The sequence below is a fragment of the Phyllobacterium sp. SB3 genome (assembly GCF_040009165.1).
Classification (GTDB): Bacteria; Pseudomonadota; Alphaproteobacteria; order Rhizobiales; family Rhizobiaceae; genus Phyllobacterium.
On the sequence record NZ_JBDYKI010000011.1, the window covers coordinates 1 to 115,343 of the forward strand.

Annotated in this window: 103 protein-coding genes and 5 pseudogenes (1 of these 108 running past the window's edge); 62 read left to right on the forward strand and 46 right to left on the reverse strand. The window is 52.9% G+C overall.

What is annotated here, in order from left to right; translation table 11 throughout:
• The first annotated feature begins 132 nt into the window (after positions 1-132).
• The 5 genes and pseudogenes from ABKW30_RS26370 (at position 133) to ABKW30_RS26390 (ending at position 9,114) form a co-directional block, all read left to right on the forward strand.
• Positions 133-1,148 (forward strand): annotated as a pseudogene (locus ABKW30_RS26370) (IS110 family transposase).
• Between the two features lie 1,183 nt (positions 1,149-2,331).
• Positions 2,332-5,739 (forward strand): glycosyltransferase, encoded by a 3,408-nt coding sequence (locus ABKW30_RS26375; protein WP_348601932.1) that lies wholly within the window; start codon positions 2,332-2,334, stop codon positions 5,737-5,739.
• 75 nt (positions 5,740-5,814) lie between these two features.
• Entirely contained in the window at positions 5,815-7,137 is a 1,323-nt protein-coding gene (locus ABKW30_RS26380; RefSeq protein WP_348602057.1) for a nucleotide sugar dehydrogenase, read from the forward strand.
• 155 nt (positions 7,138-7,292) lie between these two features.
• Complete coding sequence (locus ABKW30_RS26385; RefSeq protein WP_348601933.1) at positions 7,293-8,336, forward strand: acyltransferase; 1,044 nt, start codon at positions 7,293-7,295, stop codon at positions 8,334-8,336.
• Positions 8,337-8,487: 151 nt separating this feature from the next.
• Positions 8,488-9,114, forward strand: coding sequence for a methyltransferase domain-containing protein (locus ABKW30_RS26390; protein ID WP_348601934.1), 627 nt, complete (start codon positions 8,488-8,490; stop codon positions 9,112-9,114).
• A 47-nt stretch (positions 9,115-9,161) separates the two neighbouring features.
• Here ABKW30_RS26390 and ABKW30_RS26395 read toward each other — a convergent pair whose 3' ends face one another.
• Positions 9,162-12,677 carry a glycosyltransferase gene (locus tag ABKW30_RS26395; protein ID WP_348601935.1) on the reverse strand — a complete coding sequence of 1,172 codons (3,516 nt, stop codon included), beginning with the start codon at positions 12,675-12,677 and terminating at the stop codon, positions 9,162-9,164.
• 102 nt (positions 12,678-12,779) lie between these two features.
• On the reverse strand, positions 12,780-13,085 hold the full coding sequence (locus ABKW30_RS26400) for a hypothetical protein (RefSeq protein WP_348601936.1): 306 nt from the start codon (positions 13,083-13,085) through the stop codon (positions 12,780-12,782).
• Between the two features lie 44 nt (positions 13,086-13,129).
• Here ABKW30_RS26400 and ABKW30_RS26405 point away from each other — a divergent pair, with 44 nt between their 5' ends.
• On the forward strand, positions 13,130-13,471 hold the full coding sequence (locus ABKW30_RS26405; protein WP_348601937.1) for a hypothetical protein: 342 nt from the start codon (positions 13,130-13,132) through the stop codon (positions 13,469-13,471).
• 118 nt (positions 13,472-13,589) lie between these two features.
• Here the strand turns inward: ABKW30_RS26405 and ABKW30_RS26410 are convergent, their stop codons facing one another.
• The 5 genes and pseudogenes from ABKW30_RS26410 to ABKW30_RS26430 form a co-directional block, all read right to left on the reverse strand.
• Positions 13,590-13,949, reverse strand: coding sequence for a hypothetical protein (locus tag ABKW30_RS26410; protein ID WP_348601938.1), 360 nt, complete (start codon positions 13,947-13,949; stop codon positions 13,590-13,592).
• Entirely contained in the window at positions 13,846-14,904 is a 1,059-nt protein-coding gene (locus ABKW30_RS26415; protein WP_348601939.1) for a recombinase family protein, read from the reverse strand. Before ABKW30_RS26415 ends, ABKW30_RS26410 begins: the two co-directional genes overlap by 104 nt.
• A gap of 264 nt (positions 14,905-15,168) precedes the next feature.
• Positions 15,169-15,789, reverse strand: a pseudogene (locus ABKW30_RS26420) (DDE-type integrase/transposase/recombinase); the annotation flags it as partial.
• A gap of 93 nt (positions 15,790-15,882) precedes the next feature.
• Entirely contained in the window at positions 15,883-16,707 is an 825-nt protein-coding gene (locus tag ABKW30_RS26425) for a glycosyltransferase family 2 protein (RefSeq protein ID WP_348601940.1), read from the reverse strand.
• Positions 16,700-17,614, reverse strand: coding sequence for a glycosyltransferase family 2 protein (locus ABKW30_RS26430; protein WP_348601941.1), 915 nt, complete (start codon positions 17,612-17,614; stop codon positions 16,700-16,702). Before ABKW30_RS26430 ends, ABKW30_RS26425 begins: the two co-directional genes overlap by 8 nt.
• Before the next feature lie 173 nt (positions 17,615-17,787).
• Between ABKW30_RS26430 and rfbA the strand changes: the two genes are divergently transcribed.
• From rfbA to rfbD, 4 genes are read left to right on the forward strand one after another with little or no spacing between them, the layout of a single operon-like run.
• Positions 17,788-18,669 (forward strand): glucose-1-phosphate thymidylyltransferase RfbA, encoded by an 882-nt coding sequence (rfbA, locus tag ABKW30_RS26435; RefSeq protein ID WP_348601942.1) that lies wholly within the window; start codon positions 17,788-17,790, stop codon positions 18,667-18,669.
• Entirely contained in the window at positions 18,666-19,220 is a 555-nt protein-coding gene (gene rfbC, locus ABKW30_RS26440) for a dTDP-4-dehydrorhamnose 3,5-epimerase (protein WP_348601943.1), read from the forward strand. The genes rfbA and rfbC overlap by 4 nt, the downstream gene beginning before the upstream one ends.
• Before the next feature lie 15 nt (positions 19,221-19,235).
• Entirely contained in the window at positions 19,236-20,309 is a 1,074-nt protein-coding gene (rfbB, locus tag ABKW30_RS26445) for a dTDP-glucose 4,6-dehydratase (protein ID WP_348601944.1), read from the forward strand.
• On the forward strand, positions 20,306-21,205 hold the full coding sequence (gene rfbD, locus ABKW30_RS26450) for a dTDP-4-dehydrorhamnose reductase (protein WP_348601945.1): 900 nt from the start codon (positions 20,306-20,308) through the stop codon (positions 21,203-21,205). The genes rfbB and rfbD overlap by 4 nt, the downstream gene beginning before the upstream one ends.
• Before the next feature lie 17 nt (positions 21,206-21,222).
• Here the strand turns inward: rfbD and ABKW30_RS26455 are convergent, their stop codons facing one another.
• From ABKW30_RS26455 to ABKW30_RS26480, 6 genes are read right to left on the reverse strand one after another with little or no spacing between them, the layout of a single operon-like run.
• Positions 21,223-23,013 carry a M14 family metallopeptidase gene (locus ABKW30_RS26455; protein ID WP_348601946.1) on the reverse strand — a complete coding sequence of 597 codons (1,791 nt, stop codon included), beginning with the start codon at positions 23,011-23,013 and terminating at the stop codon, positions 21,223-21,225.
• Between the two features lie 19 nt (positions 23,014-23,032).
• A complete protein-coding gene (locus ABKW30_RS26460) occupies positions 23,033-23,881 on the reverse strand; it encodes an ABC transporter permease (protein WP_348601947.1) in 849 nt (282 codons plus the stop codon).
• Positions 23,882-23,884: 3 nt separating this feature from the next.
• Positions 23,885-24,808, reverse strand: a complete 924-nt coding sequence (locus tag ABKW30_RS26465) for an ABC transporter permease (protein WP_348601948.1) — start codon at positions 24,806-24,808, stop codon at positions 23,885-23,887.
• Between the two features lie 57 nt (positions 24,809-24,865).
• Complete coding sequence (locus ABKW30_RS26470; RefSeq protein WP_348601949.1) at positions 24,866-26,401, reverse strand: ABC transporter substrate-binding protein; 1,536 nt, start codon at positions 26,399-26,401, stop codon at positions 24,866-24,868.
• 42 nt (positions 26,402-26,443) lie between these two features.
• On the reverse strand, positions 26,444-28,276 hold the full coding sequence (locus tag ABKW30_RS26475; RefSeq protein ID WP_348601950.1) for an ABC transporter ATP-binding protein: 1,833 nt from the start codon (positions 28,274-28,276) through the stop codon (positions 26,444-26,446).
• A 10-nt stretch (positions 28,277-28,286) separates the two neighbouring features.
• Entirely contained in the window at positions 28,287-28,874 is a 588-nt protein-coding gene (locus tag ABKW30_RS26480) for a winged helix DNA-binding protein (protein ID WP_348601951.1), read from the reverse strand.
• A gap of 120 nt (positions 28,875-28,994) precedes the next feature.
• Between ABKW30_RS26480 and ABKW30_RS26485 the strand changes: the two genes are divergently transcribed.
• The 3 genes from ABKW30_RS26485 to ABKW30_RS26495 are packed head-to-tail and all read left to right on the forward strand — an operon-like array spanning position 28,995 to position 32,969.
• A complete protein-coding gene (locus ABKW30_RS26485; RefSeq protein ID WP_348601952.1) occupies positions 28,995-32,606 on the forward strand; it encodes a hydantoinase B/oxoprolinase family protein in 3,612 nt (1,203 codons plus the stop codon).
• Entirely contained in the window at positions 32,607-32,822 is a 216-nt protein-coding gene (locus tag ABKW30_RS26490; RefSeq protein WP_348601953.1) for a hypothetical protein, read from the forward strand. It begins immediately after the preceding gene.
• Positions 32,823-32,825: 3 nt separating this feature from the next.
• Positions 32,826-32,969 (forward strand): DUF5076 domain-containing protein, encoded by a 144-nt coding sequence (locus ABKW30_RS26495; protein WP_348601954.1) that lies wholly within the window; start codon positions 32,826-32,828, stop codon positions 32,967-32,969.
• 212 nt (positions 32,970-33,181) lie between these two features.
• Here the strand turns inward: ABKW30_RS26495 and ABKW30_RS26500 are convergent, their stop codons facing one another.
• Both ABKW30_RS26500 and ABKW30_RS26505 read right to left on the reverse strand, forming a co-directional pair.
• Entirely contained in the window at positions 33,182-33,358 is a 177-nt protein-coding gene (locus tag ABKW30_RS26500; protein ID WP_348601955.1) for a Flp family type IVb pilin, read from the reverse strand.
• 1,260 nt (positions 33,359-34,618) lie between these two features.
• On the reverse strand, positions 34,619-35,020 hold the full coding sequence (locus ABKW30_RS26505; RefSeq protein WP_348601956.1) for a hypothetical protein: 402 nt from the start codon (positions 35,018-35,020) through the stop codon (positions 34,619-34,621).
• Positions 35,021-35,037: 17 nt separating this feature from the next.
• Here ABKW30_RS26505 and ABKW30_RS26510 point away from each other — a divergent pair, with 17 nt between their 5' ends.
• Both ABKW30_RS26510 and ABKW30_RS26515 read left to right on the forward strand, forming a co-directional pair.
• Positions 35,038-35,304, forward strand: coding sequence for a hypothetical protein (locus tag ABKW30_RS26510; protein WP_348601957.1), 267 nt, complete (start codon positions 35,038-35,040; stop codon positions 35,302-35,304).
• A 1,839-nt stretch (positions 35,305-37,143) separates the two neighbouring features.
• Positions 37,144-37,437, forward strand: a complete 294-nt coding sequence (locus ABKW30_RS26515) for a hypothetical protein (RefSeq protein WP_348601958.1) — start codon at positions 37,144-37,146, stop codon at positions 37,435-37,437.
• A gap of 146 nt (positions 37,438-37,583) precedes the next feature.
• On the opposite strand, the pseudogene ABKW30_RS26520 reads toward ABKW30_RS26515, so the two are convergent.
• Positions 37,584-38,565, reverse strand: a pseudogene (locus tag ABKW30_RS26520) (IS630 family transposase).
• A gap of 307 nt (positions 38,566-38,872) precedes the next feature.
• Positions 38,873-39,232, reverse strand: a complete 360-nt coding sequence (locus ABKW30_RS26525; protein WP_348601959.1) for a hypothetical protein — start codon at positions 39,230-39,232, stop codon at positions 38,873-38,875.
• A gap of 556 nt (positions 39,233-39,788) precedes the next feature.
• Here ABKW30_RS26525 and ABKW30_RS26530 point away from each other — a divergent pair.
• Genes ABKW30_RS26530 through ABKW30_RS26540 form a run of 3 tightly spaced genes read left to right on the forward strand, consistent with a single transcriptional unit; the run spans position 39,789 to position 40,643 of the window.
• Positions 39,789-39,953, forward strand: a complete 165-nt coding sequence (locus ABKW30_RS26530) for a hypothetical protein (protein ID WP_348601960.1) — start codon at positions 39,789-39,791, stop codon at positions 39,951-39,953.
• Between the two features lie 57 nt (positions 39,954-40,010).
• Positions 40,011-40,265 carry a DUF4167 domain-containing protein gene (locus ABKW30_RS26535; RefSeq protein ID WP_348601961.1) on the forward strand — a complete coding sequence of 85 codons (255 nt, stop codon included), beginning with the start codon at positions 40,011-40,013 and terminating at the stop codon, positions 40,263-40,265.
• Between the two features lie 54 nt (positions 40,266-40,319).
• Positions 40,320-40,643 carry a hypothetical protein gene (locus ABKW30_RS26540; protein ID WP_348601962.1) on the forward strand — a complete coding sequence of 108 codons (324 nt, stop codon included), beginning with the start codon at positions 40,320-40,322 and terminating at the stop codon, positions 40,641-40,643.
• Between the two features lie 23 nt (positions 40,644-40,666).
• On the opposite strand, the gene ABKW30_RS26545 is transcribed toward ABKW30_RS26540, so the two are convergent.
• Positions 40,667-41,320: a GntR family transcriptional regulator gene (locus ABKW30_RS26545; RefSeq protein ID WP_348601963.1), complete on the reverse strand. Its 654-nt coding sequence runs from the start codon at positions 41,318-41,320 to the stop codon at positions 40,667-40,669.
• 207 nt (positions 41,321-41,527) lie between these two features.
• Here ABKW30_RS26545 and ABKW30_RS26550 point away from each other — a divergent pair, with 207 nt between their 5' ends.
• From ABKW30_RS26550 to ABKW30_RS26560, 3 genes are all read left to right on the forward strand, one after another.
• Positions 41,528-42,943, forward strand: a complete 1,416-nt coding sequence (locus ABKW30_RS26550; protein WP_348601964.1) for a malonyl-CoA decarboxylase — start codon at positions 41,528-41,530, stop codon at positions 42,941-42,943.
• Complete coding sequence (locus ABKW30_RS26555; protein WP_348601965.1) at positions 42,940-44,466, forward strand: malonyl-CoA synthase; 1,527 nt, start codon at positions 42,940-42,942, stop codon at positions 44,464-44,466. Before ABKW30_RS26550 ends, ABKW30_RS26555 begins: the two co-directional genes overlap by 4 nt.
• A 113-nt stretch (positions 44,467-44,579) precedes the next feature.
• The gene (locus ABKW30_RS26560; protein WP_348601966.1) at positions 44,580-45,932 is read left to right on the forward strand and encodes an SLC13 family permease; all 1,353 of its coding nucleotides are present in this window, start codon (positions 44,580-44,582) and stop codon (positions 45,930-45,932) included.
• Between the two features lie 47 nt (positions 45,933-45,979).
• On the opposite strand, the gene ugpC (ABKW30_RS26565) is transcribed toward ABKW30_RS26560, so the two are convergent.
• From ugpC (ABKW30_RS26565) to ABKW30_RS26595, 7 genes are all read right to left on the reverse strand, one after another.
• Complete coding sequence (ugpC, locus tag ABKW30_RS26565) at positions 45,980-47,050, reverse strand: sn-glycerol-3-phosphate ABC transporter ATP-binding protein UgpC (RefSeq protein ID WP_348601967.1); 1,071 nt, start codon at positions 47,048-47,050, stop codon at positions 45,980-45,982.
• 19 nt (positions 47,051-47,069) lie between these two features.
• On the reverse strand, positions 47,070-47,894 hold the full coding sequence (locus ABKW30_RS26570) for a carbohydrate ABC transporter permease (RefSeq protein ID WP_348601968.1): 825 nt from the start codon (positions 47,892-47,894) through the stop codon (positions 47,070-47,072).
• Positions 47,895-47,903: 9 nt separating this feature from the next.
• Complete coding sequence (locus tag ABKW30_RS26575; protein ID WP_348602058.1) at positions 47,904-48,803, reverse strand: sugar ABC transporter permease; 900 nt, start codon at positions 48,801-48,803, stop codon at positions 47,904-47,906.
• 31 nt (positions 48,804-48,834) lie between these two features.
• Entirely contained in the window at positions 48,835-50,163 is a 1,329-nt protein-coding gene (locus tag ABKW30_RS26580; RefSeq protein ID WP_348601969.1) for a sugar ABC transporter substrate-binding protein, read from the reverse strand.
• 53 nt (positions 50,164-50,216) lie between these two features.
• Positions 50,217-50,876, reverse strand: a complete 660-nt coding sequence (locus ABKW30_RS26585) for a GntR family transcriptional regulator (protein ID WP_348601970.1) — start codon at positions 50,874-50,876, stop codon at positions 50,217-50,219.
• A gap of 10 nt (positions 50,877-50,886) precedes the next feature.
• Positions 50,887-51,783, reverse strand: a complete 897-nt coding sequence (locus ABKW30_RS26590) for a dihydrodipicolinate synthase family protein (RefSeq protein WP_348601971.1) — start codon at positions 51,781-51,783, stop codon at positions 50,887-50,889.
• Between the two features lie 89 nt (positions 51,784-51,872).
• Entirely contained in the window at positions 51,873-52,787 is a 915-nt protein-coding gene (locus tag ABKW30_RS26595; RefSeq protein WP_348601972.1) for a PfkB family carbohydrate kinase, read from the reverse strand.
• 224 nt (positions 52,788-53,011) lie between these two features.
• On the opposite strand from ABKW30_RS26595, the gene ABKW30_RS26600 reads away from it, so the two are divergent.
• Positions 53,012-54,169 (forward strand): CaiB/BaiF CoA-transferase family protein, encoded by a 1,158-nt coding sequence (locus ABKW30_RS26600; RefSeq protein ID WP_348601973.1) that lies wholly within the window; start codon positions 53,012-53,014, stop codon positions 54,167-54,169.
• Positions 54,166-55,302: an extracellular solute-binding protein gene (locus ABKW30_RS26605; RefSeq protein WP_348601974.1), complete on the forward strand. Its 1,137-nt coding sequence runs from the start codon at positions 54,166-54,168 to the stop codon at positions 55,300-55,302. Before ABKW30_RS26600 ends, ABKW30_RS26605 begins: the two co-directional genes overlap by 4 nt.
• Here the strand turns inward: ABKW30_RS26605 and ABKW30_RS26610 are convergent.
• Positions 55,299-56,084, reverse strand: a complete 786-nt coding sequence (locus tag ABKW30_RS26610; protein ID WP_348601975.1) for an IclR family transcriptional regulator — start codon at positions 56,082-56,084, stop codon at positions 55,299-55,301. The two genes, ABKW30_RS26605 and ABKW30_RS26610, sit on opposite strands and share 4 nt — an antisense overlap.
• A 197-nt stretch (positions 56,085-56,281) precedes the next feature.
• On the opposite strand from ABKW30_RS26610, the gene ABKW30_RS26615 reads away from it, so the two are divergent.
• From ABKW30_RS26615 to ABKW30_RS26645, 7 genes are all read left to right on the forward strand, one after another.
• A complete protein-coding gene (locus ABKW30_RS26615) occupies positions 56,282-57,553 on the forward strand; it encodes a sugar ABC transporter substrate-binding protein (RefSeq protein WP_348602059.1) in 1,272 nt (423 codons plus the stop codon).
• Positions 57,554-57,617: 64 nt separating this feature from the next.
• Positions 57,618-58,514 carry a sugar ABC transporter permease gene (locus tag ABKW30_RS26620; RefSeq protein WP_348601976.1) on the forward strand — a complete coding sequence of 299 codons (897 nt, stop codon included), beginning with the start codon at positions 57,618-57,620 and terminating at the stop codon, positions 58,512-58,514.
• 1 nt (position 58,515) lies between these two features.
• Positions 58,516-59,382: a carbohydrate ABC transporter permease gene (locus ABKW30_RS26625; RefSeq protein ID WP_348601977.1), complete on the forward strand. Its 867-nt coding sequence runs from the start codon at positions 58,516-58,518 to the stop codon at positions 59,380-59,382.
• A gap of 3 nt (positions 59,383-59,385) precedes the next feature.
• Positions 59,386-60,483, forward strand: a complete 1,098-nt coding sequence (gene ugpC / locus ABKW30_RS26630) for a sn-glycerol-3-phosphate ABC transporter ATP-binding protein UgpC (protein ID WP_348601978.1) — start codon at positions 59,386-59,388, stop codon at positions 60,481-60,483.
• Positions 60,484-60,494: 11 nt separating this feature from the next.
• Entirely contained in the window at positions 60,495-60,824 is a 330-nt protein-coding gene (locus ABKW30_RS26635) for an L-rhamnose mutarotase (protein WP_348601979.1), read from the forward strand.
• On the forward strand, positions 60,814-61,896 hold the full coding sequence (locus ABKW30_RS26640; RefSeq protein WP_348602060.1) for a Gfo/Idh/MocA family oxidoreductase: 1,083 nt from the start codon (positions 60,814-60,816) through the stop codon (positions 61,894-61,896). The genes ABKW30_RS26635 and ABKW30_RS26640 overlap by 11 nt, the downstream gene beginning before the upstream one ends.
• Before the next feature lies 1 nt (position 61,897).
• Positions 61,898-62,344, forward strand: a complete 447-nt coding sequence (locus tag ABKW30_RS26645; RefSeq protein WP_348601980.1) for a MaoC/PaaZ C-terminal domain-containing protein — start codon at positions 61,898-61,900, stop codon at positions 62,342-62,344.
• Positions 62,345-62,347: 3 nt separating this feature from the next.
• On the opposite strand, the gene ABKW30_RS26650 is transcribed toward ABKW30_RS26645, so the two are convergent.
• Positions 62,348-63,247 carry a LysR family transcriptional regulator gene (locus ABKW30_RS26650; protein WP_348601981.1) on the reverse strand — a complete coding sequence of 300 codons (900 nt, stop codon included), beginning with the start codon at positions 63,245-63,247 and terminating at the stop codon, positions 62,348-62,350.
• Between the two features lie 240 nt (positions 63,248-63,487).
• On the opposite strand from ABKW30_RS26650, the gene ABKW30_RS26655 reads away from it, so the two are divergent.
• Genes ABKW30_RS26655 through ABKW30_RS26685 form a run of 7 tightly spaced genes read left to right on the forward strand, consistent with a single transcriptional unit; the run spans position 63,488 to position 71,512 of the window.
• Positions 63,488-64,282 (forward strand): ABC transporter ATP-binding protein, encoded by a 795-nt coding sequence (locus ABKW30_RS26655; protein WP_348602061.1) that lies wholly within the window; start codon positions 63,488-63,490, stop codon positions 64,280-64,282.
• Positions 64,272-66,230 (forward strand): AMP-binding protein, encoded by a 1,959-nt coding sequence (locus ABKW30_RS26660; protein WP_348601982.1) that lies wholly within the window; start codon positions 64,272-64,274, stop codon positions 66,228-66,230. The genes ABKW30_RS26655 and ABKW30_RS26660 overlap by 11 nt, the downstream gene beginning before the upstream one ends.
• Before the next feature lie 4 nt (positions 66,231-66,234).
• Positions 66,235-67,113 carry a branched-chain amino acid ABC transporter permease gene (locus ABKW30_RS26665; protein ID WP_348601983.1) on the forward strand — a complete coding sequence of 293 codons (879 nt, stop codon included), beginning with the start codon at positions 66,235-66,237 and terminating at the stop codon, positions 67,111-67,113.
• Position 67,114: 1 nt separating this feature from the next.
• Positions 67,115-68,188, forward strand: a complete 1,074-nt coding sequence (locus ABKW30_RS26670) for a branched-chain amino acid ABC transporter permease (protein ID WP_348601984.1) — start codon at positions 67,115-67,117, stop codon at positions 68,186-68,188.
• A gap of 40 nt (positions 68,189-68,228) precedes the next feature.
• On the forward strand, positions 68,229-69,470 hold the full coding sequence (locus ABKW30_RS26675; RefSeq protein ID WP_348601985.1) for an ABC transporter substrate-binding protein: 1,242 nt from the start codon (positions 68,229-68,231) through the stop codon (positions 69,468-69,470).
• Between the two features lie 2 nt (positions 69,471-69,472).
• A complete protein-coding gene (locus tag ABKW30_RS26680) occupies positions 69,473-70,264 on the forward strand; it encodes an ABC transporter ATP-binding protein (RefSeq protein WP_348601986.1) in 792 nt (263 codons plus the stop codon).
• A gap of 21 nt (positions 70,265-70,285) precedes the next feature.
• Positions 70,286-71,512 carry an AMP-binding protein gene (locus ABKW30_RS26685; protein WP_348601987.1) on the forward strand — a complete coding sequence of 409 codons (1,227 nt, stop codon included), beginning with the start codon at positions 70,286-70,288 and terminating at the stop codon, positions 71,510-71,512.
• Between the two features lie 304 nt (positions 71,513-71,816).
• Here the strand turns inward: ABKW30_RS26685 and ABKW30_RS26690 are convergent, their stop codons facing one another.
• Positions 71,817-73,430: a sulfatase-like hydrolase/transferase gene (locus ABKW30_RS26690; RefSeq protein ID WP_348601988.1), complete on the reverse strand. Its 1,614-nt coding sequence runs from the start codon at positions 73,428-73,430 to the stop codon at positions 71,817-71,819.
• A gap of 74 nt (positions 73,431-73,504) precedes the next feature.
• On the opposite strand from ABKW30_RS26690, the pseudogene ABKW30_RS26695 reads away from it, so the two are divergent.
• A pseudogene (locus tag ABKW30_RS26695) lies at positions 73,505-74,377 on the forward strand (lysylphosphatidylglycerol synthase transmembrane domain-containing protein); the annotation flags it as partial.
• Positions 74,378-74,402: 25 nt separating this feature from the next.
• Here ABKW30_RS26695 and ABKW30_RS26700 read toward each other — a convergent pair.
• Positions 74,403-75,218 carry a CDP-alcohol phosphatidyltransferase family protein gene (locus ABKW30_RS26700; RefSeq protein ID WP_348601989.1) on the reverse strand — a complete coding sequence of 272 codons (816 nt, stop codon included), beginning with the start codon at positions 75,216-75,218 and terminating at the stop codon, positions 74,403-74,405.
• A 156-nt stretch (positions 75,219-75,374) separates the two neighbouring features.
• Here ABKW30_RS26700 and ABKW30_RS26705 point away from each other — a divergent pair, with 156 nt between their 5' ends.
• From ABKW30_RS26705 to ABKW30_RS26720, 4 genes are all read left to right on the forward strand, one after another.
• Entirely contained in the window at positions 75,375-76,358 is a 984-nt protein-coding gene (locus tag ABKW30_RS26705; RefSeq protein WP_348601990.1) for a zinc-binding alcohol dehydrogenase, read from the forward strand.
• A 20-nt stretch (positions 76,359-76,378) separates the two neighbouring features.
• Positions 76,379-76,777, forward strand: coding sequence for a 6-carboxytetrahydropterin synthase (locus tag ABKW30_RS26710; protein ID WP_348601991.1), 399 nt, complete (start codon positions 76,379-76,381; stop codon positions 76,775-76,777).
• Positions 76,774-77,832 carry a glycosyltransferase family 4 protein gene (locus tag ABKW30_RS26715; RefSeq protein WP_348601992.1) on the forward strand — a complete coding sequence of 353 codons (1,059 nt, stop codon included), beginning with the start codon at positions 76,774-76,776 and terminating at the stop codon, positions 77,830-77,832. Before ABKW30_RS26710 ends, ABKW30_RS26715 begins: the two co-directional genes overlap by 4 nt.
• A 112-nt stretch (positions 77,833-77,944) precedes the next feature.
• Positions 77,945-78,601, forward strand: a complete 657-nt coding sequence (locus ABKW30_RS26720) for a class I SAM-dependent methyltransferase (protein ID WP_348602062.1) — start codon at positions 77,945-77,947, stop codon at positions 78,599-78,601.
• On the opposite strand, the gene ABKW30_RS26725 is transcribed toward ABKW30_RS26720, so the two are convergent.
• Positions 78,598-79,104, reverse strand: coding sequence for a cytochrome b/b6 domain-containing protein (locus tag ABKW30_RS26725; protein ID WP_348601993.1), 507 nt, complete (start codon positions 79,102-79,104; stop codon positions 78,598-78,600). The two genes, ABKW30_RS26720 and ABKW30_RS26725, sit on opposite strands and share 4 nt — an antisense overlap.
• A gap of 86 nt (positions 79,105-79,190) precedes the next feature.
• Positions 79,191-79,652 carry an Lrp/AsnC family transcriptional regulator gene (locus ABKW30_RS26730; protein WP_348601994.1) on the reverse strand — a complete coding sequence of 154 codons (462 nt, stop codon included), beginning with the start codon at positions 79,650-79,652 and terminating at the stop codon, positions 79,191-79,193.
• Positions 79,653-79,776: 124 nt separating this feature from the next.
• On the opposite strand from ABKW30_RS26730, the gene hppD reads away from it, so the two are divergent.
• Positions 79,777-80,889 carry a 4-hydroxyphenylpyruvate dioxygenase gene (hppD, locus tag ABKW30_RS26735; RefSeq protein WP_348601995.1) on the forward strand — a complete coding sequence of 371 codons (1,113 nt, stop codon included), beginning with the start codon at positions 79,777-79,779 and terminating at the stop codon, positions 80,887-80,889.
• An 11-nt stretch (positions 80,890-80,900) separates the two neighbouring features.
• Here hppD and maiA read toward each other — a convergent pair whose 3' ends face one another.
• The 3 genes from maiA to hmgA are packed head-to-tail and all read right to left on the reverse strand — an operon-like array spanning position 80,901 to position 83,855.
• Complete coding sequence (maiA, locus tag ABKW30_RS26740; protein ID WP_348601996.1) at positions 80,901-81,539, reverse strand: maleylacetoacetate isomerase; 639 nt, start codon at positions 81,537-81,539, stop codon at positions 80,901-80,903.
• Positions 81,529-82,542 (reverse strand): fumarylacetoacetate hydrolase family protein, encoded by a 1,014-nt coding sequence (locus tag ABKW30_RS26745; protein WP_348601997.1) that lies wholly within the window; start codon positions 82,540-82,542, stop codon positions 81,529-81,531. Before ABKW30_RS26745 ends, maiA begins: the two co-directional genes overlap by 11 nt.
• Positions 82,539-83,855, reverse strand: a complete 1,317-nt coding sequence (gene hmgA / locus ABKW30_RS26750) for a homogentisate 1,2-dioxygenase (RefSeq protein ID WP_348602063.1) — start codon at positions 83,853-83,855, stop codon at positions 82,539-82,541. The genes ABKW30_RS26745 and hmgA overlap by 4 nt, the downstream gene beginning before the upstream one ends.
• A 78-nt stretch (positions 83,856-83,933) precedes the next feature.
• Between hmgA and ABKW30_RS26755 the strand changes: the two genes are divergently transcribed.
• The 13 genes and pseudogenes from ABKW30_RS26755 (at position 83,934) to ABKW30_RS26815 (ending at position 97,224) form a co-directional block, all read left to right on the forward strand.
• Complete coding sequence (locus ABKW30_RS26755; RefSeq protein ID WP_348601998.1) at positions 83,934-84,419, forward strand: MarR family winged helix-turn-helix transcriptional regulator; 486 nt, start codon at positions 83,934-83,936, stop codon at positions 84,417-84,419.
• Positions 84,420-85,539: 1,120 nt separating this feature from the next.
• On the forward strand, positions 85,540-85,773 hold the full coding sequence (locus ABKW30_RS26760) for a hypothetical protein (protein WP_348601999.1): 234 nt from the start codon (positions 85,540-85,542) through the stop codon (positions 85,771-85,773).
• 319 nt (positions 85,774-86,092) lie between these two features.
• A complete protein-coding gene (locus ABKW30_RS26765) occupies positions 86,093-86,803 on the forward strand; it encodes a GntR family transcriptional regulator (protein WP_348602000.1) in 711 nt (236 codons plus the stop codon).
• Entirely contained in the window at positions 86,800-87,711 is a 912-nt protein-coding gene (locus ABKW30_RS26770; RefSeq protein WP_348602001.1) for a dihydrodipicolinate synthase family protein, read from the forward strand. The genes ABKW30_RS26765 and ABKW30_RS26770 overlap by 4 nt, the downstream gene beginning before the upstream one ends.
• Complete coding sequence (locus ABKW30_RS26775; protein ID WP_348602002.1) at positions 87,704-89,221, forward strand: aldehyde dehydrogenase; 1,518 nt, start codon at positions 87,704-87,706, stop codon at positions 89,219-89,221. The genes ABKW30_RS26770 and ABKW30_RS26775 overlap by 8 nt, the downstream gene beginning before the upstream one ends.
• Positions 89,218-90,546 (forward strand): FAD-binding oxidoreductase, encoded by a 1,329-nt coding sequence (locus tag ABKW30_RS26780; RefSeq protein WP_348602003.1) that lies wholly within the window; start codon positions 89,218-89,220, stop codon positions 90,544-90,546. Before ABKW30_RS26775 ends, ABKW30_RS26780 begins: the two co-directional genes overlap by 4 nt.
• A gap of 79 nt (positions 90,547-90,625) precedes the next feature.
• Entirely contained in the window at positions 90,626-91,477 is an 852-nt protein-coding gene (locus ABKW30_RS26785; RefSeq protein ID WP_348602004.1) for a glycine betaine ABC transporter substrate-binding protein, read from the forward strand.
• Positions 91,478-91,567: 90 nt separating this feature from the next.
• Positions 91,568-92,659 (forward strand): glycine betaine/L-proline ABC transporter ATP-binding protein, encoded by a 1,092-nt coding sequence (locus ABKW30_RS26790; protein WP_348602005.1) that lies wholly within the window; start codon positions 91,568-91,570, stop codon positions 92,657-92,659.
• 15 nt (positions 92,660-92,674) lie between these two features.
• On the forward strand, positions 92,675-93,520 hold the full coding sequence (locus ABKW30_RS26795; protein WP_348602006.1) for a proline/glycine betaine ABC transporter permease: 846 nt from the start codon (positions 92,675-92,677) through the stop codon (positions 93,518-93,520).
• Positions 93,520-94,380: an ABC transporter permease subunit gene (locus ABKW30_RS26800; protein WP_348602065.1), complete on the forward strand. Its 861-nt coding sequence runs from the start codon at positions 93,520-93,522 to the stop codon at positions 94,378-94,380. The genes ABKW30_RS26795 and ABKW30_RS26800 overlap by 1 nt, the downstream gene beginning before the upstream one ends.
• Before the next feature lie 20 nt (positions 94,381-94,400).
• Positions 94,401-95,399, forward strand: a complete 999-nt coding sequence (locus ABKW30_RS26805; protein ID WP_348602007.1) for a 4-hydroxyproline epimerase — start codon at positions 94,401-94,403, stop codon at positions 95,397-95,399.
• An 18-nt stretch (positions 95,400-95,417) separates the two neighbouring features.
• A pseudogene (locus tag ABKW30_RS26810) lies at positions 95,418-96,206 on the forward strand (pyrroline-5-carboxylate reductase dimerization domain-containing protein).
• A gap of 34 nt (positions 96,207-96,240) precedes the next feature.
• Complete coding sequence (locus ABKW30_RS26815) at positions 96,241-97,224, forward strand: GlxA family transcriptional regulator (protein ID WP_348602008.1); 984 nt, start codon at positions 96,241-96,243, stop codon at positions 97,222-97,224.
• Between the two features lie 208 nt (positions 97,225-97,432).
• Here the strand turns inward: ABKW30_RS26815 and ABKW30_RS26820 are convergent, their stop codons facing one another.
• From ABKW30_RS26820 to ABKW30_RS26855, 8 genes are all read right to left on the reverse strand, one after another.
• On the reverse strand, positions 97,433-99,472 hold the full coding sequence (locus ABKW30_RS26820; protein WP_348602009.1) for an FAD-dependent oxidoreductase: 2,040 nt from the start codon (positions 99,470-99,472) through the stop codon (positions 97,433-97,435).
• A gap of 346 nt (positions 99,473-99,818) precedes the next feature.
• Positions 99,819-100,748, reverse strand: coding sequence for an electron transfer flavoprotein subunit alpha/FixB family protein (locus ABKW30_RS26825; RefSeq protein ID WP_348602010.1), 930 nt, complete (start codon positions 100,746-100,748; stop codon positions 99,819-99,821).
• A 21-nt stretch (positions 100,749-100,769) separates the two neighbouring features.
• Positions 100,770-101,519 (reverse strand): electron transfer flavoprotein subunit beta/FixA family protein, encoded by a 750-nt coding sequence (locus ABKW30_RS26830; protein WP_348602011.1) that lies wholly within the window; start codon positions 101,517-101,519, stop codon positions 100,770-100,772.
• Between the two features lie 99 nt (positions 101,520-101,618).
• Entirely contained in the window at positions 101,619-102,479 is an 861-nt protein-coding gene (locus ABKW30_RS26835; RefSeq protein ID WP_348602012.1) for a D-amino-acid transaminase, read from the reverse strand.
• 24 nt (positions 102,480-102,503) lie between these two features.
• Positions 102,504-103,277: an amino acid ABC transporter ATP-binding protein gene (locus ABKW30_RS26840; protein WP_348602013.1), complete on the reverse strand. Its 774-nt coding sequence runs from the start codon at positions 103,275-103,277 to the stop codon at positions 102,504-102,506.
• Positions 103,277-103,945 (reverse strand): amino acid ABC transporter permease, encoded by a 669-nt coding sequence (locus ABKW30_RS26845; protein ID WP_348602014.1) that lies wholly within the window; start codon positions 103,943-103,945, stop codon positions 103,277-103,279. Before ABKW30_RS26845 ends, ABKW30_RS26840 begins: the two co-directional genes overlap by 1 nt.
• Positions 103,946-104,014: 69 nt before the next feature.
• A complete protein-coding gene (locus ABKW30_RS26850; RefSeq protein WP_348602015.1) occupies positions 104,015-104,857 on the reverse strand; it encodes a transporter substrate-binding domain-containing protein in 843 nt (280 codons plus the stop codon).
• A 55-nt stretch (positions 104,858-104,912) separates the two neighbouring features.
• A complete protein-coding gene (locus tag ABKW30_RS26855) occupies positions 104,913-105,821 on the reverse strand; it encodes a dihydrodipicolinate synthase family protein (protein WP_348602016.1) in 909 nt (302 codons plus the stop codon).
• Positions 105,822-105,920: 99 nt separating this feature from the next.
• Between ABKW30_RS26855 and ABKW30_RS26860 the strand changes: the two genes are divergently transcribed.
• The 6 genes from ABKW30_RS26860 to ABKW30_RS26885 all read left to right on the forward strand — a co-directional run bounded on the left by ABKW30_RS26860 (position 105,921) and on the right by ABKW30_RS26885 (position 111,962).
• Positions 105,921-106,622 carry a GntR family transcriptional regulator gene (locus tag ABKW30_RS26860; protein ID WP_348602017.1) on the forward strand — a complete coding sequence of 234 codons (702 nt, stop codon included), beginning with the start codon at positions 105,921-105,923 and terminating at the stop codon, positions 106,620-106,622.
• Positions 106,619-107,770, forward strand: coding sequence for an FAD-binding oxidoreductase (locus tag ABKW30_RS26865; protein WP_348602018.1), 1,152 nt, complete (start codon positions 106,619-106,621; stop codon positions 107,768-107,770). Before ABKW30_RS26860 ends, ABKW30_RS26865 begins: the two co-directional genes overlap by 4 nt.
• 1 nt (position 107,771) lies before the next feature.
• The gene (locus ABKW30_RS26870; RefSeq protein ID WP_348602066.1) at positions 107,772-108,065 is read left to right on the forward strand and encodes a (2Fe-2S)-binding protein; all 294 of its coding nucleotides are present in this window, start codon (positions 107,772-107,774) and stop codon (positions 108,063-108,065) included.
• Positions 108,062-109,459: an NAD(P)/FAD-dependent oxidoreductase gene (locus ABKW30_RS26875; RefSeq protein ID WP_348602019.1), complete on the forward strand. Its 1,398-nt coding sequence runs from the start codon at positions 108,062-108,064 to the stop codon at positions 109,457-109,459. Before ABKW30_RS26870 ends, ABKW30_RS26875 begins: the two co-directional genes overlap by 4 nt.
• 9 nt (positions 109,460-109,468) lie before the next feature.
• A complete protein-coding gene (locus ABKW30_RS26880; protein WP_348602020.1) occupies positions 109,469-110,923 on the forward strand; it encodes an aldehyde dehydrogenase family protein in 1,455 nt (484 codons plus the stop codon).
• A gap of 319 nt (positions 110,924-111,242) precedes the next feature.
• Positions 111,243-111,962, forward strand: coding sequence for a GntR family transcriptional regulator (locus ABKW30_RS26885; RefSeq protein WP_348602021.1), 720 nt, complete (start codon positions 111,243-111,245; stop codon positions 111,960-111,962).
• Positions 111,963-112,256: 294 nt separating this feature from the next.
• On the opposite strand, the gene ABKW30_RS26890 is transcribed toward ABKW30_RS26885, so the two are convergent.
• The 4 genes in view from ABKW30_RS26890 to ABKW30_RS26905 are tightly spaced (each overlapping or abutting the next) and all read right to left on the reverse strand, a layout consistent with a single transcriptional unit that may run on beyond the window.
• The gene (locus ABKW30_RS26890) at positions 112,257-113,141 is read right to left on the reverse strand and encodes a branched-chain amino acid ABC transporter permease (protein WP_348602022.1); all 885 of its coding nucleotides are present in this window, start codon (positions 113,139-113,141) and stop codon (positions 112,257-112,259) included.
• On the reverse strand, positions 113,134-113,907 hold the full coding sequence (locus ABKW30_RS26895; RefSeq protein ID WP_348602023.1) for an ABC transporter ATP-binding protein: 774 nt from the start codon (positions 113,905-113,907) through the stop codon (positions 113,134-113,136). Before ABKW30_RS26895 ends, ABKW30_RS26890 begins: the two co-directional genes overlap by 8 nt.
• The gene (locus tag ABKW30_RS26900; protein ID WP_348602024.1) at positions 113,904-114,881 is read right to left on the reverse strand and encodes a branched-chain amino acid ABC transporter permease; all 978 of its coding nucleotides are present in this window, start codon (positions 114,879-114,881) and stop codon (positions 113,904-113,906) included. The genes ABKW30_RS26895 and ABKW30_RS26900 overlap by 4 nt, the downstream gene beginning before the upstream one ends.
• Positions 114,850-115,343, reverse strand: partial view of an ABC transporter ATP-binding protein gene (locus ABKW30_RS26905; protein WP_348602025.1) — the 3' portion only. The gene runs 235 nt beyond the window's last position; only the last 494 of its 729 coding nucleotides appear in the window; the start codon falls outside the window, past its right edge; the stop codon is at positions 114,850-114,852. Before ABKW30_RS26905 ends, ABKW30_RS26900 begins: the two co-directional genes overlap by 32 nt.

The following is a 115,343-nucleotide window of genomic DNA, read 5'->3' on the forward strand; positions in this document are numbered from 1 at the left end:
TCGGCTCCACTGCCGGCATGAGCCTTAACCCCGGAAAATTCCAGCTCCGGGTGGCCTAAAGACGGGGAGCACGTCAAAACCAGAACAGAGCTAACTTATAAATGCGGACACAAAGGGGAGCAGGTCAAGAAGATTACCACAATTGGTCTGGATATCGCCAAGCATGTATTTCAAGTTCACGGGATCAATGGTGCCGGCGCGACCGTGAGCCGCCGCAAGTTGCGCCGCGACGATGTCGTTGGATTCTTTAAGGCGTTGCCGTCATGCCTGATCGGAATAGAGGCTTGCGCGACTGGACATCACTGGGCTCGGGTTCTTAGGGCGCTGGGTCACGAAGTTCGGCTAATGCCGCGTCTTACGTCAAACCATACGTGAAGCGGCAGAAGAATGACGCTACGGATGCCGAGGCGATCTGCGAGGCGGTGACGCGGCCGACGATGGGCTTCGTTCAGGTGAAGAGCGAGGAGCAACAGAGTGTGTTGATGCTGCATCGGGTCCGCGAGCTTTTGATCCGACAGCGGACAATGCTGGTGAACGCCTTGCGCGGCCACTTGGCGGAGTTTGGCATCGTGACGCAACAGGGGATTGCCGGCGTCGGAATGCTGATCGCGTTGATCGAAGACGGGGATCACGATCTCATCCCGTCGCTTGCGCGGTCCGCACTTCTTCCGCTGATCGGGCAGTTGCGGGAGGTGCACGAGAAGGTCAGCGAGATGGATCGCCAGATCCATGCATGGCATCGCTCGAACGAGCTGAGCCGACGCCTTGAGACGATCCCTGGAATTGGCCCGATCACTGCCAGCGCACTCGCCGCGACAGTGACAGACGCGTCGCTCTTCAAATCCGGCCGACAAATGGCGGCCTGGATAGGCCTGGTGCCGCGGCAGAACTCATCAGGTGGCAAGGACCGTCTTGGAAGGATCAGCAAACAAGGCGATCCCTATCTCCGCCGGCTTCTCGTCGTCGGGGCGCATGCGGTACTCCGTTTCAGCCGCAAGGCTAAAACTGCACCGACGCGTTGGGCCGCCGAGCTTCTGGTGAAGAAGCCGTACAACGTCGTCGCCGTTGCTTTGGCGAACAAGATGGCGCGGATCGTCTGGGCGTTGATGACGACGGGCAGGCGCTTTGAAGCTACCGCCGCCCTTTGAAAGATTACAGAGGATCAGAATTGGTGAGGTGCTGATGGTGATGGCGAACGGTCGAGCCGGGATCGGACAAACCCGATCAGTGGGTGCCGCTTAAAAGCGCGTTGACCTGTCTGGGATCCGATCAGCGGACTACATCAGGGCCAGCGGCATGAACGCGCCGCAATCAAAGGCCGTATACATGCCTGCACCCGACTAATTGTCAGAAACGCCGAAAAGCCCTTGCCACGCGGAGGCCGTCCATACATGCCACGCGGAGGCCGTCCATACATGCCGCTGAAGCTCCAGCGTCGTCTCGATTGATGCACCCGTCATCCATGACCTCCGAATCATGGAGACCTATGGATTCAGAATTTAGAGAAATCCGCAACTGTAATGCTAGGTCCGTCCACCGCCCTCGCTGCCAGCGAATAGACTGTTCTTCCTTGATCGTTTGGGGTCTGATCGCGCGCTCAACGATATTGGAGTCAATCGAAATGGCCTCGTCCAAACTCACGGCCCAGCTGCGAGCAAAAGCTGTCGGAACAATCGGTGACCTTTGGAGAGCCATCGGTGATATTGCACCTTGTTTGACCCAATAGAATGCAGGAACTTCTTCAAAGCCACCGGATATGGATACACTTGAAAAGCCGATGCTCTTGTATCCGCGGCGCTCAGAACGACGAGGTCCGCATGCCTGCCAACCATCCCATCGATCAAACTCCTGCTCTTGTGACAGTAGCCAAACAAAACGAAGCTGACTTTGGTGCCACATGATTAGGCGGTGAGCCAAGAGTAGATTCACGCCCGAGAACTCGATGCGGATATGCTGGACCAAATCCGGCCTGATTCGGCTGGATGCCCGGGTAGTCCATACGAGTGTGGCCTTTATGACGCGTTGTAACAATTGAAACATTCGTGTGTTTCAAATTCGTAAATACCGCTGGACAATGCTGAATTTGTTGGTAGGTAGCACGTCAATCGTAGCCGTGCGCAAAGGGGCTTGTAAGCCAGAGTGGCTGTATTTTTGAACCGCAGCCGTTCAAGGGCGTTTAAACCCTGCTGAAAAGAGAAACCGTAAGACCTCTATAGAAGTCGAGCGATTGGGGACGCCTATTCCTGTCGGCAGCGCTAGCACGTGCGAAGACCTACCGCTCGCAACAATTAAGAAATTGCAATTTGGGATGAGCAGAGCCTGAGGAAAAAAATGGCATCAACAACGTTTCTTTCAGAGAGTTCGTTTTGGGATCCAGAATACGTAGAGCCTTCAGCTTGGTTGGAGCATGGTCCCTTTGCATTTTGGCTGACTGAGTGCTTAAAGCCGAACGCAATTGTGGAACTTGGCACCTATCGCGGATTTTCATACTTTGCGTTTTGCCAAGCCGTTGAAAAACTTGGATTCGATACAAAATGCTACGCAGTTGACACTTGGAAAGGCGACGAGCATGGCGGGACCTACGATGAATCTGTTTTTAATTTAGTAAAACAGCACAACACCACTAGGTATTCGAATTTTTCTCGCTTGATACGTTCCACATTCGACGAAGCCCTCAGCTACTTCGAAGACTCTAGCGTTGATTTGCTACACATCGATGGACGACATTTTTACGATGATGCGAAACATGATTTTGATAGTTGGCGACCTAAGTTGTCTGATCGCGCCGTTGTTTTATTCCACGACATCAATGTCAGAGAAAGGGGCTTTGGCGTTTTCAAATTGTGGTCAGAGCTGACAGCTCGCCATCCGTCATTTTCATTTTATCATGGCCATGGCCTAGGTATACTTGGAGTAGGGAAAGATCTTCCCAGGAAGCTTAAAGCGCTCCTAAACCAATCCAACGACGAGGCGGGGACGACACGTCAGTTCTATGGGCACTTGGGACATGCAATTACTCGACAATTAGAACTGAAAGAGCGGAAAATTGTTCATGCCGGTACTTTGAAAACCCTTTCTGAACAAAAGGAAAAGATTAGGGCTCTTAACAATGACCGCATTGAACTAGGCCTTAGCACGCTACAAGTATTACGCGACAGTCGACTCTCAAATGAGGCGTTCACGCTTCAGCGCGATCAAGAAGTTGCTGATATTACGAGAAAACTAAACGAACGGCTTGCTGAACTTGAAGCTAGCAAGAAAAAAATAACCAAAGAGTTGAACGAACGGCTACAGCAGAATTCCAATGCTTTGCGCGCGCTCAACGATACACATCAACGTCTCATTAATTCACGTACATGGCGACTTGTAACCAAAACGAAAGACGTTACTCAACGGATTCCTCTAGCGAGGACGCTAATCAGCAAGGGAGGACCGAAGGTAAGCGCAAGCAGCAAAAGTTCGGATAAAATTGCCATTATAACAACGATAGCTGCAGAAGCAAAACCAACTTCCATCGGCCCTGGACACCGACAAGCGGATCCGCCCCAAACCGCAGCTAGACGCAGCGCAGACTATATTTTCCTTGATGAGTCCGGTCTTTTTGACAAGAATTGGTATAACCGAGTGAATCCTGACGTCAGAGAAAGCGGTAAAGACGCACTTGATCACTTTCTAAATTATGGTGCGAAGGAAGGTCGGAATCCAAATCCTTTGTTCTGCACGCATTGGTATGCTTCTCAGAATAAGATTGGGGATACAAATCCGCTTATTCACTATCTGACGGTTGGATATCAGCAAGCATTGCCTCCCCATCCGCTGTTTGATTCGAAATGGTATGCTGACAATTATCTCAACAGCGTAACGGCGGGAAATCCTCTGAAGCACTATTTGCAGAACAGAGAATCCGGTAAATTTGTAACTTCCCCGCTATTTTTGGAGGGAGCAAAGTACCCCTCCAACAACGACAACCTTGGCCATTATTCTGTTGTCACTTCACCCATCTTTAATCGTGTTCCGCCCACACGATATCTCCAAGCATTTAGCACAGGAAAGCAGAAGCTTCATAAAGATTATTGCACGTTAGATGAGTTCAATCGGCTGTCTTTCATGCGTCCGCGCTTAATTAGAGCTGATCTTAGCGAGAACGATCTTCGCATTATTGCAATGATGGATTTCGAGAAAAGGCGTCTTTCAGAAAGATACATGGGTAAATTCGATGATCTCATTAGCGTTATCATGCCCACTAGAAATCGTGCCCATCTCATCATGGATGCGATCAATTCAGTGCTGTTGCAGTCATATAGTAACTGGGAACTTGTCGTTGTAGACGATGGAGGCTCTGACGAGTTGGAGACTGTAATTTCTTCATACGGTGATTCCCGCATCGTTTACGTCCGCCACGAACAATATCAAGGGAACGCTGCCACCAGAAATACGGGCATTAAACACTCCCGCGGTAATTTGGTTGCCTACCTTGATGATGACGACGCGTGGGACCCTGACTTTCTTCTGGTAAGTATTGGCCATCTCAAGGAAAACAATAAGCGTATGGTCTACTCTGCCCAAATGATTTGGGAGGGTTTCGATAATGCTACCCGTCTCGGTCAAAAACTAAGAGGCGTCCTATATGCGCCGTTCAACAGAAGTTTGCTTGAGAATACAAATATCATTTCGATGATTTCGTGTGTGCATGAAAAAAACCTTTTCGAAGACGTGGGGGTCTTTAACGAATCGCTGAGTCGTTACGTCGACTGGGACCTATTTCTAAGAATTACTGAGGTGGAAAGCCCGGATTGTATCCCATGCATATTGAGCCACTATTTTCAGCGACGTGACGTGACCAGCGTATCCCTTGAAAATTCCAGGGAGGACAATATGCTCGCACTTCAGTTCAGTCTGCGAGAGAGGTCTTCTTGGAGTACGCAAATATTTGATGAAGTTGGCGAAGGACATTACCTGTTCGGACTGAGCAAGCTGACGATTCAGACTCGAGCAAAAACTTTGAAGTCCATATCTGCAAACAGGATCCAGATTGTCATCCCTAATTACGAAGCTTCGTCCGATCTCGAACAGTGCCTTCATAGCATACGAGAACACACTAACAGGGATTACCAGATAACTATCGTTGATAACGGTTCCTCAGCTAGAACACGGGAGCGCATTGATGATTTTGTTGGGAAAATGGATGCGGTGTCGTGGATACCGTTTGATGAACAATCTGGGTTTACCTACGCTGTGAATCGCGGCTTGGCCTTATTGCCTGAAAATACCGACGATGTTCTTATCCTAAACAATGACACCATTGTAACGCCGGCGTGGCTGGACGAACTTGTGTATACGCTTGGCGCGTCCTCCGACGTCGGAATGTCGGTGCCACGACAGACGTTGTTGCGTCAGCACAAAATCGCTCAGGCTCATGCGCCCCATACCATGCCTATTCATGAAACGGACATCAACGTATCGGTGCACCATGACAATTTGCTCTCTGTGACGGCAAAGCCCTTCCAACAAGAGATAGAGCTTAGCTATGCTCCATTGTTTTGCACGCTCATCAAACGAGCCTCATTGGACGCTTTGGGGCCATTGGATTCAGGAAATGGTCCTCATTTTAGGTCTGATTGGATACTCTGCCAGTCTTTGCGCTCATCCCTGAAACAACGCATTTTGTATACTCCGTTTAGCAAGGTGTACCACATGCAGGGCGTGTCTACGCGAGCACACCCAGCCATAACGCGCTAATTCACCAAATGCTAATCTCCCAAAAAACCGAATAAAGAACACGAGGAAACAGTGAGTAATTTAGAAACAGAGCGCATGACTTCACTTCTACAACGTTTTGAAGGACGCTCAGCCATAATAGGCATCGTAGGTCTCGGTTATGTCGGGTTGCCGCTGGCGCTCACAGCTGCAAAGAAAGGTTTTACGGTTCTCGGCTTCGACATCAATCAGGAATGGGTCAGACGTATCAATAGTGGAGAAAGTGTCATCAAGCACATCCCGCTTCATGAAATCGCTGGGGCAATTGCCAATAAAACGTTCACTGCAACGAGTGACTTGACGCGACTGTCAGAGCCCGACGCGATCATCATTTGCGTACCTACTCCCCTGACCCGCCATCGCGAGCCTGACATGACTTATATCGAGGAAACTGCAAAGACGATTGCCTCGCACCTCCGCGCTGATCAGCTGGTTGTTTTGGAGTCAACGACCTATCCCAGAACCACAGACGAAGTTCTCCGCCCTATCCTAGAAACGTCAGGTCTCCGCAGCGGCGTTGATTTCTATCTCGCCTTTTCCCCTGAACGTGAGGATCCAGGTAACCAATTTTTCGATACCGCTGCGATACCGAAGGTTGTTGGAGGAGATGGCCCCGACGCGCTAAAACTAGCAAATAGTCTTTATGAACAGCTGATTGTAAAGACCGTTCCGGTCTCCTCAACTTCTACCGCAGAAGCAGTCAAACTTACCGAGAATATTTTCCGCGCCGTCAATATCGCTCTCGTGAACGAGCTGAAGTTAATCTACGACGCAATGGGGATAGACGTCTGGGAGGTAATCGAGGCTGCAAAAACCAAACCATTTGGGTTTATGCCATTCTATCCAGGGCCAGGGCTTGGTGGGCACTGCATACCAATTGATCCATTTTACCTTACGTGGAAAGCAAGAGAATTCGATATTTCCACTCGGTTCATAGAGCTAGCCGGTGAGATCAACACAAGAATGCCGTATCACGTAGTAAATCGCGTCGCTGACGCATTAGATAAGCGTGCAGGCAAGAGTCTTTCGTCATCGACCGTCCTCATCATTGGTCTCTCATACAAGAAGAACATTGATGATCTGCGAGAGAGCCCTTCATTGAAATTATTCGAATTATTGGAATCTCGCGGCGCAATAGTGGAGTACCACGACTCATATTTTCCAATAATCCCAATAACAAGAGAACATGCGGATCTTGCTGCTAAAACGTCTGTGTCTTTGGATAAGGAGACATTACAAAAAGTAGATCTAATTCTGATAGCGACAGATCATGACAATGTTGATTACAGGCTGATCTCTCAGGAGGCAAAAATCATAATTGATACCCGGAATGTGTTCGCGCGGATGGGTATTCAGGGGGAGAACATTATCAAGGCATAAGGGTGGTTGAACCGCCACCTGATGGCGCGCGTCGCCTATCGCTTTGGTTCCCCTCGCTTACCCCATTCAAAATGTGGAATTCCATTGTCTATGATTCGATAAACGAGACCTAAAATTGAAAGTGGGTGTTCTGATGGGCAAGAAATTTCGAGACGATGAAAGACAATAACTTTGATGTGCTTCGCTTGGCTGCGGCACTGCTGGTGTTGGTTTCTCACAGCTTTGCCTTAACCAGTGTTGCGGACCCAGTCGCTACGTACTTTCGATTTATAACGGGGGGCGGGATTGCGGTTCTGTGCTTCTTTTTTATAAGCGGCTATTTGGTGGGAATATCGGCGCAAAGAAGGACTGTATCGGAATTCGTGACTGCCAGAATTCTGCGCGTCGTCCCCGGGCTTGCCGCGGTTGTCGTGTTTGACGTGTTCATTGTTGGGCTGCTGTTCACGACACTGTCCATAGAACAGTATTTTTCACACGCTACAACATGGCGGCATTTCTCGAATATCCTTGTGTTTCAGTTCTCCCCAAAACTGCCAGGCGTTTTTTCCGACTTGCGGTTCACTAGCGTCAATGGCTCGCTTTGGACGCTTCCATTAGAAGCTTCTATGTATTTTCTCCTTACCTGCATGATGATATTTCGCATAAGCGGACGAATTGCTATGTCGTGTATGGCCATTGGCATATTTCTGGCGTTTGTTATTTCTGGATTTTACGGACTTTCTCAGAGCGATAGAGGATTTCACGTAATAAAAGCCGTCCAAATTTATAGCCTTCTGAACCTGGGGTACTTCTTTTTTCTCGGCGCTACTTTTTCTTCAAAAGGCAAGGCAGTCCCAATACGTGGCGACATCGCCTGCGTGGCAGGAGTTCTGCTAATAGCTTGTCCCTACCTTCCTCTGTCTCAAACAATTTTTTTTATCACTTTGCCCTACCTTGTGTACTACGCTGCGTTTTGCCCCGTAAAAATTGTAGCACCTTTTAAGGCAGATATTAGCTATGGCGTTTATCTGTTCGCTTTTCCTGTCCAACAATGTATAGTCCAGCTGTTCGGGAAGGAAATCGGACCATACGGTGTGATAATGTTGGCGACGCCTGTGGTGCTAGCGCTCGCGACTCTTTGCAGGATCGTGGTCGAGAATCCTGCTTTGCAATTAAAGAGAACTTCGCGGCCGGCGCAGCCTGCAGCACGAATAGCATAAGACTAGTTACTTTTCAGCCGACCGTTTGAGTGCGTTGGAATGAACAAGAATTCTTCGTCGGAATTTACGGCAGCCATATTGGAAGTTCGCAGCCCTTAACTCATGCAGTGTTATTTGGTCAGAAAGGAAATTGCTGAACGCATTGAAGGACATGAATATCGATACGCTACGCGCCTTAGGCAATATCCAACTCGATAGCAAAGGTGGGAATGACATATCAAATCTGCCAATAGCAGGAACGCGCCCGCCCAAGGACGACGAAGCTGGATATTGGTCGAAACGAAGCAATGACCGAATGTATCTAATGGCAGTTCTTTTTGCGAATTTCTATACCCGTAGAAAAGAGACAGTTGCTGATGTCGGGTGTCATTGTTCGCCGTTGGTGTTGATGTTGCCGGATTTCAAAAGAAGGTTCGCATTCGATCCCAGCCCCCAAGCCGCCAAGGCATGGGCCGATGTTGATGGGGCTACGTTTGTAAACTCAATACTTGCTCCTGAAATGGTTCGCCCGCTCATCAATGATGACAAGTTCGATCTGGTGATCTGCAATCAGGTAATCGAGCACCTCGAAGAACCTGAAGAATTCGCAACAACGCTTTGCAATGTCTCTCGTAAGCTAATTTTGAGCACCACCTTCGAAACTGAAAAGGGCGTCATCGAAGGCCACGTACAAGACCCTATTTCCTTGGATAAATTCGAGGGCTGGTTTCCCAGGAAGATGCAGCAATGCTTTATTTCTCGCGGGCCGACTGTCCATAAAATACTCGCTGTATTCTAATTTAGGCTTCATATCGGCGGGATTACCATGTCCACTGAGCCTACGGATCACAGCTTGAAAATCTCATTGGTTAACCGGGAACCCGCCATGGCTGCGCGATATACTTGATCGTAGGGTTTCGCCATGGCTTTAGTTGTATTCGTTCGGCCGGTATCATTCTGCCAGTTTATCACAGCGTCGTGCTTATCCACATACGCATTCCTGTCATCGACGATTTCTAGCAATCTACGATAAACGTAAGCCGGATCTTGCCTATCAAAGGTCCAGCCAGCGCCACTGTCTTTTAATCGCTCTCCAACTGCACCAAAATCAAGCGCAACAACAGGAATTCCACACGACCACATTTCCGTAAGAGTATGACAAAACGTCTCCGGCCAGATCGAAAATATGGCGCCAAGATGAGGTTTGATTTTACTGACCTTATCAACAAAATCTTCTCGACGATAACGGCCGTGCCGGACAATATTTTGACCTCTTGGAATAGTGGTATATCCGAGAATATGAAACTCAAACAAGTTCTCAACGTCTAAGTCCCTTATTGCTTCGATCAGATAGGAACCTTTTGATGGGACAATATTTCCTGGAATAAGAATTCTTACCTTTGGATCTCTACTGGTTGGCCACTGCGCCAAGTCATGAAATTGCAGATCTCTTCCGTGCGGAATCACATAAAATGGCTTCTGCATAGTTTCTGGATAAATATTGGCAATCTGATCCCGTGCTCCTTTTGAGGTTGTAATATACGCATCACACATTGCCAACATTCTATTCATAGAATCTTGCCACTCAAAAATAGCTTCATTCTTCAGTGGTGGAATGGTATCTTGGTCCCAAAGTTCTGCATCACATTGCCCAGGCGTCCCTGTGCAAACTCCAGCACAATGCTTCAAGTTTTCATCTAGCAGCTTGACGTTGGGGCATATCGTATAAAAATCGTGGAATGAAAATATAGTAGGTATGGACAAACTTTGGCAAACAGAGGCTAACCCCAAACCGTGCCACCCGATATGCCGGATGTGGACCAGCTCTATATTTTTTTGAATGAGCAAGTTCCGGACAATTTCGTCATATTCACCCGAGGTGTGAGGAAACGGCCTCATCCTATTCTTGAGGGATATCGTCTCAAGTGACAATACACCCTCTCCGGTAATTTGAGAAAGTTCTATTACCCGTGAATCACATCGCAACAAAAAAGGTTCGTAGCTATCACTTAAGGCTGACATCAGATCTTTGTTAGTCTGTGGGGTTCCCCCGCTAACAGTGGAAATGACAAAAAGGACTCTGGGGCGCACGGGTAGTAATTCAGTTGGTGTGTTAAAGGCATCTTGGACCCGAGCCCTAGCCCTTTTTAGTGCACTGCCATGGAAAACCCGTATTGCTTGGTCGTACTCAGGATAGCGCTCGTCAAGCTTGGCCCGCCCAGTTATCATCAATTGGTTCTTCTCAGTACCAAAGCTTGCTGATCGCACATGATATACAAGAGTGGCGTCGTCGACTACATGTTTCCATCCAGCCCGTCCAGCTCTCATACAAAGATCATTTTCTTCCCCATATCCTCGTGGAAAGGCTTCGAAATCGAGTTCACCGATCTGATCAAGGCAATCACGACGAACGTACATACAAAATCCGTGTCCTGTTGGAACCTTTGGATAAGCCCGTTCACTCAGATTTGAGATAAGTCGCGCGCAATCGTCCAAACTCATCGAACTTGGAATAAAATTTTCCTTGCCGATCACTGGTGCGGAAAATGCACCCGCGTTGTTTGAGAAAGGGGTTGCTGTCGCAATCTTATCTTCCGAATAGGCCGCCAGCTTTAAGTTTCTCAGCCAATGTGGAGTGACGATCGTGTCCGAATTCAGCAAGACAACATCAGCGGTACCAGCCTCTTCGATGCCCCTATTGATCGTACGTGTGAAACCTAGGTTGGTCTTGTTGTGAATAATGGAAATACCCTTTGTATCCTGATAAAGGGAAAGAACTTCCGCCACCGCAGGGTCCGGACTACAATCATTTATCAAGATCAGATTCAGGGATCGATGTGTATGCCGTATAACGGAATCGATACATGTCCTGAGTTCATCAGCGGCGTTATAAATTGGAATAATTATCACAGTCGAAACATTTGGCTGAATTGGGTGGTTCTTATAATGCTCCTTTACTACAGAGACTGCGGACGCTTCAGATATAACACCCCCCCCTGAAGTTATTGGTTTTGCCCAGCGGTTGCGTAACTTGTTAATTACAATGCGTATGCGTGCCCTCGTAAGTTCAGGTGTTGAAGCCCAGTACCTAATTTTCTTGCAAAATCTTACGAGCCTCGCCGCCAAAGCATGAGAATCTCTAAGCGGCTTTGTAATTCGCCAAGAGGTGGATTGTCGTAGAGCGAGATTTGCCTGTCTTAATTCCTCGATCCTCTTATCAGTGCTTGGTAATGATACCGCTTCCACAGCAGAATTCGTCTTTTTTTTATTGTTACTTGCTTCTTTTTTCTCCTTGAGAAGCAGCATATTTAAGTCACTAATTTCATTCAATAGCTGAGCAACTACCGGATCAAATTCAGTTGTACTATTTGAGAAAACTCTGCGCATTGCCGCCAATATTTTATCTGGCACAGGCGCATCAAATGACTTGGGCAGCCAGTTCGCATAACCTTTGTCCACCCATTTCTTTACGTCAGGCTCATAATTGGAAGCGACAATTCGATCTTCCGAATAATATTTCGTATCATCAGCAAGGACAGTTTCTCCCCACCGCGCTAAGAATATCTTTCTGTTGCGTTCGACATTGTTTCCTCTCCCGGCCGTTTTGCCTTCGTGATGTATGACGACTGACTGAGGAACGTACTGGTAACATGCAGCCCCCTGACCCAACCGAAGACAAAGATCTACATCTTCTTGCCCGTTAATAAATTCAGTGTCAAAGCCGCGTGCAGTTGCAAAATCCTGAGTGCGGATTGCGATGCAAGCCGCTGTTATAGCTTTAAACATCCGAGATTTATTGGCTGGCGGATAATCGCCGTCCTTATTGGCATAGATTGGATAGGCCAGTGGAGAGTGCTGTTGGAATACCAATCCTGCCCCTTGTATAGTCCCATCAGGATACAGTAGCTTCGGCTGTGCCCCCTTTATAAATGGATCATCGAGGGGGGCAATAAGAGCCTCCAACCAGCCCGGACAAACTTGTGTGTCGTTATTCAAAAAGACAACGTAAGCGCCACGACTGAACGAGAAACCGACATTACATCCCAGCGCAAAATTGAGGTTCTTTGTGTTATGTATAACGCTCAGATTAGTGTGTTGGGTTGCCCACCAATCCAGTCTTTCTTTGGTATCACGGTCACTGCCGTTATTAACAACTATAATTTCAAACGAAATGCATTCATCATTCGCATAGAGCGAATTCAAACACTGTTCTGTTAGATCCATTCCGCCATACACGCATATGACAATTGATACCAGCGCCACATCATTAAACTGGGATTTCTTAATCAAATCGTCCCAATCTATTGAAGGATCGACATTGTTAAAAACATTTGGCCTCGCCGGCATGGTCTCAGGCGACATTGTTAGCTTCGCTGATAAGCTCGACATACATATTTTAATCCGATTGGTCTTGAAGGTCGTCATAAACGAACGAGACCTTCTAAGCAATTGTTGGAATATTACTCACGTTGAGGGATTGTTCTGTGTGCTCTGATTGTGACTACAATCCTGTTTCATAACATCCATCTGTCCATGTTGTTGAAGGGAATAGGTTTTTCTGTTCGTGAGGTGATCCTGCGGGGCGTTTGCGCCTGTTTTTTGTTCTTTTTGAGATGCCTTTGCCGGCTGGTACATCCAGATCCGAGGGCTTAAAGAACCATGCCCGTCCGGCAGCGGGTGAAGCGCTTCGATCTCGCCTGCAATTGCCGCCAGTCTAAGCGTCTTTGGTGTTGTGTCGAGATGGGCGGATGTTTTGTCAGGTTGAACCATGGTTCGACGCCATCAGTTGCCGCATGGAATGGCGGAATCTTTCGGTGCGAGCGCAACGAGCAAACCCGCTCGCGTGTCCAACGATTGCCGTTGCCGGTGCGCAGCCCGCTCCTGTTCAGGATACCTGCGATCAGGTCGTCATTGGCAATGCTTGTGAGTTGGCGGATGGCCTCGACAGTTTCGGCGGGTGTGCTGTTACGTTGACCGCGCCGTCTACGTGGCAGGTGAAGGCTCGTATGGGCGCCACCGATCCAATGGATGATCAGGAAGATCTCACCCGCCCCATTCGCGGCCTCAGCATCGATGTCAGCGATGACCTCGCGAATGAGGATCCGTACGATACGCTTCTTGAGGCGTGCATCGGTGGTTGGCGCATTCCAGACTGATTGCAGATCATCAGCCAGCCCAGCGAAGGATACCGGCGTGATAGTCTGGCCTGGAACAGCACATGCGTCATGGATTGCAATCCTGGCTTCGATCTTCGCCTGCTTTGAAAGCGTGGTACTATCGTGCCTCTAACTCCGCGGCCACCAGACGGTTTGCAGGATCGGTGGCGTCATATTGGCGAAAGGCGCGGTCTGCTACGTAGCGGGCCGCCTCAAGGTCGCGGCACAAAGCCTCGCGAACCTGGTCGCGTTGCAGGGCTGCTTGGGCATGTGCTTCTACCGCAGCTTCAATGGCGCCGGGCCCGACGACGTGCAGCAGCACTTCTTCGATGGCGTCGTCGACACGCAACCCGCCAAAGGCAATGCACTTCGGTTCACCATTGTCGAGCTGACCGCGACAGCAGGAATAGCGCGGTATGTTGTGTTTTGCACCCGAGTAGCGGGCCGATAGCTTGCGGCCGCAGCGGCGGCACCCCACCAGGCCAGCCAAATAGAGCGTTGCCATGCTTAGGAGCGCCATGGTGTTTGCTTGTGGGCACGTTGTTGCTCACCATTTTGCGTATCGCCTCGGCCCGCTCCCAGTCCACATATCCGTCATGGGTTCCCGGTTTGAGCGCTAACCAATCATTGCGCGCCTTGTGCTCATTCTTCAGTCGCATGCCGCGCCCATCATACCCGGTCATGGCTCGGGTTTTACCATAGGCGTAAGCGCCGCCGTAGGCCGGATTGGTGATCATCCGGTGGATTGTCTGATAATACGGCCTGCGCCAGACGGTCTGACCGTCCTTTTGCTTTGCGGGCAAATCAAGTCCGTTTTCGAGGAACCACAGCAATGCCTGTCGGGCGCTTCCCAGGTTGACGGCTTCCTGCACCCGCCGATCCGGATCCTTTTCCAATCGGTCGCCAGCCTTCACAAACCCGACGGGCGCGGACACAATGAGTTCGCCTCGCTTGGCCTTCTCATAACGCGCGGCCAGCGAACGCTGCCGCAAAAGATCGAGTTCGTATTCATTCAGCGATCCCTTCAGCCCGAGCAGAAGACGATCATTGCCCTGACGCGGTGCGTAGACCGGCTCCTGATCGACCAGCACGGTATCCACCACCCGGCACATCTCGATCAGTTGTTGCCAGTCGCGACTGTTGCGGGCGAAGCGGGATACTTCCCGTGCTGCCACGGCCCCGACCTTGCCGAGACAGACCTCGGCAACCATACGGTCAAAACCGGCGCGCTCCGCGTTGCCCGATGCCGAACGACCGAGATCATCATCGATGGTCTCTATCTGCGACCAGCCCAACTGGCCAAGCCGGTCCCGCATCGCATATTGCAACGCGCTGCTTTCCCGGTTGTGCAGAACCTGATGGACCGACGACTGACGCAAGTACAGGATCGCCTTGCGCTCCAGATGATGACGTTCGATCTTCTCAGACATCATCGCTCTCCACGCTTTGATTTATATCGCCGGGTCCTTCTCGCGTTCCAGACGCTTAGTTTGCTCCGTGCTCCATCAGAAGCCGTGCCATCAGTTCGGTGATCTCGCGACGTACTGGTCGCGGCAAGGTCTGCCATCGCGGCGTTTCCAACGAACACGGTCTTCCCGTCGAACCGAACAGGTCTAATTGGTCGGGTTTTGTTTGAGGTCGGCGCATGATCGGCTCCCTGATTCTGATCGCAAGACATCAAGTCTGCGCTCGAATCAGGATCCGCGGTCTGTCAGGATATGCGTGATGCGGAATGGGAACGCCTTCTTCGCTTTCATTAGAAAGTCGACGGCATTCGCGGCGTTTTCCGCATTATAAACAGCCAGGAAGACGAAGCGCGAGCATCGGTCTATAGCCACATACAGGTATCGTTTGCGCACCTCGCCATCGGCGGTGCGCAGCTTTGGCAGATGCTTGACGTCGATGTGGACGAAGCCAGGACCATAATCTTTAAAGCGTCCCTGGCCTTTTTCCGGTGCCGGGTTCTGTTTCACCGGTCGCCGATTCAGGCCTTCAGATCTGAGCACCCGATAAATGTTGTCGCGGTTGAGATGCGGCAGGAAATGGCGAAGGACGAAGGTCAGGTCATCAAGCGGGAAGCCCGTTGCTCGTCGTACTGCGCAGATGATCGCCCGCTCTTCCTCGCTCATCCGCCATGGCAGACGTGTCGGCCTGCTTGATCGGTCCTGACAAGCCTGTTCGCCACGCTTGCGCCATTTGCGAACTGTTTCGTCGCTGATGCCATAACGCTTGGCGAGGACGCTCGTCGGCTCAGGGGACCGTGCAATCTCTGCTCGCACCGCCGGTGTCGTTCTCGCCTGCGGGTGAATCTGCATCATCACAAAACCTCATCGCCAACAGGGGTAAAGCGCCACGCATTATCCGCGATAGCCCAGCTTACCTCATCCCAATGACGTTCCGCAACCAAACAGCTAACTAAGTTTTAACAGATGAGCCCAAAAGAACACTCTTGCAGAGCGAGCAAGTTGCCAAATGTGCCACCATCCCTTCCGCGATGCATTCCCACCTTCGTGAACGATTCGAACTTTCGGCACATAAGCGATTCGGGCAAATTTTGCCGCTCGCAACGATATATCAAAATCTTCAAAATAGAGAAAATAACGAGGATCAAAACCGCCTAGCTTTTTAAAAACATCGCCACGAAAAAACATGAAGCAGCCACTCGCTATTGGAGGGTCCCAAAAAACGACATCACCAATTTGATCGCGCATTTCATAGAGATCCAATCGTGTTGCGAATAGCTGCTTGACGCCACACGGAGCAAATCCGCGAAGTAGAAGGTCGAATACATTCGGATATCTTTTGCAGAGATATTGCCTGGATCCGTCAGGATTAAACGCTTGTGGCGTCAGCAGTCCACAATCCTTGTGATCATCCATAAATGCAAGCGCAGTTGCGAGTGCATCCGGTTCCATTTCAACATCAGGATTCAGCACAAGGTGATATTTGCCAACCACATCAACTACGATATTGTTTGCTCTACCAAACCCGACATTCCCCTGCCCGTGGATAATCTCGAATGGCAAACCCGCCAGCGATTCCGATAACCAGTCATAGTTGGCTCCATCTGGAGTGTTGTCGATCAGAAATATTTTGGCTGTTTTTGCATCAGTAAATTGGAGCGCCTGCCGCAGACTTTGAATGGTTCTCAAGACTGTTTGCTGATCAGGCTTGAACACGACAATAGCGATTGTAATTTCGTGGGTTTCAGCACCAGGACTTGCGCTCTCAACCATTACTGATTTTCTTTCCCATTTTCCCTGTCAAACCGTGCCAGATGCCAAGCGTCATCATCCTTGCATGTTCTGCGCGAGGGGCCGTTATCAAACTATAGAAAACAAATTTCCTTGCTAAGCGGGCCAAATCAACCATTTTCCAGTTCAATCGCAGCCATTGCTGGCGATAAAGCCAAATCGCATTTCTGAAATGATAGTAATGACGCAAAGGGCTGTGAACGGGTATGTGCCTGCCGAGGAAAAGTTTGGGATTATCCCCTAAATCATGCTTCATGTGGGCACTGCATACACCATAAGATTGGTAGCCCATCTGTTTTGCCCGCAAACCCCATTCGATGTCGACATAATCAATGAAAAGCTCTTCCCGCATCCCCCCGACACTATCGAGTGTGGATAGCGGGATGAGGCAGCCCGAAGAGATAAGATAATCTACTTCCAATATGGAATCTGCGCTCGCACAGATTTGGCGCTCAAGGCGCAGCCCGGTAACTTTGATGAATGGTGGTGGATTTTTCTGCCGAGGGTCCTCATAACGTGGTCCCACACACGCCAATCTATTACCTTTCGCCAGTTGCGCCTCGGCCGCACTTAGAAGCGCTGAAACCATGTCCTGCGCAGGAATGCTATCTTGGTCGAGCAGGAGCACATAGCCCGCACCATGTACTTTCGCTTTAGCGATACCCACATTCTGGGCTTTGGCTATTCCATAATTTTGCCCCAGGTCTTCTAAATCGACTGCAGGGTACAGGGCCGCCAGCCAAGATTTTAATGAGTCCTTGCTGCCGTTGTCGATGATAAGCAGCTTCCCTACTTGGGGAATCACGGCTCCCAGCAAGCTTTTCAGGCCATCCAAATCAGGATTATAGCTTACGATAATTGCTGTGACCGATCGATTATCAAGCGGCATTTTTCAGAATCTTCACTTAGGTTGCAGCGGCCGGGTTAGTTAGCAGATAGTGTTCTGTAAGGAAACCGAAATAGGCCCTAAAGATTGACATGTGTTTCTCCTGCCGCCAAATGGCTGAATAAAAGTACAATCGAATGCCGATTGTGTTGATGTCTTATACAAGGAAGCATTGAATGAAGGGCATAATTCTGGCAGGCGGCAGTGGTACGCGCCTTTATCCGTTGACAATCGCTGTCTCCAAGCAAATGTTGCCGATCTATGACAAACCCATGATCTATTATCCGCTAAGTGTACTAATGCTTGCCGGAATCCGGGAAATTCTCATTATCTCAACGCCACATGATCTGCCGTTATTTCAAAAGCTGCTAGGTGATGGAACAGATTTTGGCGTGACGTTTTCCTACGCCGAACAGCCGCAGCCAAATGGATTGGCGGAAGCTTTCATCATTGGACGCGAGTTTATAGGCAACGATAGTGTCGCTATGATTCTTGGAGACAATATCTATTTTGGTGATGGGTTGTCGAAGCTTTGCCAAATTGCATCGGCAGGAGAAAAGGGAGGAACCGTTTTTGCTTATCATGTAGAAGATCCTCAGCGATATGGCGTGGTTGAGTTTGAAAAAGCGACGGGCAAAGCCCTCTCTATCGAGGAAAAGCCAACAAAACCGAAATCGAGCTGGGCGGTTACCGGACTTTACTTCTACGACAATGAAGTCGTCGATATCGCCAGATCCATCGAGCCGTCCGAGCGGGGAGAGCTTGAGATTACAAGCATCAACAACATTTATCTCGAACGAGGCGATTTGCGCGTCCAGCAACTGGGCCGCGGATATGCCTGGCTCGACACCGGTACCCATGACAGTTTGCATGAGGCGTCCTCCTTTGTGCGTACGATCGAGCATCGGCAGGGTATCAAGATTGCCTGCCCCGAGGAGATCGGTTTGGAATGGGGATGGGTCAACGCCGACCGGGTTCTCGAAAGAGCAACACTTATGGGCAAAACCGAATACGCGGTTTATCTGCGCCGCCGCGCTGAAGAAGTGGGAAAACTATGATTGACGTAAAGCCTCTCGCGCTTGATGGCGTTCTCGAAATACTGCCGCGCAAATTTGGCGATGATCGGGGTTTTTTCTCTGAAACCTATAATGCGCAAAGCTTTGCCGACGCAGGCATCTCATTGCAGTTCGTCCAGGACAACCATTCATTGTCGGCTGCTAAAGGCGTGTTGCGCGGCCTGCATTACCAGTTGTCGCCACGCGCTCAAGACAAGCTTGTACGCGTCGTTAAAGGTTCGATTCTGGACGTTGTTGTTGACATACAAAAAAGCTCTCCGACATTCAAAAAATGGCTGTCACTTGAAGTTTCGGCCAAAAAGTGGAACCAAATTCTGGTACCCAAAGGTTTTGCACATGGATTTTTGACCTTGGAAGAAAACACCGAGGTTGTTTACAAGGTCACGGATTATTATTCTCCCGAACATGACAGGTCCTTGCGGTTCGATGATCCATCAATCGGCGTGCAATGGCCGTTTGAAAAGGCGGCCATACAATTATCGGATAAGGATCGTAACGCACCTATGCTTGATGGCGCCGATATTTTTCCTTAAGGAGCAATCTCTTTCATGAACATTCTTGTTACCGGCGGAGCCGGTTTTATTGGCTCTGCGGTTTGCAGGCAACTTGCAGCCAATTCACAAAACCGCGTCATCAATGTCGACAAGCTGACCTATGCCGGTAATCTGGCGTCGCTGCGTCAGATTGAGAATTATCCCAACTACAGCTTCGTCCAGGCGGATATTTGCGATGATACAACAATCCTCGGCATTTTGCGCGATGAAAAGATCGATGCCGTCATGCATCTTGCTGCCGAAAGCCATGTCGACCGCTCCATCGACGGGCCGGCAGCCTTCATCGAAACCAATATTATTGGTACGTTTCGTATGCTCAATGCAGCGCTGACCTATTGGCATGAATTGCCCGATTCAGCAAAAGAGACTTTCCGCTTCCATCATATTTCCACGGATGAAGTATTCGGTGATCTGCCGTTTGACAGCGGCGTCTTTACCGAAGAAACACCTTACGCGCCCTCTTCACCGTACTCAGCGTCGAAAGCCTCGTCGGATCATCTGGTCCGGGCCTGGCATGAAACATACGGCCTTCCCGTGGTTCTATCAAACTGCTCAAACAATTATGGCCCATTCCATTTCCCTGAAAAGCTTATCCCTCTGGTGATCCTCAACGCCCTGGACGGCAAGCCCCTGCCCGTCTACGGCGCCGGAGCCAATATCCGCGACTGGCTTTATGTCGAGGATCATGCTCGGGCACTGGAGTTGGTTGTTACAAAAGGCAAGCCCGGTGAAAGTTATAATATCGGAGGCCGTGCAGAACGAACCAATCTCAGTGTAGTTGAAACGATTTGTGACATCCTCGACAAGAAGCGGCCGCGACAGGGCAATGCGCGATATCGGGATTTGATTACGTTTGTCACCGACCGACCAGGACATGATCGTCGTTATGCCATCGATGCGACCAAGATAGAATGTGAGATTGGCTGGAAGCCGGCAGAGACGTTCGAAACGGGTCTGGAGCGCACCATTCAATGGTATCTCGACAATGATTGGTGGTGGCAGCCAATTCGCGGTGAGCGCTATGCCGGCGAACGGCTTGGCGTAGCACCGGCAAAGGGAGCGGTATGAGGATCGTCGTAACCGGGCGCGACGGTCAGGTTGCACGCAGTCTTATCGAGCGGGCAGCACTGCATCCCTCGATAAAGCTTATTGCTCTTGGCCGTCCGGAATTGGATCTTGCACAACCAGAAACGGTATTCGCCGCCATTTCCGCAGCTAAACCTGACCTTGTCATTTCTGCAGCCGCTTATACCGCCGTCGATAAGGCCGAAGACGAACCCGCGCTCGCCCGTGCAATCAATGCAGACGGCGCCGCCGCTGTCGCACAAGCGGCGGCGAATTTGAATGCGCCGATTGTCCACCTTTCCACTGACTATGTTTTTTGTGGCGAAGGCGATAGGCCCTATGTAGAAAGCGACCCGACTGGCCCACGAAGCGTTTACGGGCAGACGAAGCTTGAGGGTGAATTGGCTGTGGCGGACGCAAATCCCCGTCATCTCATTTTGCGCACGGCATGGGTCTACAGCCCGTTCGGCACGAATTTCGTCAAGACAATGTTGCGTCTTGCCGAAACCCGCGACACCCTTTCGGTTGTTGCGGATCAATGGGGAAACCCCACATCGGCAATCGATATAGCCGATGCTGTCCTTCATTTGGCGGATCGACTTCACACTGACCCAGATGGTGTTGATTTCGGTATCTATCATCTCGTTGGGACAGGCAGCACCAACTGGAGTTCATTTGCGCGGGAAATCTTCAAAATCAGTACGGATGGGCTTGGTCCATTTGCTGATGTGAAGGACATCCTGACATCGGAGTATCCAACGAAGGCCAACCGTCCCTCAAACTCACGCCTGTCGACCGACCGGTTTTTTGACATTTTTGGCTGGCGGGCTCCGGCGTGGCAGCAGTCCCTCAAACACGTTGTCGATCGAATTCCAGCAGGCGGAAAATCTGCAGTCTAAACCGGGTGTTATGGCCATCATCTACGGTGCCGGATATGGCTGATCGCGTGAATTGACGAAAATCGCGGGCTGTCCTCCGGCATGGTCAAACATTGCTGCAACGCATCATAAGCGGCGAGCACAGTTTCCATTTGCGCCGTATGGCCAGCAACAAATGCCTCATCATAGATCGTTTCGTCAGGATATTCCGTAATTAGCGTCAACGGAACAGTGTGACGATTGTCCATGGAGATCATGCAGGGAAAGCCATTGATTATACGAAAGCCTGTCTCGCCGGCATGCGTTTCATAGAGTCTGATCTGCCTGTCATTCAATTCCATAAGTCCCGGCACTGCAGTCAGGTGCTTTGTCACGGCATCGATGAGGCGCTCGGCTGGCTCTGACCAGCCTTCTTGATATCGCATAATCAAAAAGAACCCCTTAGGGAGCGTCCACATGGAAAAGCCGCGCGGCACATAACCGGAAAGCGGCCGGGTCCATTCATGCGCCGGGTAACCGTGAAGATTAACGTGGAGTTGGGCTCCGCTGAGACGTTCGGCCTGGGTACGTATGCCCTTCTCATAAAGGTTCACATCGGTCCGGTATTCCAGATCGTCGCCTAAAGCTGTATAACGCGCCGCATGGTGCATGTGCTGCGGATTGTCGGCGCGTAGACGATGATGCACTGCATATCCATCCGGGTTTTCCAAGGGTGAGACAGTAAAATGAGCCCCGGGTCGAAGATTGAGCTGTTGTGCAGCCCTTAACGCACCGACGATACCCGTTGTCTCATTGGGATGTTGACCGCCGCTAATCATCACAGCGGCATCGGTGCCATGACGATAACGAGCTTTGACCACCCTTCCGGTACGGGTATAGACTTCGAATGCATCGCCGTTGATCTTCGCCAACTCATCCCGAACCTGAGAAAACGCGATTGGTGAAGATGCCGTTGCCAGTGGTTGCAATGCACCGCCAGGCAAGCTTGCGTTCAGAGCAACCGTCTCGATGGTCAATGTCGAACGGGAGTCATTACTTTGGAGAATTTCCGGGATGATGTGACCCGGTTGCAGGCCCCTGTCACCGAGCGGACGACCGGACTTCTTCTGAAAGACTTCCAGAAGCGAGAAATAGAGGTCCTCGTGAAGTGCCTCACGCAGGCTGATAATCTCCTGGCCAACAGGCAATATCTGGTCTGATACAGGCAAGTTTGCACGAATATTCAGCTCGTCGAAATAAGGCTCGCTGTTTCCCCAATTATAGTCCGTAATGATGCGCATGGCTGTGAGAAACAATGTCTCGTAGTCGGTTTCGATGCGCTTCCCGACTGCTTCACCGTTGACCTTTATCCAGCCGGTCGGAGAAATCAGGGTTTCGCCTATAAAGTCAGTGTGACGGCGGTTCGGCGCGAAGATCACGTGCTCTGCCCTGCGGCCATCCTTGTAGAGCAAGGCAACATCATAGAAAAAGTCATTCGTTGTTCCAGTTTCAAACGAAATTTCCGTTGCGCCTGTCAGGCCCGCGAGTGGATAGGTTTCCAGCAGGAAGCGATTATTCGGGCACGCGCCATGCACAGGATATTTGATCACGATGCTTGCAAGCTCAGTCAAATCCACTTCCTCAAGAAAGAAATGCAGGAGTGGTTTGTAGGCGCTGCGTAAGGTAGCTTCTACCCCGTACTCACGGAATTTGACCTCGGCGGCACGACGGCTCGGCGCATCATCGAAAAGCCACGCGTCAAGCCGTGTACCTCGTGCTGAGGCCCTACCGTAGGTTTTGAGAAGCTCATCCAGAGTGCGGTCGAAGCCGCCATCAAAAATCAAGGTCATTTCTTGTTCACAGTCGATTTTATCGCGATGTTCTGCCTGTGGGATCAAGGCTATCGCGCAGCCAGTCACCCAGAAGATTAAGACCAAGCACGGTCAGGAGAATAGCCAGGCCGGGGAAGACACTCACCCACCAGGCGTTCTGAAGGTAAGTCCGGCCGTCGGCCAACATGCCACCCCAACTCGGAATGAGCGGGTCAACACCAAGTCCCAGGAAGGTGAGGCTGCTTTCAAGCAGAATATTGGTCGCAACATTGAGCGTCATCAACACGATGACCGGACCCAGAAGGTTCGGGAGCAGGTGCTGCAACAAAATCCGATAGTCCCTCACCCCAATGGCGCGGGCCGACAGGATGAATTCTCTATCGCGAAGGGAAAGCACCGAGCCTCGCACAAGCCGGGCGTACTGGACCCACTGGGACACGATCAAAAGGATGATCATGTTCCTTAGACCCCCACCAGCAATTGCAATGAAGGTAATGGCAAGAAGAATAAACGGCATTGCCAATTGCACATCGGCAAAGCGCATGACGATCATGTCCCAGAAACCGCGATAATAGCCCGAGATTAAACCCATCGCCACGCCGATGACGACGGCGCCACCGACAGAGATAAAGCCAACCTGCAACGAAATCTTGCCACCGGTAATGACGCGCGCGAGCACATCACGGCCAAGTGGATCTGTACCCAGCGGATGCGCCCATTTGGTAAACGGGGGCAAAAGACGCGCCATCAGATCAATCTTTTCCGCGCCTCCCGGGAAGATGTAACCGGAGAAGATCACAGCCAGGCACATGCCTCCGGCAAGAATTGCCCCGAGAATAAACTCAAGGCTGCGGAAACGGGAGTGTGCCGCGGTTGTCGTCGACATGGTCTACTCCGTCCTGATGCGTGGATCGACAAGGCCATAGGCAATGTCGACAAGCAAGTTTACGCCAATAATCAACAGCGACAACACGGTTATGACCGCCTGCAGGACCGGATAATCACGGCCACCGACTGCATCGAATGCAAGTGTGCCAAGTCCGGGCCAATTGAATACGCGCTCGACGACAACGATACCGCCGAGAAGTGCACCGAATTGCAGACCGAAATAGGTAATCAACGGAATGGCGCAATTGCGCAGTGCATGCTTGTAGAGCACGACATTCTCGCTAAGCCCCTTGGCGCGGGCGACCATTATGTATTGCGCGTTCAGCGTTTCGAGCATTGTTGTGCGCACCAGCCGTACATTCGTCGCAGTCAAAATAATGCCCATCGTTACAGCCGGCATGATGAAGCTTTCAAAGCCGCTCATGCCGCTGGGTGGCAACCATTTCAGGTTGATCGCAAAAAGCAGCACAAGCATCAGGGCCAGCCAGAAATTCGGGAATGACAATCCCACCAGGGAAACAATGCGGATGAGCTGATCAGGCCACTTGCCGCGCGATGTCGCGGCTTTGATGCCAAGTGGAATGGAAATGATAATCGAGACGAACAATGAGGAGAAGGCCAGCAGCAATGTTGCAGGCAATGCTGCTGCAATCAGTGTGGAAACCTGCGTGCCGCCAAGAAAACTGCGCCCGAAGTCCAGTGTGAACAATCCCTTGAGGAAGTTGGCATATTGCACCCAAAAAGGCTGGTTTAGGCCCAGAGCTTCGCGAATACGCACGAGATCGGCTTCAGTGATGCTCCCTGCGCCCTGTGTCAGCATCAATGCCGGATCGCCGGTGAGCCTGATTGCAAAGGCCACGGTCAGCGTAACGACAATGACGACGAACACGGCCTGCAAGAGACGCTTGATGAGGAAAACAGCCAAGTTTCAATCCTTTGGTAGATTGCCTGCCATCTCAAACGAGATGACAGGCGGGTGCTGTTACTCGACGGTGACATCAGTCAGCCGCAAGCGGCTGTCGGGGACGGGTGTGAAGTTTTTCACGCGTTTGCTTACACCGAAGATCGCATTGTAGTTGAAGAGCGGAATCTCCAAGGCTCGATCGGCCGTGTACTGGGCGATGGACTGGAGAATTTCCTCTCGCTTCGCCCGATCGGTGATGGAACGCTGTGATTCCAGCAATGCATCCAGTTTTGGATCACTGTCATAGGGATTCCACTTTTCACCCGAGTGGTACATCGAGTAGGCGGTGTTATCATAGTCAAGCGTCCAGCCACCCCATGCCTGCTGGAACATCGCACCGGTCTTTCCGGAGGGAATGATATCGTTCAAAAGTACGTTGGTTTCATAAGGTTTGATCGTGACATTGACGCCGATTATCTGCAGATAGCTGGCAATTGCCTGCGATACTTCGTTAAAAGTCGTGTCATTGCCGCGCACATCAATTTGCAGCGTCGTGCCTGCAGCAAAACCTGCTTCCTTCAACAAGGCTTTCGCCTGTTCAGGGTCGTAGGGAAGCGGCTTCATTTCTGGATCATTTCCAAAGGACAAAGCGCTCTGGAAACTGGCAATTGGCGCCGCCTGCCCGCCCAGTATCGACTGGATGATTGCATTGCGATCAATACCGAGGATCAAGGCTTTGCGGACGTTTTCATCGGCCGTGGGGCCAGCCTTTGTATTGAAGCGCAAGGCATAGACAGTCGGGCCAACGGTGCTGACCACTTGCAGCTTTGAATCCGCTTCTATGGTAGGAATCATGCCAACAGGAATTGTTGGCGGGATCACGAGATCGACGCGGCCCGCCTGTAATTCAGCCACGGCAGTAGCCGGTTCGGCGATAAAGCGATAATCAAGATTGGAGAGTTTCGGCACTCCGCCCCAATGATCGGCAAAAGCTTCAAGCTTGATGGCGATTTTGGGCTCATAAGAAACGAACTTGAACGGCCCGGTCCCGACAGGATGAGCGTTGAAATAATCATCGCCCTTTTCCTGAATGTATTTTGGCGGCACGATCATCGCACCATAGCCTGCAAGCTTGGTGAGAAGTACCGGGTCCGGCGCGGAGAGATGAAAATCGACCGTCTTCGGGTCAATAATTTCAACCTTCTCTATCGCGGTATAATTGGAGCGCTGCGGTCCCTTTTTACCTTCTTCGCCAAGCAGGCGATCAAAGGTGAACTTGACTGCTTCAGCATTGAATGGTTCGCCATCGTGGAATTTCACACCTTCGCGCAGGGTAAAACGAATGCGCTTGCCTTCGTCCAGTTCTTCCCATGCGGTTGCAAGGCCGGGCACCAGCTTCAGATCCGGACCGCGATACGTCAAGCCATCAAAAATGTTTGTGCCGACAGAGGCCCAGTTAACAAGAAACGTATCGATCGGATCCCAGCTGCCCGGGTCCTGCGGTGATGAAACTGTCAGCGTTCCGGCTGCATGGGATGGTGTGGCGATGAACGCAGTTCCGGCCAGACTGAGCGCCAGAAATGCTGCCTGTATTCCCCTTTTTTTCTTTGTCATTGTGCTTGCTCCTCTTGCAATCATCATTGGTTGAAAACGGATCTAGATTGCACCCGCTACAAAATGGCCCGGTGCGATTTCCTTGCGCTCGAAAATAACGGGCTCATCGCCGACATGGCGAATAGGACTGGGAATTTCACCTTCCAGCATTGCGCGGTTACGCGTGCGCGAAGGGTCGGCGATGGGAACAGCCGAAAGAAGGCGCTGCGTATAAGCATGCGTCGGCGTCTCGAATATTTGCCGTCTGGTGCCTATTTCCACAACCTGGCCGAGATAAAGTACTGCGACGCGATGGCTCATCTTTTCGACCACCGCCATATCATGGCTGATAAAGAGATAAGCCAGACCTTGCTGCTCCTGCAGCTCCATAAACAGGTTGAGAATTTGCGCTTGTATGGAGACGTCCAAGGCTGAAAGCGCTTCATCCGCAATTATGAGTTTTGGATTGGATGCCAAAGCGCGAGCGATACAGATGCGTTGGCGCTGCCCTCCGGAAAACTCGTGCGGGTAACGGCTTGCATGGGCGCTGGTCAACCCGACCCGCTCCAGCAACTCGTCAACCCGTCTGCCGATAGCTCTCCCGCCATCAATCAACCCATGTGTGCGGATCGGCTCGGCGATGGAAAAGCCCACAGTCTTGCGTGGATCAAGTGATGCAAAAGGGTCCTGAAAAATATACTGGATTTGCTGCCGCAATCTTTGCCGGTCAGCGCGGCTCATCGACGAAACCGGATGCCCGTCAAAAAGGATCGAGCCGGATGTAGCCTGCTGCAATTGCTGGATTGTTCTGCCTATCGTGGATTTTCCCGAACCTGACTCGCCGACGAGAGCCAGTGTTTCACCGGGATAGATGTCAAAGCTGACCTTCTCGACTGCATGCACCCGGTGGGTGACACCTCCGAAAATGCCCTTCTTTATGTCAAAGCGCGTTACAAGGTCGCGCACTGACAATATTGGCGAGGCGGTATAACGAGCAGTATCCTGCACATGCTCGCCACCAACCAGGCGAGGCGTTTCGCCATCCATAACCGTGAGGGGCAATCGCTTTGGAAAATCCTGCCCTTTCATGCTGCCGAGTTTCGGTACTGCGGCCAACAAGGTCCGGGTATAGGGATGCCGGGGTTTTGCGAATATCCGGGCTATCGGGCCTTCCTCGACCTTCTTGCCCTTCCACATGACAACGACGTCATCGGCCATTTCGGCAACAACACCCATGTCGTGGGTAATGAAGATGACGGCCATGCCAAGTTCGCTTTGCAGCTCCCGGATAATAGTCAGTATCTGCGCTTGAATGGTCACATCCAGTGCCGTGGTCGGCTCGTCGGCGATCAATAGTTTTGGACGACAGGCGAGCGCCATCGCAATCATTACGCGTTGGCGCATCCCACCGGAAAGCTGATGCGGATAACGGTCGAGCAGTTCGGCGGCATCCGGCAAACGAACCATGTCCAGCAACCGAATGGCCTCATCTCGTGCAGCCGCCTTGGTCATGCCCTCGTGTAATACGAGGACCTCGGCGATCTGATTTCCGATCGTGAAGACCGGATTGAGCGAGGTCATCGGCTCCTGGAAGATCATGGCGATTTCTTTACCGCGAATGCCACGCATGGTTTTTTGTGTAGCGGCGGTCAGATCGACGCGGCCAGCGCCACTCTCAAACAAGATTTTACCGGTCGGGAAGGTTCCGCCCATCATATCCGCCAGACGCATCACCGACAGGGAGGTCACAGATTTGCCCGATCCGGATTCACCGACAATGGCAAGTGTACGCCCTGCCTCGACGGAAAAACTTAGCTCGTTGACGACGCGCGATGAACCAAATTCAACGGAAAGACTCTCTACGGTCAGGATCGGGGCGGAAGTAAAATCGGTCAAACAACGATCCTCAAAGCGTGGTGGCTGCGCGCGCGGCCTGATCGTAGGCACCGGAGAGAAAACGCAGAACTGCAGCAATCTCAGAAAGCGTATCTTCCGCCGGCCGGGCATTTGTCGTGGATGCCACGAACAACCGCTCGCGTATCTGCGCATAGCGCATACAGGCGTCCGATCCCTTGTTTGTAATCTTGATGGTTTTCTCTTTGGCGGCCTTGCCGGTAGTAACAAGTCCGGCAGCTTCCAATTTACGAATCGCATAGGTAGCGACGTGTGTGTCTTCAATATCCAGCACAAGGCAAATGTCCGCGAGCTTTTTTTCGCGTCCCCGATGGCGCACCGAGTGCAAAATAAGAATTTCGGTAGCCGAGAGCCCCGGCAGTCCGGCAGCGGCCATACAACGTACCATCCAGCGTGAAAAGGCATGCGATGCCAGAATCATGCCGTATTCCACTTCGGACAGGCCGGGCGAACCGCCCTCGGCCAAATGGGCAGATGACACAATAGGTCCGATTGACGAAACGGGCCTGAGGTGCCTCGGCAGTGCTGTCGCAAACTGCTCTGTCTCCGCGGTTTCGCTATCTTTCGGACCAGCCGTCATTCCACTTGCCTCCACCTCAACGATTTTATATCATCATTTTATCGATATATTGTCAATGACAGTTCAGTCTATTAATTGAGCATGCTTACAAATGTGGCAGGCAGACAAAAGGAACACAGAATGAGCGTGGGAAGCTGGGATTTCTGGGTCGATCGTGGCGGCACTTTTACCGATGTCATCGGTCGTGACCCGCAAGGAACCCTGCACGCCAGAAAAGTTCTGTCAGAAAACCCTGAGGCCTATAATGACGCTGCTGTCCACGGCATTCGTCAACACCTCGGACTGGAAACGGGCGATACCATCCCAGCTGGCCTTATAGGTGAAGTGCGCATGGGTACGACCGTTGCAACCAATGCCCTGCTGGAACGCAAGGGGGAGCGGCTGGCGCTTGTTGCCACGAAGGGTTTTCGTGATGCGCTGCGTATTGGCTATCAGGAGCGCAAGAATATTTTCGCCACCGAGATTATCAAGGCCGAGGCGCTTTACGACAGGGTCGTCGAGATTGATGAACGTGTTCTTGCCGATGGAACAGTTGAAATTCCATTTGACTCCGACGCAGTTCGTGCGGCTCTTAAAGCACTCAAAGAGGATAGTTATGACGCCCTCGCCATCGCGTTTATGCATGCGTATAAATTTCCGGAGCACGAAGCAAAAATAGCTGTAATTGCGAGGGATATGGGATTCTCTCAAGTCTCTGTCAGCCATGAAGTCTCGCCGCTGATCAAGTTGGTCGGGCGCGGGGATACAACGGTCATCGACGCTTATCTATCCCCGGTTTTGCGTCGGTATGTAGAACAGGTCTCCAGAGAACTCGATGTTGCCCGTACCGGCGCGCGCATCATGTTCATGATGTCTTCCGGTGGATTGACTGCCGCCGATATGTTTCAGGGCAAGGATGCCATCCTGTCGGGACCTGCGGGCGGTGTTGTCGGCCTTGCCAAAACGGGCATAGAGGCGGGATTTCCCAATGTCATTGGTTTTGACATGGGTGGCACATCTACCGATGTGGCGCATTTCGACGGCGAATATGAACGCGCTTTCGAAACCGAGGTAGCCGGCGTACGTGTACGCGCGCCGATGATGCTGATTCACACGGTGGCGGCAGGTGGCGGTTCGATCCTGCATTTCAATGATGGCAGGTTCAGTGTCGGACCGGATTCAGCCGGTGCAAATCCTGGACCAGCCTGTTATCGCAACGGTGGCCCGCTCGCTGTCACAGACGCGAACGTCATGGTGGGCAAACTCATTCCCGCATTTTTCCCGGCCATCTTTGGCCCCGGCCAAAATGAATCACTCGATATTGATGTCGTCCGTCGTAACTTTGCGCAGCTTGCTGACGACATCGGTGATGGACGAACGCCCGAACAGGTGGCCGACGGATTTATACGCATCGCTGTTGCCAATATGGTCGAAGCAATCAAGAAAATTTCAGTACAACGCGGCTACGATGTGACCCGTTATGCCCTGAGCTGTTTTGGTGGCGCGGGTGGTCAGCACGCCTGTCTTGTTGCCGATGCGCTTGGAATGAAAAGCATTCTTGTCCACCCAATGTCCGGCCTGCTTTCGGCCTACGGCATGGGACTTGCAGATATAAGAGCAACGCGTCAAAAGGCACTTGGCATCCCATTGGATGACAATGCCCCTGCCCGGCTCGCCGCCATGGGCAAAGAGCTGGAACGTGAATGTTTGGCGGAACTTCAAGCGCAGGGCATTAACCGCTCCGCGATTGCTACTTTCGTCCGAGCACATATCCGCTATGCGGGTACGGATACGATACTCGGTGTGGAAGCTGTTTTTCCCACCCGCGATAATGCAACGCGGCTGCGCCGGGAATTTGAAATACTGCACAAGCGTCGCTTCGGCTTCGTTGCCGAGAACAAGGCTCTGGTTATCGAGGCGGTCGAGGTTGAAAGCGTTGGCGGCGGAAGCGAGCAAACAGAAACTGCGGTTGACACCTTAACAACGGGCGAGCCACGCGCCATCACGCACAATCGCATATTCTCGCAAGGCAAGGCCTGGGATGCTCCGGTGATTTTGCGCGAAGAAATGCAAGCCGGGCAACGATTGACTGGCCCTGCCATCATCATCGAACCAAACCAAACCATAATCATTGAAGACGGTTGGCAAGCCGAGCTGACAGCGAAAAACCACATCATTCTCAAGCGCATCAAAGCGTTGCCGGGTCAGGTTGCTATCGGGACAAAAGCCGATCCGGTCATGCTCGAAATATTCAATAATCTGTTCATGTCCATTGCAGAACAGATGGGCGTAACGCTGCAGAACACGGCTTACTCGGTCAATATCAAAGAGCGGCTGGACTTCTCCTGCGCTGTGTTTGATGCGGAAGGCAATCTTGTGGCCAATGCTCCGCATATGCCCGTACATCTGGGGTCCATGGATGCGTCGGTGGCCGCAGCAATTCGTGAAAACCCCGTGATTCGTCCGGGTGACGTCTTCCTTATAAATGCTCCCTATAATGGTGGTACTCATCTTCCTGACTTGACCGTATGTACTCCCGTCTTTGATGACAGCGGCCAGACAATCCGTTTCTGGGTAGCAAGCCGTGGGCACCACGCCGACATTGGCGGTATCGCCCCGGGGTCCATGTCACCTTTGGCAACGACGATCGAAGAAGAAGGCGTTTACATCGATAACTTCAAACTCCTGGACCAAGGACGTCTCTGCGAGGATGAACTGGCAGCACTTTTGACCGGTGCCAAATATCCGGTGCGCACCCTGCTGCAAAACGTCAATGACCTGAAGGCGCAAGTGGCTGCGAATGAAAAGGGCGTAGCTGAACTACACAAAATGATTGCCCATTTCGGCGAAGATGTTGTCGAGGCCTATATGGGCCATGTACAGGACAACGCGGCAGAAAGTGTACGACGGGTCCTCGACCAGCTTCAGGATGGCAGCTTTTCTTATGAGATGGATCAGGGTTGCAGCATTGTCGTCAAAATATCCGTCGACAAAGCGGCACGCGAAGTAACCGTAGACTTTACCGGCACCTCCGAGCAGAGACCCGATAACTTTAATGCCCCTCGCCCCGTAACACGCGCTGCCGTACTTTATGTCTTCCGCACGCTGGTACAAAGCAACATACCCATGAACGCGGGTTGCCTTCGTCCGATCAGGATTATTGTTCCGGACGGGACAATGCTCTCGCCTGAATATCCGGCGGCAGTCGTTGCGGGCAATGTCGAAGTCAGTCAGGCGGTAACGAATTGCCTGTTCGGTGCTGTCGGCGCGCAAGCCGCGGCACAAGGTACGATGAACAACCTGACATTTGGCAATGAGGAGTATCAGTATTACGAGACCATTTGCTCCGGAGCACCAGCTGGCCCCGGTTACAACGGGGCAGATGCAATTCATACCCACATGACAAATTCCCGGCTGACGGATCCTGAAATTCTGGAAACCCGTTTCCCGGTCATTCTGGAGGATTTTCATATCCGTCCGGATTCGGGCGGCAAAGGAAAATGGTCGGCAGGCAATGGGACGCAGCGGACAATTAGAGCGCAAAGAAAACTGGATTTTGCAATCCTTTCCGGTCATCGTCGCATCGCCCCATTCGGCTTGAAGGGGGGCGAGCCGGGACAAGTCGGGGCCAATTTTGTACGTCGGAACGACGGGCGGACAGAGCCTTTGGGCGGCTGCGCCCATACAGTTCTGGAGGCTGGAGAGGCGTTTACCGTCGTTACTCCAACGGGCGGCGGTTACGGAAAGCGGTGAGTGTTTGAAGCACAGATCGTTCTGGTGCTGCCGGATCGCCGGAAGTTTAGCGATCGGCAGTACCCTATCCGACGCAACCGACGATCTTGGAAAAAACTTGCCCCTCCAACAATTACAAAGAAGACAAAAGCAGTTGAAATTCTGCGCCTTTGGGCGCATCTGCACGCTCCGCAAGAAATAATTTTAAAGACAATGCGGGAAGATCCCGGCGCATGAGGCATGATACTTGCTGATGTGGCCCGTCATGCTGCTAAGGCCCATGCATCGCAAGGTTGGTCAGAGGCCGATGCATTGGAAAGAATAAAACAGTTTTGTCAGGACGAAGTTGCAGCGTCTGCTGATGTGCAGAATAAGATCGAATAATCCATCTGCGCTACGAAAAAGCGCCGCCCATTCCGAAGGACAGAGCGGCGTTGATAACATGTACTGAGATGAAAAAAGACCGCCCGAAGGCGGTCTGAATTTAGAGCTACCAAACAGGACGAAAGGTAACTCCCAGATAAATCAAGATGCCAAATATCAACAACAAGCTAAGATTTGGTATCCGGGGCTGCAAAAGCAGCCCCAAATATTAATTACTTGTTGGCGTCTTCAAGCTTCGTGCTGATTGTGCCAAATGTTTCGCCGATGTTTGTGCCGAGCGTTGTTGCTGCGCCGATGATGGCAACAGAGATGAGCGCTGCGATCAGGCCGTATTCGATTGCAGTCGCGCCAGATTCATTCTTGAGGAAACGTGTGAAGAGATTTTTCATTTTCGGGACCCTGTCAGATTATGTTGCTGTTATCGGTTTCGTTGAACCGTCGTGAACATAGATCGGCAGGACTTGCCCAGTTCTTAACTCGAATGGTTACCGAAAACTATCTGATTTTGTTGATTAATCGGCTATTACAGAGGATGATTAAATCTAATTAAATTGGTTCCTATTGTGTGGTCGCTAGCCGCTCTCTATCCGTTCCAGCCAATAGCGATGGCAGACGCCGGAATATGTCTATTCCAAACGTATGATGGCTTGATTTCGCCCGGTCAGCAATGGATTGTGCCACTGTTGACGGGGGGTAGCGATGCTGGGTCGATTGCTTGTTGTTTTGATAGCCGTTTGCACCGCCTCGCTTGCTATTGCAGACAGCTCGTGTGCCGAAGTGAACAAGATCTACAACGACAGCAGAAGTGCTAGCCGATACCAAGTAACCCAATTTTGGACGCCGCCCGGCGGCACTGCAAGTAACTTTTTAACCGAAGTAAGGTTCAACGGCCGTGATTTGTTTGAACGCGATCAAGGAGGTAACTGGCGGAAGGTTCCCCGACAATACGTTTCAGTCGACACCAGCTATCCAACATTTTCAAGTTGTGTCCGACAACCCGACACAGTAGTCGGGGGCAAAAAATCCTTACCTTTACCGGTGATTGGCAACGGGGCCGACGCAGAGCAACATTTGTGCTTGGAGCAATGGCGGAGACCGGCCTTCTGATCGACATCACACGAGTAATGACACTGACTATCAGGATACTCCTTTGGACACGAGAGGGGTAACTGCAGTCGACAAATTTACATACGACCGCTCTGCACCTAATCCGACATCGTATCGATGAGGAGTAGATGCTTGTTGCGAAATCGCTGCTCTCCTATCGCGTTCAATTCGCTGCAGCCGATCTAACGCAATCAGCACCGGCATCTGCGACCGGGGCTTGATCGTCTGGCTGTAGTGTGTTCATTTCCTTGGGCTGGTTTTTACCAAATCGCCAGTATGAGGCCCGGACCTAATTTTCCCCTAGAAAATCCCGGTGCCGGGCCTCATTTTCATCAAGGCGGTGGTATTGCTTGGCGTCTGTCCCGCTTGATCCTTTCAAGCCGATCTAACACCTGCATGTTCAGATCACGCTGGCCAAAGAAACCGGATTGCGTTTGTTTGATCTCATCAACCTGTCGCTGAAGATTCTGATTGTCTGCAATCCGGGCTTCTCTGTCAGATGCAAGCCGGGCATGGTAAGACTGCCAGACGCGCTCATGTTCCTACCGCGGCACCTGATCGGCTTGGAAGGAGTTGATTGAATTCTCTATCCTTGCCTGATCTTCTGCCCCCTTTTCTGCCTCCAGTCCATTTCCTGACGGGAAACCATGCGTTCGAAGATCGTCAAGAACAGCAGATTTCAGATCGGTCGTTGTCGTGTTAATCGGCCAATACGCCAAACCGCCCAGTAATGTGCAGAAGGTCAATGCAACCCCGAGTGCCTGCCACTGCGGTTTATTCGTTTCTGCAATGGTGGTCGACAATGCCGAGATCGAATTTCTCGTCTCATTCGCCAATCCACCAAGGGCTGTTTCCATTTTCTTGAAGCCGGATCGCATTTCCGATTCCAGGTCAGTCTGGCGTTTGCCAAGATTTGTGACACGCTCGCCAAGCTGAGCCTGCATTGCATCTTGGTAGTTTGATGTACATCGCCCTCGCCCCGATATCGGTAGTCGCCACCGCTGGCCTCGCTGCCGTTGCCCATGCGGTTGGCATGGGCACGGTTTGCGATCCGCTCGGGCTTTCGGGCGTATTCCTTGGCTTGTGCCGGGGTGAGATACTTCGGAAAGGTGTTCAGAAGCCCTTCAGCCGAATAATTCAGGTTTTCCTTGATCGGCTGCATGGTGGCGCCGGTTTCGTGACAGGACGTGGCGAGGTCACAAGTCAGAAACTCAACCGGATCGGCTGAGCAGTATCTGTCCCAAGTGTCCAGACGCTGCAAGCCGTTGACCTGCCCCTGAGATGAGGACGTGTCGAATAGTCCGGAGTCGCGTTTGCGCAGCCCCGCATAAAACAATGCGCGATCCATGGGGATTTCCTTGTTGTGGAATTGATGTATGTTGGTAGTGCTGATTATGGGTCAGCAAGAGATCCCGTCAATCTCTCGTTTGGGATGATGGTTCAGACTGCGGCAGCCGATAAGCCCAAAACTTCATCAAGAACCGGTCTGCCGCTTGGTGTATTGGCAGGCCGGTTTTGCTTCCCATTCCGATTATCTATTGTTATGAATTCTTCTGCTGGACTCCGCGAAGAACAGTAGAGGCTTCGGTGCCAATCAGTCATTCATCCGAGGATGCCGAAGTTTCAAAGTCGAGGCTCGGGGATATCTGTCGTAGGAAGCAGGTGGAACCGGACCCTGACCTTACACTCCAGCTAAACAAATTGTGCTACGTTGGCTGACTTGAATGTTTCGTGCATTTGGACTTAACTGGTCTGCGCCATCCCCCTTAGACGGCGTTATCCCAGCGCTGATTTTGAACTAGCCCTTCTTTGGCGCTGGGATTTCTTCGCCCGGCAATCCGACGCATGGGTGATTTGCTTAATGAGGGAACTGAATAAACTGCCGCGAGTTAATACCGTGCTGGCATGGGTAGATACGTGTCGGCAGAGGTCCTGATGCCGATTTTGCCAGGTTAACCCCCTCTGCGGTATCAGGCCTCACCGATATTTTTTTGGAACAAACTGACGACGTTCGCATTTTGAGGCTGTAACTTCGATGTTACCCCACCATCGGAGCTTCAATCTCCAAGATTGATACGAGCAAACTCAACCCGGTCTTTTGCGCCGGGTTTTCTTTCTTTGGCATAATGTTTCTTGAAGCTGTCACACGGCAGGGTTTTACTGGTTTGTACCAGTTCCCCCGAGCTGGATTCATCCCAGCGCTGATTTTAACTAGCCCTTATTGGCGCTGGGATTCCCTCGCCCAGCGATCCGACGCAGCGTTCTGCTGTCAGTTTCATGGTAATTTCCTTTGAATTGCCGTTAAGGCGTCACACTGGATATGCAACATCATCCAGTCGGTTGGGTGGACTGCCTACCGAGAGAGGCTCGGGGATATCTGTCGTAGGAAGCAGGTTGAACCGGGCCTCGACCTTTCAATGTCCAGCTAAACACATTGAGCTATGTTGGCTGACCTGAAGGTTTCCTGCAGATGGATTTAAGAAAGTCATCGGACATGACCAATTCGCCACCAAGGGACGCTCTCGGATCAATCATCTAATCCCCGAAAGGAATATCACATGGACAAGGACTGTCATATTCAACTTCGTAAGTGATTGGTTCGCGAGAAGCTCAGCCGATGAAAACGTCCAGCGGTCTATCCATGGTAATATCCTATGTCGCCGTCCCGTTCCTGTGGTTAACGTCGCATCGCCCCATTCAAGGACTGGCTTTACGCTAATCAAGAAGCGGATAAGGCAGATGATAAAACCCCGTCCCTTGTACTGGAGATTGCGGGGAAACACCTTCGGCGGAAGAATTGGAGGGTAAAACACCCGAAGAAATTGAGGAGATGATCAAAAAGAAGGGGTGGAAGGGTAAACCAACAAGCAATGGACAAGCCGTTAGATACCCGAACCCAGCCAAACCGGGGGAGCAGATTAGAGGACGCCAACGGCATTCCGGGAACTTCACGACCTGAGCTTCATGATGCACCTTATGGCATTATTTCCAAGGGCGGCTCGAAGACAAGATTTGGATTGAAGTAATGGTAAAATATAAAATACAAGACCGTATAAAGGATAGTCTTATGGCAGATGTCATGGGATTATATGAAGTTTACTGGGAAGTCCCTGGCGGGGAGGTAGAGGATAGTTTCTTTATGCTGAAGAAAGAACTTGCATGGAATGATGTTGCAAATACTGTAAACGAAATGCTGTATAGAAATGAAGTTATTTTGAAATTTATTTCAAATGGTATAATATCAAATATAAATAACAATGAAAGAAGTGTTATAAATAACAAAGAAAATTGGCTACCTTTTGATATATCAAAAGGTAGCGGATATATATTATTGCTGCCTCCTGCAAGATATGAAAAATAATTACAGAGAAGAATTTCATACTAATGGTTGGTTTATGAATCTTCATGGAATAATGCCCCTGTATGAGGGGTCACTTTCATCCAAACGGGCCTCCTTCGATACGGGGTTAGGGTGACAACAGCTTAACCTAGATCGGGTCCACTTGATCATGGATCATATCCGCATGCCGCGAAGTCGTTCGCACATTGGTCAGGTTTGAACAGCGCAACAACCTTGCCGACAGCCTCCCACAGGGCGTCGATGGTGCGTTCAGCCTTTGCGCGCATGATGACCTTGAGTTTTGAGAATGCCATCTCGACGGGATGAAATCGGGACTGTATGGCGGCAGATAACGCAGTTCTGCGCCTCCTGCCTCAATTGCCTTCCGGATACCTGCAATCTTGTGAGCAGGTTTCCGGCGGACAAACACGGGTCCTGTCCATGTTTGTTTATCCGCCTTCAATATCCATGATCATGATGTCGCCGGGGGGTGAGTGTTGGCACCAGAACCTGCTCGACATATGCGCGAAAAGCGTCTGCATTCATTGCGCCGTCCAGCACCATAGGCGCAGTCATCCCTGACAGACGAAGCGCACCGGTAAACGTGGTTGTCTTCCGGTGGCCATTCGCTATGCCCGCGCGGCACCGTTCGCCCCGTTTCGAGCGACCACGCAGACGCGCCATCTTCGTACTGAGGCCAGTTTCATCGATGAAGACGAGCTTCCCGGGATCGAGGTCGAGTTGGCCGTCGAACCAGTCCTGCCGCTGCTTCAACAGGCCTGGCCGCTCCTGCTCCAATGCATGTGCGGTCTTTTTTGTACGTGAAGCCGTGCCCGCGCATCCAATTGTTCAGGGCACTCCGGCCAATCCGCACGCCGTGTTCGTCCGCCAGGCGCGTGACCATCTCGTTGAGCGTGATATCCTTTCGCTTCTCGATCATGCCAACGATGAAACCTTCAGGGCCAGCCAGGCTTGAGCCTCGCCGCCGTCCCGTCGCCCGCGCTTCCAACTCGTCCTCTCGCGCGCGATCCAGCGGATCGCCGTCGAAGCCGCCATACCAAACCGGGCCGCCGTACGGCGCGCCGACAAACCCTCGCTCGATGCCTTTAAAACGCGAACACGTAGATCGCCGCTCAATGCCCGTCCCATCAAATGCCTTCAAGGAAGGCCGAAGCGATTTCGTATGAAGGGTAATAGGTATGAAGGGTAATAGGGAAGTTTATCGTCGTCCTTGAGATCGCGCATGACTTCATCGATTGCCACTCTGAGAGATGCTTTTGATACAGCATTTGCAGGCATGCATGAAATTGGACGGAAGGTAGCTAAAAGCGGGACCGGGGATAGTGTGAAGATGATGTGTGCATTAGGGCGATGTTCACGAATGATTTGCTAGACCCGCATCAGGTTTTTGCGATTTTCTTCTGCTCCAAGAACACGAAACCCGTGGCGCTCAGCATCAAACTTCTGGTTTGGAATAGCACGCCAGAAAATCTCGACCGTGGGCTTGTCGCATCAGACTTCGGATAGACCAAGGGTAAAGATGAATACATCGGTCTTCGAATATTTCGCGGGTGTTGTCCTTGATCTCATCGGAGACTTCGACTGCCGCGCCCTTGTCGTTATGCCAGCTTTCAAGTTTTGGAGCCTGGTTGTTAAAGGCCCATTCAAACTGTTGAACGGGGGTCGCAGAATTGATGATGCCCTCGCCCGACCTGATTACGTGTGAGTTCAAGCCCAACTGCTGGCCGAAAATGCTGGAGCTCTCAGCAACCAGAAATTTCGTAACCTCCATGGTGAAACAGCTATCAAACGCCATTATGTACTTGTCTTTTGTAATAAAGGGTGTTGAGGGAAATCATCCCTGATCGACGTACTTCTCCACCGTGTTGGGTTCAGACAATGCAGACCGAATAGGATCGTCGTCCCGTTCCCGTGGTCATCGCCGCATCGCCCCATTCGGCTTAAAGGGGAGCCGGGACAAGTCAGAGCCAATTTTGTACGCCTAAATGACGGGCGGACAGAACCTTTAGAGGGCTGCGCTCATACAGTTCCGGAGGCTGGAGAGGCTTTTACCGTCGCCACTCCAACCGGGGGCGGTTACGGAAAGCGGTGGGTGTTTAAGCACAGATCGATCCAGCGGTGTGCTGTCGGATCTCCTGAAGTTTCGCCATCCCTTGATAAAATTTTGGTACTCACCATATACGATAAGTCGACCCGGATAACCGGGCTCTCCTGCAGTTCATAGAACGCGGAAGATTTTTTAAGAGCGTCGATGACTTTTGTCATCCGAATGAAGCTCGAAAGTTTAACCCCAATCGACAGATTATCAGCAACGATGCTGCTCAGGTTTCTGACGCAGCCAATGGATTAAAATGCACATTATTATCGAAACCAGATACAACCCTGGCTTACCCAAGCCGCTTTACCGTTCTCGCAATGTTTTAAAACAGACCCTGCAAAATAAAACAGATGAGCGGCAGTCCTCGGGTTTCACCCGGGAAGAACTTCGCCGGATCGTCGCCGAGCAGATCGACTGATTGCTCATGCACGCTCAACCAGACAAGAGTCCAAATCATTCAGGAGTTGGCCGCAAAATGGCCCACATCAACAAAACTACTACGAACACTGACGGTTCCCGGCCAGATCGCTTGCGTAACATCGGACCAAACAAACACAGGGGCAACTCGTCCCCTGCCCGCAACCAGAGCGCAAAGTTGAATTACGAGCGCTATTTGAGCCAGGCTCAGGCTGAAGCGCGTTCCGGAAATCTTGTCGAGGCGGAAAACTGCTATCAGCACGCCGAACACTATTTCCGGACAATCAACAATCGAATGATTGCGTCTCATTGAAGTCACGTCATTATGGTAGAAAGGATGTCATAATGAGTTTGAAGGGAAAATCTCATGACTCGCATCGAATACAGACTGCACGCATTCGATCTTGCCAGCAGACGCGGCTTTGCCGACGGAAACATGTTCGGCCATCTTTTGCGGGAAAAACTTGGCAAGTTTGCGCCTGACAAACGCGCCGTCCTTGTGGAATGCGTCAAGCGATACCTGATGCCCGCCATTCCCAGACGATTGATCACGACGCTCTCGCGCACGCATAATCCCATCCGCATCGCCGACACTGAAACTGTCGATGATGTGGAGGATATTACCGTAGCAATCCCGGAGGATCTGGTGTTGAAAGTTGCTGCGGAACTCTCATCCATGCAGAAGCCCTGAGCTTGACGATCCTGTCTTTCAGTTCAGCGCTGCCGGGCGAGAGTAGCAACCAGATCGCTGAAGCGGTCCCCCTGAACTGCAATATGCTGGCGAAGAAGGCTGCGTGCTGATTCAGCTTCGCCTGACAAAATAGCATCGACGATGGCCGCGTGCTCGCTGAACGAAGTCTTCATCCGGTTGCGCACACGCAATTGCAAACGTCGATAAGGGCGAAGGCGACGGTGAAGAGCAGCGCATTGCTCGATCAGAAAGCTGCTGTGGCTGGCGGTATACACGGCGTAATGAAAAGTCTCGTTGTCGTAATAGTAGGTGTCGCTGTCTTCGGCATTTGCGGAGCGTTCGCACTTTGCGTGAGCGGCCAACAGTTCCGCCCGATCGGTATCGGTATGGCGACGGGCTGCCAGAGATCCGGCCATTGCCTCCAGTTCAGCCATGACCTCGAACATCTCGTAGATGCGGTGCGGTGCCGGATCAATGACGACAGCGCCACGTCGTGCCCGGATTTCGATAAGTCCTATGGCACTCAGCTGCATCAGGGCTTCGCGTACGGGCGTTCGTGAAACACCGAAATGCCTGGCCAGCTGCATTTCATCCAGTCGTTCACCTGGAGAATATTGATTGGTCACAATACCGTTTTCGATTTCGTCTCTCAGTCTTTGTACGATGTTTTCGGCCATAGCTGTCCCTGTAATACCAAAATCCAATTCTTGTATACAAAACAGTTGACTTTACATACAAGGAAGGCAAGATTACATATAACACTGCACCAAAAGGATTGAAACAAACGAAAATTCACGCTGTGCGGATGGCAATTATAAAACGCATACCCCACGTGAATGGACGACAGGTTTCATCTCAGGCCACTTCGATCAATGGAAACTCTGATGACTGGCACATCCTTTTTCAGCGACATGCTGCAAACAATCACGGAACGCGGCCGCAAATTATTGTCCTTTGCGCCCCGTGCACCCCTGGCGCCGGGCACCACAAATATCGAGAATCTGTGCGAGATGCTGCTTACCAGCCGGGGCGAAGCTTCCGGCATGGCACTGGCGGCACAAATCCTTCAACATTGGTCACGCCTTGACGAAAAAGGGCAACGCGACTTCATGCTCCTGCTTTTCGACAGGTTCGGCCCCGACGAAGCACGTCTTGATGCCGCCATCGAGACTTATCATTCAAGTCGCACGCCGCGCGCGGTCCTCGCGTTGCATCAAGCGGCCGAGCCTCGCCGGCAGGAGCTGATCCGGCGCCTTAACCTTGCGCCAAATGGCATCTCGACCCTTGTCGGCATGCGTGAGCAGTTGTTGGCTTTCAAAGCCGATACGCCGGATCTGGAAGCTGTCGACGCCGATTTTGCTCATCTGTTTGCATCCTGGTTCAACCGCGGTTTTCTTATTCTCCGTCCGATTGACTGGTCAACGCCAGCTCACATTCTGGAAAAAATTATCCGTTACGAGGCCGTGCACGAAATCAGCGACTGGGACGAACTCCGTCGTCGTCTTGCGCCCGCTGATCGCAGATGTTTTGCTTTTTTCCACCCGCAACTTGCGGAGGATCCTTTGATCTTTGTCGAGGTGGCCCTGACGAGGGACATACCGGAATCGATATCGGATGTTCTGGATGAAACGCGTTCACCGATAGCAGCCCAGGATGCAAAAACGGCGGTTTTCTATTCCATATCCAACTGCCAGGCAGGGCTGCGGGGAATTTCCTTTGGTAATTTCCTGATCAAGCAGGTTGTCGAAGATCTGCGTCGTGATTTCCCCAATCTTGAGACCTTTGTCACGCTTTCACCCGTACCGGGTTTTGCAAACTGGCTTTCCGGGGAAAGACTGGCAGAATATTCCGACCTGCTCGGTGACGAGGATAAACAGGCGCTTCTGATATTGGACGATGCTGACTGGACTGCAGACCCAACCCTCGTAACGGCTGCCAGAGAAGCATTGCTGCCGCTTGCGGCATGGTACTTCGTCAATGCCAGAACATCCGATGGACGTCCGCTTGATCCCGTCTCGCGCTTTCATCTTGGCAATGGTGCAAGGCTTGAGCGGATAAACTTTCTTGCAGACCGCTCAAATCGCGCAATGCGACAGGCTCATGGGCTGATGGTCAATTATCTCTACAAGCTGGATGATATCGAAGCCAATCATGAAGCATTTGCTCAGCGCAATGAGGTTGTCGTCGCCCCGCCCATCCGCAAGCTTCTCCGCCGCGACCGGTCGGCGAAAAGCCCGGCCCCGGCAACTGGCAGGAATCGCGAAACCGGGAAGGCCGCAAGCAAGGAGTTGAGTGCATGAGCAATCACCTGTTTGACGCCATACGAAGCTCCATCACGAGCACCGGTTCCGTTTTCATGGAAACCGACGCTGGCCGCAACTGGACATATGGCGATATGCTCGACTGGTCGGGAAAGATCGCCGGTGCACTTGATACGCTTGGTATACGTCCCGGTGACAGGGTCGCTGTGCAGGTGGAAAAGAGTGCAGAGGCGTTGATGCTCTATCTCGCCTGCGTGCGCTGCGGAGCAGTCTATCTGCCGCTCAACACGGCCTATACGTTGGCAGAACTCGACTATTTCATAAGCGATGCTGAGCCTCGCCTTGTGGTTGCAGCACCGAAAATGGCTGAAGGTATCCGATCGATAGCCGTAAAATATGAGGCACTGGTCGAGACACTTGACGAAAAGGGCGATGGCTCGCTGATGGATCTGGCAAAGGACGAAGCGGCCGATTTTATCGATGCATCAAGGGCATCCGGTGATCTGGCTGCAATCCTTTACACATCCGGCACGACCGGGCGGTCAAAAGGTGCAATGCTGACCCATGACAATTTGCTGTCGAATGCGTTGTCCCTGCGCGAGTGCTGGCACTTCACCTCGAAAGACAGGTTGATCCACGCCCTGCCGATTTTTCATACGCACGGCCTGTTTGTCGCTACAAACGTGACCCTTGTGTCCGGTGCCTCCATGTTCCTTCTGCCGAAATTTGACTCCGCACAGGTGCTTTCCCTCATGCCCCGTGCCACCACAATGATGGGCGTGCCAACCTTTTACGTGCGGCTGTTACAAAATGAAGGGCTGAACCATGCTGCAGTTGCTGGCATGCGCCTTTTCATTTCAGGTTCTGCCCCATTGCTTGCAGACACCCATCGCGCATTTCGGGAACGTACCGGCCAGGCCATTCTCGAACGGTACGGCATGACCGAGACCAATATGAACACATCCAATCCCTATGAAGGACCAAGGATAGCTGGAACCGTTGGCCTCCCGCTTCCCGGCGTGAGCGTGCGTGTTGCCGATCCGGAAACTGGAGCACCGCTCGCCGGGGACGAGACAGGCATGATCGAGGTCAAGGGACCGAATGTCTTCAAGGGATATTGGCGCATGCCGGAGAAGACGAAATCCGAATTCCGCGAGGATGGTTTCTTCATCACGGGAGATCTGGGCAAGATCGACAGTCAGGGATACGTCCATATTGTCGGCCGGGGCAAGGATCTCGTAATTTCCGGCGGCTACAATATCTATCCAAAGGAAGTCGAAAGCGAAATCGATATGCTTCCCGGCGTGGTCGAGAGTGCCGTCATTGGCATTGCCCACCCAGATTTTGGTGAAGGCGTAACGGCAATCGTCGTAAGACGGTCCGATGCCAAAATCGACGAGAAGACGATCCTCGGCGCGCTGAACGAGCGTCTCGCCCGCTACAAGCAGCCGAAACAGATAATCTTTGTTGATGACCTGCCCCGCAACACTATGGGCAAAGTGCAGAAGAATGTTCTGCGCGAGCAATATAGCGGCCTCTATAGCGCTCGCGCGAATGCCTGATCCAACTGCCATCGGAGGATGGCACGCATAAAGAGGCGTTGGGGGGAGCTCACGCCAAAACAACGAGGAAGAATATGGCTTGCCGAGGCGGGCCGTAGAGGGAGGATATTGCCGTGAATATTGAGATACTGTCGATACTTGTCCTGATTGGCATGTTCGTTATTGCAACGATCCTGCCCATCAATATGGGGGCACTTGCGTTTGCTGCCGCGTTCATCGTCGGCTCTCTCATCATGGGGATGAGTCCCAACGATATTTTTGAAGGCTTTCCGAGTGACCTTTTCCTTACACTTGTCGGGATCACCTATCTGTTTGCCATCGCCCAGAACAATGGCACCATCGACTGGTTGGTCGAGCAGGCTGTGAAACTGGTGCGTGGGCATATGGCGCTCATACCGTGGGTCATGTTTCTGGTCGCAGCGATCATCACCGGCTTTGGAGCGCTTGGACCGGCGGCTGTTGCCATTCTTGCGCCGGTAGCACTGCGTTTTGCCACCCAATACCGCATCAGCACGGTCATGATGGGATTGATGGTCATTCACGGTGCACAGGGCGGAGGTTTTTCTCCCATCAGCGTTTATGGCGGCATTACCAACCAGATTGTCGAAAAAGCCGGCCTGCCTTACGGTCCGACGTCGCTGTTCCTGTCGAGCCTGTTTTTCAATCTGGCCATTGCAATTATTGTCTTCTTTGTTTTTGGCGGCTGGAAAAGCCTTCGCGAACACGCAACTGCGACAGGGCCTGATCCTGATACACATACAGCCGGGATATCGCGCGCCATTGTCGGTCATGGCGGCACGCCGGCTTCACCCGCCTATCATCGCAGCGATGTGTCGCCATCCGGTGCGCATATCCCGTCAAGTGAAGGCTTGACGAGCGAGCGGCTTATGACATTGGTGGGCCTGACGGCTCTTGCTATCGGTGCGCTCGTCTTCAAATTCAACGTCGGCCTTGTCGCCATCACCGTTGCCGTCGCTTTGGCACTGTTATCGCCCAAGACGCAAAAGGCCGCGATTGATAAGGTAAGCTGGTCAACCGTTCTTTTGATTGCAGGCATCATCACGTATGTCGGCGTGCTGCAGAAGGCAGGAACTGTCGACTATGTGGCTTCAGGCATATCGGGCCTTGGCATGCCGCTTCTGGCCGCTCTGCTCCTGTGCTTTACTGGCGCAATCGTATCTGCCTTTGCTTCTTCCACAGCATTGCTGGGTGCGATCATTCCGCTCGCAGTGCCGTTTCTCATGCAAGGCCATATCAGTGCCATTGGCGTGGTAGCGGCCATCGCGATATCGACGACAATCGTTGATACAAGCCCATTTTCTACAAATGGCGCTCTTGTTGTCGCTAATGCTCCTGAAGCCGAACGGGAAAATGTTCTGCGAAAGCTTCTGATCTACAGCGCATTCATTGCCATCATTGGCCCCGTTATTGCCTGGCTCGTTCTTGTGGTACCCGGCATCGTTTAGTCGGCAATCATACCACTCTCTCAAGCCGCCATGGTCCGGCGGCTTGATTAATTCTTGCGGGCATTATCAATCCGTACGCCGCTTGCTGCATCAAACAGATGGCTTGTATCTGGATCGATTGACACCTGAATGCTGTCACCCGGCTTGATCGACAGTCTGTCCCGAAACAGGCATGAAGTTTCCTGATCACCAATTTTTCCGACGACCATGATCTCGGAGCCCGTTGGCTCTACGACATCAACGTCAATCTTTATGCCCTTGTCGGCAATCTTCATGTGCTCGGGCCGGATGCCATAGATCGCAGCATCTTCCGGAGCAGATGACACGCTGTTCGGCAATGGCAGCTTGATACCATCGGGTGTCAGAAAGGCACCGGCCCTTACGTTGCCCTTGATAAAATTCATGGCCGGTGAACCAATGAAGCCTGCGACGAAAATATTCGCCGGATAGTCATACAGATCGAGCGGCGTTCCCACCTGTTCAACCAGGCCATCTTTCATGACAACGATCTTGTCAGCCATTGTCATGGCTTCTATCTGATCATGGGTCACATAGACGATGGTCGTGCCAAGTCGCTGATGCAGTCCTTTTATTTCACTGCGCATCTGAACGCGTAGCTTTGCGTCGAGATTGGAAAGTGGTTCATCAAACAGGAAAACCTGCGGATCACGCACAATGGCGCGGCCCATGGCAACGCGCTGGCGCTGACCACCTGAAAGCTGCCGTGGAAACCGGTCGAGCAATTTCTCCAGTCCGAGAATTTCGGCGGCGCGTCCCACACGGCTGGCCTTCTCTTCCTTTGGCGCGTTCTTGAGCATCAGCGCGAAACCCATATTGTCGGCAACGGTCATATGGGGATAGAGCGCATAATTCTGAAAAACCATGGCAATGTCGCGCTCCTTTGCCGGAAGGTCATTGACCACCCGCGGACCGATGGAAATTTCACCGCTGGTGATTTCTTCAAGGCCTGCAATCATACGCAGCAAGGTCGATTTACCGCAGCCTGACGGCCCTACAAGAATGACGAATTCGCCATCGTCGATGTCAACCGAGACGCCATGCACGACATCAACATTGCCATAGGTCTTTTTAACGTCCCGGATGGAAACGGTGGCCATTTTGAAACTCCATTTGGTGTCAGCCGCCCTTGACGGCCCCGGCAGTCAGGCCGGCGATAATCTGGCGTTGTGCAAAAACCGTCAGCAGCAAAACAGGCAGTGTTACGACAAAGGCCGCGGCGGCCAGCGGCCCCCAGCTGACCTGTTCGAACGACAACATGTTGTAGACCGCCACAGGCAGCGTCCGCGTTTCACGGCTCGCCAGAACAATGCCGAAAACAAAGTTGTTCCACGAAAAGATAACCGCCAGGATCAACGACACCACCACGCCTGGCCTGGCGATCGGCAAGGCCACCATGCGGAACACCTGCCATGACGTAGCGCCGTCGATCATGGCAGCTTCTTCCAGTTCCATCGGGGTTGTCTCGAAATAACCGATCATGATCCAGATGACGATCGGTACGGTCACCACAAGATGAATGATGATTTGCGGCCACAATGTACCGAGCAGTCCAAGCCATTGAAACAGCAGAAACAATGGAATGAGGTAGGACAGCCCCGGCGTCATGCGGGCGATCATGATGACAATTGCTGATTTGTCGGCTCTCAACCGGGCAATGCCGTAACCGGCAGGAACACCGACGAGCAGTGCCAGCAAGGTTGCGGTGCCCGTGACGAGCAGGCTGTTCCAGAAGTAATGCAGAAAATCATTGGTAGCGAAAATATCGGAATAGTTCGACCATGCAAATTGCCCGGGGATGAAAATGGGCGGATAGGCCCCGTTGTCGATTTCATATTTCAGTGACAGCGACAGCATCCACAGGAAGAAGAATATCGCCGGTGACACGATCACGAAGACGATGAAGATCGTCCCGAGTATTTTTAACGGACTGCGGCGCGCCATCCTGGTTCCTTAACTGTTCCACTTTGTCCGCTGGCGCAGATAAAGCAGCGCCAGAGACATGATGATGATCACGATGAAGAAAACGACAGCTATCGCCGACCCATAGCCGATATCGTAATAGGCGAAGGCAACGTTATAGAGATAGATATTGATCGTCTCCGAGGCGGTGCCCGGCCCGCCCTGCGTCATGGCGAAAATTATATCGAAGCTTTTCAGAGCATCGATTGATCGTATGATGACGGCAACCATCATGAATGGCAGTATCATCGGCAAGGTTATGTAGCGGAATTTCTGCCAGCCATTCGCGCCATCAATCTCGGCACTCTCGAACGGGTCACGCGGCATGGCGGCCAGTCCGCCAAGAACGATGAGCATCACCAATGGCGTCCACTGCCAGGTTTCAACCAGCACGAGTGAGGGTATCACCGTATTCTGGTTGAAGATCCATTCCTGCGGGCCTATCCCGACAAGGGACAGGAGATAGTTCAGCACCCCCAGCTGTGGATGGTACATCATCGTCCATACCAGAGCCACGGCCACCGGAGTCGCCATCATCGGCATCACAAAGATGCCCCGCAACAACCCGCGCATGGGCAGTTTGCTGTCAAAAACCAGGGCTGCAACGGTGCCCAGGAAAAGCGGCGCTGCAACCGACAAAACCGTATAGAGCACGGTGTGGCTCATCGACTGCCAGAACCTTGCATCACCGGCGAGCCGAACGAAGTTTGCCATACCGACAAAACTTTGTTCGCCGCCAAGATGCCACTCATTGACACTCATCCACAAAGTGAATGCCCAGGGAAAAATGATAACCGCCCCGACAATGACCAGAGCAGGAATGACGAATGGCCAATAGCCTGGCGTCAGCCGGTTTTTACCGGCCTTCGGCATTTTTGCCTTGGTGGTCATGGTTGTCGGGGCAGTCGCTGTCATAAGCTTTCTAGCCTTCGCTGCGTGCAAGAACAGGCTCGAATTCCTGAGTTGCCCGCTTCATTTCTGCTTCAGGATCAGCGCCGCCGATAATATTTGTCAGGCCGACGCCCATGACATCGCGGAACTCTGTTACGGGAACGATGACCGGCAGACAAAGCTGACTGACCCTGGCAGACTCGGAAAGCACCTTTGCCCATTCCTGAGGCATGGTGACGCCTTTGAGAACCTCCGGATCGTTGAGAATGGAGTTGCGGAACGGAACACCTGATCCCGATTGCAACAGCCGTGCTCCCATCTCCTTTGATATCGCCCACTGGCAATAGAGATAGGCGGCTTCCTTGTTGGCCGATCCTTCGGTAACGCCAATCCCGTCACCAAATGTTGGAGCCGCCTGAGCCACCGGCCCTTTCGGCATGACACCGTACCCGACCTTGCCGACAACACGGGATTTTTTCGGGTCTTCCAGGGGTGGTGCAAAACCAATCCCGTCAAGCCACATGGCAACCTTGCCCTGAAGAAAGCTCGACTGGCATTCGGCCCAGTTGAATCCTGTCACACCGGGAGGGGCCGATTTGGTCATCAGGCGTTGATAAAGCTTTGCCGCATCGATGGATTCCTGCGTTGCAGTTTCCAGTTTGCCGTCTTCAACGGTACTTTTGCCATAACCCAGCATGAGGCTCGCCCAGACGGGCGTATTGGCATTTTTCATGCCGCGCGCAACAAAGCCATAAATGCCATTGTCACGATCCGTCAGTTTCTCTGCGGCAGCAGCCAGTTCCTCGAATGTGGTGGGGTACTCGACGCCTTTGGCGGCAAAAAGTTCCTTGTTCCAATAGATGATCCAGTAATCAACCGAGAATGGCAGTCCGCCAAAGCGGCCATTTTTATCCTTGGCGAAGGCAAGCCCGGCTTCCGCGAAATCGCTTTCCGTCAGCGACGGATCGGTAAGACCCGGATCGTTGAGGAACGGGGTAAGGTCCGCGAGCCAGCCACCCTTTTCGAACTGGCGTTTCTGGACATGATAGCTGATGTGAATAACGTCGAAACTTGGCTTTCCTGACGTCAGTTCAATAACTGCCTTCTGTCGTTGTTGTTGCTCCGGTGTTTGCTCGGAATTGACCTTTATGCCAGTCAGATCTTCAAACTCTTTCTGGTACTGTTGCAGGATATCGCCACGCGGGCTCTTGATCAGATTCACTTCAAGCGTCGTGCCTGCATATTTCTTCCAGTCGACATTGGCGAATGCCGGCCTGAGGCCGGTAAAGCCTGCCGCACCCAGTGCGACCGAACCTGCCAGAAACTGACGGCGTGTCGGTTTGCCAAAATTCATGCTCATGACGTTCCTCCCTTTGTGTTTCCGGCGTCGCAACTCCCATTGCCTGGCCGGATCTAGATTTTCAGAGCCAGATTCCTTGCATTATTTATGTGCACCGCGATTGCATCCATTGCTGTTTGCGGGTCGCGGCTCTCAATGGCATCAAGAACAGCAAGATGTTCGTGCATGACGGGTATCACGCGCCCGGTGATGCGAAAGCGCTCCTGATTGATCAAGCGCATCTTGATCGCATTGATCCGGTAAGCGCGCCCGATGATCCCGTTGCCGAGAGAGTCGATGATCGTCTCATGCAAATCCCAGTCTATCGCCTGCGCCCGCAGTTCAAGCTCGGGGGTTTCCTGACCTTGCAAAGCTTCCTCCAGCGTCTCTTCGTGCTCTTTTCTCAAACGCGCCAGAAGTTCATCTGACGCCGTGACCGCAAAAATCGCAACAGCCTCTTTTTCCATGAAAAGACGAAACTGAAATGCTTCACGGATCAGATTGAGATCAATATGAGCAATTTGAATACCGCGCTGCGGTATTGTCCTGACCAGGCCTTCCGCCTCCAGCCGGGGAACCAGTTCCCGTATGGCACCGAGCGGCATGCCGGTCATTGCCACCAGCTGGCGCTGCGAAACAAATTGTCCGGGACTGATGTCACGCGCCAGCAGATGCTCTGTAAAGCTGACATAAGCCTTCTCGCGCAATCTGACCGGCTCGTTGCCATCATCCATGTCGGGTCCTTTACTCTTGTGCAGCAACAGCTTTGAACAGTTGATCCAGAATTGAGATCAAACGGCTATAATCTGTGTCGGATAAACTACGAAGCGGCGCACGGGCCCTGCGCCAGCCTTCGACACCGCTATGGTGAGCAATCAGCGCCTTGACCGCGGGAATTACCGGAAAGGTCACAATCTGATTAACGGCCTCGACGACATCCGGATCGTCGCGGCCTTCAAGCGCCATAGGCAAGAGCCGTTGTGGGTAAATATTTGCCAGACCGGAAATTGCCCCCTGCCCTCCCAGCCGGACACCGGCAGCCAGACCTCTTTCATCTCCGATCAGAATAGCCAGATCGTTGTGCTTTGCCAGCAGGGATTGCGTAAAGGGCCAGTTTCCCGATGAATCCTTGACGCCGGCAATTATACCTGGAAAGGCTTCGCGCAAACGTGAGACAAGATCGACCGAGATTTCCACCGCTGTAACGGACGGGATATTGTACACAATGACGCCTCTGGCCGCGCTGCCAATCTCGGCGAAAACCGAGGAGAACCAGTCAAACAGACCCTCGTCACTGAGATTTTTGAAGTAGGACGGCGGCGCAAGCAAAACATTGCGGCAGCCAAAATCCAGTGCTTCGCGCGATTGCAGCGCTGCATCGCTATAAGAATTGGCCATCACGCCGACAACGATTTGTTCCGGCGCTATCCCGGAATCCAGGAAGGCCCGAAGCATGGCCGACCGTTCGGCATTGCTGATCGAGGATCCTTCGCCCGTCGTTCCGAATAATGTGACGCTGCTGCAGCCACTTTGCAAACAGCTTTTCGCATGACTGACAGCTGCCACATGATCAATACGCATTTGTGCATCGAACGGTGTGGCCAGAGCTGCCGAAAGTCCAAATCGATCCGGTGTAACCAAGTGCCTCTCTCCCAAACAGGAGTGAATACTTACTGACATGTCAGTTGATAGTCAATATGGGATAACTCATGACCCGATGGCTGGCCGGATCAGGCTGCCACAGAGAGAAAGGCCCGGACTTCCGGGTAGGTCGGAGCCCCCTGTCTTCCCCCGAAGTGTGTACATTTTATTGCGGCGGCGGCGCTTGCAAAGCGCATGATTTCCTCAACCTGCCAGCCCTGGGCGAGCCCCCAGGCAAATGCTCCGTGAAAAACATCGCCTGCTGCGAGCGTGTCGACAACCTGCACGTCAAAGGCGGGCATATTGCACACTGTTCCTGTCGCATTGTCGTACCAGAATGAACCTCTGTGTCCGCCGGTGACAGCTATAAAAGCGCCCGATCGGCCATAGCGTGCTGCCAGCGCAACCACGGCACGTTCCAGATCGCTTTCTCCGGTGACCCTTTCTGCTGCCGGTTCCGATGCCACGATATGCGTTGCGAGCGGCAAAAGCATTTCCAGTGTCTCAAGCGGCGCTGTATCGGCGTCCAGAACGGCGTGAGTGCCAGCCGAACGTGCAGCCCTCAGCGCCATGGCCGCGCCGAGAGGCCAGCGTACATCTGTCATGACAACATCGAATTCACCGTCTGCAACGGGCGGTACGATGTCCGGTGCTGCCAGTAACGCCGGATCATAAAAGGGGACGATCATTCTTTCCCCGACCATGTCGACAAAGATGGATGAAAAAGCAGAGCGTGCACCTTCGATGCGGCGAACATGTGTGCAATCGACCCCCTCGCCGGTCAGCTCGGCAACAATACGATCGCCAACAGCATCCTGTCCCGCCGAAGCCCAAAGCGCAACGTTGCCGCCGAGACGCGCTATACTCGCGGCTGCGCTGGACGCCATACCGGCCGCAACCTCGACCGCGCGTGTCGGAATGAATTTCCCGGGCCCGGGAGGCAATTGCCCAAGCTGGAAAATCGTATCCAAAGTCAGTGCACCGACACACAGTATTCCCGCCATTATCTTGCTCACCATCAATTTCAGCAGTTTCGCAGCACGATCTGCAAACGAAATGCTTCCTGCGTCAAGTGAGCCTGCGCGCCTTGTTTCACCTCACTGAAATCTTTCGTCGTGGAGCAAATGCAATTTGCCGCGTTTTCTATGCCTTGCAGAGAATTCTCATATATGAAATATTCTTTTACATAAGAAATTCATGTCACAGCATTATCTTTCAGGAAACAGCTATGCCTACAGACGTTCCACCCCTTGATGGATTGCTCGTTCTCGACATGAGCCAGTTTCTTTCAGGCCCCTGCGCGGCGTTGCGGCTGCTGGATCTGGGGGCAAGGGTCATCAAGATTGAACGTCCGGATGGCGGTGACCTGTCCCGTCGCCTTTACCTGAGTGACACGGAAATTGGCGGTGATTCCACGATTTTTCACGCAATCAATCGCGGGAAGGAAAGTCTTGCCATCGACATGAAGAATTCTGCCGATATGGCGGCGCTGAAAACACTGATCGGTAAAGCGGATGTTGTTATCCAGAACTTCAGGCCCGGCGTTATTCAGCGGCTTGGTCTGGGTTACGAGCAGGTGTGCGAGATCAATCCGCGGATTGTCTATGCAGGTATCAGCGGCTATGGCGAGGAAGGCCCCTGGGTTTCCCGGCCCGGTCAGGATCTGCTGGCACAGGCACGCTCAGGTCTGATGTGGTTGAATGGTGATGATGATCACGGACCGGTGCCATTTGGTCTGGCCGTGGCTGACATGCTTGCCGGCGCAGCACTTGTACAGGGCATTCTGGCGGCCCTGGTGCGTCGTGGCATCAGCGGCAAAGGCAGTCACGTGGAAACAAGTCTGCTTGAAGCTTTGGTGGACTTCCAGTTCGAGGTGCTGACGACCCATTTGAATGACGGACGAAGACTGCCAAAGCGTTCCAGCTTCCGCAGCGCCCACGCCTATCTTTCTGCTCCTTACGGCGTCTATCCGACGCAGGACGGATTTATCGCAATCGCAATGACCCCTGTTCCAAAGCTGGCATCTTTGCTCGGTGTTTCCGAACTTGCACAATATGCTGACGACAAATCCTCCTGGTTTACCGCCCGTGATGACATCAAAAAGATCATCGCACGGCGTATCGCAACGGCGACGACGGATCATTGGCTGGGCATACTGGAACCTGCCGACATATGGTGTTCATCGGTGTTGAACTGGGATGAACTTTTGAACAGCGAGGGCTTCAAGGTTCTTGATATGCTGCAGACTGTCACACGGGACGATGGCGTATCAATTGCAACGACACGCTCGCCGATCAGGATAAATGGTACACGGCCCGTCGCTACCCATGCAGCTCCCGCAATTGGCGAGCACAGCGGTGCCATCCGCAGGGAATTCGCGTTATGAGCGGCCTGGTTTTGAAGGCAATGACATGGAGCCATCCGCGTGGTTACGACCCAATGGTCGCCTGCTCGGCCCTGTGGCACGAGCAGACGGGCGTCAGCATCGTGTGGGACAAACGATCATTGCAGGATTTCGAGAGCTTTCCTGTAGAGGAACTTGCCAGAGCCTATGACCTGATTGTCATCGATCATCCGCATGTCGGGCAGATCACCAGGGAAAATTGCCTTCTTCCACTGGAGCACAATGACAGGAAAAATGAATTTCAGGCGCTTTCGGATGGCAGTGTCGGACAGTCTTTTCCAAGCTATAACTGGCAAGGGCATCAATGGGCTTTTCCGGTCGACGCTGCCGCACAGGTTCAGGCGTGGCGTCCTGACCTCATCGCAAATGCGCCCGGGACATGGAATGAAATGCTGGAATTGGCCCGTAACGGGCAAGTGTTGTTGCCTTTGCTGCCTCCACACAGCCTCATGACGTTTTTCACTCTTGCGGGCAATCTTGACACCTCGTGCGCCAATGACGGCAGCCGCACTTTGATCAGCGACAGTGCAGGTATTGCAGTCTTTGATCTCATGAAAGAAATCGTGGATCTGGTCGATCCGGCCTGCCTTGAGATGGACCCGATTGCGGTTCTCGAGCGGCTTGCACAGACATCTGTCGAAAGCTGTGCGCCACTCATCTACGGCTATGTAAATTATGCCATTAAAGGATTTCGCAGCAATATCGTTGCCTTTGCCGATATCCCTTCGGTGGGGAAAGCGGGCGTCAGGGGGTCAGCCCTCGGTGGAACCGGAATTGCTGTTTCCGCGTTTTCGAACCACCCCCGGGAGGCTGCCGATTTTGCCTATTGGCTGGCAAGCGGCAATACACAGCGTGGTCTTTACGCCGGTTCCGGTGGTCAACCGGGGCACGCCGCAGCATGGGAAGATCCGGTGGTGAATGCAGGTACGGCAGATTTTTACCGGGCTACCCGCGCAACACTGGAAGGCGCATGGCTTCGCCCCCGGCATGATGGTTACATGAGTTTCCAGAAAGCGGCCTCGTACCGGATCAATGACGGGTTAAGGGCCAGGGAAAAATCGCAAGCCGTTGTTGCAGATATCAACCGGCTGTTCAGGGAAAGCCTTGAGAGCTAGACTTGCCGGTCGACACCTTTCTCAAAACCCGCGAGCATGGATAATTGTCCGGCGGTCTCCATCAGCAGCGTTATCGTCTGACTGATATCCGGAGCGTTCGGCGTGAGCAAGGTAATATAGGGGCAGGTCAAGGCAGCAATGACACGTCCATCCGATCCGCGTACGGGTGCTGACAGATTGTGCACGCCTGCGGTCTGCATACTGGTCATTATCTCATATCCGCGCGCCCGAATCAGATCGAGCCGGGCCAGCAGCTCCGCCGATGGCTCCGCTTCCTCAACCGAACGACTGTTCTCGGCAATCATGAGCTTGCGTTCCTCCGGTGAGGAAAAGGCAAGAAGTATATGGCCGGAACCGGTATTATAAAGGCTGATACGGGAGCCTACGCGTATGGATATGCCCCAATAGTCCGGTGCTTCCTGCTGGGCAATTACGACGACCGAACCGCGATCGAACACTGACAGTTGATTGGCCTGTTTTGACTTTTGTGCCAGTTCACGCATGAGGGGCGTGGCGTAGGAAGCAAGACGCCGGACAGGCGCATGCAATTGTGCCAATCCGAAAAGCTTCAGCGTCAGTGAATAGCGATCACCGTCCAGCCGCGTCACGTAACCGCGGCGAACCAGACGATCAAGCATACGATAAAACTCGTTGGGCGTACGCCCAAGGGATTTGGCGATTTCCGTCTGGGTCAGCCCGCCATCAATGCCTGCCAAAAGCTCAAGGATATCCAGCCCCTTGTCCAGGGCCGGTGCGCGATATCGTTCGTCGTCATCTTCCACCTGATTGCTCCCCCAGGTCCGTTTCGATTCAAGATAACTCTCTTTTGGATGTTGACACCCCACCCCGTCAATGTTTGTATATGAATTGATATCTTATATATGAGATAACATGGATCGAACGCTATGAGCGTCTATCGAACTGGGAGGTTCCTTTGATAAAACTGTTCACCGGCGTCTCAGCCGGCATAATCGCGTTGATGCTGCCTGCTGTCGGTATGAGCGCCGAATTACCGGGCAAGTTCGATGGCGTGACCATCGACGCCAAGCTCATCGGCGGCCAGCAATATGAAAAGTTGTATGAGCGTATCGGCGAGTGGGAAAAGTTGACCGGCGCCAGGGTCAATGTCCTGTCGAAGAAGAATCATTTTGAGCTCGACAAGGAAATCAAATCCGACATCGCGACGGGCAGCATCTCGTGGTGCGTCGGCTCCAACCATTCATCATTCGCACCGCAATATCCGGATATCTACACGGATTTGACGCCTCTCATTCCTGCTGAAGAGCTTGCGGCTTTCGTGCCATCTCTGATCAAGGCATCCACGCTCGACAGCAAGCTCGTGATGCTTCCCCGGGCCCAGTTCGATGTCTCCGCACTCTACTATCAGAAAAGCCTGTATCAGGACGAGGCCAGGAAAACCGCGTTCAAGGCAAAATATGGCTATGATCTGACGCCTCCGGACACCTGGGCGCAGGTCACCGATCAGGCGGAATTCTTCGCCGATCCGCCAAACGTCTACGGCACACAGTTTGCCGGCAAGGAAGAAGCCATCAACGGCCGTTTCTATGAGATGCTTGTTGCAGAAGGCGGCGAGTATATCGACGCGGAAGGCAAACCGGCCTTCAACTCCGAAGCCGGTATTCGTGCACTGGACTGGTTCGTCAAACTCTATAAGGACAAAGCGGTTCCGGCGGGCACAACCAACTATCTGTGGGATGATCTTGGCCAGGGGTTCGCCTCCGGTTCGGTTGCGATAAACCTTGATTGGCCAGGCTGGGCAACGTTCTTCAACGACCCTAAATCATCAAAAGTTGCCGGAAATGTCGGCGTCAAGGTGCAGCCTGCCGGCTCATCGGGCAAACGCACCGGCTGGTCCGGGTTCCACGGCTTTTCTGTCACTGAATCCTGTGCCAGCAAGGAAGCTGCAGCATCGCTCGTCTGGTGGCTGACCAATGAGGACAGTCAGAAGCTGGAATCAGCAGCAGGACCGCTGCCCAGCCGCTCTGCCGTATGGGAATATAATATCAATGCAGCCAGGGGTGATGCCTACAAGACTGAAGTCCTGAGCGCATTCCAGGAAGCGGCAAAGAATGCTTTCCCTGTTCCGCCCCTTGCTGAATGGATCGAAATTTCAAACTCGGTCTATCCGGAACTGCAGGCAGCCATTCTCGGAGACAAGACATCAAAGGAAGCGCTTGACGCTGCGGCTGCCAAGGCAACCGGCATTCTCGAAGACGCAGGCAAGCTTTAGGCCCCCGGCGATGCAGCGGTAATCCGTTGCATCGCCGATTTCTCTATTTGCAATCAGGTTTCTCATGAAGTTTCCCAAGCTGTCAGCACCGGTTTTGCTCCTGCTTCCGGCCATTATTGTGCTGGCTGCAGTGATTGTCGTGCCACTGTTATTCTCGTTCTATTCAAGCTTCACCCCCTTCCGCCTGACCAGACCGGAGTCGCTTTGGGTATTTATCGGCGTGAGAAATTACGTCGCAGTGCTGACCAATCGGGAGTTCTGGATAGCCTTTGGCCGTACGGTTCTCCTCCTGACGGTCGCGCTGAATGCCGAGATGTTTTTGGGCCTTGGTCTGGCAATGCTGGTAAACAGGGCAACCCGCGGCCAGCGTGTTCTGCGCACGATGATGATGTTCCCGATGATGTTCTCGCCGGTACTTGTCGGGTTTCAGTTCAAATTCCTGTTCAATGACAATATCGGCTTCGTCAACAATGCATTGCAATCGCTCGGCCTGACCGACCGCGCCATTCCCTGGCTGATCGACGGGAACCTCGCTCTGGTATCGATTGTCATTGCAGAAGTCTGGTCGTCGACCTCGGTCTTCGCCATTCTCATTCTTGCCGGGCTTATGGCGATGCCAAAAGATCCCATTGAAGCTGCCAATGTCGATGGCTGCACACCGTGGCAGACATTTCGCTATGTCATATGGCCATACATCATGCCGTTTGCCTTTATTGCCATGACCATCCGCTCGCTCGATGTTGCGCGCGCCTATGACATCGTAAAGATCATGACCGATGGCGGGCCAGCCAAACGCACCGAACTTCTGTGGACGCTGATCGGGCGCACGGCCTATAGCGATGCACGCATGGGTATGGCCAATGCAATGGGCTACATCGCGATCCTGTTGTCGATCCTCTTCACCGTCTATTTCTTTCGCAAGCTAGCCGCCGCGCGCCAGCAAATTGGAGCTGAGTGGTAACATGGATACCAACACTCTTCATCGCATCAAAAAACGCCTGCTGAGCGTTGCCCACATCCTGGGCCTGTTCATTGCCATGCTGATTATCTGCTTGCCGGGCCTGTGGATCGTCCTGAGTTCCTTGCGCCCGACCGTCGAAATCATGGCCAAGCCTGCCATCTGGATTCCGCAGGATGTTTCGCTGGATGCCTACCGTGCGATGTTTTCAGGTGTTGGCAGCGGCGGAATCCCGGTCTGGAATTATTTCCGCAACTCACTCGTCATTTCCGTAACCTCCACGATAATAGCGGTGGCTATCGGCATGTCCGGCGGCTACGCGTTTGCACGCTATCGCTTCAGGGCAAAGTCCGCAATTTTTCTCGGCTTCATGCTGACACGTGCTGTTCCGGGCATCGCATTGTCCTTGCCGCTCTTTATGCTCTTTGCACGTACCGGCATCATCGATACGCACTTCGCAATGATCCTGACCTATGTCGCACTCAACGTGCCTTTCACGATCTGGTTGATCGACGGGTTTTTCCGGCAAGTGCCGAAAGATCTGGCCGAAGCGGCGCAAATTGACGGGTGCACCCGTTGGCAGGCTTTCTGGCAGGTAGAGTTTCCGCTCGCTGGTCCCGGCATTGCCTCGGCAGGCATCTTCGCCTTTCTGACATCATGGAATGAATACGCGCTCGCCTCACAGATCACCCGTTCAATCAATTCGAAAACGTTGCCTGTCGGCTTGCTCGATTATACGTCCGAATTCACCATCGACTGGCGTGGCATGTGCGCGCTTGCAGTGGTCATGATCGTCCCTGCACTCACGCTCACTTTCATCATTCAAAAACATCTCGTCGGCGGCCTGACCTTCGGCGCGGTCAAAGGGTAATTCATGGCTCCCGTTACACTCAGAAAACTCGTCAAACGTTATGGCACGCATGAAGTTGTGCATGGTATCGATCTTGAGGTGAAGGACCGCGAATTCATTGCACTCGTGGGGCCTTCCGGTTGCGGGAAATCCACAACACTTCGCATGATTGCCGGACTGGAAGATATCAGTGATGGCGTCATTGAAATTGGTGGCCAGCCCGTCAATGATCTTCCTCCAAGATCACGCAACATTTCCATGGTCTTCCAGTCCTATGCCCTTTATCCGCATATGACTGTCGGGGAGAATATGGGCTTCTCGCTTAAAATTGCCGGCAAGGGCCAGGATGAGATCAGGGCACGTGTAGCGGAAGCTGCTGCCATTCTTGATCTTGCACCGTATCTGGAACGCCGTCCTTCCCAGCTTTCAGGCGGCCAGCGCCAACGTGTTGCCATGGGACGTGCCATCGTTCGTAATCCCGATGTTTTCCTGTTCGACGAACCTTTGTCCAACCTTGATGCCAAGCTGCGTACGCAGGTCCGTACCGAGATCAAGAAACTGCACGCCAGGGTGCAGTCCACAATGATCTATGTGACCCATGATCAGGTTGAAGCAATGACGCTGTCTGATCGTATCGTCATCATGCGGGATGGATACATCGAGCAAGTCGGTACACCGGAGGACGTGTTCCAGCTTCCCAGGACGAAGTTTGTTGCCGGTTTTATCGGCTCTCCTCCCATGAACCTTGACGATGCAACAGTCGATGAGGGGAAACTTGTTTTTGAAAGCGGCCAAAGTCTGCCCATCCCGACGCAATTCCGCAGCAAACTTCACGCCGGGCAAAAGGTCACCTTTGGTATTCGTCCCGATGACATCTACCCTACCGGACATGGCATTCACGCCGGAACCGCGGAAAACCTGTATGAAGTCGAGCTGCCGGTCGCAATAACCGAGCCACTCGGCAATGAAACCCTCGTTTTCATCAAGTTCAATGGCAAAGAATGGATCTCCCGCATGCTCAATCCCCGCAAGCTTGAAACAGGTGAGATGGTCAGGCTCAGTTTTGACCTGTCACGCGCGCATCTTTTCCACTCGGGGACGGGACAGACGCTTCGCGACTGAGGAACAGATTCATGCAGCGTATGGGAATGGTTATCGGGCTGAAAGCCGAAAAAACAGAGGAATACAAACGGCTGCACGGCGCTGTTTGGCCGGAGATATTGAAGCTGATTTCAAGCTGCAACATTCGAAACTATTCAATCTACCTGCGTGAACCCGAAAATCTGCTTTTCGGCACCTGGGAATACCACGGCGACGACTTTGAGAAGGACATGGCGCGTATGGCAGCCGATGTTGACAATCAGAAATGGTGGGCTGTCTGCATGCCCTGTCAGCAACCCTTGTCGACACGCAAGGAAGGTGAGTGGTGGGCAATGATGGATGAGGTATTCCATCTTGACTGAATTTGATCCTGCAAAACTACTCCAGTTTTGGCCAAAGCCAGAGAATCCCCGGCCTGTTGTCATCGTCGGGGCGGGAAGTATCGTCAATGATGCGCACTTTCCTGCCTACCGGAAAGGAGGATTTCCGGTTGCCGGCCTTTTCGATCCGGATCCGGCAAGAGCGCAGAAAGTCGCTGATAGCTGGGGGGTGAAGGCGTTTACGTCTATGGAAGAAGCTGCTGCTTTGCCGGGAGCGATTTTCGATCTGGCTACTCCGCCATCGCAACATGCCAGGGTACTCAAAGCCTTGCCGGACAATTCATATGCGTTGGTTCAGAAGCCGATGGGCGCTGACCTTGCACAGGCCAGCGATATCCTGTCGATTTGCCGAAGTAAAAAACTCAACGCCGCGGTCAATTTTCAACTGCGCTTTGCTCCCATGATGCTGGCCTTGAAAGATGCAGTATCCAAAGGTTATCTGGGAGATATCGTAGATTTCGACGCCTGGCTTGCTCTCGATACGCCATGGAATCTTTGGCCTTTCCTCAAAGGCCTGCCGCGTATCGAAATAGCCATGCATTCGATCCACTATCTTGATTTTGCCCGTGATCTCCTTGGCGATCCGCTCGGCGTACATGCAAAGACTCTCGGCCATCCTTCTCACGAAGTTGCCCAAACCCGAACCAGCGCCATTCTTGATTACGGCAATCGGATCCGGTGCGCACTATCAATCAATCACGACCATAAATTCGGTCGCAAATTTCAGGCTTGCGAGTTTCGTGTATCGGGCACTGAAGGTGCAGCTTATCTCAAACTGGGCGTCAATCTCGATTACCCGCGCGGTGAACCGGATGTTCTGGAAATATTTCCAAAAGGCGGCAATGGCTGGATCAATGTCCCGCTGCAGGGCGCATGGTTTCCCGACGCCTTCATGAACCGGATGGCAAATTTGCAGCGCTTCGCCAGCGGCGAGGACAGCGAGCTCGTGAGTTCCGTGGAAGATGCATGGCAAACAATGGCTTTGGTGGAAGCAGCTTATGTTTCATCTGAACTCCCTGCAACACCACTTCGGCAAAAGCCTGAAAGGTACTGAAATGGCTGAACAAACTATATACTTCAGTGAGTATCGGATTGGTGATGTCCGCGTTACCACCGGCCGGACCATCACGGAGACGGACTTTGTCGTTCATGCGGGGCATACCGGCGATTTTTTCCCGCACCATATGGATGCCGAGTTCGCCAAGTCCCTTCCGGGTGGTCAGCGGATTGCCCACGGGACAATGATTTTTGCGATCGGTGTGGGGTTGACTGCATCGCTGATTAATCCCGTAGCATTTTCTTATGGTTATGACCGGCTCCGCTTTGTAAGACCGGTTCATATCGGAGACACGATCCGCACGCGGGTGACTGTCAGCGCAAAAGAAGACGACCCGAAGCGATCAGGCTCCGGTCGTGTTGTGGAACGATGTGAAGTTCTGAACCAGCGGGATGAAGTCGTCCTGGCTGCCGATCATATTCTTGTCGTGGAGCGCGACGTCTGAGGACTAACCATTGCCTGAGCTCAACTCAGCCGCGATCATGTCGATAAGGGCTCTGCCCAATGGACCGGGCTGACGATCTATCGGCCAGACGGCACCGATGGTCCGCGTAGGATTCAGCTGAACGTCATCACTGTGAAGACGGCAGACACGGCCTGCATTCACCTCTTCCTGAAAAAAGTCGTCTGTGGCAAAACACCAGCCAAGACCATGGCCGATCATGTCCCGGATATGTTGCAGGTCGTTTGAAGTCCAGACATCCGAGCTGAACACCCGCCCGCTGCGTTCCATGTCGAGCCCATAAGACCCGATATAGTAAATTTGCCGCTCGCGTTGAAAATCCGCCATCACGAGCGGCTCGGTTTTTCTTGACAGGGTATGGCCGGAAGCGGCAACCGGGCGAAGGCTGACCTTGTCAAATGAATGCCCCTCCATATCCAGGGGTATTGCAGGCAAGAGCGCAAAGCTGAAATCAATGAGGCCGGTTCTCAGATCATCCCACAGGCTGTTGAGGGAGCTTGTAAATATCTGCAACCGGACACGCTGGTTGATGACTGCGAACTCCTGAAGCGCACGATAGAGCGGGCCGGCGGGAAAGAGCACGTCCACAGCGATGCGTATGCGCGTTTCCTGCCCTTTTTCCAATGAGGCTGCATGTGTTGTAAAACGCTGTGCCCGTTCCACCACGGATTTGGCTTCGGCAAAAAGCGCGCGTCCCTGTTCGGTCAGTTCCGAAACCTTGCTTCCTCTCTCAAGCAGGGCAAATCCACAGTGAGCCTCAAGCTGGGTCAGAGAGTAGCTTACGGAGGATACCGCACGGTTGAGAAGGCGTGCTGCGGCAGAAAAACTGCCGGTTTCAGCCACGAGCACAAACGCTGTCAGGTGATCGACGAGATTGGGGTGCATTCGGATCTTTCGAACAAACTCTTCAACTCTTTTCATATTACCAGAAAGCGTAATGCCTGCTAGCTTAATCAGACTGACGGAATTATCAGTCCCGCACCGGAGGGTGCTTCGCTGGCTTTTGGGAGGAGGCAGGCGTTTGAGATATCAATATTCGTTTGTTCATGGGCGGTATGATGGATCATCAATATTCGTTCGGACCAGGAAAACCGCAAAGCCGGCACAAAGAAAGTGTCAGGCGTGATGGCGGCGTCCGGTTCGACATCTGCGATTCTCAGCTGCGATAATGCAAGTCGCTGGTTTCAGGGTGTGCGTGCGCTCAAGAATGTTTCCGTTTCACTGGAAGACGGAGAGATTCTTGGATTGGTCGGCCCCAATGGTTCCGGCAAGACTACACTCGTCAATGCGATAACCGGCTTCTATCCACCGCAGGAAGGAAGCATCCATTTTAAAGGTGCAAGGATAAATGGCCTGAAGCCATTTCGGATTGCCGAACTTGGTATCGCCCGGACATTTCAGAATGTTGCACTGTTCCGTGGCATGAGCGTCCTCGATAACATCCTTCTCGGGCGTCATATTTACATGAACCCCAATCCTCTGGCCTCTCTGTTCTATTGGTGGTGGGCAAAAAAGGAAGAAAACAGCCACAGGCACAAGGTTGAGGAAGTTATTGACCTCCTGCAACTGGAAAGTGTCCGTGACGAGCACGTCGATACCATTCCTTTGGGTCTTCAGAAGCGGGTCGAACTTGCACGGGCGTTGTCGGCCGAACCGCAATTGCTTGTCCTTGACGAGCCCATGGCAGGGATGAACCAGGAGGAGAAGGAGTACATGGTACGCTTCATCCTCGACGCGCAGAAGGCGCTTGGTCTTTCAGTCCTGATTATCGAGCATCACATGGATGTAGTCACCGCAATCTGCGACCGTATCCTTGTCCTCAATAACGGCACCAAAATTGCCGAGGGTCCTGCCCTTGAAGCGATTGCCGATCCTCACGTTATCGAGGCTTATTTGGGGAAGGCACGCAATGCAGCATGACACTTCCAAAATTGGCATGAACACTCCCTTCCATGCAAACTGGCAGGAAGACGATCATCTCCTTGCAGTTCTTGCGCGCAATGCCCGCGAGCGGCCAGAGGCCATCGCAATGCGAGAGCGGGATCAGGGCATTTGGCAAGAGTACACCTGGGCCGCCTATCTGGAGCACGTTATCAGCTTCGCTGCGGGGGTTGAAGAATATGGTATCAAGCCAAATGACATTGTTCTGATTGTCGGCGACAATCGACCCAATCTCTACTTTTCCATGCTTGGTGCAATTTGCCTGCGCGCAATCCCCTCACCCGCCTATCCTGATACACCACCTCAGGAACTGCTTGATCAGTTGCGCCGCGAGCACATCAGAATTGCCATAGCGGAAGACCAGGAGCAGGTGGACAAGCTCACAGGCCTGCGCGATGCCTGCCCGGACCTTGAATTAATCATCTACGATGACCCACGGGGACTGGACGGGATGGCTATCCCGGGAACTGTAGCGTTCGATGCCATTTTGGCCCGTGGCCGGGAGAGATTGAAAGCCCAGCCCGATCTGCATAATGCACTCGTCAGTCGTCCAGATGTCCACGATGTGGCTATCCTGCTTCACTCATCCGGTACGACAGGAACCCCGAAGGGAATTCCACTGAAACATGGCCATGTTCTGTCGGGTGTGCGAAATGCTGCCGCTGCCGGATATTTCCACCACGGCGAAATCCACATGGCTTATCTGCCGGTTGCATGGGTTGGTGATTTCACTTTCTCTATTGCTGCCGCGCTTGAACTTTCCTTTACGATAAATATTCCCGAGGCCCAGGAAACTGCCCTTCATGACCTTCGGGAAATTGCCCCGACACTTTACTTCTCTTCGCCGCGCGCCTGGTCAGGAATGTTGACACGCATTCAGGTAGGCATTGCGGAATCCACGCGGTTCAAGCGGTGGTTATACGAGCGGTGCATCCAGTTTGCAGTCAGTGTCGAACGAAGGCGACTGCAGGGGCAAAAACCGTCTCTCTACCAGCGCTTGATTCTAGGGTGCGGCGAGTTTCTGATTTATGGTCCCGTAAAAGATCAACTGGGATTGAGCAGGGTTGAACGTGCCTACACGGCAGGCGAGGCAATAGGAGAAGATGTCTTTCTCTTCTTCCGTGCGCTCGGCCTGAACCTGAGACAGTTTTATGGGCAAACCGAGAACTGTGCGCTGGCAATCGCCCAATCCCCCGACGACGTCAGTCTCACCAGCGTTGGCCGTCCCTTCCCCGGCGTTGAAGTCAGGCTGGACGCCAATGGCGAAATTCTTCTTCGCGGCGATAACATCTTTGACGGTTATTATGGCGACCCGAAAGCCACGGAAAAGACGCTTCGCGATGGCTGGCTTCACACCGGCGATGCAGGACAGATTGAAGAGGACGGGCAGGTCGTCGTTCTCGGGCGTGTTTCCGAAATTGTCCACACTGCGTCGAACGTCCGTTACATTCCGACCTACATCGAAAACAGGCTGAAGTTCAGCCGGTTCATCAAGGATGTCTGCGTTATTGGTGACAGCAAAGATTATCTTTCGGCAATTCTTTGCATTGATATCGATGCAGTTGGTCAATGGGCGCAGGAAAATGGCATATCCTACACGTCATATGCCGAGCTGTCGCAAAGCCCTGCCGTCTATGATCTGGCCCAGGGCCTTATAGTCAAACTGAATGCTATCTTGCCGCAAGGCCAGGCAATCGAGCGTTTCGTCAACCTGCACAAGCAGTTTGATCCCGATGATGGCGAAATGACCCGCACCCGCAAGTTGCGCCGCGATGTCATTGATCAGCGATATGCTGCCATCATCAACGCCATATATGCCGGTGAAGAGAGCATCAACTTTGAAGCGCCCATCACCTACGAGACCGGGCAAACCGGGATGATTGCCCGCACGCTGGCTATTCGCACCCTCATAGACCGGAGGAACTAGGCAAATGTCCTACTTTGTGGAACTTGTCATAAACGGCGCGCTGACCGGTTTGATGTATAGCCTCGTGGCAATCGGCTTTGTACTCATCTACAAATCGGCAGGAGTTCCCAATCTTGCCCAGGGCGCAGTCGTAATGACGGCAGCCTATGTCGTGTGGCTTTTGGCGTCACTGGGCCTGCCGATCATCGTGGCAATCGTTCTTGGTACGGTCCTCATGTTCGGCTTCGGTTTGCTGACGGAGAGGTTGCTGCTTCGCCGGATGGTGGGGCAGCCTGTCATCATGATTGTCATGCTGACACTTGGCCTTGAGATCCTTTTGCGGGGCATTGGTCCGGGACTTCTCGGGGCGGCTCCCAAATCGCTTGATCTTGGTATCGGGCTTGGTCCGGTAATTATCGGCGACGTCTTTATCAATCGCGCATATCTCGTTGGAGGCGTTGTGGCACTGGCGTTGATAGGTGCTGCACTTATGTTCTTCCAAACGCGTCTCGGCATCAAGCTACGTGCGGTCTCGGATGATCATGTTTCCAGTTGGGCGGTGGGCATATCGGTTGAACGTGCCGTGGGCATTTCCTGGGGAATAGCTGGCATATCTTCCGTCGCAGCGGGCGTCCTCTGGGGCTCGGTTCAGGGCGTCGACTGGACACTGTCGACCCTTTTGTTTCCGGCGGTGGCGGTGGCGATTCTCGGTGGTATCGACTCCATCTGGGGCGTGCTGATCGGCGGGCTTCTCGTCGGAATTCTGGGCAGTGTCATTCCCGGATACCTCGATGCCGTTGTAGGGGGAGGAACCCGTGATGTTGTGACGTCCCTCATCATACTTCTCACAATCATGATCCGGCCCTACGGAATATTCGGGCGCGAAGATATCGAAAGGATCTGACATGTTTTATCGTATGGCAGGCGTCTATCACACCCGTTACGACAGGGCCCGGGCACTATGGCCTGTGCCGGCAGACCGTTGGCAGATCATCGTCGTTTTTGCTCTCGCACTCGCCGCCCCGTTCTATCTTTCAGACCTTTACCTCGGCAGTTACGCACTGCCGTGGCTGATATGGAGTGCGGCGACCCTCTCGCTTACACTCCTGATGGGATTGGCCGGGCAGTTGCACTTTGGCTTTGCCGCCGTCATGGCTATTGGCGCCTATACATCCATTCACCTGGCTCGACTTGGCATTCCTTTCGAGCTTGCTCTTCTGGGAGCAGGCATTGCAGCGGCATTGATCGGTGCACTCTTCGGTGCAGCGGCACTTCGCGTCAAAGGGCTCTATCTCGTCATGGCAACGCTTGCCATGCAGTATCTGGTGGATTGGGTTATCAATAATGTGCCTGCCATTTCCGGTGGGGCACAGGCTACCTTGCGTACTCCGCCTGCCAGCTTTCTGCTGGTATCGCTGGAAAGCCTGGAAGTTCGCTATTACCTCGCACTGGTGTGGGCGGTACTGCTGGCAGTCTTCTTCATGAATATCAAACGCACAAGTTTCGGTCGCGCTCTCGTTGCCATTCGTGACAAGGACTTTGCCGCGGCAGTCATTGGCATCGACCCGTTCCGCTACAAACTTCTGGCATTCTTTACCTCGTCATTTGTAGGCGGTGTATCGGGTGCGTTGCTGGCCTTTTGTTATTACCGTGCGGTAACCCCGGAACAGTTTGGCTTTAACGTATCAATTCAACTGGTTGCAATGGTCCTTGTTGGCGGGTTGGGTTCGGTCATCGGTGGATTTCTTGGCGCGGGTTTCGTTCTTCTGGTCCCGATTATCCTCACCAATCTTGTATCCGGCCTCGCAGCTTCCGGCTTTCTGACTGTTTCATCCAATCTTCTCGCGCATCTGCCGCTCATGATTTATGGCGCATTGATCATTGGATTTCTGATTTTTGAGCCGCTAGGTCTCGCAAAAATCTACGACAACATACGCAAATACTTTCTCGTATGGCCATTTCGCCATTCGAGAAGTTGAGGGAATGAAAAAAACAAATCACGCAAGCGGAGGAAATGTCATGAAATGGATTACACATCGTTTATTTGCCGCCACGCTGCTTGGAGCAGCATCGTTCGGCGTGGCAAACGCACAGGAACAGCCCATTAAATTTGGCCTGCTGCAGGATTTTACAGCAGTCTACACATTCGTCAGTGGCGAGTATAACCAGGGCCAAAGAGACTATCTTACGCTTGTCAATCAGGAGGGCGGCGTTGACGGCCACACGTTTGAGGCCATTGTCCGGGATACCGGCAATCAACCCCAGCGTGGCATTGAAGCCTACAACCGCGCCAGGGAAGAAGGCGCCATCCTTTTCGACTTCCTCAGCACCCCTGTGTCCCGTGCATTGGTTGACAGCGTTCTGAAGGACAAGGTCGTGATGATTACTCCCGTTCACGGACGGGGTGATGCCAGCGACGGTGAAGTCTTCCAGTACGTATTTCCTACCATGGCGACATACTGGTCGCAGGCCACTGTGCTTGCCAGGTATATCGAGGATCATGGGGGCCTGGAGGGCAAACGTATTGCGCTCGTGCACATCGACTCCCCGTTTGGCCGTGAACCTTTGCCGGTCCTGCAGGATCTCGCTGCCGAGAAAAAGTTTGAGCTGAAAGCCTTTGGCTATCCCAGTCCGGGCAATGAACAATCTGCCGTCTGGAGCGAGGTGCGGCGCTTCCGTCCGGACAATGTTCTCATCTGGGGTGCAGGCGGCGGCCAGCCGGTTTCCGTGCGCGAGGCAATCCGAAACGGGATTCCTGCAGAGAATATTCTGTCCGTCGTCTGGCTTGCCGAGACGGATGCCAAAAATGTCGGGGCAGATATCATGAAGGGTGTGAAGCGCTTCGAAGCCGTCTCGACGGGAACTGACAATCCTATCCTGCAGCGCATCAAAGCCAAAGTGATTGATCCCGGTCTTGGCGCAGGCGATGCAGCCCATGTCGGCACCTCTTATTATAATATCGGTGTTGCCACCATGGCCGTTGCGGTAGAGGCAGCTCGCAATGCGTTGAAATCAGAAGGAGGGCCTCTGACCGGCGAAAAACTGAAAGCCGGATTTGAACAGATCAAGGATTTCAGCGCTGAAGGCCTGATGCCGGCGCTCACCATAACGGCAAAGGATCATCAAGGCGGCGGTGCCGGCCGGGTGTCCCAATGGAATGGCGAGGCCTGGGAACCGGTCTCTGACTGGGGACCCGCCTATCAGGAACTCGTTCAGAAGGAAATTACCAAGGGCTCACAAGCTTTCAGGGAAGGTAAGTAGCCGTGGCAGGTCTTTCGCTTTCAAATGTCGAAGTCATCTACGACAAGGTTTTTCTTGCCATAAAAGGCGTCTCCCTGGAGGTTGCACAAGGCGACATCGTGGCTCTCCTGGGCGCGAACGGTGCGGGGAAAAGCACGACTTTGAAAACGATCAGCGGATTACTTGGCCCCGAGCGGGGCCTTGTTACCCGTGGGGAAATCTCGTGGGAGGGAAAGGATATTCTTTCCCTTGGCGCTCCGGAGCGCGTGGCCGGCGGGCTGGTCCACGTGCTTGAAGGGCGCCGTGTGTTCGGCCACCTGACACCGGATGAAAATCTTATTGCCGCATTTCGCACCGGTGGCAGCACCAGTCGTCTCAATGAGCTTCGAGAACGTGTATACACCTACTTCCCCCGTTTGAAGGAACGCTTTCGCAGCAAGGCCGGATATCTGTCGGGTGGCGAACAACAAATGCTGGCAATCGGCAGGGCACTTATGACCGAACCGCGCCTGATCATGCTGGATGAGCCGAGCCTCGGACTGTCACCTATCCTGGTCGACGAGATTTTCACTATCATTCGCGAGATCAACGCGGCCGAAGGTACAAGCGTGTTGCTCGTCGAACAAAACGCTGCAGCAGCACTGGAAATTGTCCGTCATGCATATCTCATCGAGAATGGACATGTCGTAATGAGCGGGAGCGCCGACGTTCTCAAACAGAACCCTGATGTGCAGGAATTTTACCTCGGGGGCGCCGGCAAGGTTAACTACCACGAGGTCAAACATTACCGCAGACGCAAGCGTTGGCTGGCTTGAAATCTATCACCGGAGAACCAAATGGCCGACTTTTATGATGTCCTTGAGGCTGCAGAACCGGCATTGCGCGAAGCAGCGCTGTTCACCCGGCTGCAGCATGCCCTTGCCCGTGCGGTAAATGAACTACCGGTCTGGTCAGAGAAATTATCGGGCATAGATCTATCGACCGTCACAAACCGGTCAGAACTCTCCAGGCTTCCGATCCTGCGCAAGTCGGCATTACCATCTCTCCAGCAGCAGAAGCCGCCCTATGGCGGCTTCAACGCAACGGATACCGGCGCTCTGGCGCGTCTCTTCATATCGCCAGGACCGATATTCGATCCGGAGGGACATGGCCGTGACTGGTGGGGTTCTGCCCGGGCTTTATATGCTGCCGGCGTACGGAAGGGAGATGTTGTTCTGAATACTTTTTCCTACCATCTCACCCCGGCCGGTGCGATGTTTGAGAGCGGCGCCCACGCATTGGGATGCGCGGTCATTCCCGCTGGTCCGGGAAACACTGCCGATCAGCTTGCCGCGATAGCGCAGTATTTGCCAGGCACCTATGTAGGCACTCCGGATTTTCTTAAAATATTGCTCGATAAGGCAGCTGAAACTGGCGGAAACGTCAGTTCACTCAAAAGAGCTCTCGTATCCGGCGCTGCTCTCCCGGCATCTCTTCGCGATGAACTTGAAAACCGCGGAGTTGCAGTCAGACAGTGTTATGGCACTGCGGACCTCGGTATTATCGCATATGAGGGCGGTGCCTCCGGCATGGTAATCAATGAAGGCATTATCCTGGAAATTGTACGTCCCGGCACAGGAGAGAGCCTTCCCCATGGAGAAGTCGGTGAAATCGTAATTACCCGCGTGAACCGCGACTATCCGCTGTTCCGGTTTGCCACCGGCGACCTCTCGTGCATTATCGATGAACCAAGTCCTGATGGCAGGACAAACCTGCGGATAAAAGGCTGGCTCGGCCGTGCCGACCAGACAACCAAGGTGAAGGGCATGTTTGTCCGACCCGAGCAGATCGCGGCAGTTGCCAAAAGCATTTCTGCTGCGGGGCGACTCAGACTTGTTGTCACCCGGGCCGATGAACAGGATGCCATGACATTGATGGTTGAGCAGCATGACGCAGGCGATGCAGATTACATCGCAAAGAAACTTTTCGAGACAACCAAGTTACGCGGCAAGGTAGAAATCGTGATGCCAGGCACGTTGCCCAACGATGGAAAGGTCATTTCAGACGAGCGGAAATATGATTGAACGATCAGTATTGTCCACTGGCAATGGACTGGAATACAAATCCGGTTCCCACAATAAAATGAAATAATCCCTCTCGTCATAAAGCTGTTGTGAGCGTAGGGTAGTGCCAGGCCAGAACTGCACGGGGAACGCAGAATGGAAAATGCGAGCAATATCTCGGAATATGAAGACCTGAATGAGGATGATGAATCCGCCTGGTCATGCAACTCATGCCCGATCAGATATCTAACTGTTTTGGGTGTCGGGGTGGCGCTTGCAGTATTGCTGGCAAACCTCTGCAGTACAGTCTGAACAGTATTTATATCTAACCGCTGAAACTGCGGACAAAGCTCTCGCGAAACGTATCCATCGGATCCGCTTGTTGATTTCCCGGCGTCATGCCCGGAGTCCATTTTTCTGCATCGAGTTTTTCCAGTACCGCCGGATCATCGGAAACGATGTGAACAGGTACGGCCCGAGATGCGCCCTCCCCTGTAATTATCGAAGCCGGCTGATGATCCCCCAGCAATATGAAAACTGTATTTCTCCCATGTTCGGCCATGTAGGATCCCAGGATTTCCAGTGCATAGTCGATAGAAATCGCGTACTGGCTCCGAACTCGCTCCGGATCCTGCCAGATCACTTCCGGACTATCGCCGGCAATTGCCTGCTCGTTGAAAACGCTCCCGTCCCCGATCGCCGCCCAGTCAATCAAGTGCGGTATCGGGGTCCATGGCGCATGACTGGAAATCAGGGCAATCTCAGCCATGACAGGTTTGTGTGGGCCAGCGCGTTCGAACTTTTGAAATGCCGAGAGTGTGTACTGATCCGGCATTGTGACCCAATTAAACGGTTTGCCACGATAGCCAAGATTACCCGCGGCATAGACTGTATCGTAACCGAAATAACTGCTCTGCGGCCAATCCATGGTAATGGCCGGCATTACGGCTATGCTACGCCAGCCAGCTTCCCGAAAAAGCATATTCAAACTTGGTCGCGTACTGTCAATCAGCTGGTCATAACGCTGCTGGCTGTCGACCCAAACACCGGACAACAGAGTTCCGTGAGCAAGCCAGCTCAGTCCACCTGATGTCGGCGATAAAAGCCAACTGCTCCTGGACACCAGTCCCGCGGCGGATATCTGCCGTTCGATATTTGCCAGTCGCTTGTCTACAAGATCGGAATAACGTGGATTTCGGATTGCGCTCTCGCCATAGGACTCGATGAACACAACAATGACATCCTTGCCCTTAAGGGCATTGAGGCGCCGGCCCGCCGGTATGTCGGCTACGACATCGCTACCGAGCAAAGCTGCAAAAACATTCCTGTCCCGCAAAGATTTCTCGACAAGTGTCACCCGATCAACAATGAGACCCGCCGTTCTTGTTTGAATCAATCCATTATCCGCGCGATAAGCTGGTATGGCGGGCGTTATGAGCAGGCCAATTCCTGATGCGATGGCCAGAGGGCGACGGGCGCGTGTATATTGAAATGCACCCAAGGACCAATAGACAGACATCGCCAGCAAAACGAAACCAAGCGACGAGACGAATACGATCATGGAAGCCTCTGTTTTCCCCAATGTCCCTGTCAGGATGATCCATCCGTCAAACAGCAATTTGGTATCAAACAACGGATTGAACTGGCGGGAAAAGGCGGCATAAGTGGCAATGTCTGCCAGTTTCAGCAGGAACACTGACGCTGATATAATTGTCACGAGCGTTCGGACGAATCGAAAGTATCCGCCACGCGACAAGACCAAAAGCAGGATAATTGCCAACAGTTCGACAGGCAGTTTGATAAAGTATCCCACATGCAAGTCTGCGGGATTGCCCGGAAAATTTAAAACCAGCAAAAGAGCAAGGATTGCAAACGGCATCCGCAACCGGTCGAAAGCGCGATACAAAGGCCGGGCAGTCGTGTGTACCGAATGCATCATAAACTCGACACCAATCTATGTTTTCCACACCCGCGGTCTGATCGTATGATCTGGATCAAGGACGGGACAGACCTATGACTTCCGGTAAGATTAAAAATTTTGTCGCACCCGTATTCGGCATCATACTGCTGGTTATGGTCTTTTCGGTATCGGACGCACAAACGGTCCTGACCACGTTGAGCCACGCAAAACCGGAACTCATTCTTCTCGGACTCTTTATCGTACAAGTCCAGATAATATTATCTGCACTTCGGTGGTGCTATACCGCAGCCCGGCTGGAACACCCTTTGCCGCCCGCCAAAGCCATCGCAGACTACTATCTCGGGTCATTGGTAAATATGGTGCTGCCTGGCGGAATTGCCGGTGATGTCATGCGTGCTGCCCGCAGTCGTTCGGCAGATCGAAAATGGAGTGTGCCTGTTCTGGCAGTTTTGCTGGAACGATTTGCCGGACAAGTTGCCTTGTTTCTGATTGGGGGTCTGGGTTTGATTGTATGGCCACTCCTGAACGGGGGACTTGCACCATCCGAAGCACTTATAGTGATGCTCACGGTGCTTGGTGTCGTGATTTTTGTAGTTGTGATGATGCTGCTGATATGGTTGTCCGGATCATTGTGGTGGCGCAAGTTTATTCAGAAGATCAGGCAGAGCCTGTCGGTCTGCTATGGCCTTCCGTATGCGTGGTTGATTCAGGGCGTTCTCAGCCTGACAATCGTTATCAGCTACATCGCTGTCTTTGCGCTCGCATCAAACGCGATCGGCGCCCGGTTGCCGGTAATTGGTTTGATGACAATAATTCCGGTCTGTTTACTGACCATGACCGTTCCCATAACTGTTGGCGGTTGGGGAACACGCGAGGCCGCTGCCGCCGTCTTATGGCCTTTGCTGGGAATGACTGCAGGCCAGGGTGTTGCAGCCAGTATTCTGTACGGCGCCATAGTTACCGTGGGCGCGCTGCCGGGCCTTGGCCTGTTTATCTGGCCTGCTTTTCGATCGCGCTGGCCGATCCCGGCGTATCATGAAGCAAGCCGGCGATGTCGCGTCCAAAGGAATAGCACAAGGTCATCAGCGCCAGAATTGCAAATCCCGTTGAAACCGGGGGGACGACGACCGGGACGAGAATAATACCAAGGCACACTATCTGTAAGACACATATCGTCTGCCGTCTTGGAGAGGGCAGCAACTTTCCTTGTAACCGTGGCGAGAAATATTGTGCTGCAACAAACAGATATCGCATGCCGCCAATGAATATGACCCACCAGCCTGCTTTCCCGTATAAAAATGCAAGAATTGACAGGCACAGGATCAGGGCTGCATCGACCTCCATGTCATAGCGTGCTCCAAATTCTGAATTCGTGCCGTAGTGTCGGGCGACGTAGCCATCAACGCCATCGAGACATAATGTGAGTGCTGCAGCCGCAACGAGCAGCCAGGCCGCCGAATGTTCCACAAGCCATCCGGTTTCGAACAGTGCTCCACCGATCAGGCATGTTATTCCGGCCCGGATAGCGGTGATGGTATTGGCTGCACCAAAACGGTCGTGCGGGTAAACGTTCAGTTTTGCCAGAACAATCACGCTCGAGAACAAATATGCAGTGATCGAGAAGAAGGCAAAAGCCAGGCTGAAACCGCTTGTGTGGATCAAGCAGATTGAAGTCCCGACCACCAGTCCGCCGATAAGCGCCAAGGTAACAAGCGAATTTTTTATCAGCTGTGAGCCATGCAGCGCTGTTGTGGCATGCTCTCCATTTATAGCGCTCTGAAAGCTGTCTTTTGATACCGATGTCATTATTTGCTCCGCAGCCAGCATTAGCTGACTACATTCCATATGCAATGTCAGAAGAGGTCCGGAATCTCAATAAAAAGTGACGGTCCGGCGTATCGTGCTTTTTTAAGGACTCAGTAAATGATTAACTTGGATGAAAACATACGGAATGGATAACCCGTGACGCAATCATACCCGAACGGAACAGCGCGGGCTTTGTGGATTGAAGGACCAGGGGTTTGCGCATTGCGAACCGGGGACCTGCCAGCCGTTGCCAATGATAAAGTACTGGTAAAAGCCCGTTTTGGATCAATAAGTCGTGGCACGGAATCGCTTGTTCTCAACGGCAATGTTCCTTCAGGTGAGCATGAGAGCATGGCCTGCCCGCATCAGGAAGGCTCTTTTTCCTTTCCCGTAAAATATGGTTATTCGGTTGTCGGAGATGTTCAGGCGGGCCCCGACGAATTGATCGGCCGCCCGGTATTTTGTCTTCACCCGCATCAAACACATTTCGTGACAGACAAGAACAATCTTCACCTCATTCCGTTCGAAGTTCCACCGGAGCGCGCGGTACTAGCAGCCAATATGGAGACCGCCCTTAATGTAATCTGGGATGCGGGTATTCTTCCGGGAGATCGGGTGACCATATTTGGAGGTGGAGTTGTTGGTCTGCTCACAGCTTTTCTTGCAACTGGAATTATTGGAACTGAAACCGCTCTTGTCGATATCAATTCCAACCGGAAGACCGCTGCTGCCAACCTGGGCATTACGTTCGCTTCGCCAGAAAATGCACCACGCAATTGTGACGTGGTGATCAATACATCCGCTTCGTCTGCCGCGCTGAATCAGGCAATTGAATGTGCTGGCTATGAAGGGCGAATTGTGGAGGCCAGCTGGTTTGGCGACAAAAAAACGGAGATAGTGCTTGGCACACGCTTCCACTCACAGCGTCTTTCTGTCGTGAGCTCGCAAGTTGGAGGGATCGGCGGCACGCGACGGGCACGCTGGCAATTCGCGCGACGCCTTGGCGTGGCGATCTCGCTACTGTCCAATGAAAAACTCGACGGATTGTTTTCGGGAGAAACATCCTTCGATACACTTGACCAGGATTATCCCGGAATTATCGCATCGCCTTCCACCTTGTGCCATCGCATCGTCTACTGAAGCTCCCGGAGGAGACATCCATGTTTGCAATTGAAGTTCGTGATCACATTATGATCGCTCACAGTCTTCCACGGCCCGTTTTCGGGCCGGCACAGGCAATGCATGGCGCAACCTTTGTTGTCGACGCAGCGTTTTTTACCAGGGAACTGGATGATGATGGGCTGGCAGTCGACATCGGATTGGCAACAGCCATTTTGTCGAAAGTTTTGAAGCCGCTCAACTATCAGAATCTTGATGAGATGGAGGTGTTCTCCGGCAAAATCACAACGACAGAGGTCATCGCAAAACACATATTTGATCAACTCGCCACGGCTGTTCAATCAGGCGAGCTTGGTAGGGGAAGTCAACGCATCTGCAAGATTCGCGTTCTTCTCAATGAGTCTCACATGGCTCGCGGGTGGTATGAGGCTGACCTTTGACACATTGCGTGTATTTTGCCTACCCGGGTGACCTTGAAGCCAAAACCGGTGGCTACGGCTATGATCGCCGGATCATCTCGGAGTTGCGAAAACTTGGATGGGATGTGAGCTTGATCCCACTTGGAGGTGGCTTTCCTTTCCCCGACCCTGAAACACTTTCAGAAGCCGAAAAAACACTGGGTGCCCTGGCGCAGAACTCGCTCGTGCTGGTAGACGGCCTGGCCTATGGCACCTTCGGCGAAATTGCCTCACGACTGGCGCACAGACTAACTCTTGTCGCACTTGTCCATCACCCACTTGCGTCCGAAGGCAATGTGTCGGCTCAAGAGACAACCGCGCTTGTAAATTCCGAGCAACTGGCATTGGCGTATGCAAACGCCATATTTGTTACGTCCTCTTCCACCCGTCAGCAGCTCATCGAAAACTACGACGTTCCAGAAGATAAGATCGTCGTCGCCATTCCAGGTACTGAGCGAGGTATTCGCTCGCCAAGACAATCAAAGATTCCTCATATTTTAAGTATCGGTTCCATCATACCGCGCAAAGGCCACGACGTGCTTGTCAGCGCGCTTGCCAAAATCGCGGACATGCCCTGGAATTGCAGCATCGTTGGCAACAGGACGATGGATGTGGATTATGATACAGCGCTGCAACGACAAATCATTGAGAACCAGCTCACGGACCGTATTGTTTTGACCGGGCAGATAAATGATACGCGCAGCGAATTTGCCCGCTCTGATATCTTTGCACTGGCAAGCCGCTACGAGGGTTACGGCATGGTCTTTGCCGAAGCATTATCCCATGGTTTGCCAATCATTGCGTGCAGTGCCGGTGCTGTGCCTGAGGTCGTTCCCGAGGATGCAGGCATACTCGTTCCGCCCGATGATCCAGATGCGTTTGCCAGTGCTTTGAGGCGCACAATCCAAGATAGCAACTTTGCGGATCGGATGGCCGACGCCTCATTCCGCCACGGTCAGTCTCTGCCTCAATGGGTAGACACAGCAAAATTGTTCTCGGCGGCTTTGCAAAAGACGGCGAATAATGAGCGGATTTGACCTCCACTGGCTTGACCTTCGCGAGCCGTTGGATACACAGGCTCGTGATCAACGCTTGCTGCAAAACGCTGCAAAGTTTCTGCAAAGTACCAAGCGACAGAATATCACTGACATGGGAAGTGGTACCGGATCGACATTCCGGGCTATTGCGCCACTGATACCTGATGCTCATTGGCGGTTGATCGATCATGATAAACAATTGCTTCAGGAAGCCGCCCGGCGTCATTCTCAAAACGACAACAATATTTATCAAAACGCAGACCTTAATGATTTGACATCTCTCTCACTGAGCGAAGCTGATCTTGTCAGTGCGTCTGCGCTTTTCGATCTTTGCTCGAAAGAGTTTATCGAAAGGCTTGCAAGTGCACTTTCCAGATTCAAAATTGGGCTGTATGCGGCTTTGAATTACAATGGACAAATTGTGTTCGATGCCCCTCACCCTGATGATCCTGTCATGGTTGAGTTGTTCAACTTCCATCAGCGCTCTGACAAGGGATTTGGGCCTGCTCTTGGTCCTGAGTCTGCCCGTACTTTAGCGGCATTATTTGTCGAGGCGGGTTACGACGTTAAGCTTGCTCAAAGTGACTGGACAATTGACGAAAATGCCGTCGAACTCCATCGCTTATTCGTTGATGGATTGGCTTCCGCAGTCACTGAAACTGGTATGCTGGAGCGAGACAGAATTGTGAAGTGGCTGGAGTTTCGTATCGGGCAAGCCGGAACCAAGTGTCTTGTCGGGCATTCCGATATTCTTGCTTTGCCCGTTTAAAGCATCCTTTGAAAAACATCATCGCGGCGGATTATTCGGTGGAACAGTGCCCCGGCAATATGCAATCCGACCAGCGCCAAAATCAGCCATGCCGTGCCAGCGTGGAGCACACTGAAAAATGGAGCAATCGCCGGCTCGCGTCCAATTGGACTCCATACCGGAAGGATACCAAACCACTGTAGCGGGAAACCGTGGGCATTCGTTGCCAGGAAACCGCTGAGCGGCATCACAATCAAGGCAGCATATAATAACCAATGCACAATTCGGGAAACATTGCCCGTCCAGTCGGGTGGATGCGTGGGCCGGCCTTGAGTGAGCCTCATTCCCAGCCGTAGCAGCATAAGCCAGAGCACCAGAAATCCGAACGATTCATGGAGAAGGTAAAAGTCGAGCTTAACATCATCCTTAAAATATTTGAGCAGCATACCAAGTGGCCACACTGCAAAGACCAGCATAGCGATGATCCAATGCAGAATGCGAAATGACGGTCTGAAACCTTGCACTTGTGTCAGGTGATTTCCTGCCTTTCAATCATCCATTTGCAAAACAATAATGGCGTAAACGGCCAGCTGCTGCAATCAGGCGAGATTCATATAGGCAAACGCCCGTCCTCTTTGAGGGTTTCGAGAACAATCGCCGTCTTAACGTTCTGTACGGATTCATGCGGTAACAGCACCTCGTTGACGAACGCCGACAGTCCTCGCAAATCCGGGGTCACCACTTTGATGAAATAATCCATCTCCCCGGTCAGCGCATGGGCTTCCATCACCTGTGGAAGTTTGGAAATGAGCTGCGAGAAACGCCGGGCATTGTCACGGTTGTGCGTGGCAAGGGTCACGGAAATAATATTGACGATTCCCAATCCAAGTTTCTCACGGTCAATTTCAGCACGATAACCACGAATAAATCCTTCTTCCTCAAGTCGCGTACGACGACGCGAACACTGCGACGGAGAAAGATTGATCCGTTCTGAAAGCTCGTTGTTTGTCAGCCGCCCATCCTGCTGAAGGGAGAAGAGTATTTTGCGATCTGACGCATCAAGATAATCCAATTACGCATCCTTTCATCAAAACACGCACGTATCGTGCATATTGTACGCTGTTCAGGCGTCTGAATGCAAACACATTGCAGGCGATTTGAGTAATAATCGCCTTCAGTTCTGTATGGAGGATGATATGGGCCCGTTTCCGCACGATGCACCGAAAGCGACAATCAGCGAAGAAAATCCCGCAGGCACAGATGGGTTCGAGTTTGTCGAGTTTTCTCGTCCCGAACCCGAAAAGCTTGAGGAGCTTTTCACGCGGATGGGCTACGCTGCTGTTGCACGCCATAAAACCAAAAAGATGACGCTGTGGCGTCAGGGGGATATCAACTATCTCCTGAATGCCGAACCAGGCTCTCACGCAATGAAGTTTGTCGGAGAACATGGTCCGTGCGCACCTTCGATGGCATGGCGTGTAGTCGATGCGAAGCATGCTTTCGACCATGCAGTGGCAAAGGGAGCCACACCTTATCAGGGTGATGACAAGACGCTTGATGTTCCGGCGATCGTCGGGATTGGCGGTTCAATGCTGTACTTCGTCGATACCTATGGCGACAATGGATCAGCATACGATGAAGAGTTCGATTGGTTGGGCGAGCGCGATCCGAAACCAGAAGGTGTTGGCTTTTATTACCTCGATCACCTGACCCACAATGTCTACCGCGGCAACATGGACAAGTGGTGGGCATTCTATCGCGAGTTGTTCGGCTTCAAGCAGATTCATTTCTTTGACATCGCAGGCAAGTTCACCGGGCTGGTTTCACGCGCCATTACATCGCCCTGCGGTAAAATTCGTATACCACTGAATGAGTCGACTGATGACAAGAGCCAGATTGAAGAATATCTGCGCAAGTACAAGGGTGAAGGCATTCAACACATTGCGGTTGGAACAGAGGCGATTTACAACGCGACGGACAAGCTTGACGAAAACGGCTTGAAGTTCATGCCAGGTCCGCCAGAGACCTATTACGAGAAATCTCATGAACGCGTAAATGGACATGATGAACCGCTGGATCGCATGAGAAAGCACGGTATTCTTATCGACGGCGAAGGCGTTGTGGATGGTGGAATGACGAAAATTCTGCTGCAGATATTCTCCAAAACAGTTATCGGGCCGATCTTCTTCGAGTTTATCCAGCGCAAGGGCGATGAAGGCTTTGGCGAGGGCAACTTTCGTGCCCTGTTTGAGTCAATCGAAGAGGATCAAATCCGGCGCGGCGTCATCAAGATGGATGCGGCAGAGTAACCTCGCCGCCTCTACTTCACTTGATCAGGATGAGCGGCTGCGAAAGCCGGTATGGCGTCGCATCGCTCTGCAATCACGTTGATGCGCTCAAGACTCCCAATGTCGGCTCCCCATCGCCTGGCATTGTAAATCTGTGGCACCAGGCAGAAGTCTGCCATACCGGGCGTATCACCGTGGCAAAACATACCAGTACCAGAACGGTCCAGCATTAATTCAAAGGACGTCAGCCCTTCAGCAATAAATTTACGCATCCAGCTTGCGCGAACATCATCACCATCTCCTGTGAGTGACACAACATGAGCGGCGACATTCATGTTACAAACCGGATGAACTTCCATTGCTATCGCATACGACAAGGCGCGGACTCTTTGCCGTCCCGGTGCGTCCGTCGGAAGAAAGCCCGCTTCGGGAAATGTCTCGTTCAAATATTCAATGATAGCCAATGACTGGGTCATAGGCTGACCGTCCAAAACCAATGTCGGCACCAGGCCTTGCGGGTTCTGCGCAAGGTAATCCTGGTCCTTGTGTTCGGCTTTAAGCAGATCGACGGGGACGCGCGCATAGGCCAGTCCCAGCATGTTGAGGGCGATCCGGACACGATAACCGGCCGATGACCGCCAGTAATCAAAAAGGACCATCTCAGCGCTCATATTTTTCGACCTGTTGTTCAATCGCGCCGAAAATTGATCGCCCATGTGCATCGCGCATTTCGATACGAACGACATCCCCGAAGTGCAGAAATGGAGTCTTCGGAGAGCCGCTGTTGATCGTTTCGATCATACGAATCTCCGCAATGCACGAGTAGCCCGCACCACCCTCTGCGACCGGCTTTCCCGGCCCGCCATCAAGTTTGTTTGATACGGTGCCCGACCCGATGATTGCACCTGCAGACAGGGATCTTGTCCTGGCGGCATGAGCAATCAATCCGGGGAAATCGAATGTCATATCAGTGCCTGCATTCGCGCGGCCAAAGGGCTTGCCGTTGAGATCGACAATAAGGGGCAAACTGATCCTGCCCCCGTCCCACGCCTCGCCCAGCTCCTCCGGCGTTACCGCAACCGGTGTAAAAGCTGAAGATGGCTTGGAGTGAAAGAAGCCAAACCCCTTCCCCAGTTCTACCGGTATCAGGCTACGCAAGCTGACGTCGTTGACCAGCATTATCAGACGAATTGCTGAGCGCGCTTCGTCGACCGTTGCCCCCATCGGAACGTCATCAACGATAACGGCAACCTCGCCTTCCATATCTATACCGTAAGCTTCATCGTCCATTCGGATCGGGTCACGCGGACCTAGAAAATTGTCTGAACCGCCCTGGTATATGAGAGGATCCGTCCAGAAGCTTTCCGGCATTTCAGCATTACGTGCCTTCCGGACCAACTCCACGTGGTTGACGTATGCCGAGCCATCTGCCCATTGATAGGCCCGTGGTAGCGGCGACAACGCCTCGTGTTCGTGAAAACGCACAGCAGGCACCGCGCCATGATCCAAACTGGTGGCGAGTGCCTGTAGATGAGGCACGATGCGCGTCCAGTTATCCAGTGCTGCTTGTAGCGTAGGCGCCAGAAAGGAGGCATCCGTATAGTACGCCAGATCTTTTGACACGATGATGAGTTTACCGTCGCGCGTACCATTGTTGATTGATGCCAGTTTCATTCTGACCAATCCCCTTCAGGTGTACCGTTGAACCGCTTTTTAAGGCCTGTCCAGCAATCAGCATAATTGTCCTGCAGAGATTCCAGTTCGGCAGCAAAGCGCGTGAGATGTTGGGGAAATCGTGTTTCAAACATGAAAGCCATTGTGTTTTCCAATCGCTGCGGCTTCAGTTCTACGGTTGACGCCTTGTTGAACCCCATAGCATCAGGCCCGTGAGCAAGCATCATATTGTGCAAACTCATGCCGCCGGGCACGAAGCCTTCTTCCTTGGCGTCATACTGCCCGTAAATCAGCCCCATGAATTCCGACATTATATTTCGATGATACCAAGGCGGACGAAAACTATGTTCTGCCACCAGCCATCGCGGCGGGAAAATCACGAAATCGACATTAGCTGTTCCCTCTTCACCTGACGGGGCCGTAAGCACCGTGAAAATAGATGGGTCCGGGTGATCGAAAAGAATGGCTCCTACGGGCGAGAACGTACGCAGATCATACTTATATGGCGCATAGTTTCCATGCCATGCAACCACGTCCAGGGGAGAATGACCGAGCCGGGTTTCATAGAATTTGCCGCACCATTTTACGTGGAGCCTGCACGGTGTTTCCTTCTCCTCGAATGCGGCGACCGGTGTTTTGAAGTCACGGGGATTGGCCAGGCAATTAGCGCCTATGGGACCGCGATCCGGCAATGCAAACTTTGCTCCATAGTTTTCGCAAATATAGCCGCGGGCCTCACCGTCGAGCGCAGCAACCTTGAACATCATGCCACGCGGTATGACGCAAATTTCGGATGGTTCTATTTCGATAATGCCCATCTCCGTAAAGATACCAAGCCGTCCCTGTTCGGGCACCAGCAACATCTCGCCATCTGCATTAAAGAAATAATCGTCTTCCATGTCCTGATTGAAAGCATAGACATGGGCGGCCATTCCGGCTTGTCCATGTACATCGCCGGCAGTCGTCATGGTGCGAATACCGTCGACAAAGTTTATGGCACCTGTCGGCATCGGAGTTGGATTCCACCGCAACTGACCGATTGGCAGTTCGTGATCATCAAGGTTGGGGGCTGTCTTCCATTGCTCACGCTTTACCGGTGTGAAGCGGCCACTATGCTTGACCGAGGGGCGTATCCGATACAGCCAGGAGCGTTCATTTATGCCTCTGGGCGCGGTGAACGGAGAACCGGACAATTGCTCCGCGTAAAGACCATAAGCGCAGCGTTGCGGCGAGTTTTGTCCTTGCGGCAGTGCGCCTGCTAGCGATTCTGTTTCAAAATCATTGCCGAAACCGGGCATGTAGCCAAGGGTCATCATCAAACCTCCCGTCTATTTGGTTGCTTTTGTGACAATCTTTTTTGTAACTATCAATTGCGGGAAGGATTTTTACCAATGACAAACAATACGCTCGAACGCGCTCCACTCATCCTGGAGGATTTTACGCCCTACAGGTTGAACAAGGCCGCAGAGTCCATCAGCAGACGCTTTTCCGGTCAATATCGCGAACGATATGGTCTGACTCGCCCGGAATGGCGCACATTGGCGACACTTGGCCAGTTCGGTGCCCGGACTGCCACCGCTATCGGTATGCATTCTTCAATGCACAAAACCAAAGTCAGTCGCGCCGTATTCTCTCTGGAAAAACGTCGCTGGCTCAGACGGTGCCGTGATGAAGCCGACCGTCGAACAGAGCATCTCGAACTCACTCCTGCCGGCCTCAAGGCGTATGATCATCTGGCGAAGCTCGCCCACGATTTCGAGACCGAGCTGTTTGTCAGGCTCGGCGAACGCGGAGCACGCGACCTTAAAGCCGGGCTTGCCGCGCTTGAAGCATATTATCGCCGCCAATCGACACCATCATCGCCTGACGATGACTAAAGTGCCCTCAGGTCTATGCCTCTTGTCTCGTGTGACAACAACACACAAACAATACCCACTCTATTATTTTTTATACCCTAAGTAGTTGTTTTCATTGATGAAAATTTGCACTTCCACTCCCTGCACCGCGGACGGGAACGTCAAAAAGCTAGCCTTTTGATTTTACAGCCTTTTTCGACGCCGCCGCACCTCTAAAAATTCTGTGGACTATCGATATCTATCGGCCATTTTGCTGCGTGCCGTAAGCAGCGAAGGTCGAATCCAGCCCTCCAATAAAGTACCGTCAAAACTGACAAAATCAACACCCACTTACATCCTGGATTGATGGACTGCGGGGTTGCACGTATGGTGCGCCAAAGACAGAGGCTGGGAAGGTGGCGATGGTTTCTCGCGAGGAGCTTTACGAACAGGTCTGGCCCAAACCCATGACTAAAGTTGCTGTAGATTAAGGGGCATGAGTACGGCGTTAAAGAAGACCTGCGATCGCCACTACATTCCTACACTGGACCGTGGATACTGGGCCGAACTCGAACACGGCAAGCGCATCAAAAAAGAACCACTGCCGTCTTTTGGCCGAGCCACATCTAGCTGTGGCGAGGATCGCCGGAAGTTCTGAGCAGCACCTGTCGCCGAGTGTCCGTGAAGCCAATTTGGCGCCCGACATCGCTGCGTCGCCATCCCTGGCTGCCACGCGGCGTGCAATCTCAAAAGCGCGTCCGGATCGTCGAGGATTTGCTACCGTTCGGTCCAGAGGTATTGTTCCTCTTAAAGTCGCTCCTGCGTACATTGAACGGGGAATTCGCGTCTTGAGACAGTTGTTTGCCCTTGCAGAAACTTAGGGATATCTGCCTAACGCAACCGAGGATGGGTCGGTTCTCGTCGTCGAGAATGAGTCAATCGTGTTCGGCTTAGAGGAACAGCCCGAGAAGAAATTACATGAACCGACCGCGTCAGAATTGATACGGCGGGATGAAAGACTAGGTTGGGGCTACACCACCGACCCTTGGCCCAAGTACGACCAGTCTCCATCCGGCAAACTTGCCATTGTTATCCATGCCAATTTGTATTCAGGCCTTCGCCGGACATATACTCGGACGGAAAGACGCAAACGCTGGAAGGCATGCTGCCTGGCATATTGGCAGGGGTTCGTAGCGCACGCCGCGCTTATCAGAGAAGAAGGCGTGAAGACGAGGAACAAGCGCGCCGCGATCGAGACGCCGAAGCCCGGCGCTGGGATGAGGAAGCGTTCAATAGCCGCGAGAAGCGCCGCATGGAGTTTGTGGATGCGGTTCATGAGCAATTGACCCAGTGTCTCAAACTCGCCACCGTCCTCGCCCATCACCTATGCCGTTGAAATACTCGCTCGGATGGCGCGACTCATTCTCTGAATGTTGTCCGAAGACCGTCAAAACAACTGATCAAGCTCGTTCCCGGCGCTTGGTCTTTTCGATGGCCGATTGGCTATATCAGCCTGCTTCGAAGCCTACTTTCGTCTCGTCACGCCGCCAGCCAGCATCACGTCTGGATCAGATATTTTTGCATTTCTATTGTGTAAAAAATGTATACATATAAAATACAATCTTGTTGACTCGGCGCGAAGCCTATGAGAGCCTGCCACTTATTGGATGGAAAGCGCCCATGCGTATGGCGAAAGAACAATGGCGGAGTTTCAGATGAAGAGCGGCAAGAGCGGTTTGTATGACGATCTCAAACGCCAAATACTGACGATGGAACTCGATCCAGACGAGGACCTGGATGAAGTAAGTCTCAGCGAAAAGTATGGGCTTTCGCGGACCCCAGTCAGAGAAATCTTTCGCCGCCTAGAGGGTGAGGGCTACGTTGATATTCGCGCGAACAGAGGCGCTCGGGTCGTCCCGATGAACCATTCAACGCTCAGGCACTTCTTCCTGGTTGCACCAATGATCTACGCAGCCATCGGTCGACTGGCGGTCCAAAATTTCAAGGCGAAACAGCTTTCCGATTTGAAGGACACACAAGAGCGGTTTCGTATTGCGAGTACGGAAGGTGATACCCTTGCGATGGTGCTCGAGAACAACAGGTTCCACGAGATTATCGGCGAGATGTCCGGAAATGTCTATCTTCAGCCGAGCCTTGGCAGATTGCTGATTGATCATGCCCGCATCGGTCACACCTTCTTCCGGCCCCATAACGACGACACGCGCAACCGGCTGCAAACTGCAGTTCAACACCATGACGGGTTCATTTCTGCCATCGGTGCACACGACGAAGATAGCGTAGTCGACCTTGTATTCGAACATTGGGAGTTGTCGCGTGAGAACATGGAGATGTTCATCGCTCCGCAACGGATGAAGGCGGACTCACCAGCAGACGTATCCTCCTTGTTGATGGAGAAGTCATCTTGAAATTCGAAGGTGTATACACTCCCGCCGTAACGCCCTTTTGCTCGGACGGGGAGATAGATTACACAGCATTTGCCGCTATTCTGGAATCTCTGATTGAGGCAAAGGTTCATGGTATCGTTATTGGCGGTTCTACCGGCGAATACTACGCTCAGAGCGCCCAAGAGCGCTTAAACTTGGCCGCTTATGCAAAAGAAGTCATCGGCACTCGACTTGCGTTGATCGTTGGGACCGGCTCAACCAGGACTGAAGACTCGGTTGAATACGCCAAAGCAGCCAAGGAAATCGGCGCTGACGCTATTTTAGTTTCTTCCCCGCCTTATGCTTTGCCTACCGAAAAAGAAAACGCGATCCACGCGCTTACAATCGATCGCGCTGCCAACTTGCCGATCATGCTTTACAATTACCCGGCTCGCATGGGCGTTGTTATGGGAGAGGAATACTTCGCCCGTGTGGGCAAATCCAGAAATGTCGTGGCGATCAAGGAAAGCTCCGGTGACATGGCCAACGTGCATCGGCTCGCCCGCAAGTTTCCACACATCGGGCTCTCATGCGGATGGGATGATCAAGCATTAGAATTTTTCGCTTGGGGCGCGAAGAGTTGGGTTTGCGCGGGCTCGAACTTCCTACCGACCGAACACTTAGCGCTATATGATGCATGTGTTCTCCAGAAGAACTTCGACAAAGGCCGCGCGATCATGTCTGCGATGCTGCCTCTGATGGACTTCCTTGAATGCGGAAAGTTCGTGCAGTCGATCAAGCATGGCTGCGAGTTGAATGGCCTGAAGGTCGGCTCTGTCCGTGCGCCGCTCCGTCCTCTCAATTCAGAAGAAAAGCGAACCCTCCAGACTGTTGTTGCAAGCGTAAAGCGCACGGTCGCCCAAATCACGTCGGGAGCAAACGATGCATGACCCTTTGACCGCGGCCGAATACAAGGCAATTGCAAACACCATCGAACTCCCAACCAATGCATTCATCGATGGCTCCTTCCGTCCAGCCAATTCGGGGAAGACGTTCACGACGGCTAATCCGGCCACGGGGAAAACGCTTGCCGAGGTCGCTTCATGCGATGCTAGCGATGTGGACTTCGCCGTGGCCAAGGCCAAGGCAGCCTTTGACGATGGTAGATGGCATCTCCTGTCTCCTGGCGAGCGGAAGGCCGTACTGCTCAAGTTTGCCAAGCTGCTTGAGGAAAACCGTCACGAACTTGCCGTAATGGAAAGTCTGGACAGCGGAAAGCCGATCCGTGAATGCCAGACTGTAGACGTCCCGGACACGATCCATACCATCCGTTGGCACGCCGAACTCATCGACAAGCTTTATGACAATACAGCCCCGGTCGGTTCCAGGGCCTTGACCATGATCGTGCGCGAGCCGATCGGCGTAGTTGGTGCCGTCCTCCCGTGGAACTTCCCTTTGTTGATGCTGGCCTGGAAGATTGGGCCGGCGCTGGCTGCGGGATGTTCGGTCGTCGTAAAACCCGCCCAGGAAACCACCCTCACCGCACTTCGAGTGGCGGAACTCGCCCATGAGGCCGGCATCCCTGCCGGCGTCTTGAATGTTGTGACCGGAGGCGGCAAGGAGGTTGGCGAGCCGATCGGTATGCATATGGACGTCGACATGGTGACATTCACCGGCTCCACGCCTACCGGCCGCCGCTTCCTGCGCTATGCAGCAGATTCCAATCTGAAGCGGTTGGTTCTTGAATGCGGTGGCAAGAATCCGGCCGTCGTCCTTGAAGATGCAGAAGACCTCGATTTGGTCGCCGAACAGGTAGTGACAGGCGCATTTTGGAACATGGGTGAGAACTGCTCGGCGACGTCGCGTCTAATCGTCCATTCCAGCATTAAAGACGAACTTCTTCAGCGCATTGGAGCATACATGCGCGAATGGAAGACGGGCGATCCTCTCGATCCGGAGAACCGTATTGGCGCTCTTGTCAGCAAAGCACATTTCGAAAAGGTCAAATTCTATCTCGATGATGTGAAAAAGGAAAAGCTCGCGCTCGTCCTTGGTGGAGAAACGCACAAAGGCATCTACGTCGAACCCACCGTGGTCGATGGAGTCACGCGTTCCAGCCGTCTATTTCAGGAGGAGATATTCGGTCCCATTCTCTCGGTGACCACTTTCAACTCATTGGCCGAAGCGGTGGCTCTGGCCAATGATACACCCTACGGCCTGACTGCATCGGTTTACACCGGAAGCCTGCGCAAAGCGATCAAACTGTCACGCGAAATAAGAGCAGGCGTGGTCACCGTCAACTGCTTTGGCGAAGGTGACGCAACGACACCGTTCGGCGGGTACAAGGAGTCTGGCTTTGGCGGACGCGACAAGTCGATTTTCGCTCACGACCAATACACTGAATTGAAGACCATCTGGATCGATGTTTCAGAACGCTCTGTGGATGAGACGGTTCGATGAACCAGAATGTCGTCAAGCGACTACCGGCTTTGTCCGGGACATCGGGCTGGGAGGCGATCAGTAATCGGAGCGTCCCTGTCCAGTCTCTTGACGACAACGTATCGGCCGATTGGCTGATCATCGGTGCGGGCTTCGCAGGACTCTCGGCAGCGCGTCGGATGTCCCAGATGCGGCCAGGCGAGAAGGTCATTGTGCTCGAGGCGGGGGAAGTCGCGAAAGGGACCTCGGGCCGCAACTCCGGTTACATGATTGATGTCCCACACAATCTTTCGTCGGGCGAATATTCTGTCGCAAGTGAATGTGTGACTGCGCTGGAAATCGCACAAAACCGTTTCGCGATCTCGTTTGCGGCCGCTGCTGCTGCCGAATATGGAATGTCCAAGCGGACCTTTGATCCCTCGGGGAAGATTAATGCCGCGGCCACTGCCCGAGGCATGAAGCTCAACGCCAAATACGGTCAGTCGCTCAAGGGGATCAACGAAAAGCACCAATTTCTCGACACCCGTGAAATGCAGGATATCACCGGCTCGAGCTACTACCTTGGCGGCCTTTACACGCCGGGCGCAGTGATGATCCAGCCGGCAGATTACATCCGCGGTCTTGCCGAGGGATTGAGCCAGAAAATCCAGATCTTCGAGGATTCGCCTGTTCTCACGCTCGGACGAAAAGACGGACGATGGATCGCTACATCACGCTTTGGCAGTGTCACCGCTCCTAAGGTGATTATTTGCGTCAACGGCCACATAGAAGACTTCGGACATTTCCGTGGCCGCCTGATGCATATCTTCACTTACGCATCGATGACCGCCCCCTTCAAAAAGGAGGCGGGATACGAAACATGGGCGCTGCTTCCAGCCGATCCCATGGGTGCAACCGTGCGAAAGATCACGACCGACCAGGGATCGCGCATCGTCATCCGAACGCGGTTTACATACGACAAAACCGTTCAGGTTAGCGATAAACGCATAGCGGGCATTGCCTTAGAACAAAGACATTCGCTGGAAGCGCGTTTCCCTCACCTCACCGGCGTACCTTTTGAGTTCAGCTGGGCCGGGCGGCTGTGTCTCAGCAGGAACCACGTGCCTGCCTTTGGCGAAATCGAGGACGGCTTGTACTCCGCTTGCTGCGAAAATGGTCTCGGAACCGTTAAGAGCACATTGGCTGGGGTGATGGCAGCCGAACTCGCCTCTGGAGCCCAGTCTGAACAGCTCGAAAAGTTCATGGATCAGCCGAAACCGACCAGACTTCCGCCGGAGCCCTTGGCATGGCTTGGCGTCAATGCGGTGATCCGATTGCAGGAATTGCGTGCAGGCCGCGAGGGATGAACCTTTCGCCGCGCAATGTGAAGACCAGGCCAAGCGCAAGGCTTCAACAATAACGGGAACGAAAAAATAGGAGCGAGAAATGAACAGTCTATGGAAAGCGCTATGTGTGGCGGCGGTGGTTGGAATGACCATGGTGTCTGCGCATGCAGAAGAGAAGTCCATCACCATCGGTACGATGTCGTGGGAGGACCTCACACCCATCACTGGTATCACCAAGAAGGTACTCGAGGATTCCGGCTACACCGTTAAAGTCGTACCATTTTCAGAATGGGGCATAGCATATGCTGCACTCAGTAAGGGTGATGTCCAGATCCTTGCCTCGCAGACGGACTACGTCGCGCAGGACTACTGGGACAAAAACAAGAACCGTCTCGAGAAAATATCGCCAGTTTCCCATGGACTGTTCCAGGGCGTCGCGGTGCCGAAATACGTTAACATCGATTCCATGGATCAATTGAATGACAATGCCGACAAGTTCGGCGGAAAGATCGTTGGTATCGAAGCAGGCTCGGGTCTGATGCGGGACACAAGCAACTCCGTGAAGGAATATGATCTCAAGCTTCAGCTTGTGGAAGGCAGCACGGCAGCGATGACTGCGGCACTCAAGTCTGCAGTCGACCGCAAGGAATGGATTGCTGTGACGATTTGGGAGCCATCGTGGATGATGCAAAAATACGACGTCAAATTCCTGGCCGATCCGAAGGGTGTATTCCCTCCGCCACAGAGCTACTATTGGATCGGTCAGAAGGGCTTCTCATCGGAAAACCCTCACGCCCGTGAGGTCATTGCCAGCGTATACGTCCCGCTTGCTGACATCACCGCGATCAATAGCGCGGTCAATGACGGCAAGACGATGGACGTGGCTATCAAGGATTGGACCGACAGCCATGGTGATCTCCTGAAGCGCTGGGGAAACATCAAGAAAGACTAACGTTTAACGGTCGGGCTGCCGAAAATTTGGCAGCCCGCGCCCGACGTCCACCAAAGAACGCCAGTATCAAAAAGGTTCGCGGGGAACGCTATGAACACAGAGATAAAAGATACGAGCAGTGTTTTGATTGACTGCCAGTCCGTCTGGAAGATTTTTGGAGCACGAGCGAAAGCGGCCGTCGATGCGGTGAAGGAAAAAGGGCTCTCAAAGAAACAGATACTGACAGACTTTGACTGTGTCGTAGGCGTTTCAGATGCCAGTTTGCAGGTACGCCGCGGAGAGATTTTCTGCATTATGGGACTGTCGGGTAGCGGCAAATCCACGCTGATCCGTTTGCTCAATAGACTAATTGAACCGAGTTTTGGCAAGATTCTTGTCAAGGGCAGAGATATTTCATCTTTGAATGCTGTCCAGCTGCGTGAAATGAGAGCCCGGAACATCGGAATGGTGTTTCAAAGCGTTGCGCTTCTACCAAATCGTACTGTTCTGGAGAACGCTGGCTTCGGGCTTGAAGTTCGAGGCGTATCCAAGGAAGAGCGCGATAAAATAGCCCGCGGGGCTTTAGCCAAGGTTGGGCTTTCCGACTGGACCGCAAGATATCCGGCAGAACTCTCGGGCGGCATGCAACAGCGTGTCGGCTTGGCACGCGCCCTCGCCGCTGACCCGGAAATTATTCTGATGGATGAGCCTTTCAGCGCACTTGATCCCTTGATCCGCCGCCAACTACAGGACGAATTCCGACAACTCACCAAGTCTCTCGGAAAATCTGCAGTATTTATCACTCACGATTTGGAAGAAGCCATCCGTATCGGTGACCGCATTGCGATCATGAAGGATGGCGTGATCGTTCAAGTCGGCAACGCGGAGGAAATCGTGACTAGGCCCGCCGACGAATACGTCGCCGAATTCGTGGCCGGCATCTCCAGGCTCCATCTCGTAAAAGCGCACACAGTCATGCGGCCCGTTGCAGAATATAGGCGAGACCATAATAGTTGTGATGTCAGTTCGCTTCTCCGCACCACACCGGAGGCCGACATCAGCGCGCTTATTGACCTAACTATGAAGTCAGATCGCGATGCGTTGGCCGTCGTCCAAGACGACACGATTATAGGGGTCGTCACCACGCGCGACCTGCTCGGAGGCGTTGCTGGAACCCCAGCCGACACGTTGGCTGAAGTCTAGCTCAAGGGGAACGACATGGACACAACAGTCATTGCGGAAAGCTTCGATGAATGGACGGACAACGCGCTGGGCTGGATTAGCGATAACGGCGCATGGCTGTTCGATTTCATCAGGACGGTGCTCGAAGGGACGTATGATGGTATCCTGTGGCTTTTGCAACTCCCGCCATTTTATGTATTCGCGATCATTGCTGGGGTATTGGCCTGGCGCTTGATCAGCATCACCGCTGGATTGCTGACCGGCGCGGCTTTGATTGCCTGTGCCTTGATGGGATTGTGGACTGAAACCATGAGCACTTTAGCTCTGGTCATCACTGCCACGATGATGGCACTCTTTGTCGGCATTCCTCTCGGGGTTGTGGCGGGCTTCGTCAAGACATTCGACAAGTTTCTAGAACCAGCACTAGATTTGATTCAGACTCTCCCTCCTTATATCTACCTCTTACCGGCGATCGCGCTTGTGGGGTATGGACCCGCCACAGCCCTCATAGCGACGTTCATCGTTGCTATGCCCCCTGCCATCAGGCTGACCTCACTTGGTATCCGCAGGACTCCGCGCGAGTTCATAGAACTCGGCCAAGCAAGTGGCCTCACGCCTTGGCAGATGTTTACCAAGATCAGACTGCCTTTTGCCATTCCCAGTGTAATGGCTGGCATCAACCAGAGCTTGATGATGGCATTCGGTATGGTCGTGATTGCAGGGATCGTAGGATCCGGCGGTTTGGGTGAAACCATATACGCCTCGGTTAGGACGCTGGACATAGCCACATCAATAAACGCCGCCATCGCAATAGTAATCCTCACCATGGTGCTCGACCGATTGACGCAGAGTGCCCCGCGCCATGCAAAGGGAGATAGATGATGGATCTGAAATCAATTCAATTTTCTCCTGGCGCATACCTCGCTCCTGTCGTCGATTGGCTGAACACTAATTTTCATCCATTTTTCAGCATTGTTACCAAGGTCATCGAAGCCGTGCTCGGCGGCATAGAAACCGCTTTGCTCTATCCACCGCCCTACGTCGTCATCGGCATCGTCATTGCCCTCGCAGCTTTCTTCGTGAGCATTCGTGTGGCGGTAACCAGCGGCATAGCATTGGCGTTCTGTCTCCTTGTTGGTCTTTGGACAGCATCAATCCAAACGCTTTCACTGGTGACAGTAGCCGTCTGCATATCGGTGTTGATTGCATTTCCTCTCGGTGTTTTGGCGTCGCGATACCGTGCGTTCGAGGCTTCCATTCGTCCCGTGCTCGACATCATGCAGACGGTTCCCCCATGGGTTTATCTGATACCGGCCGTGATGATCTTTAGCCTTGGACGTGTGCCCGCGATAATCGCAACAATTGTATATGGCGTGCCCCCTATGCTTCGCCTCACCACCCTCGCATTCAACCAAATCCCCAAAGAGCTCCTGGAACTCGGGCAGGCCACTGGGGCCTCCACGCGATTCATACTTTTCAAGATCGAGATCCCTTCGGCAACGCCAACACTGCTTGTAGGGCTGAATCAGTGCATTCTTCTGTCCTTGGCCATTGTTGTCCTTGCCGGGCTTGTTGGAGCCGGCGGGCTGGGTGCAGAGGTAACTCGTGGATTAACCCGAATGGAAATGGGACTCGGCCTGAGAGCCGGACTTGCCATCGTGGCGGTCGCTATACTCCTTGACAGGCTATCACGCGGAGCGCTTCAGGGCCGCCGGACGCCTGCTGCGGCAGAAAATGACTGACAATATTCGAAAGGAATATCATGCGGCGCAGCTTCTTTTGTATTGATTCCCACACCTGCGGTAATCCTGTTCGCATGGTTGTGGGAGGTGGCCCCTTGTTGCCGCATCTTCCGATTGCTGAGCGCCGGGAATTGTTCCTGCGCGATCATGACTGGGTGCGACAGGCGCTGATGTTTGAACCGCGGGGCCATGATAACATGTCGGGCGCGATCATATATCCCGCATATCGCGCGGACTGCGATTTCGCGGTGATCTTTATCGAAGTCAGCGGATGCCTCCCGATGTGCGGCGCGGGCACAATTGGTCTCGTGACCGCTGCCCTCGAAGAGGGACTCGTTACTCCAAAGGTCGCAGGGAGGCTTTCTATCGAAACCCCAGCGGGCAGAGTGGACATCAAATATGAAAAGCCCGGCGAGTTTGTTGAATCGGTGTGCATGTTCAATGTTCCAAGCTACCTTCATGCGGCAGATGTGACCGTTGACGTTCCGGGGATTGGGTGCTTGGTTGTCGACATTGCCTACGGTGGAAACTACTATGCGGTCGTAGAACCGCAGACGTCCTGGGCAGGACTGGACGGCATGTCCGCTGGCCAAATCGTGGACTTTAGTCAGAAACTTCGCGATGCTCTGACCACTATATGCGACCCTGTGCACCCGGATGACGACAGAATACGTGGTGTCCATCATGCTATCTGGTGTGACAGGCCGACAGGCAATAGTGCTGACGGTCGTGGCGCTGTGTTCTATGGTGACAAAGCGATCGATCGATCGCCAGGCGGAACAGGTACTTCCGCCCGTCTGGCCCAACTTCACGGTAAGGGCCGATTGAAGGTCGGCTCAACCTTCCGTCAAGAGAGCTTGATCGGAACGGTGTTTGAAGGCCGTATCGAAGAAGAGACGGATGTGGGACCTTTTAGGGGGATCAAACCGAGTGTTGGCGGTTGGGCGCGAGTTATTGGACACAACACGATCTATGTCGACGACCGTGACCCGCTGGCCCATGGTTTCCAGCTAAAATAAGAACAAGGGAGCTCAACGATGGGCCACACGGGACGTATTGGCATAGTAGGAGGTGGAGGATGGCTCGGTTCGGCCATCGCGAGGTCGCTCATTCAGTCGGGTACCATCCAGCCGGATGAATTGATCTGTTCCTACCGAAGCAACTTGCCGCTCCAGAACATCGGCTGCCGTTGGACGACAGACAACAATGAATTGATCAAAGGATCTGACGTCGTCATTCTCTGCGTGAGACCATCAGATTGAACAACGTTGAATATCGCCGCTGCTGACAAATTGGTTATTTCTGTAATGGCAGGCGTCACACTCGATGATATCAAGTCTAGAACAGGGTCAACTCGTGTGGCCAGGGCATTGCCGAATGCAGCAGCAGAAGTAGGCTTATCCTTCACGCCGATATATCTAGAATCTAGAATCGACCAGGACATAAAGACAGTGAGAATGATTTTTGAATGCTGTGGAAAGGTCGACATTGTTCCTATTGAAGATCATATCGACTATTTTACTGCCATGTCAGGATCTGGAGAAGCATTCCCCGCATTGTTAGCTCAGGCAATGATGACCGATGCCGTGACAAGGGGAATTCCGGTGGAAATCGCCACCCGGGCGGTCAAGCAGGTGATCATAGGTGCTGGCAGGCTCCAAGAGCGACACAATCTACCTCCTGCAGAAACGGTCAAGGCGTTCGTGGACTACAATGGCACGACGGCTGCAGGTATAATCGGGATGCGCGACGCCGGATTTGAATCCGCAGTGCGTAGCGGGCTCGAGGCTGCTTACCAAAAAGCTCGGGCGCTTACGAAAGTCTGAACTGCGATATTCATGTTATGGGACGAGGTATCACGTGCAGCGCGCAATTGTAAAAGCAAACAGATTGAAGATAGGCTTCATACTCGCAAGATCATTTACCCTATCTGCCTTTGCACTATTCACCGATACGCTACGGCTAGCGAGTGATGAGCTGGATCGCTCAGGTCGGATATCGGCCGATTGGCAAGTCCTGGCGAGTACGCAACACCTCATCACCGCAAGTTGCGGAATCCAGGTTGCGCCGACATCTGATCTCGCCGACCCTGCAAAGTTTGATTGCATTGTGGTGGTCGGAGGTCTGTTATCGATTGAAGACCCTGTCGACCACAAGACAATTGCCTTTCTCAAGGACGCCGACGCCAAGAAGGTATGTTTGATTGGTCTATGCACCGGATCATTCATCTTGGCAGAAGCCGGACTTATGAAGAACCACGAAACGTGCGTGAGCTGGCTGCACTTTCAGGAATTTCATGAGCAATTTCCGGATCACGCAGTGCGATCGGACAGAATCTTTGCGTTGGACAGGTACAGAGGATCCTGTGCTGGCGGAACCAGCAGCGCAGATTTGGCTGCTTCGCTCGTCAGGCAATACATAGGCAAAGCTGCCGAACGCAACGCATTCGAGGTTCTGCAGATCGAGAATGTGCGTACAGGGCGTGACATTCAACCCCGCAGGCCCCTTCAACACGATTGCGATGACGCCCGGGTTAAAGCCGCGCTTATTATGATGGAGCAGAAGCTTGATCGTGAGATGTCTCTTGACGGCCTCGCGGCCTCCCTTGGCTTGTCACGTCGCCAATTAGAACGCCTTTTTAGCCAGAAAGCGGGAATGTCCCCTGGACAGGCGTATAATAGAATTCGAATGGAGCGGGCGAAAAAGCTGCTGACGCAAACCAACTCGCCCTTGATCGAGATTGCACTCGATGTGGGCTTCAATGATCCTTCTCATTTCACGCGGTCTTTCAAGCGAATATATGGGCAGCCCCCCACCCAAGTCAGAGCCGAGAGAATGACATGATGCGACGACCATCGATTATCCGGACAGAGGTCACCCAAGTTTTTCGCCATTAGGTGCCGCAAAGCTTTGTACCCATGCCAGTCGTTGCGGATAGCCAAGTGCGAAATCGTCACGTTCTCCATGTGCTCTTAAGATTGCCATAGCTGCGTGCATCTGCAGGCGACACGAGTCGCCTGGCAAATTTCAGTTATTGACTGCCTTCCGCCGCTCAGAAACTCTTGGCTAATCTAAGACTATCGTAAATTGCAGCGTGAATGTTGCGGCTGGCAACCGCATCTCCAACCCTGAAAAGCATATATTTGCCGTCAGGATTAGTGGTTACTGCCTGCGGGAGACCTTCGGTCAAAGCCTTGTAATCTACCGCACCCAAGTTGAGGGAGCGAGCTTTCAGTTCCAGATAGAGTTCGTCATTGGGAAGCGTTCCATTATCGCAGACAACCATGTCAACTTCCCGGACCTCTTCCTCGAGCGTATATTCATTGCGCAGGAAAACCAGTAGGTTGTTACCAGAGCGCTCTACGCGTCGTAAACGCCTATCCGGGGTTATCACTGCTCCGTTCTTGTAAAGGTGAGACAAGTAGATGGGGAAATTATAGGCACCTGCCTCCACACCAAGATGCCGCTCCGGAGTGACAACCTCAAGCTTTCCGTTCGCTCGCGACAAATAGTCAGCGCAGCCGATACCCGAGTCGGCTCCCTGATCATCAAACATCAGCACGCGTTCGCCGAGTTCAACACGACCACTGAGTACATCCCAAGTGCTGTAGACGTGTTCCGCACCGTCGAATTCGCCGACGTTAGGGAAACCACCCGTTGCCATGACCACGATATCAGGAGAAAATCTTTCGATCATCTCGGTATCAGCCATGTAGCCCAGCCAGATATCAACCCCTAGCTTGCGACATTGATCTTCCAGCCACTGCGTAATGGTTTGAAGGTCGCGCCGCCAGTCGATTTTTGAAGCGATCATGATTTGGCCGCCCAGTTGAGGTTCAGCTTCGATGAGGGTTACCTTATGACCGCGCTCTGCTGAGACCCGGGCGGCCTCAAGTCCGGCAGGGCCACCACCGACGACAACTACCCGCTTTTGTATCGGCGCTGGAGATACGACATGGGGCATGGTGGCTTCACGTCCGGTCGCGGGATTCTGCAGGCAAAGAGCCTCCCCTCCGGCATAAATACGGCTAATGCAATAATTAGCGCCAACGCAAGGGCGAATGTCGTTTTCGCGGCGCTCCATAAGTTTCTTCACCATGTGCGGATCGGCAATTTGCGCGCGCGTCATACCCACGAGATCTATAATTCCGTCTTCCACAGCCTTGGCGGCTGTGGCGAAGTCTATAATTCGGTTTGCATGAAGAACCGGGATTGAAACAGCGGCCTTGATGGCACCCGCCATTGTCAGGTAAGGCGCCAACGGTGTCCCCATGCCCGGCATTGATAAGGATGCCGTCCGCCAGTCGTAGACGGTACTCGCCATCACATTGAGATAGTCTATGGAACCGGTACCCGCAAAGGCCTTGGCGATTGCCAGACTTTCCACCTGATCGATGCCAGCTTCAAAAAATTCGTCCGCTGTCATGCGAACTCCGAGAACCAGCCGGTCACCTAGACCACGGCGGACCGCATCGATTATTTGGAACGGAAAACGCAGGCGATTTTCCAGGAATCCGCCATATTCATCCGTTCGCTTGTTGACCGCAGGCGAGAGGAACTGCAAAGCGATTTGGCCGCCCGCAAAAAGCAATTCGACGCCATCCAATCCCGAAGCGGCTGCGCGCTGCCCGGCGAGGTAAAAGTCCTGCAATATACGCTCGAAATCCCAAGCCTCCATCTCGCGTGGAAACGAACGATGTTGCGCTTCTCGGACTGCGGAGGGAGCTACTGGTGCCATCCACGATCCTGTATCCCAACGGCCGCGTCTTCCGGGGTGCGATATTTGGCAAAAGACTGCCGCGCCGTGATCGTGAACGGCGTCCACTAGCGATTTGATATGGGGAATAGCCCTGTCTTCTGCGAGCGTGAGTTGTCCGAAGGGCGCTGTAGAATCGGGCGATACAGCGCTTGACCCACCAATCATCGTTAAGGCTAAACCACCCTTCGCCTTTTCGACATGGTACAGACGATACCGCTCTCCAGCCAGTGACTCTACGCCATATCCGGGAGCATGGGCTGTACTCACAATTCGGTTGCGCAGCGTCAGTTCACGTAAGCGGAAGGATTGAAGAAGTGAGTCGTAGGCAGACATGGCAATTGCCCTTTATTAGGAAACGGTTCGTTAAAATTCGTCCGCGGATGTTATTGCGGTGAACGTGATGTTGGCCTCGCTTACGCAAAAGGACTTCGGCATGAGGTCATTCCAAAATCTAACTCGTTCTTGTCGAAGCTCGCCACAACTTGCCTTAATTTGATATATCGTATGCCGGATACGGAATATTTGTCAAGTGCAGGTTTGACCCACAAAGGCGACCTGTCCGCTCTCCTCCGCCCATTCGTAAAACCGGACCCGAACCATTGACCTGCTTCAGAGCGAACCGACCACATCGAGTTACGTGTTTTCGTGTTCGGATGATCGGCAGTTTCGACCATGTCGATCAAAGTGCTTTTTCGAGTTCCGGCAGGATGGTGAAAAGATCGCCCACAAGGCCGTAATCGGCAACCTGGAAGATCGGTGCTTCTTCATCCTTGTTGATGGCGACGATGACCTTTGAGTCCTTCATGCCCGCCAGATGCTGTATCGCGCCGGAAATGCCGACGGCAATATAGAGATCCGGAGCAACCACCTTGCCGGTCTGTCCGACCTGCCAATCATTAGGAGCATACCCCGCATCTACTGCCGCGCGCGAAGCACCGACCGCAGCACCGAGCTTGTCGGCGACCGGAAGGATTACTTCCTTGAATTTCTCGTTAGAGCCAAGCGCACGTCCACCCGAGATGATGATCTTCGCCGAAGTCAGTTCAGGACGGTCGCCGCCTGAAAGCCTGGCTTCGACAAAGGTCGAAAGACCGGGATTGGCAACAGCGGAAACATTTTCAACCGAAGCCGAACCGCCTTCACCGGCTGCGGCAAAGGTTGCCGTGCGCACGGTGATAACCTTCCTGGCATCGGTTGCCTGAACTGTCTGCAGGGCATTACCCGCATAGATCGGTCGCTTGAACGTATCAGCCGAGATGACCTCAATGATATCCGACACCTGCATAACGTCGAGCAGGGCTGCAACGCGCGGCAGGATGTTCTTGCCGTTGGTTGTTGCAGCGGCAATGATCGTGTCATAGCCATCGGCAATCGAGACGATCAGCGCTGCTGTTGCTTCTGCAAGGCGGTTGGCCAGATCATCGCTATCAGCGAGCAGAACTTTTTTGACGCCTGCAAGCTTGGCTGCCTGATCGGCAACGCCCTTGGCGCCCTTGCCCGCAACCAGCACATGCACATCCGAACCAATGGCAAGTGCTGCCGTCAATGCCTTGGCCGTCTGGTCGGAAAGGGTCTCGTTATCGTGTTCGGCAAAAAGAAGAATAGCCATGTGATTTCCTTATCCTTTTCCTTAAAGAACGCCAGCTTCGTTCTTGAGCCTGGAGACCAGCTCCGCAACGTCCTTTACCTTGACGCCAGCCTTGCGACCGCCCGGCTCTTCAGTCTTGAGAACCTTGAGACGCGGCTTGGTGTCGACGCCGTAATCACCGGCAGACTTCTCATCCAGCGGCTTCTTCTTGGCCTTCATGATATTGGGCAGCGAAGCATAGCGCGGCTGGTTCAAACGCAGATCGGTGGTGACGATGGCAGGCAGCGTGATCTCGATGGTCTGCAAACCGCCGTCGACTTCGCGTGTTACCTTGGCCGACTTGTCTCCAAGCTCTACCTTGGAAGCAAAGGTGCCCTGGCTCCAGCCAAGCAATGCAGAAAGCATCTGGCCGGTCTGGTTGGCATCGTCATCGATTGCCTGCTTGCCAAGGACGACCAGCTGCGGCTGTTCGGCTTCAACGACGCCCTTCAAAATCTTCGCAACAGCCAGCGGTTCGACAATATCGTCGACCTTGACCAGAATGGCGCGGTCCGCACCCATGGCCAGCGCTGTACGCAGGGTTTCCTGCGCCTGCGCCGGGCCGATTGATACAACCACGACTTCCTCGACCTTGCCGGCTTCTTTCAGACGAAGCGCTTCTTCCACTGCGATTTCGTCGAACGGATTCATCGACATTTTCACGTTGGCAAGCTCAACGCCGGAACCGTCGCCCTTGACGCGGATCTTTACATTGTAATCAACTACCCGCTTTACCGGTACGAGGACTTTCATGGGATTGTTCCTAAATCACTAACTTTAGAACTTGATCGCCGAGCTTTCGCCCATTGATGGGTTTCTTGAATTCGATTATTTTCCGAGTATATCTTCCGGTCACAATGGCTCGCGAACCTGTCGGGCGAAATTGATGTAAATGGCTCTGAGCCGCTGCGTCAGCGGACCGGGTTCTCCGCTCCCGACATTTTGATTATCGATTTTGATGACCGGTTGTACGAATGTGGATGCGCTGGTCATGAAAGCCTCCTTTGCCTCCAGGGCCTCTGCCAGCGTGAAAGCGCGGTGCTCAATTACCAAGTTTGCCTCTTCCGCCAATTGCACGACAGCCTTGGCGGTACATCCCGGCAAAACGGTATTTGAATCGGGACGGGTCACTATGACGTTATCCTGGGTGATGATAAAAGCGGATGAGGAAGCACCCTCCGTAATCCTTCCGCCTTCGGTCATCCAGGCTTCGGCGCACCCCGCCTCCGCTGCGACTTGTTTGGCAAGTACCTGCGCGAGCAACCCAATGTTTTTAATATCTCTGCGTTGCCAGCGAATATCTTCAACAGTTTTGATCGCAATGCCCCGTGTACCTCCCGGCGCACCGGCGATATCCTTCATCTGTGTAAACATGACGAGGCTTGGCAAGGTGGCGTCTGGGAAAAGAAAGTTCCGCTCGCCGGCACCACGGGTCACCTGCAGATACACTATGCCATTGACGAGGGCGTTTCGTCGAATGAGTTCGAGCTGTAACGCCTCAATACTGGCAAGATCGAGTGGCAGGGTTAGACGGATTTCCCCTAATGATCTTTCCAGCCGGGTAAGATGCGAGTCGTTGTCCACGAGTTTGCCATCGAGAACGGCACTAACCTCATAGATGCCGTCTGCAAACAAGAAACCGCGGTCCAAAATTGAAATCCGCGCATTTTCAAGAGGAATGAAGTCGCCATTAACGTAAGCAATGCGGGTCATGTGCTTTCCCTGATCATGATGCGGTCAGTCGTGCAGCGCGCGCTGGAAGCGCTTGAGAAAAGCGTTGAGACGCTCAGTTTTCGGATTTAGCAGAAGGTCTTCCGGCCGGCCGCTTTCCAGAACAAGCCCTTTGTCGAAAAAGAACAGCGTTTCAGCCACCTCGCGCGCAAAGGCAAGTTCGTGGGTGACGACGAGGAGGGTGTGGCCTTCATTCGCCAGTTCCTTAATGACTGCAAGTACCTCGCCAACAAGTTCAGGGTCGAGCGCGGAGGTTGCTTCGTCAAACAGAAGGACACGCGGGGTCATGGCCAGAGCACGTGCTATGGCGACCCGCTGCGCCTGTCCGCCGGACAACTGGCCCGGATAGGCATCTGCCCTGTGCTTCAGGCCGACGCGATCAAGCAGTTGCAGGGCAAGCTCCTCCGCCTCCTCGCGCGGCATTCCGTTTACCAGCGTCGGTGCCAGCGATATGTTGCGCAGTGCCGTCATATGGGGAAACAGGTCGAAGCTCTGAAAAACCATGGCCATCGACTTCCGGAAACCAAGCGCCTGTTCCTTGCCCGAATTCATCTTGCCTTCAGCAAAATTCACTGAGTCTTCGCCAATTCGCATCATTCCGGATGTCGGCGTTTCGAGGAGATTCAGACAGCGAAGGAAGGTCGATTTTCCGCAACCACTGGATCCAATGATCGCGGCCGTGCGCCCTTTTTGAAGAGTGAGGCTGACATCGTCAACAGCCACGACCCCTCCGCCATAAACCTTTCTGAGCGAACGAACTTCAATAAAATCTGCCGTCATCAGTGCGAACTCCTGTTGTCAATTCGGCGTTCAACCAAGTGAGCGAGGGATGCCAAAGGCCAGATCAAAAGGATGTAAAGAAGTGCCGCAAAGGTGAATACTTCGAGTGGACGATAGGTCTCAGAGGTCAGCGCAGACGCGGTGAACATCAGGTCGTGCACCGACACGACAGACAAAAGAGACGTGTTCTTGAACTGGATGATCGACTGATTGACGATTGCCGGCGTCATTCGGCGAAAGGTTTGCGGTAGAATCACGTAGCACATCGTCTGCCAGTGCGACATGCACAGTGATCGACAGGCATTCCACTGGCCCTTTTCAATTGACTGGATACCACCGCGGAAAATCTCGGCAGAAAAAGCTGCCATGTAAAAAGTCAGCCCGCAACTTGCGGCCAACCAGGCGGGCATTGTTACACCCAGAGCCATCGGAAACGCGTAGTAGAACCACACGATCTGTATCAGCGCCGGCGTGCAACGGAAGACACCGATAAAAAGTGAAACTGCCTGCCGTGCAACCCTGAAGCGGCTGATGAGCAGCAGGCCGAGACCCAGGCCCAAGATTAGCCCTGCTATGGTCGTCGCAACGCCATATGCGACGGTCACCATGATGGCATCAATCCATGCGTCCGGGCTCCAGACCGCGGACCAATCAAACTCGTAGTTCACTGTCGTGCTTCTCCTTGGTTCATCAAAAGGCGGCTGGCCGAGAGAGCCCCGGCCTGCCGGTCATGATCCTTAGAATTGCACTTCCGGCGGGATGACGCTTGTGTCAAAGCCGGCCTGATTGAGCACCTTGACGAAAATGGCCTTGATCTCTCCGGAAGATTGCTTTTTCTCTGACCAAGCTTTCAACCAACTGCTCAAGCGATCAGCACTCTTCAATATGCCGGCAGAAGAGCCCATCGATTGAACCGGCGTAGGAAAGGTAATCGCTCCGAAAATGTTGGGTGCGCTCTGAATAACATTCAAGCAACGTAGAGCATCCGCACCCATAAGGTCGGCTCTTCCGGATTGAACGGCAAGCGTTACATCCGCATACTCAGCCAAGGTGATGTGGGTAGCGTTCGGTGCAAATTTTTTGAATGCCGTTTCAATGCTGGTACCTGTGACAGTAGCAATTTTGACTTCGGGCTTGTTGAGCGCTTCCCATGTCCCATCCGACTGAAACGTCTTACTAGCCACGCCACAAAAAGCCAATCCGTACATCGGGCCGACCATGGACAGCGCCTTCTCACGTGCTGGCGTTGCACTCATGCCAGGCCAGATGTCTATTTTGTTGGATTGCACATCCAAGACAACCGTTTTCCAGCTGGTCTCCCGGAATTCGGGAGAGATTTCCTTTCCCATATCCTTGGAAAGATCGGTAGCCATTGCCCGGCAAAGATCGATCTCGTAACCTTCCCACTTGCCGGTCGCGCGATCCATCCAGGAGCCCACCTTGTCGTTTGGAATTGCACCGCAGACAATCTTGCCAGACGACTCGATGCGGTCCCAAACCGGATCAGCTGCTGCCGAGGTGTATGCAGCGAGGCTGAGCCCCGCTGCTGCGATGATTGATTTTAAAGCTGTACTGCGCATTGAATTCCCCTTTTTATTTTGAGTTATAATTCAAAATGATCACCTAAGATCAGCCTTAACTGCGTTGAATTCCCGCTCTGGCGTAAATCCCTTCAATGTCTTTCCCGATCTTCTCGATGTGAGCCTGATCAACGGCAATATGCGGCGCACGGGTAACTCCGCCCGGCCGGCCCAACGCAGCCATGGCTCCCTTAACAAACGCAAAATTGGAGAAACCCGCGCGACCAAGGAGATGGTACATTTCGTCGATCACTTGCTGGTTGCGCGATAAAGCGCCCAAGTCACCATTCTGGAAAGCGTTGTAATAATTGACGACTTCCCTGGCACAGACATTCGAGATTGTCGAAACGATGCCTTTCGCCCCCCGCGACAGCAACGCGCTGCCATAGGGCTCCAGTCCTGCAAAATGAGCAATCCGGTCACGCGTTGCATAATACAGCTCAGAGACCGCATAAAGATCCCGCGCGCTCTCCTTGTAAGCAACAACATTCGGAATGTTTGATATCTGGGTGGTCAGGGCCGGAGACAGCGCCAAACCCACCCGAGCAGGGTTGTTGTAGACCATAATCGGAAGGCCGATTGCAGCGATTTCTTCGAAAACCTTTACAATCTCGGTTGGTGTTGGAAGACAGTAGACCGGAGGAAGCACCATGCATCCATCGAAGCCAATCCGCTTGGCAGTTTTGGTAAGCTCAAGTGTTTCAGCATGATTTGTCGACGAAACACCTGCGATCAAGGTACCGCGACCGGACACATGCTGGAAAACCTTTTCGAAGAGTTTAACGCGCTCGGCAACCGACATCGAGTAGTATTCGCCAGTGCTCCCGCCAACCACAAAACCTGAAACGCCTTCCGACAGGAGAAGATCGATCAGCGCTACCAGCTGTCCTTCATCGACATTGCCATCTTGGGTAAATGGCGTCGCCAATGCCGGCATCACCCCACTCCATTGAACCTGCGTCATTCCGAGCTGTCTCCTTGTTGACATTGCCACAATTTGATATATCGTATGTCGAACACCAAATATCTGTCAAGGGCCAAAATGCTTTCAGGTGAGACTTCGATGTACGAACTTCCTGTTCGGGGAGAAACGTTGGCCGAACAAATCTACCGACAGCTTGCAACCGAAATCCTGTCAGGATCTTTTGCTCCGTTGGACCGCATAAACATTCGCCAACATGCAGACGAAATTGGAGTCAGCGTCACGCCGGTGCGGGAGGCAGTCCAACGCCTGGTTTCAGAAGGCGTATTGGACGCAACAGACAAGAACACCATATTAGTCCCAGAGCGAAACGAGCCTGAGATTCAAGAAATATTCGATATCCGCCGTCGCCTCGAAGGGGATATGGCGGCAACTGCCGCTCCCTTGCTCGATGAAAGTGACGACGTTTTCTTGAAAAAAACACATGGGAGCTATCTGGATGCGCTGGACGCTGAAGACTACAAAACGGCTCTGCGGCTCAACTCTCTATTCCATTTTAGAATCTACAAGCGCGCCGATCTGCCTCTGCGCCTGAAAATTGCAGAGAGCCTGTGGCTTCGGATCGGTCCGACTCTACGCCACATGTATCCCACTCTTCAGCGGGATCGCACCGACCACCGGCGCCACGAGATCATAATCGAGTGTGCCGCTCGTCGTGACCCGGTTAGTCTGCGCACGGCTGTTATTGGGGACCTCAACTCCTCACAATTGGCGTTGAACCGCTATGTGGGGGATCAAACCGGTGAGCATCGCCGGAGTCCATCACCACGGCGGATGCGATGAAACCTGACAGTGCGATAGCTGGCAAGAGGAACCCTGTCCGCAAGGCCGACGTGATCGTCGTCGGCGGCGGTATATTCGGGCTCTTTTGCGCGCTAACGCTTGCCGAGGCAGGAACGTCTGTCATTGTCGTGGATCGCTCGAAATTGTGGAGTGAAGCGTCAGCTGTAAATGCCGGATCACTAGGCGTTCAGAACAAACTCCCGGCACTTGTTCCCTACACCCTCTGGTCGTGGGAATTGTGGATCCAACTCGAAAAGCGATTGGGGGTTGGTGTCGGCCTATGCCGGGATGGCGGCTACAAGATAGCGATGACGCAGACGGAAGCCGAGCGGCTCTTCCAGATCTCGCACGAGCAGGAGCAACTGGGGCTAACTGTCGAACGTCTCGCCCAGAATGAACTGCGCACCCGGGCACCTTGGATATCGCCAGAGTGTGTCGCCGCTACCTTTTCACCCGACGATGGATATGCAAGTCCCACACTTGTCGGCCCTGCCCTTAGAAGGACGGCGGAAGAACTCGGAGTCGTGATCGTCGAGCACGCGGACGTTTACGCCATACGGCATGGAAACTCCTTATGTGTGGAGACCAGCAAGGGTGAATTTTACGGCAAGAAGATAGCGATTACATCGGGCGCGTGGTCAGCGAAGCTTGCAGCCATGGTTGGCGTTGATCTTCCGATCTCGCTCGACGTGAACATGGTTTCTGTGACCGAGCCGACACCGCGACAGGTCATACCCAATATCGTTACACACGCTCGCGGCATTCTGACGCTAAAACAGGTTGCCAACGGCAGTTGCCTGATCGGTGGGGGCTGGCAGGGCATTGGCACAATCGACGATTCCCGCAAAGAACTGGACTACGACCAACTGGTTCACAATCTACGGCTGGCAATGCGGGTGATACCAAGGCTTGGACAACTCAATGTTCTGCGCAGTTGGGCCGGGTATGAAGGCGTCACACCGGACTCCTATCCCTACCTTGGCCTTCTGCCAGGGCATCGTGATATCTATTGCGCTGCCTGCGCACGCGGCGGATTCACCCTTGGACCACTCATGGGCCAGTTGCTCGCGGAATTGATCCTTGGCGGATGCACGTCAAGGCCAGTCAATATTTTCGATCCGGGAAGGTTTTCAAATGCGTCAGCCTAGTATGCGTTTCATCCAAGGCGTTACTCAATCGGGACCTGTTGTCCATTTCACTTTCGAAGGTAAATGCTACACTGGATGCGCTGGCGAAAGCATCGCATCGGCAATGATGCGAGCGGGTGTAGTGGCCTTGAGAAGGACGCGGCAAGACCACGAACCGCGTGGGTACTATTGCGGCATGGGCCTTTGCTGGGAATGTGCAGTGAATGTCGAAGGCACTGGAGTAGTCAGAAGTTGTGTACACCCCATCAGTGATGGACTGGCAATCTCCTTCGCAGACGGGCAGCTGACAAGATGACTGACCCCGTTGTCATCATCGGAGCGGGCCCCGCCGGCTTGTCCTGTGCTGCAGAGCTTGCCCAAGCGGGTCGCGAGGTTGTTCTGATCGACGACAACCCGATTGCAGGCGGTCAATATTTCCGCCAGCTGCCCACCGCCTACGGTACCGCTCCAAACGCACGACTGCTGCGGGACAAGACGCGTTTTGACGAACTTGCCAAAGTGCTAACCTTGCAGGGAGTGCGTTACCTGCCCTCGACAATTGCATGGGGTATGCCCGATCCCAGGACGATAGCCTATGCCGGACAAGCAGGCAGCGGACGGATCCGCGCTTCAAATGTGGTCATCGCAACTGGGGCTCAAGAGAAATCACTTCCGTTTCCGGGCTGGACTCTGCCTGGCGTCATATCTGCCGGTGGGTGCCTCAATCTGGCCAAGGCACATGGTCTCGTTCCCAATGGGCGTATGGTCATCGCTGGCAATGGCCCGTTGGTGCTCGTTGCTGCAGCAACGATGATCGCGGCCGGTGCACAAATCGAGGCAGTCCTCGAAGCACAGCTGGATAGGAAGCTTGTCACTTCGGCGCTGAGAGGATTGGTCGCGTCACCAAAAATCCTGGCAACCGGCTTGGGATACCGGGCACGTATTTTGCAATCAGGCACGCCATTTAAGACTGGATGGATGATTGCCGAGGCCAGAGGCAAAGATTGTCTGCAAGTGGTCGCTATCGCTCCGATCGGCGTTGACGGACGGCCCGTTCGCAAGAGCCAGCGCTGGATTCAGGCCGACACTCTTGTCATTGGGTATGGCCTTCTGCCGGGATCGGAGACCGCGCGCGTCATGGGATGCCGAATGGAGCTCAAGTCTGAACTTAATGGCGTGGTGCCGCAACGTAGCGCTGAGCTGGAAACAAGTGTGAACGGTGTTTATGCAATTGGAGACGGTGCTGGAATTGGCGGTGCTGAAATCGGCCTGATGGAGGGAAAGATTGCGGCTAATGCGATCCTTCGTCGATCCAGCCCAGCCTCACTCAAAGCACGTTATGACCGCCTTGATCGATATCGCCGGTTTCTCAATCTTGCCTACGCCACGTCCAAACCGCTCATTGCCGCGACAGCCGACACGATTATCTGCCGCTGTGAAGAAATTACCCTCGGACGCCTTGCTGCCGACCCAAACAGTGATGGTGACAACTTAAACGCGCTAAAAATATCGAGCCGTCTAGGAATGGGGCGTTGTCAGGGAAGAAATTGTCTCCATGTGGCGTCCAAACTGCTTGGCTTCGATGCTGAAGCCCAACCTGCCCACCCCCGCGCTCGGCCTCCCTTGAGGCCGGTGAAGCTGGCACAACTCGCAGCCGATAAGGATGCGGGCGCCGCCAGAGAACCCGACGAAATCACTGCATCCGAATAGGGAACACCAATGACCAACCACAAATTCCTCGAAGGCATCTCTCTTGACCCTTATGTCGACGGTAAACGACTGTCTGTGTCCGGCGCCACCCACCCAACATTTGATCCAGCCACTGGAGAGGTCATTTGCGACGTTCCCGTAAGTGACTCCAGTATCGTGAACAAGGCAGTGGATTCATCGAGGAAGGCTCTGAAGGGAGCATGGGCGAAGGTGACGCCAGCAGAGCGAAGCCGCATGCTGATCCGTATTGCCCAGGAAATTCGCCTAGATGCCGAACGGCTTGCGAATGTCGAGTCGCTCGACAGTGGCAAGCCTCTCCGTGAGGCAAAGGGCGATATCGAGACATCCGCCCGCTACTTCGAATATTACGGCGGCATTGCTGACAAGCTTCAAGGAGACACCATCCCTCTCGGTCCCGACTTTGTCTCATTCACCATGCATGAGCCGATTGGAGCGACGGCCCATATTATACCATGGAACTTTCCGCTCGTAACAACTGCGCGTGGTCTCGCTCCCGCACTGGCGGCTGGAGCAACAGCCGTCATCAAGCCGGCCGAGCAGACTCCGCTCACTGCACTGATGCTGCCTTATTATCTGGAAAGGGCCGGCGTTCCTGCTGGAGTCGTCAACGTCATCTGCGGCCCAGGAAGCACGACCGGGGCACCCCTTACTGCTCATACCGGCATATCCCACGTCACATTTACTGGCTCTGTCGCGACCGGGAAGGCCGTTATGCTAGCGGCGGCCTCACATGTCTCGTCCGTCACTATGGAGTTGGGTGGAAAATCGCCTGTGGTCGTCTTAGCCGATGCAGATCAGGATGCAGCCCTGGAAGGTGTTTTGAAAGCAATCTTCACGAATGCCGGTCAGGTATGCTCAGCGGGTTCCCGGCTGGTCATTGAGCGAAGCTGCGCTGAGCCATTCCTGGCGGCACTGGTAGCAAGAATAAAGACCTTCACGTTTGGCCGTGGCCTCGACAATCCGGATATCGGACCGATCATCACACACCCGCAATTGTTGAAGATCGAAAACATCGTGAATGAGTCCATCGCCGCGGGCGCAGACCTGATCGCGGGTGGCAAAATTGCCAAGCCCGAAGGTCTGGGTGGCTGGTTTTTTGAGCCGACGGTGCTTGTCGCCAGCGATCCCTCGACAAAATGCGTACAGGAGGAAATTTTTGGACCAGTTCTAACGGTTCAGATCGCTGATAATTTCGATCACGCGTGCGAATTGGCGGACGGAACTGAGTTCGGATTGGTCGCCGGTATCTATACCAAGGATGTGTCGAAAGCCCTCCGCTTCAGCAAATATATTTCAGCTGGTCAGGTCTTCATCAACCAGTTTTTCGCAGGCGGTGTAGAGACACCCTTTGGTGGAACCAAAAATAGTGGTTTTGGCCGCGAAAAAGGTTTGGAAGCGCTTCGCGCGTACTACTCTGTTAAAACCGTAACGGCGCGCATTTGATTGGTCCTGTAAAACTATTGTACAGGTAGCTTTCTTGGAAATAGTATGAAGTTGAGAGGCGGATTTAACCGCCTCTCAATAGTGGTTTTAAGGGACAATTGCTAACCAAGATGGCAAAAGAGAAAACCAGCCGCGGATGGGCAACTGGGAACCTCGACGAAACAGTTCGCCCGTCGAACATCCGCTGTCTATATTGTCCAAGACCAATGTTTTGTCGGGATACATCAACACAAAGTGTGGAAATCTACCTTGTCATAGGCTAAGAGCGTCTTGTTACGCCGCAATTTGATATATCGAATTTCTGGAGCGAGGCGGTCCGATGACCCTCATAGAGCAGTCACCGATAAACGATATGCTCACACGTGGAGAAACGCTTGGTGGACAAGTTTACAGATGGCTGGCCAACGCTATCACCGCCGGCTCCTATTCTCCAAAAGAACGGATCAACATTCGCAGATTAGCAGATGAGCTTCGGTCGAGTGTTACTCCGGTTCGCGAAGCTGTTTTGCGACTGGTGGCCGAGGGTGTACTTGAGACAACGGATACGGGTGCGATTATTGTTCCCGAACGGACACAAGGTGAAATCCAGGAGATTTTTGAAGTTCGAAGCGCACTGGAAGGTGAAATGGCGCTGGCGGCCGCCCCAAACATTACAGATGAAGACGTGAAAAACCTGGGATCGATTCAAAGTAGTTTTCTCGATGCGCTAGATCAAAGCGATTATCGCGAAGTATTGAAGTTGAACGCGATTTTTCATTTTTCTATTTATAAGCGTGCGAATCTACCACTAAGACTTAAGATCGTTGAAACGCTTTGGCTCAGAATAGGTCCAACATTGCGTTATATGTATCCAATCCTCCATAAGGGGCGCTCGGATCATAGGCGCCATGAGAACATAATTGAGGCTGCAGCCAGCCGCGATCCGAACGCTTTGCGCTCCGCTATCTTATTAGATCTGGCGTCCTCTCAGGCGGCGCTTCATCAGTATCTGCAAGATCATTCTGTGTTACCGAGGCGAAGATCAAGAAGGAATGGTTGACTCCTAGGTGACGTCAGTGGCAAAGCGATTTTGAATCTAGAAGCAACAACCGTCGTTAGACACAACGTATTTCTGAACGACATTGGCCTGAACTCACTGGGACAAGGTGCTATTTAGGCGTCCAAAAAGGTCACCAATAAACGTTCCTTTGAAAAGGCCGATAAGAGCGGATTTTGCCTTCGCGTCGTTCACAGAATTCTAGGACTGCCAACCAGCAGTCGAAAGAAGTACATAGTGCCTTATGAGCAGACGTTGCGATGCGCCCAATACAACACGTGTTAATAATCGATACTTCTATTTGTCTGCAGCCTTGCCCATAATTCCCGAGGGCCTGAAGAAAAGGAAGATCAGCAATATGGTCAAGGCGGCAATATTTTTTTGACCCGATCCAAATGCGACCGACGCAAAGGATTGTGAAACCCCCAAGACAAGCCCTCCGGCAAACGCACCTACAGGCCTGCCAAACCCGCCAATGATCGCAGCGATAAATCCGGAAATTGCAAAGGGTGTGCCCACATTGAATGCAGTGTACTGAGTGGGCGCGATTAAAATTCCCGCTATTGCACCAAGCCCGGCACTGATTGCAAACGCAAGTGACAACATTCGAGATACAGGAATACCCTGTAGCTGCGCGGCCTGTCTATCGACCGCACAGGCGCGTAGTGCCTTTCCTATAAGTGTGCGCTTGAAAAACACCCCGAGAATGACGACAAGCAGGATTGATGCTCCGACATTCCATAGGAGCTGATAAGATACAGCTACACTTCCGAGCATGATTGGTGGCAGGTCTGTGAACACGGGGAGAGCTTTTGGCTGATCGCCCAAAAACAGAAGCGTGGCGCGCTCAACAACAATCTGTACCGCCAACGTGGCGAGGATCATGGCGAACATGGAAGCATTGCGGTTCCACAGCGGCCTGACTACCAGCCGTTCGATTGCCACGCCAACCACAACCACGAGCACAACGGCAGTGACGGCAGCAACAGGCATGGGGAAATTATAATAGGTCATGAAAAAGTGTGTAAGCATTCCGCCCAGCATAACGAATGCACCTTGGGAGAAATTGACGATGCCACTTGCATTGTAAATCACGCAAAAACCGATCGCGATGAGGCCGTAGATACAGCCAACTCCTATTCCACTCACAAGGACCTGTGCCAAAGCCGAAGATTCAAACATGTGTGGCCTCCATTCCGCCCAGATACGCCTCAAGGACCGCGGGATCTTTACGTATTTGGTCTGGCGTCCCACTCGCTATACATCGCCCGAAATCGAGAACCACAATGTGTTGTGCTATGTCCATTATCAGTGACATGTCATGTTCAATCAGAAGCACTGTCGTGCCATTGGCTGCCACGTTTCGGATTATCTCGGCCAATCGCTCGGTTTCATTACGATCAAGACCGGCAGCAGGCTCATCCAAAAGAAGCAGCTTCGGTTCTGCGGCCAGCGCCCGGGCAATCTCGAGCAGACGCTGCTGGCCATATGGAAGAATGCCCGCCAAATCTTCCGCATGAGCGGACAAGCCAACAGACGAAAGTATTGCGTTGGCATTCTTACGGACATCCAGTTCCTGCTGCCTGGCCCATCCGGGTCTGAGGAGGGCTGCGCCAAGATTTCCTTGTGTGCGAAGATGTGAACCAACTTCGACGTTCTCCAGTACCGTTAGCGATTTGAACAGCTGGACAAGTTGAAACGTGCGTACCAATCCCAGTTTGGCGATCTGGTCGGGAGAAAATCCCGTCAAATCATTTCCTTCAAAACGGACCAAACCTCCGGTTGGAGTAACGAAACCCGAGATCATGTTGAAGAGTGTCGTTTTACCGGCGCCGTTGGGACCTATCACGGCAGTTATGCTTCCATTTTCTACGTCAAACGAAATGTCTTTCGCTGCAACGAGCCCGCCATACTGCTTTCCAAGAGCGTTTACCTCGAGAATTTTCATCGGCCACTCCGCAATTTCTCGGTCAGGAAAGAGCCAATCGAGGCCAAACCATTTGGTGCATAGATGAGGATTACGATTAGAGTCGTGCCGTAAAACAAGTCTTGGTAATCTTTGAAGGCTCTAAAGGTCTCGGGCAGCAGGCTTATTATGACAGCGCCGATAAGAGGTCCGAGCGAGGATCCCAAGCCGCCCACATACAGCATGGTAAAACCAAGATTGACCATGTGGAGGCCGAAGACCTCAGGGCTCACATAGCCGACGACGTGGACAAAAAGCCAACCACTAACAGATGCATAGAGCGCGGCGATAACGAAGGCGACCAGCTTGTAGCGAGAAACATTGATGCCCAATGCCAGGGCTGCGTTTTCGCTTCCTGCGATGGCGGCGAAAGCGCGCCCCAGCCTCGATTGGCGTATAAAACGAGACATCAAGAGCCCAGTGCCTGCTATAATTGCCAGCACAACCAGTTTTTGATTGTCCGTATTGGCTTGATAATCGCCGATGCCAAGCGGTGCGATCCCCGAGATTCCCGTGTACCCACCAGTAACGTCCTCCCATTGAATGGCAATCTCATAGACGATCAAACCGATTGCCAATGTACCCATTGCCAAATAATGGCCTTTGAGCCGCAAAGTTGGATAGCCGATCAATATTGCGGCGGCGACCGATAGACAGCAACCGATTACCAGACCGACCAGCGGCTCCCATTCCATGGTTACGCTCAACCAGGCCGAGCTGTAGCCGCCAATGGCTGCAAAAGCATTTTGCCCGAATGAAACCTGTCCGGTATAGCCCATGAAGATGTTCAATCCAGTCACGAAGACCGTGTAGATGAGCGCAAAGCCGAGCACCGACGCCAGATAGCCATCTCCAGTTAGCGCGTAAATAAGGACAAGGAGGGTTGCGACATACGGTGTAAATGCCGCTATCCGCATTATCGGATTAGGTGAAGTAGTAATGGGCAAGATCGTCATGGGATTTGATCTCTCTCGGATCGATTTCGGCAACCACTCGGCCAAGCGACAGAATGTAGACACGGCTGGCAAGCCGTAAGGCGAGAGGAGCTTTTTGCTCTACAAGCATGATAGTCAGCCCCTCCCGGTTTAACTGCCCCAGCGCCTCGAGTATTTCTCCTATGATGCGCGGCGCCAATCCAAGAGACGGTTCATCAAGCAGGAGGAGTTTCGGTCCTGCCATTAATGCGCGACCGACAGCCAACATCTGCTGTTCCCCTCCCGATAGCGAACCCGCGATCTGCGTGAGCCTTTCCTTCAGGCGAGGAAACAGACCAAGAACTTTTGACATTCTTTCGCCGGTAACGGTTGATCTCGAACCGAGCAGATATGCGCCCAGCTCAAGATTTTCCAAAACCGTCATCGGAGAAAAAATTCCCCTCCCCTCCGGCACGAGAATTATTCCTTTTGACGCAAGATTGG

Bases quoted from the DNA above. Each gene is read 5' to 3' on its own strand.
- ABKW30_RS26375 (WP_348601932.1), top strand. From the start codon at position 2,332: ATGGCATCAACAACGTTTCTTTCAGAGAGTTCGTTTTGGGATCCAGAA.
- ABKW30_RS26380 (WP_348602057.1), top strand. From the start codon at position 5,815: ATGACTTCACTTCTACAACGTTTTGAAGGACGCTCAGCCATAATAGGC.
- ABKW30_RS26385 (WP_348601933.1), top strand. From the start codon at position 7,293: ATGAAAGACAATAACTTTGATGTGCTTCGCTTGGCTGCGGCACTGCTG.
- ABKW30_RS26390 (WP_348601934.1), top strand. From the start codon at position 8,488: ATGAATATCGATACGCTACGCGCCTTAGGCAATATCCAACTCGATAGC.
- ABKW30_RS26395 (WP_348601935.1), bottom strand. From the start codon at position 12,677: ATGTCGCCTGAGACCATGCCGGCGAGGCCAAATGTTTTTAACAATGTC.
- ABKW30_RS26400 (WP_348601936.1), bottom strand. From the start codon at position 13,085: ATGGTTCAACCTGACAAAACATCCGCCCATCTCGACACAACACCAAAG.
- ABKW30_RS26415 (WP_348601939.1), bottom strand. From the start codon at position 14,904: ATGATGTCTGAGAAGATCGAACGTCATCATCTGGAGCGCAAGGCGATC.
- ABKW30_RS26425 (WP_348601940.1), bottom strand. From the start codon at position 16,707: ATGGTTGAGAGCGCAAGTCCTGGTGCTGAAACCCACGAAATTACAATC.
- ABKW30_RS26430 (WP_348601941.1), bottom strand. From the start codon at position 17,614: ATGCCGCTTGATAATCGATCGGTCACAGCAATTATCGTAAGCTATAAT.
- rfbA (WP_348601942.1), top strand. From the start codon at position 17,788: ATGAAGGGCATAATTCTGGCAGGCGGCAGTGGTACGCGCCTTTATCCG.
- rfbC (WP_348601943.1), top strand. From the start codon at position 18,666: ATGATTGACGTAAAGCCTCTCGCGCTTGATGGCGTTCTCGAAATACTG.
- rfbB (WP_348601944.1), top strand. From the start codon at position 19,236: ATGAACATTCTTGTTACCGGCGGAGCCGGTTTTATTGGCTCTGCGGTT.
- rfbD (WP_348601945.1), top strand. From the start codon at position 20,306: ATGAGGATCGTCGTAACCGGGCGCGACGGTCAGGTTGCACGCAGTCTT.
- ABKW30_RS26455 (WP_348601946.1), bottom strand. From the start codon at position 23,013: ATGACCTTGATTTTTGATGGCGGCTTCGACCGCACTCTGGATGAGCTT.
- ABKW30_RS26460 (WP_348601947.1), bottom strand. From the start codon at position 23,881: ATGTCGACGACAACCGCGGCACACTCCCGTTTCCGCAGCCTTGAGTTT.
- ABKW30_RS26470 (WP_348601949.1), bottom strand. From the start codon at position 26,401: ATGACAAAGAAAAAAAGGGGAATACAGGCAGCATTTCTGGCGCTCAGT.
- ABKW30_RS26480 (WP_348601951.1), bottom strand. From the start codon at position 28,874: ATGACGGCTGGTCCGAAAGATAGCGAAACCGCGGAGACAGAGCAGTTT.
- ABKW30_RS26485 (WP_348601952.1), top strand. From the start codon at position 28,995: ATGAGCGTGGGAAGCTGGGATTTCTGGGTCGATCGTGGCGGCACTTTT.
- ABKW30_RS26495 (WP_348601954.1), top strand. From the start codon at position 32,826: ATGATACTTGCTGATGTGGCCCGTCATGCTGCTAAGGCCCATGCATCG.
- ABKW30_RS26500 (WP_348601955.1), bottom strand. From the start codon at position 33,358: ATGAAAAATCTCTTCACACGTTTCCTCAAGAATGAATCTGGCGCGACT.
- ABKW30_RS26505 (WP_348601956.1), bottom strand. From the start codon at position 35,020: ATGCAGGCTCAGCTTGGCGAGCGTGTCACAAATCTTGGCAAACGCCAG.
- ABKW30_RS26510 (WP_348601957.1), top strand. From the start codon at position 35,038: ATGTACATCGCCCTCGCCCCGATATCGGTAGTCGCCACCGCTGGCCTC.
- ABKW30_RS26515 (WP_348601958.1), top strand. From the start codon at position 37,144: ATGGCAGATGTCATGGGATTATATGAAGTTTACTGGGAAGTCCCTGGC.
- ABKW30_RS26525 (WP_348601959.1), bottom strand. From the start codon at position 39,232: ATGGCGTTTGATAGCTGTTTCACCATGGAGGTTACGAAATTTCTGGTT.
- ABKW30_RS26530 (WP_348601960.1), top strand. From the start codon at position 39,789: ATGCACATTATTATCGAAACCAGATACAACCCTGGCTTACCCAAGCCG.
- ABKW30_RS26535 (WP_348601961.1), top strand. From the start codon at position 40,011: ATGGCCCACATCAACAAAACTACTACGAACACTGACGGTTCCCGGCCA.
- ABKW30_RS26540 (WP_348601962.1), top strand. From the start codon at position 40,320: ATGACTCGCATCGAATACAGACTGCACGCATTCGATCTTGCCAGCAGA.
- ABKW30_RS26545 (WP_348601963.1), bottom strand. From the start codon at position 41,320: ATGGCCGAAAACATCGTACAAAGACTGAGAGACGAAATCGAAAACGGT.
- ABKW30_RS26550 (WP_348601964.1), top strand. From the start codon at position 41,528: ATGACTGGCACATCCTTTTTCAGCGACATGCTGCAAACAATCACGGAA.
- ABKW30_RS26555 (WP_348601965.1), top strand. From the start codon at position 42,940: ATGAGCAATCACCTGTTTGACGCCATACGAAGCTCCATCACGAGCACC.
- ugpC (WP_348601967.1), bottom strand. From the start codon at position 47,050: ATGGCCACCGTTTCCATCCGGGACGTTAAAAAGACCTATGGCAATGTT.
- ABKW30_RS26570 (WP_348601968.1), bottom strand. From the start codon at position 47,894: ATGGCGCGCCGCAGTCCGTTAAAAATACTCGGGACGATCTTCATCGTC.
- ABKW30_RS26575 (WP_348602058.1), bottom strand. From the start codon at position 48,803: ATGACCACCAAGGCAAAAATGCCGAAGGCCGGTAAAAACCGGCTGACG.
- ABKW30_RS26580 (WP_348601969.1), bottom strand. From the start codon at position 50,163: ATGAGCATGAATTTTGGCAAACCGACACGCCGTCAGTTTCTGGCAGGT.
- ABKW30_RS26585 (WP_348601970.1), bottom strand. From the start codon at position 50,876: ATGGATGATGGCAACGAGCCGGTCAGATTGCGCGAGAAGGCTTATGTC.
- ABKW30_RS26595 (WP_348601972.1), bottom strand. From the start codon at position 52,787: ATGGCGGGAATACTGTGTGTCGGTGCACTGACTTTGGATACGATTTTC.
- ABKW30_RS26600 (WP_348601973.1), top strand. From the start codon at position 53,012: ATGCCTACAGACGTTCCACCCCTTGATGGATTGCTCGTTCTCGACATG.
- ABKW30_RS26605 (WP_348601974.1), top strand. From the start codon at position 54,166: ATGAGCGGCCTGGTTTTGAAGGCAATGACATGGAGCCATCCGCGTGGT.
- ABKW30_RS26615 (WP_348602059.1), top strand. From the start codon at position 56,282: ATGCTGCCTGCTGTCGGTATGAGCGCCGAATTACCGGGCAAGTTCGAT.
- ABKW30_RS26620 (WP_348601976.1), top strand. From the start codon at position 57,618: ATGAAGTTTCCCAAGCTGTCAGCACCGGTTTTGCTCCTGCTTCCGGCC.
- ABKW30_RS26625 (WP_348601977.1), top strand. From the start codon at position 58,516: ATGGATACCAACACTCTTCATCGCATCAAAAAACGCCTGCTGAGCGTT.
- ugpC (WP_348601978.1), top strand. From the start codon at position 59,386: ATGGCTCCCGTTACACTCAGAAAACTCGTCAAACGTTATGGCACGCAT.
- ABKW30_RS26635 (WP_348601979.1), top strand. From the start codon at position 60,495: ATGCAGCGTATGGGAATGGTTATCGGGCTGAAAGCCGAAAAAACAGAG.
- ABKW30_RS26645 (WP_348601980.1), top strand. From the start codon at position 61,898: ATGGCTGAACAAACTATATACTTCAGTGAGTATCGGATTGGTGATGTC.
- ABKW30_RS26650 (WP_348601981.1), bottom strand. From the start codon at position 63,247: ATGCACCCCAATCTCGTCGATCACCTGACAGCGTTTGTGCTCGTGGCT.
- ABKW30_RS26655 (WP_348602061.1), top strand. From the start codon at position 63,488: ATGGCGGCGTCCGGTTCGACATCTGCGATTCTCAGCTGCGATAATGCA.
- ABKW30_RS26660 (WP_348601982.1), top strand. From the start codon at position 64,272: ATGCAGCATGACACTTCCAAAATTGGCATGAACACTCCCTTCCATGCA.
- ABKW30_RS26665 (WP_348601983.1), top strand. From the start codon at position 66,235: ATGTCCTACTTTGTGGAACTTGTCATAAACGGCGCGCTGACCGGTTTG.
- ABKW30_RS26670 (WP_348601984.1), top strand. From the start codon at position 67,115: ATGTTTTATCGTATGGCAGGCGTCTATCACACCCGTTACGACAGGGCC.
- ABKW30_RS26675 (WP_348601985.1), top strand. From the start codon at position 68,229: ATGAAATGGATTACACATCGTTTATTTGCCGCCACGCTGCTTGGAGCA.
- ABKW30_RS26685 (WP_348601987.1), top strand. From the start codon at position 70,286: ATGGCCGACTTTTATGATGTCCTTGAGGCTGCAGAACCGGCATTGCGC.
- ABKW30_RS26690 (WP_348601988.1), bottom strand. From the start codon at position 73,430: ATGATGCATTCGGTACACACGACTGCCCGGCCTTTGTATCGCGCTTTC.
- ABKW30_RS26700 (WP_348601989.1), bottom strand. From the start codon at position 75,218: ATGACATCGGTATCAAAAGACAGCTTTCAGAGCGCTATAAATGGAGAG.
- ABKW30_RS26710 (WP_348601991.1), top strand. From the start codon at position 76,379: ATGTTTGCAATTGAAGTTCGTGATCACATTATGATCGCTCACAGTCTT.
- ABKW30_RS26720 (WP_348602062.1), top strand. From the start codon at position 77,945: ATGGGAAGTGGTACCGGATCGACATTCCGGGCTATTGCGCCACTGATA.
- hppD (WP_348601995.1), top strand. From the start codon at position 79,777: ATGGGCCCGTTTCCGCACGATGCACCGAAAGCGACAATCAGCGAAGAA.
- maiA (WP_348601996.1), bottom strand. From the start codon at position 81,539: ATGAGCGCTGAGATGGTCCTTTTTGATTACTGGCGGTCATCGGCCGGT.
- ABKW30_RS26745 (WP_348601997.1), bottom strand. From the start codon at position 82,542: ATGAAACTGGCATCAATCAACAATGGTACGCGCGACGGTAAACTCATC.
- hmgA (WP_348602063.1), bottom strand. From the start codon at position 83,855: ATGACCCTTGGCTACATGCCCGGTTTCGGCAATGATTTTGAAACAGAA.
- ABKW30_RS26755 (WP_348601998.1), top strand. From the start codon at position 83,934: ATGACAAACAATACGCTCGAACGCGCTCCACTCATCCTGGAGGATTTT.
- ABKW30_RS26760 (WP_348601999.1), top strand. From the start codon at position 85,540: ATGCTGCCTGGCATATTGGCAGGGGTTCGTAGCGCACGCCGCGCTTAT.
- ABKW30_RS26765 (WP_348602000.1), top strand. From the start codon at position 86,093: ATGAAGAGCGGCAAGAGCGGTTTGTATGACGATCTCAAACGCCAAATA.
- ABKW30_RS26775 (WP_348602002.1), top strand. From the start codon at position 87,704: ATGCATGACCCTTTGACCGCGGCCGAATACAAGGCAATTGCAAACACC.
- ABKW30_RS26780 (WP_348602003.1), top strand. From the start codon at position 89,218: ATGAACCAGAATGTCGTCAAGCGACTACCGGCTTTGTCCGGGACATCG.
- ABKW30_RS26785 (WP_348602004.1), top strand. From the start codon at position 90,626: ATGAACAGTCTATGGAAAGCGCTATGTGTGGCGGCGGTGGTTGGAATG.
- ABKW30_RS26790 (WP_348602005.1), top strand. From the start codon at position 91,568: ATGAACACAGAGATAAAAGATACGAGCAGTGTTTTGATTGACTGCCAG.
- ABKW30_RS26795 (WP_348602006.1), top strand. From the start codon at position 92,675: ATGGACACAACAGTCATTGCGGAAAGCTTCGATGAATGGACGGACAAC.
- ABKW30_RS26800 (WP_348602065.1), top strand. From the start codon at position 93,520: ATGGATCTGAAATCAATTCAATTTTCTCCTGGCGCATACCTCGCTCCT.
- ABKW30_RS26805 (WP_348602007.1), top strand. From the start codon at position 94,401: ATGCGGCGCAGCTTCTTTTGTATTGATTCCCACACCTGCGGTAATCCT.
- ABKW30_RS26820 (WP_348602009.1), bottom strand. From the start codon at position 99,472: ATGTCTGCCTACGACTCACTTCTTCAATCCTTCCGCTTACGTGAACTG.
- ABKW30_RS26825 (WP_348602010.1), bottom strand. From the start codon at position 100,748: ATGGCTATTCTTCTTTTTGCCGAACACGATAACGAGACCCTTTCCGAC.
- ABKW30_RS26830 (WP_348602011.1), bottom strand. From the start codon at position 101,519: ATGAAAGTCCTCGTACCGGTAAAGCGGGTAGTTGATTACAATGTAAAG.
- ABKW30_RS26835 (WP_348602012.1), bottom strand. From the start codon at position 102,479: ATGACCCGCATTGCTTACGTTAATGGCGACTTCATTCCTCTTGAAAAT.
- ABKW30_RS26840 (WP_348602013.1), bottom strand. From the start codon at position 103,277: ATGACGGCAGATTTTATTGAAGTTCGTTCGCTCAGAAAGGTTTATGGC.
- ABKW30_RS26850 (WP_348602015.1), bottom strand. From the start codon at position 104,857: ATGCGCAGTACAGCTTTAAAATCAATCATCGCAGCAGCGGGGCTCAGC.
- ABKW30_RS26855 (WP_348602016.1), bottom strand. From the start codon at position 105,821: ATGACGCAGGTTCAATGGAGTGGGGTGATGCCGGCATTGGCGACGCCA.
- ABKW30_RS26860 (WP_348602017.1), top strand. From the start codon at position 105,921: ATGTACGAACTTCCTGTTCGGGGAGAAACGTTGGCCGAACAAATCTAC.
- ABKW30_RS26865 (WP_348602018.1), top strand. From the start codon at position 106,619: ATGAAACCTGACAGTGCGATAGCTGGCAAGAGGAACCCTGTCCGCAAG.
- ABKW30_RS26870 (WP_348602066.1), top strand. From the start codon at position 107,772: ATGCGTTTCATCCAAGGCGTTACTCAATCGGGACCTGTTGTCCATTTC.
- ABKW30_RS26875 (WP_348602019.1), top strand. From the start codon at position 108,062: ATGACTGACCCCGTTGTCATCATCGGAGCGGGCCCCGCCGGCTTGTCC.
- ABKW30_RS26880 (WP_348602020.1), top strand. From the start codon at position 109,469: ATGACCAACCACAAATTCCTCGAAGGCATCTCTCTTGACCCTTATGTC.
- ABKW30_RS26885 (WP_348602021.1), top strand. From the start codon at position 111,243: ATGACCCTCATAGAGCAGTCACCGATAAACGATATGCTCACACGTGGA.
- ABKW30_RS26890 (WP_348602022.1), bottom strand. From the start codon at position 113,141: ATGTTTGAATCTTCGGCTTTGGCACAGGTCCTTGTGAGTGGAATAGGA.
- ABKW30_RS26895 (WP_348602023.1), bottom strand. From the start codon at position 113,907: ATGAAAATTCTCGAGGTAAACGCTCTTGGAAAGCAGTATGGCGGGCTC.
- ABKW30_RS26900 (WP_348602024.1), bottom strand. From the start codon at position 114,881: ATGACGATCTTGCCCATTACTACTTCACCTAATCCGATAATGCGGATA.